Origin of the sequence: Phaeovulum sp. W22_SRMD_FR3 (genome assembly GCF_052113705.1) — a bacterium.
Lineage (GTDB): Bacteria > Pseudomonadota > Alphaproteobacteria > Rhodobacterales > Rhodobacteraceae > JBGQOG01.
This window is the reverse complement of sequence record NZ_JBGQOG010000016.1, coordinates 1-114717: the sequence shown is the minus strand read 5'-3', so window position 1 is coordinate 114717 and position 114717 is coordinate 1. Positions and strand designations below refer to the sequence as shown.

General features: G+C 64.9%; 96 protein-coding genes, 3 tRNA genes, 1 other RNA gene, 2 pseudogenes and 1 riboswitch (1 of these 103 only partly in view). Of the genes and pseudogenes, 42 read left to right on the top strand and 60 right to left on the bottom strand.

Going from position 1 to position 114717, the window contains the following annotated elements; translation table 11 throughout:
- The 3 genes from ACEN2S_RS17675 to ACEN2S_RS17665 all read left to right on the top strand — a co-directional run.
- Positions 1 to 433, top strand: the 3' portion of a protein-coding gene (locus ACEN2S_RS17675) for a DUF4394 domain-containing protein (RefSeq protein ID WP_441868392.1). Its footprint begins 371 nt before the window's first position; the window shows 433 of its 804 coding nt (coding positions 372-804); its start codon lies off the left edge, out of view; the stop codon is at positions 431 to 433.
- A gap of 275 nt (positions 434 to 708) precedes the next feature.
- A complete protein-coding gene (locus ACEN2S_RS17670; RefSeq protein ID WP_441868389.1) occupies positions 709 to 1251 on the top strand; it encodes a sigma-70 family RNA polymerase sigma factor in 543 nt (180 codons plus the stop codon).
- Positions 1248 to 2003, top strand: coding sequence for an anti-sigma factor (locus tag ACEN2S_RS17665; RefSeq protein WP_441868386.1), 756 nt, complete (start codon positions 1248 to 1250; stop codon positions 2001 to 2003). Before ACEN2S_RS17670 ends, ACEN2S_RS17665 begins: the two co-directional genes overlap by 4 nt.
- 182 nt (positions 2004 to 2185) lie before the next feature.
- On the opposite strand, the gene ACEN2S_RS17660 is transcribed toward ACEN2S_RS17665, so the two are convergent.
- Positions 2186 to 2824, bottom strand: a complete 639-nt coding sequence (locus tag ACEN2S_RS17660) for a histidine phosphotransferase family protein (protein WP_441868383.1) — start codon at positions 2822 to 2824, stop codon at positions 2186 to 2188.
- 32 nt (positions 2825 to 2856) lie between these two features.
- Here ACEN2S_RS17660 and ACEN2S_RS17655 point away from each other — a divergent pair, with 32 nt between their 5' ends.
- From ACEN2S_RS17655 to ACEN2S_RS17645, 3 genes are all read left to right on the top strand, one after another.
- On the top strand, positions 2857 to 3030 hold the full coding sequence (locus tag ACEN2S_RS17655; RefSeq protein ID WP_441868380.1) for a DUF3553 domain-containing protein: 174 nt from the start codon (positions 2857 to 2859) through the stop codon (positions 3028 to 3030).
- A 227-nt stretch (positions 3031 to 3257) separates the two neighbouring features.
- Positions 3258 to 4043 (top strand): GNAT family N-acetyltransferase, encoded by a 786-nt coding sequence (locus ACEN2S_RS17650; RefSeq protein WP_441868377.1) that lies wholly within the window; start codon positions 3258 to 3260, stop codon positions 4041 to 4043.
- Entirely contained in the window at positions 4040 to 4870 is an 831-nt protein-coding gene (locus tag ACEN2S_RS17645; protein WP_441868375.1) for a lysophospholipid acyltransferase family protein, read from the top strand. The genes ACEN2S_RS17650 and ACEN2S_RS17645 overlap by 4 nt, the downstream gene beginning before the upstream one ends.
- Positions 4871 to 4880: 10 nt before the next feature.
- Here the strand turns inward: ACEN2S_RS17645 and ACEN2S_RS17640 are convergent, their stop codons facing one another.
- From ACEN2S_RS17640 to ACEN2S_RS17600, 9 genes are all read right to left on the bottom strand, one after another.
- Entirely contained in the window at positions 4881 to 5096 is a 216-nt protein-coding gene (locus ACEN2S_RS17640; protein ID WP_441868372.1) for a ribbon-helix-helix domain-containing protein, read from the bottom strand.
- Positions 5093 to 5296, bottom strand: a complete 204-nt coding sequence (locus ACEN2S_RS17635) for a DUF4169 family protein (RefSeq protein WP_441868369.1) — start codon at positions 5294 to 5296, stop codon at positions 5093 to 5095. The genes ACEN2S_RS17640 and ACEN2S_RS17635 overlap by 4 nt, the downstream gene beginning before the upstream one ends.
- 6 nt (positions 5297 to 5302) lie before the next feature.
- A complete protein-coding gene (fumC, locus tag ACEN2S_RS17630) occupies positions 5303 to 6697 on the bottom strand; it encodes a class II fumarate hydratase (protein WP_441868366.1) in 1395 nt (464 codons plus the stop codon).
- Positions 6698 to 6794: 97 nt separating this feature from the next.
- Entirely contained in the window at positions 6795 to 7346 is a 552-nt protein-coding gene (locus tag ACEN2S_RS17625) for a class I SAM-dependent methyltransferase (RefSeq protein ID WP_441868363.1), read from the bottom strand.
- Positions 7347 to 7479: 133 nt separating this feature from the next.
- Positions 7480 to 7938 carry an SspB family protein gene (locus tag ACEN2S_RS17620; RefSeq protein ID WP_441868360.1) on the bottom strand — a complete coding sequence of 153 codons (459 nt, stop codon included), beginning with the start codon at positions 7936 to 7938 and terminating at the stop codon, positions 7480 to 7482.
- Positions 7939 to 8082: 144 nt separating this feature from the next.
- On the bottom strand, positions 8083 to 8511 hold the full coding sequence (locus ACEN2S_RS17615) for an ester cyclase (protein ID WP_441868357.1): 429 nt from the start codon (positions 8509 to 8511) through the stop codon (positions 8083 to 8085).
- Between the two features lie 159 nt (positions 8512 to 8670).
- Positions 8671 to 9029: a transfer-messenger RNA gene (gene ssrA, locus ACEN2S_RS17610) on the bottom strand.
- A 134-nt stretch (positions 9030 to 9163) separates the two neighbouring features.
- On the bottom strand, positions 9164 to 10381 hold the full coding sequence (locus tag ACEN2S_RS17605; protein WP_441868354.1) for a hypothetical protein: 1218 nt from the start codon (positions 10379 to 10381) through the stop codon (positions 9164 to 9166).
- A gap of 76 nt (positions 10382 to 10457) precedes the next feature.
- The gene (locus tag ACEN2S_RS17600; RefSeq protein ID WP_441868413.1) at positions 10458 to 11519 is read right to left on the bottom strand and encodes an ABC transporter substrate-binding protein; all 1062 of its coding nucleotides are present in this window, start codon (positions 11517 to 11519) and stop codon (positions 10458 to 10460) included.
- A 197-nt stretch (positions 11520 to 11716) separates the two neighbouring features.
- On the opposite strand from ACEN2S_RS17600, the gene ACEN2S_RS17595 reads away from it, so the two are divergent.
- The 7 genes from ACEN2S_RS17595 (at position 11717) to ACEN2S_RS17565 (ending at position 20715) form a co-directional block, all read left to right on the top strand.
- Entirely contained in the window at positions 11717 to 13147 is a 1431-nt protein-coding gene (locus ACEN2S_RS17595) for a cryptochrome/photolyase family protein (RefSeq protein ID WP_441868351.1), read from the top strand.
- A gap of 46 nt (positions 13148 to 13193) precedes the next feature.
- Positions 13194 to 14456 (top strand): class I SAM-dependent methyltransferase, encoded by a 1263-nt coding sequence (locus tag ACEN2S_RS17590; RefSeq protein ID WP_441868348.1) that lies wholly within the window; start codon positions 13194 to 13196, stop codon positions 14454 to 14456.
- A gap of 4 nt (positions 14457 to 14460) precedes the next feature.
- Entirely contained in the window at positions 14461 to 14901 is a 441-nt protein-coding gene (locus ACEN2S_RS17585) for a TrgA family protein (protein ID WP_441868345.1), read from the top strand.
- Positions 14901 to 16142: an NUDIX domain-containing protein gene (locus ACEN2S_RS17580; protein WP_441868342.1), complete on the top strand. Its 1242-nt coding sequence runs from the start codon at positions 14901 to 14903 to the stop codon at positions 16140 to 16142. The genes ACEN2S_RS17585 and ACEN2S_RS17580 overlap by 1 nt, the downstream gene beginning before the upstream one ends.
- A 201-nt stretch (positions 16143 to 16343) precedes the next feature.
- Positions 16344 to 17375 carry a cysteine synthase A gene (locus tag ACEN2S_RS17575; protein WP_441868340.1) on the top strand — a complete coding sequence of 344 codons (1032 nt, stop codon included), beginning with the start codon at positions 16344 to 16346 and terminating at the stop codon, positions 17373 to 17375.
- Between the two features lie 2 nt (positions 17376 to 17377).
- Positions 17378 to 19996, top strand: a complete 2619-nt coding sequence (locus tag ACEN2S_RS17570; protein ID WP_441868338.1) for a DUF3772 domain-containing protein — start codon at positions 17378 to 17380, stop codon at positions 19994 to 19996.
- A 2-nt stretch (positions 19997 to 19998) separates the two neighbouring features.
- Positions 19999 to 20715, top strand: coding sequence for an alanyl-tRNA editing protein (locus tag ACEN2S_RS17565; RefSeq protein ID WP_441868410.1), 717 nt, complete (start codon positions 19999 to 20001; stop codon positions 20713 to 20715).
- Between the two features lie 121 nt (positions 20716 to 20836).
- Here the strand turns inward: ACEN2S_RS17565 and ACEN2S_RS17560 are convergent, their stop codons facing one another.
- On the bottom strand, positions 20837 to 21967 hold the full coding sequence (locus ACEN2S_RS17560) for an AI-2E family transporter (protein WP_441868335.1): 1131 nt from the start codon (positions 21965 to 21967) through the stop codon (positions 20837 to 20839).
- 189 nt (positions 21968 to 22156) lie between these two features.
- Between ACEN2S_RS17560 and ACEN2S_RS17555 the strand changes: the two genes are divergently transcribed.
- Positions 22157 to 22246: transfer RNA gene (locus ACEN2S_RS17555), tRNA-Ser, on the top strand.
- A 472-nt stretch (positions 22247 to 22718) separates the two neighbouring features.
- On the opposite strand, the gene dapA is transcribed toward ACEN2S_RS17555, so the two are convergent.
- Genes dapA through ACEN2S_RS17525 form a run of 6 tightly spaced genes read right to left on the bottom strand, consistent with a single transcriptional unit; the run spans position 22719 to position 28397 of the window.
- On the bottom strand, positions 22719 to 23618 hold the full coding sequence (gene dapA / locus ACEN2S_RS17550) for a 4-hydroxy-tetrahydrodipicolinate synthase (protein ID WP_441868332.1): 900 nt from the start codon (positions 23616 to 23618) through the stop codon (positions 22719 to 22721).
- Entirely contained in the window at positions 23615 to 24283 is a 669-nt protein-coding gene (locus ACEN2S_RS17545) for a dihydrodipicolinate reductase C-terminal domain-containing protein (RefSeq protein ID WP_441868329.1), read from the bottom strand. Before ACEN2S_RS17545 ends, dapA begins: the two co-directional genes overlap by 4 nt.
- Positions 24283 to 25677: an aldehyde dehydrogenase family protein gene (locus ACEN2S_RS17540; protein WP_441868326.1), complete on the bottom strand. Its 1395-nt coding sequence runs from the start codon at positions 25675 to 25677 to the stop codon at positions 24283 to 24285. Before ACEN2S_RS17540 ends, ACEN2S_RS17545 begins: the two co-directional genes overlap by 1 nt.
- Complete coding sequence (locus ACEN2S_RS17535; RefSeq protein ID WP_441868323.1) at positions 25674 to 26978, bottom strand: FAD-dependent oxidoreductase; 1305 nt, start codon at positions 26976 to 26978, stop codon at positions 25674 to 25676. The genes ACEN2S_RS17540 and ACEN2S_RS17535 overlap by 4 nt, the downstream gene beginning before the upstream one ends.
- Positions 26971 to 27243 carry a 2Fe-2S iron-sulfur cluster-binding protein gene (locus ACEN2S_RS17530; protein ID WP_441868320.1) on the bottom strand — a complete coding sequence of 91 codons (273 nt, stop codon included), beginning with the start codon at positions 27241 to 27243 and terminating at the stop codon, positions 26971 to 26973. Before ACEN2S_RS17530 ends, ACEN2S_RS17535 begins: the two co-directional genes overlap by 8 nt.
- On the bottom strand, positions 27240 to 28397 hold the full coding sequence (locus ACEN2S_RS17525) for an NAD(P)/FAD-dependent oxidoreductase (protein ID WP_441868317.1): 1158 nt from the start codon (positions 28395 to 28397) through the stop codon (positions 27240 to 27242). Before ACEN2S_RS17525 ends, ACEN2S_RS17530 begins: the two co-directional genes overlap by 4 nt.
- Positions 28398 to 28701: 304 nt before the next feature.
- Here ACEN2S_RS17525 and ACEN2S_RS17520 point away from each other — a divergent pair, with 304 nt between their 5' ends.
- The 5 genes from ACEN2S_RS17520 (at position 28702) to ACEN2S_RS17500 (ending at position 33277) form a co-directional block, all read left to right on the top strand.
- The gene (locus tag ACEN2S_RS17520; RefSeq protein ID WP_441868314.1) at positions 28702 to 29544 is read left to right on the top strand and encodes a transporter substrate-binding domain-containing protein; all 843 of its coding nucleotides are present in this window, start codon (positions 28702 to 28704) and stop codon (positions 29542 to 29544) included.
- A gap of 133 nt (positions 29545 to 29677) precedes the next feature.
- On the top strand, positions 29678 to 30340 hold the full coding sequence (locus ACEN2S_RS17515; protein WP_441868312.1) for an amino acid ABC transporter permease: 663 nt from the start codon (positions 29678 to 29680) through the stop codon (positions 30338 to 30340).
- Positions 30341 to 30350: 10 nt separating this feature from the next.
- On the top strand, positions 30351 to 31115 hold the full coding sequence (locus ACEN2S_RS17510; RefSeq protein WP_441868309.1) for an amino acid ABC transporter ATP-binding protein: 765 nt from the start codon (positions 30351 to 30353) through the stop codon (positions 31113 to 31115).
- Positions 31112 to 32335: a saccharopine dehydrogenase C-terminal domain-containing protein gene (locus tag ACEN2S_RS17505; protein ID WP_441868306.1), complete on the top strand. Its 1224-nt coding sequence runs from the start codon at positions 31112 to 31114 to the stop codon at positions 32333 to 32335. Before ACEN2S_RS17510 ends, ACEN2S_RS17505 begins: the two co-directional genes overlap by 4 nt.
- A 9-nt stretch (positions 32336 to 32344) precedes the next feature.
- Entirely contained in the window at positions 32345 to 33277 is a 933-nt protein-coding gene (locus tag ACEN2S_RS17500; protein WP_441868303.1) for a LysR family transcriptional regulator, read from the top strand.
- A 316-nt stretch (positions 33278 to 33593) separates the two neighbouring features.
- Here the strand turns inward: ACEN2S_RS17500 and ACEN2S_RS17495 are convergent, their stop codons facing one another.
- The 17 genes from ACEN2S_RS17495 to ACEN2S_RS17415 all read right to left on the bottom strand — a co-directional run bounded on the left by ACEN2S_RS17495 (position 33594) and on the right by ACEN2S_RS17415 (position 54242).
- Positions 33594 to 35363 (bottom strand): IlvD/Edd family dehydratase, encoded by a 1770-nt coding sequence (locus ACEN2S_RS17495; RefSeq protein WP_441868300.1) that lies wholly within the window; start codon positions 35361 to 35363, stop codon positions 33594 to 33596.
- Entirely contained in the window at positions 35360 to 36517 is a 1158-nt protein-coding gene (locus tag ACEN2S_RS17490; protein ID WP_441868297.1) for a fumarylacetoacetate hydrolase family protein, read from the bottom strand. Before ACEN2S_RS17490 ends, ACEN2S_RS17495 begins: the two co-directional genes overlap by 4 nt.
- Before the next feature lie 45 nt (positions 36518 to 36562).
- Positions 36563 to 37309, bottom strand: a complete 747-nt coding sequence (locus tag ACEN2S_RS17485; RefSeq protein WP_441868295.1) for a FadR/GntR family transcriptional regulator — start codon at positions 37307 to 37309, stop codon at positions 36563 to 36565.
- A gap of 71 nt (positions 37310 to 37380) precedes the next feature.
- Complete coding sequence (locus ACEN2S_RS17480; protein ID WP_441868292.1) at positions 37381 to 38691, bottom strand: TRAP transporter large permease; 1311 nt, start codon at positions 38689 to 38691, stop codon at positions 37381 to 37383.
- A 2-nt stretch (positions 38692 to 38693) separates the two neighbouring features.
- A complete protein-coding gene (locus ACEN2S_RS17475; RefSeq protein WP_441868289.1) occupies positions 38694 to 39272 on the bottom strand; it encodes a TRAP transporter small permease subunit in 579 nt (192 codons plus the stop codon).
- Positions 39273 to 39369: 97 nt separating this feature from the next.
- Entirely contained in the window at positions 39370 to 40395 is a 1026-nt protein-coding gene (locus tag ACEN2S_RS17470; RefSeq protein WP_441868286.1) for a TRAP transporter substrate-binding protein, read from the bottom strand.
- Between the two features lie 588 nt (positions 40396 to 40983).
- Positions 40984 to 42345: an aspartate aminotransferase family protein gene (locus ACEN2S_RS17465; protein WP_441868283.1), complete on the bottom strand. Its 1362-nt coding sequence runs from the start codon at positions 42343 to 42345 to the stop codon at positions 40984 to 40986.
- The gene (locus tag ACEN2S_RS17460) at positions 42342 to 43421 is read right to left on the bottom strand and encodes a phosphotransferase (protein WP_441868280.1); all 1080 of its coding nucleotides are present in this window, start codon (positions 43419 to 43421) and stop codon (positions 42342 to 42344) included. Before ACEN2S_RS17460 ends, ACEN2S_RS17465 begins: the two co-directional genes overlap by 4 nt.
- Positions 43422 to 43485: 64 nt before the next feature.
- Positions 43486 to 44907, bottom strand: coding sequence for an amidase (locus ACEN2S_RS17455; protein WP_441868277.1), 1422 nt, complete (start codon positions 44905 to 44907; stop codon positions 43486 to 43488).
- A gap of 14 nt (positions 44908 to 44921) precedes the next feature.
- Positions 44922 to 46289, bottom strand: coding sequence for an aspartate aminotransferase family protein (locus ACEN2S_RS17450; RefSeq protein WP_441868274.1), 1368 nt, complete (start codon positions 46287 to 46289; stop codon positions 44922 to 44924).
- A gap of 59 nt (positions 46290 to 46348) precedes the next feature.
- Positions 46349 to 48082: an ABC transporter ATP-binding protein gene (locus ACEN2S_RS17445; protein ID WP_441868271.1), complete on the bottom strand. Its 1734-nt coding sequence runs from the start codon at positions 48080 to 48082 to the stop codon at positions 46349 to 46351.
- Between the two features lies 1 nt (position 48083).
- On the bottom strand, positions 48084 to 48923 hold the full coding sequence (locus ACEN2S_RS17440) for an ABC transporter permease (protein WP_441868268.1): 840 nt from the start codon (positions 48921 to 48923) through the stop codon (positions 48084 to 48086).
- Positions 48920 to 49888, bottom strand: coding sequence for an ABC transporter permease (locus tag ACEN2S_RS17435; protein ID WP_441868265.1), 969 nt, complete (start codon positions 49886 to 49888; stop codon positions 48920 to 48922). Before ACEN2S_RS17435 ends, ACEN2S_RS17440 begins: the two co-directional genes overlap by 4 nt.
- A 109-nt stretch (positions 49889 to 49997) precedes the next feature.
- A complete protein-coding gene (locus ACEN2S_RS17430; protein ID WP_441868262.1) occupies positions 49998 to 51575 on the bottom strand; it encodes an ABC transporter substrate-binding protein in 1578 nt (525 codons plus the stop codon).
- Between the two features lie 186 nt (positions 51576 to 51761).
- On the bottom strand, positions 51762 to 52754 hold the full coding sequence (locus ACEN2S_RS17425) for a LysR family transcriptional regulator (protein ID WP_441868259.1): 993 nt from the start codon (positions 52752 to 52754) through the stop codon (positions 51762 to 51764).
- A gap of 444 nt (positions 52755 to 53198) precedes the next feature.
- Positions 53199 to 53273 (bottom strand) — tRNA-Asn (locus tag ACEN2S_RS17420).
- 69 nt (positions 53274 to 53342) lie between these two features.
- Complete coding sequence (locus ACEN2S_RS17415) at positions 53343 to 54242, bottom strand: MBL fold metallo-hydrolase (protein WP_441868256.1); 900 nt, start codon at positions 54240 to 54242, stop codon at positions 53343 to 53345.
- A 234-nt stretch (positions 54243 to 54476) separates the two neighbouring features.
- Here ACEN2S_RS17415 and ACEN2S_RS17410 point away from each other — a divergent pair, with 234 nt between their 5' ends.
- Together ACEN2S_RS17410 and lon are read left to right on the top strand one after the other, a co-directional pair.
- Positions 54477 to 55796: an ATP-binding protein gene (locus ACEN2S_RS17410; protein ID WP_441868253.1), complete on the top strand. Its 1320-nt coding sequence runs from the start codon at positions 54477 to 54479 to the stop codon at positions 55794 to 55796.
- A 914-nt stretch (positions 55797 to 56710) separates the two neighbouring features.
- Positions 56711 to 59119 carry an endopeptidase La gene (lon, locus tag ACEN2S_RS17405; RefSeq protein ID WP_441868250.1) on the top strand — a complete coding sequence of 803 codons (2409 nt, stop codon included), beginning with the start codon at positions 56711 to 56713 and terminating at the stop codon, positions 59117 to 59119.
- Between the two features lie 109 nt (positions 59120 to 59228).
- Here the strand turns inward: lon and ACEN2S_RS17400 are convergent, their stop codons facing one another.
- Positions 59229 to 60152: a hypothetical protein gene (locus ACEN2S_RS17400; RefSeq protein ID WP_441868248.1), complete on the bottom strand. Its 924-nt coding sequence runs from the start codon at positions 60150 to 60152 to the stop codon at positions 59229 to 59231.
- A gap of 169 nt (positions 60153 to 60321) precedes the next feature.
- Here ACEN2S_RS17400 and ACEN2S_RS17395 point away from each other — a divergent pair, with 169 nt between their 5' ends.
- From ACEN2S_RS17395 to ACEN2S_RS17385, 3 genes are all read left to right on the top strand, one after another.
- Positions 60322 to 60678: an HU family DNA-binding protein gene (locus ACEN2S_RS17395; RefSeq protein WP_441868245.1), complete on the top strand. Its 357-nt coding sequence runs from the start codon at positions 60322 to 60324 to the stop codon at positions 60676 to 60678.
- A gap of 19 nt (positions 60679 to 60697) precedes the next feature.
- Positions 60698 to 60772 (top strand) — tRNA-Val (locus ACEN2S_RS17390).
- Positions 60773 to 61127: 355 nt separating this feature from the next.
- Positions 61128 to 62762, top strand: coding sequence for an AMP-binding protein (locus tag ACEN2S_RS17385; protein ID WP_441868242.1), 1635 nt, complete (start codon positions 61128 to 61130; stop codon positions 62760 to 62762).
- A 202-nt stretch (positions 62763 to 62964) separates the two neighbouring features.
- On the opposite strand, the gene ACEN2S_RS17380 is transcribed toward ACEN2S_RS17385, so the two are convergent.
- The 15 genes from ACEN2S_RS17380 to ACEN2S_RS17310 all read right to left on the bottom strand — a co-directional run bounded on the left by ACEN2S_RS17380 (position 62965) and on the right by ACEN2S_RS17310 (position 84408).
- The gene (locus tag ACEN2S_RS17380; RefSeq protein WP_441868239.1) at positions 62965 to 63672 is read right to left on the bottom strand and encodes an SDR family NAD(P)-dependent oxidoreductase; all 708 of its coding nucleotides are present in this window, start codon (positions 63670 to 63672) and stop codon (positions 62965 to 62967) included.
- 18 nt (positions 63673 to 63690) lie between these two features.
- The gene (locus tag ACEN2S_RS17375; RefSeq protein WP_441868236.1) at positions 63691 to 64998 is read right to left on the bottom strand and encodes a TRAP transporter large permease; all 1308 of its coding nucleotides are present in this window, start codon (positions 64996 to 64998) and stop codon (positions 63691 to 63693) included.
- Positions 64999 to 65022: 24 nt separating this feature from the next.
- Positions 65023 to 65508, bottom strand: a complete 486-nt coding sequence (locus ACEN2S_RS17370) for a TRAP transporter small permease subunit (RefSeq protein ID WP_441868233.1) — start codon at positions 65506 to 65508, stop codon at positions 65023 to 65025.
- 71 nt (positions 65509 to 65579) lie between these two features.
- Positions 65580 to 66701 (bottom strand): C4-dicarboxylate TRAP transporter substrate-binding protein, encoded by a 1122-nt coding sequence (locus ACEN2S_RS17365; protein ID WP_441868230.1) that lies wholly within the window; start codon positions 66699 to 66701, stop codon positions 65580 to 65582.
- Positions 66702 to 66782: 81 nt separating this feature from the next.
- Complete coding sequence (locus ACEN2S_RS17360; protein WP_441868227.1) at positions 66783 to 68018, bottom strand: amidohydrolase family protein; 1236 nt, start codon at positions 68016 to 68018, stop codon at positions 66783 to 66785.
- Between the two features lie 22 nt (positions 68019 to 68040).
- Entirely contained in the window at positions 68041 to 68514 is a 474-nt protein-coding gene (locus tag ACEN2S_RS17355; RefSeq protein ID WP_441868224.1) for a GAF domain-containing protein, read from the bottom strand.
- Between the two features lie 4 nt (positions 68515 to 68518).
- A complete protein-coding gene (locus ACEN2S_RS17350; protein WP_441868221.1) occupies positions 68519 to 69829 on the bottom strand; it encodes a TRAP transporter large permease in 1311 nt (436 codons plus the stop codon).
- Between the two features lie 57 nt (positions 69830 to 69886).
- Positions 69887 to 70411, bottom strand: a complete 525-nt coding sequence (locus tag ACEN2S_RS17345) for a TRAP transporter small permease subunit (protein ID WP_441868218.1) — start codon at positions 70409 to 70411, stop codon at positions 69887 to 69889.
- Positions 70412 to 70470: 59 nt separating this feature from the next.
- Complete coding sequence (locus ACEN2S_RS17340; protein ID WP_441868215.1) at positions 70471 to 71448, bottom strand: TRAP transporter substrate-binding protein; 978 nt, start codon at positions 71446 to 71448, stop codon at positions 70471 to 70473.
- 277 nt (positions 71449 to 71725) lie between these two features.
- The gene (locus ACEN2S_RS17335) at positions 71726 to 72343 is read right to left on the bottom strand and encodes a TetR/AcrR family transcriptional regulator (RefSeq protein WP_441868212.1); all 618 of its coding nucleotides are present in this window, start codon (positions 72341 to 72343) and stop codon (positions 71726 to 71728) included.
- A gap of 210 nt (positions 72344 to 72553) precedes the next feature.
- Entirely contained in the window at positions 72554 to 72805 is a 252-nt protein-coding gene (locus tag ACEN2S_RS17330; protein ID WP_441868209.1) for a hypothetical protein, read from the bottom strand.
- A 238-nt stretch (positions 72806 to 73043) separates the two neighbouring features.
- A complete protein-coding gene (locus tag ACEN2S_RS17325; RefSeq protein ID WP_441868206.1) occupies positions 73044 to 76727 on the bottom strand; it encodes a vitamin B12-dependent ribonucleotide reductase in 3684 nt (1227 codons plus the stop codon).
- A gap of 707 nt (positions 76728 to 77434) precedes the next feature.
- Entirely contained in the window at positions 77435 to 78319 is an 885-nt protein-coding gene (locus ACEN2S_RS17320) for a transglutaminase family protein (RefSeq protein ID WP_441868203.1), read from the bottom strand.
- Positions 78319 to 80724, bottom strand: coding sequence for a circularly permuted type 2 ATP-grasp protein (locus tag ACEN2S_RS17315; RefSeq protein ID WP_441868407.1), 2406 nt, complete (start codon positions 80722 to 80724; stop codon positions 78319 to 78321). Before ACEN2S_RS17315 ends, ACEN2S_RS17320 begins: the two co-directional genes overlap by 1 nt.
- A 321-nt stretch (positions 80725 to 81045) precedes the next feature.
- On the bottom strand, positions 81046 to 84408 hold the full coding sequence (locus tag ACEN2S_RS17310; protein WP_441868200.1) for a transglutaminase family protein: 3363 nt from the start codon (positions 84406 to 84408) through the stop codon (positions 81046 to 81048).
- A 258-nt stretch (positions 84409 to 84666) separates the two neighbouring features.
- Positions 84667 to 84808: riboswitch (FMN riboswitch) on the top strand.
- A 70-nt stretch (positions 84809 to 84878) separates the two neighbouring features.
- On the opposite strand from ACEN2S_RS17310, the gene ACEN2S_RS17305 reads away from it, so the two are divergent.
- Positions 84879 to 85349, top strand: a complete 471-nt coding sequence (locus tag ACEN2S_RS17305) for a 6,7-dimethyl-8-ribityllumazine synthase (RefSeq protein WP_441868197.1) — start codon at positions 84879 to 84881, stop codon at positions 85347 to 85349.
- A gap of 35 nt (positions 85350 to 85384) precedes the next feature.
- Here the strand turns inward: ACEN2S_RS17305 and ACEN2S_RS17300 are convergent, their stop codons facing one another.
- The gene (locus ACEN2S_RS17300) at positions 85385 to 86221 is read right to left on the bottom strand and encodes a helix-turn-helix domain-containing protein (RefSeq protein WP_441868194.1); all 837 of its coding nucleotides are present in this window, start codon (positions 86219 to 86221) and stop codon (positions 85385 to 85387) included.
- Positions 86222 to 86440: 219 nt separating this feature from the next.
- Here ACEN2S_RS17300 and ACEN2S_RS17295 point away from each other — a divergent pair, with 219 nt between their 5' ends.
- Positions 86441 to 86758 (top strand): hypothetical protein, encoded by a 318-nt coding sequence (locus ACEN2S_RS17295; RefSeq protein ID WP_441868191.1) that lies wholly within the window; start codon positions 86441 to 86443, stop codon positions 86756 to 86758.
- Positions 86759 to 86835: 77 nt separating this feature from the next.
- On the opposite strand, the gene ilvN is transcribed toward ACEN2S_RS17295, so the two are convergent.
- Both ilvN and ACEN2S_RS17285 read right to left on the bottom strand, forming a co-directional pair.
- Complete coding sequence (gene ilvN, locus ACEN2S_RS17290; RefSeq protein ID WP_441868189.1) at positions 86836 to 87396, bottom strand: acetolactate synthase small subunit; 561 nt, start codon at positions 87394 to 87396, stop codon at positions 86836 to 86838.
- Positions 87397 to 87480: 84 nt separating this feature from the next.
- The gene (locus tag ACEN2S_RS17285) at positions 87481 to 89235 is read right to left on the bottom strand and encodes an acetolactate synthase 3 large subunit (RefSeq protein ID WP_441868186.1); all 1755 of its coding nucleotides are present in this window, start codon (positions 89233 to 89235) and stop codon (positions 87481 to 87483) included.
- A gap of 643 nt (positions 89236 to 89878) precedes the next feature.
- On the opposite strand from ACEN2S_RS17285, the gene ACEN2S_RS17280 reads away from it, so the two are divergent.
- Together ACEN2S_RS17280 and ACEN2S_RS17275 are read left to right on the top strand one after the other, a co-directional pair.
- Positions 89879 to 90451, top strand: a complete 573-nt coding sequence (locus ACEN2S_RS17280) for a TRAP transporter small permease subunit (RefSeq protein WP_441868184.1) — start codon at positions 89879 to 89881, stop codon at positions 90449 to 90451.
- On the top strand, positions 90451 to 92223 hold the full coding sequence (locus ACEN2S_RS17275) for a TRAP transporter large permease (protein ID WP_441868404.1): 1773 nt from the start codon (positions 90451 to 90453) through the stop codon (positions 92221 to 92223). The genes ACEN2S_RS17280 and ACEN2S_RS17275 overlap by 1 nt, the downstream gene beginning before the upstream one ends.
- A 379-nt stretch (positions 92224 to 92602) precedes the next feature.
- On the opposite strand, the gene ACEN2S_RS17270 is transcribed toward ACEN2S_RS17275, so the two are convergent.
- The 4 genes from ACEN2S_RS17270 to ACEN2S_RS17255 form a co-directional block, all read right to left on the bottom strand.
- Positions 92603 to 93709, bottom strand: coding sequence for a TRAP transporter substrate-binding protein (locus ACEN2S_RS17270; protein ID WP_441868182.1), 1107 nt, complete (start codon positions 93707 to 93709; stop codon positions 92603 to 92605).
- Positions 93710 to 94086: 377 nt separating this feature from the next.
- Entirely contained in the window at positions 94087 to 94926 is an 840-nt protein-coding gene (locus ACEN2S_RS17265) for an arginyltransferase (RefSeq protein WP_441868180.1), read from the bottom strand.
- A 211-nt stretch (positions 94927 to 95137) separates the two neighbouring features.
- Positions 95138 to 95605: a DUF2852 domain-containing protein gene (locus ACEN2S_RS17260; protein ID WP_441868178.1), complete on the bottom strand. Its 468-nt coding sequence runs from the start codon at positions 95603 to 95605 to the stop codon at positions 95138 to 95140.
- A gap of 169 nt (positions 95606 to 95774) precedes the next feature.
- Complete coding sequence (locus tag ACEN2S_RS17255; RefSeq protein ID WP_441868176.1) at positions 95775 to 96245, bottom strand: YbaK/EbsC family protein; 471 nt, start codon at positions 96243 to 96245, stop codon at positions 95775 to 95777.
- 177 nt (positions 96246 to 96422) lie between these two features.
- Between ACEN2S_RS17255 and ACEN2S_RS17250 the strand changes: the two genes are divergently transcribed.
- On the top strand, positions 96423 to 99227 hold the full coding sequence (locus tag ACEN2S_RS17250) for a glutamine-synthetase adenylyltransferase (RefSeq protein ID WP_441868174.1): 2805 nt from the start codon (positions 96423 to 96425) through the stop codon (positions 99225 to 99227).
- Positions 99228 to 99241: 14 nt separating this feature from the next.
- Positions 99242 to 99517: a hypothetical protein gene (locus ACEN2S_RS17245; protein ID WP_441868401.1), complete on the top strand. Its 276-nt coding sequence runs from the start codon at positions 99242 to 99244 to the stop codon at positions 99515 to 99517.
- A gap of 99 nt (positions 99518 to 99616) precedes the next feature.
- Here ACEN2S_RS17245 and edd read toward each other — a convergent pair whose 3' ends face one another.
- Complete coding sequence (edd, locus tag ACEN2S_RS17240) at positions 99617 to 101422, bottom strand: phosphogluconate dehydratase (RefSeq protein ID WP_441868172.1); 1806 nt, start codon at positions 101420 to 101422, stop codon at positions 99617 to 99619.
- A gap of 237 nt (positions 101423 to 101659) precedes the next feature.
- Between edd and ACEN2S_RS17235 the strand changes: the two genes are divergently transcribed.
- From ACEN2S_RS17235 to pgi, 7 genes are all read left to right on the top strand, one after another.
- A complete protein-coding gene (locus tag ACEN2S_RS17235) occupies positions 101660 to 102355 on the top strand; it encodes a DUF6778 family protein (RefSeq protein WP_441868170.1) in 696 nt (231 codons plus the stop codon).
- Positions 102356 to 102536: 181 nt separating this feature from the next.
- A complete protein-coding gene (locus ACEN2S_RS17230) occupies positions 102537 to 103754 on the top strand; it encodes an RSP_2647 family RNA methyltransferase (RefSeq protein WP_441868168.1) in 1218 nt (405 codons plus the stop codon).
- A 3-nt stretch (positions 103755 to 103757) separates the two neighbouring features.
- Positions 103758 to 104312 (top strand): RSP_2648 family PIN domain-containing protein, encoded by a 555-nt coding sequence (locus ACEN2S_RS17225; protein ID WP_441868166.1) that lies wholly within the window; start codon positions 103758 to 103760, stop codon positions 104310 to 104312.
- Positions 104312 to 104860, top strand: coding sequence for a DUF2478 domain-containing protein (locus ACEN2S_RS17220; RefSeq protein ID WP_441868164.1), 549 nt, complete (start codon positions 104312 to 104314; stop codon positions 104858 to 104860). The genes ACEN2S_RS17225 and ACEN2S_RS17220 overlap by 1 nt, the downstream gene beginning before the upstream one ends.
- 144 nt (positions 104861 to 105004) lie before the next feature.
- Complete coding sequence (gene zwf / locus ACEN2S_RS17215; protein WP_441868162.1) at positions 105005 to 106453, top strand: glucose-6-phosphate dehydrogenase; 1449 nt, start codon at positions 105005 to 105007, stop codon at positions 106451 to 106453.
- Positions 106453 to 107124 carry a 6-phosphogluconolactonase gene (gene pgl / locus ACEN2S_RS17210; protein ID WP_441868160.1) on the top strand — a complete coding sequence of 224 codons (672 nt, stop codon included), beginning with the start codon at positions 106453 to 106455 and terminating at the stop codon, positions 107122 to 107124. Before zwf ends, pgl begins: the two co-directional genes overlap by 1 nt.
- Before the next feature lies 1 nt (position 107125).
- Positions 107126 to 108733: a glucose-6-phosphate isomerase gene (gene pgi, locus ACEN2S_RS17205; protein WP_441868158.1), complete on the top strand. Its 1608-nt coding sequence runs from the start codon at positions 107126 to 107128 to the stop codon at positions 108731 to 108733.
- A gap of 140 nt (positions 108734 to 108873) precedes the next feature.
- Here pgi and ACEN2S_RS17200 read toward each other — a convergent pair whose 3' ends face one another.
- A complete protein-coding gene (locus ACEN2S_RS17200) occupies positions 108874 to 110127 on the bottom strand; it encodes an MFS transporter (protein WP_441868156.1) in 1254 nt (417 codons plus the stop codon).
- Positions 110128 to 110347: 220 nt separating this feature from the next.
- Between ACEN2S_RS17200 and ACEN2S_RS17195 the strand changes: the two genes are divergently transcribed.
- The 5 genes and pseudogenes from ACEN2S_RS17195 to ACEN2S_RS17175 form a co-directional block, all read left to right on the top strand.
- Positions 110348 to 110977 (top strand): DNA-3-methyladenine glycosylase family protein, encoded by a 630-nt coding sequence (locus ACEN2S_RS17195; RefSeq protein WP_441868154.1) that lies wholly within the window; start codon positions 110348 to 110350, stop codon positions 110975 to 110977.
- Complete coding sequence (locus ACEN2S_RS17190) at positions 110974 to 111633, top strand: alpha/beta hydrolase (protein WP_441868152.1); 660 nt, start codon at positions 110974 to 110976, stop codon at positions 111631 to 111633. The genes ACEN2S_RS17195 and ACEN2S_RS17190 overlap by 4 nt, the downstream gene beginning before the upstream one ends.
- A gap of 572 nt (positions 111634 to 112205) precedes the next feature.
- The gene (locus ACEN2S_RS17185; protein ID WP_441868150.1) at positions 112206 to 112772 is read left to right on the top strand and encodes an HNH endonuclease; all 567 of its coding nucleotides are present in this window, start codon (positions 112206 to 112208) and stop codon (positions 112770 to 112772) included.
- A 771-nt stretch (positions 112773 to 113543) separates the two neighbouring features.
- Positions 113544 to 113747, top strand: a pseudogene (locus tag ACEN2S_RS17180) (transposase); the annotation flags it as partial.
- Positions 113744 to 114465: pseudogene (locus ACEN2S_RS17175) on the top strand (IS3 family transposase); the annotation flags it as partial. The pseudogenes ACEN2S_RS17180 and ACEN2S_RS17175, both read left to right, overlap by 4 nt.
- A 161-nt stretch (positions 114466 to 114626) precedes the next feature.
- Here the strand turns inward: ACEN2S_RS17175 and ACEN2S_RS17170 are convergent.
- On the bottom strand, positions 114627 to 114717 hold a 91-nt coding region (locus tag ACEN2S_RS17170), incomplete at its 5' end, for an IS3 family transposase (RefSeq protein ID WP_441868398.1).

Sequence of the window (114717 nt, the reverse complement as noted above, 5' to 3'; positions counted from 1 at the left end):
GTCCGGCACCACCAACCACCGCGTCGACATCGAGACCGGTGCCGTGACCGTGGATGGCAGCCTCGCCTATGAAAGCGCGGATATGCATGCCGGTGAAGCGCCCGCCATTGCCGCCGCCGCCTATACCAACTCTTATGGCAAGCCCGAAGCCACGGCGATGTATGACATCGACAGCACCATCGTGGCGCTGATCCGTCAGACCTCGCCCAATGACGGCACGCTGGCCGCGATCGGTAAATTGGGGATTGAGGGCACCGACAGCTATGCCTTTGACATCGCGACCGATGCGGACGGGGTGAACACCGCCTGGCTGGTGGCCGGCCCGACGCTCTACACCCTGTCGCTTGAGAGCGGCGCCGTGGACAAGAACTGGGCTCTCACCGGCGCCGAGGGTGTGATGGTGCGCGACATCACCTTCATGACCGCGAAGTAATCGCCTGAACCGGGGGCCGGTGCGACCTGTGGCACCGGCCCTGCCTTTGCCGCGCAGTCATCCTGCGGTGGTTGCGCTCTGGTCTGGCTGTGGCTCAACTCTGGCCCGAAACTGGCCCGGCTCTCGCCCGATCCGCGTGTGAAAGGCAGCTGCCGATGGGAATGACGCTATTTGACCCGGCCGCCCGCACAGAAAATGCCAATCGCGGTTTGACGGCGCGCGCTTTGCCCCCTACCTCTGTTTCAACCTCAACGGCCCTGTGCCGCGAAACGGAAATGAGCCTCACCGTGACCGACCTTGCCGCTTTGATCCAGGCCTGCGCTGCCGGGGACCGCTCTGCGCTGAAGGCGATCATGACGCAGGAGGGCGGCCGCATGCTGGGCGTCGCGCGGCGGATGTTGCGGCGGCTGGATCTGGCTGAGGATGCGGTGCAGGAAACGCTGGTGCTGGTCTGGCGCAAGGCCGATCAGTTCGATGCCGGGCGCGGGCAAGCCAAGGCCTGGCTCTACACGATTTTGCGCAACCGCTGCCTCACGCAGCTGCGCGGCGGCGACCGAGAGATCTTGCTGGAACCGGGTGATGCCGAAACCGCACCGGACGGCGCGGTGCTGGAAATGGCCTATAACCGTCTGGAGCGCACGCATGATCTGCGGATCTGCCTCGAGACATTGGAGCCGAGCAAACGCATGGCGATCCTGTCGTCTTATATTCTGGGCTACAGCCACGGCGAAATCGCCGGGCGGATGAACGCGCCGCTGGGCTCGGTCAAGGCCTGGGTGCGCCGGGGCCTGCTGACGCTGCGGGAGTGTCTGTCATGAGCGATCGTCCTTTGATGGAGCGGATCGACGAGGTCGTCCTTGGCCTTGCCAGTGACGCGGAGCAGGCCGAGATTGCGGCGCTGTGCGCGGCCGATGCCGATCTGGCGGCGGCGCTGGAGCGGGCGCGGCAGCGTTTTGGCGCGCTGGATGATACGGCGGATGTGCTGCCGCTGCCCGAGGGGTTGTGGGGGCGGGTGGAACAGGCGCTGGAGGTCAGCGCGGCTGAGACGGTGACCCCTGATGCTCTGGCGTCCGACACGGTGCCTGCCGCGCGGATCCTTCCCTTTGCCGCGCGGCCCACATCCTCAGCAACCGGCCCGCGCGACGGCTGGCGGCTGGCGGCGCTCGGCGGGATGGCGGCCTCTCTGCTGCTGGCGGTGTCGCTCGGCTGGAGCCTGATGTCCGGCACCCGGCCGACGGTGGTGGCGGTGCTTCTGGACGATCAGGGGCAGCCTTTCGCGCTGGTCGAGGGGGCGGCAGACAATACGACGCTGGTCACCTTGCTGGAGCAAGCCCGGGTGCCCGAAAATCAGGTGATGCAGGTCTGGACCAAGCCGGATGCGGCGGGCAAGCCGGTCTCGCTCGGGCTGTTGGCCACGGCACGCTCGCGCGCGCTTTCGGTCGAAGGGTTGCCGCCGCCGCATGCCGATCAGCTCTATGAGATCACCTTTGAGCCTGCGGGCGGCTCGCCGACGCAATTGCCGACCGGGCCAATTCTGGGCAAGGGCTTTGCCAAAACCCCGATCTATTGATCCCGGGGCCGGGGTACATGCGGCCCCGGACATCGTGGCATAAGCCGGGAAAGTCAGGTCTGCTGCCTTCCCTCTGACCCCCGATGCCCGATGATCGGGCGGACGGCGGGGGCGCGTGCAGCCTTTTCGGCGCTGCCGCTTGGCCCGTTCTGGGGTCCGCGGGGCGGTGCCCGTCGATCAGGTCAAAAGCGGATAAAGGCGCCGGTCTCGTCGATCGACCAGCGGATCTGGCGCGCCTGCCGCAGGGCTTCGCGCGGCAAAAGCCGGAACTGCACCTGCGCCGGGCTGACCGCGCCGGGCTCTCCGGTCAGCATAGCCCAAAGGGCGGGGTCGGGTTTGGTCCGCCGCGCCTCGGCCACCAGCGAATAAACCTCCCCCTCGCGGGTGATCCGCACCACGCCGCCCCAAGGCAGGGCATTCTCAAGGCAAAGCACCGCCAGAAAAGCCATTTTCACCAGCCGCCGGGGCTGATCACCCTCAACCTGCCAGTCAAATTGCAGCCGCCCCCCCTGCGCCAGATCGGCCAGAAGGTTGATGGTTTCCGAGCGCCCGACCTGCTGATCCACGCTGGATTGCCCAAATGCCACGCGAAAAAACTTCAGCCGCGCGCTGGCATTGCCGACGCTTTCGGCGATCAGCTGCATCTCGGGGCTCATGCCGGTGCCCGACATCGCGAGGAGTTCAACACCATTGCCGATCGCGCCCAAAGGGCTGATAAGGTCATGGCACAGACGCGATCCGACCAATGCGGTCAGGTCGGGCTCGTCCAGATCGGCGCCAAAGGCTTCGGCGGCGGTCTGATGGGAAAATGCGTCGGTCATGGATCTCTCGGTCGGCTGGGAAGGATAAGACGATGAATTTTATGCTGGAGCCCGGCATGCTGGTCCGCCATCCACATGCGCCCGAATGGGGGCTGGGGCAAGTTCAGTCACGGATCGGTGACAAGATCACGGTGAATTTTGAACATACCGGCAAGCAGGTGATCGATGGGCGCAACATAGAACTCCAACTCGTCATCGCAAATTAAGCTTAAGAAACCATTTATTTCCGCGCCACGCAATTGCGGTGCCGCGCGGACAGGGGCCGATGCGCGGGGTTCCGCGCGGGGGTTCTGGGCGGGGTTTCGGGCGGCCGGGGTGCCGGAGGTCGGGCGGGGTCTGCCGCTGGCGCTTATGGTTGCCAAACCGGCCGCAACTGCCTAAAACCGCGGCACCGGAGCAAGGGCCCCGGATGCGGCCCCGAAAGCGCAGGCACATGACCCTCGATACCGCCCATCTCGAAATCCGCATTGCCTCTGACCCCCGCGATCTGCGGGCAGCGCAACGGCTGCGCTATGCTGTTTTCATCGAAGAACTGGGCGGCAACGGCGATCTGGTCGATCACAAGAACCGGCTGGAATGCGATGAATTTGATGACTTTTATGATCATCTTCTCCTGATCGACACCTCGCGCGATGCCGATGCGCTTGAGCATGTGGTGGGGGTCTACCGCCTGCTCACCGGCACCCGCGCGGCCGAGATCGGGCGGTTTTACTGTGATGCGGAATATGACCTCAGCGCGCTGCGCGCCTCGGGGCGTGAGTTGCTGGAGCTGGGCCGTTCCTGCGTGCATCCCGACTATCGCGGCGGCGTGGCCATGTATCTGCTCTGGAACGCGCTGGCGGAATATGTGCTGGAAAAGGGCGTGGAGGTGCTGTTCGGCGTCGCCAGTTTCCACGGCACCGATCCGGAGGCGCTGAAGCTGCCGCTCTCCTGGCTGCACCACCACCATCTGGCCCCCGAAGCGCTGCGGGTGCGGGCGCAAGCGGCGCATTTCCAGCGGATGGATCTGGTGCCCGCCGATCAGATCGACCGCCGTCAGGCCATGCTCGAGATGCCCGCGCTGATCAAAGCCTATTTGCGGCTGGGCGGTTTCGTCGGCGAGGGTGCCTTTATCGACCGGCCCTTCAACACCACCGATGTCTGCCTGCTGATGGACACCGCCGCGATGAGCGCCAAGCATCACCAGTTCTACACCCGCAAACATGAGGCGAAGCCGTGACACTGGCGCCGCAGACCTGGCGCGAGTCAGAGCCGCCAGTCTTGCCGCCGTTGGGCCTTGGCGATTGGCTGCGGGTGCTCTGGCGCGGCGCGGTCTTTGGCTTTGTCACTTATGGCGGGTTGCTGCTGCTCCTGCTCCTGCGGCTGATCGAATGGCCGCTGCACGGGCGCAACCGGCCCTGGACGCCCTGGGTCACCCGCGCCGTCTGCATCGCCAGTTTTCACATCCTGGGCATGCGGCGGCGGGTGCAGGGCGCGCCGATGCGGCAGGTGGGGGCGGTGGTCGCCAACCATGCCTCCTGGCTGGATATTTTCGCGCTGAACGCCTGCCAGAACGTCTATTTCGTCGCCAAATCCGAAGTGGCGGGCTGGGCGGGCATCGGCTGGCTGGCGCGCGCCACCGGCACTTTGTTCATCCGCCGCGATCCGAAACAGGCCAAGGCGCAAAAGCAGCTCTTTGAAGAGCGGATCCGTGCGGGGCATCACCTTCTCTTTTTCCCCGAGGGAACCTCGACCGATGGATTGCGGGTTTTGCCCTTTAAATCAACGCTTTTCGGTGCGTTCTTCAGCGAGGGGCTGGAGCGGGTGATGCAGATCCAGCCGGTCAGCGTGGTCTATACCGCGCCGCCGGGGGCGGATGCGCGCTTTTACGGCTGGTGGGCCGAGATGGATTTCGGCAGCCATTTGCTGCGCGTGCTCGCGGCGCGCAAACAAGGCGCGGTGGAGGTGCATTTCCATGCGCCGGTCAATGTGCGCGACTTTGCCGACCGCAAGGCGCTTGCCCAGCATTGCGAACGGGCGGTGCGCTCGGCGCTGCCGGGGCTGTGATCACAGGCACTCAGCGTGTACGGTAATGCCGCAAGACAAACAGGCGGATCGCGGTGGCAAGCCCGGTGTCCGTGCCCCGCGCCGCATCAATTTCCGCCGCCAATTCGTTGATTCCCTTGTCAGATTGCGCCGCAATCTCGCGGAAGGCCACCCAGAATTCCGCCTCAAGCGAGACGGAGGTGCGGTGACGGCCCAGCGTCAGCGAGTGCTTTTCCGGGCGGCTCATGCCGGGGGCTCATCGGAGTCAGTCTCAGGCGCGCGGCGGTGGCCCTCAAGGGCGGTCCGTGCCTTCTCGGCCTCAGCGGCTTCCCGCGATTTTTGCGCCTTGGTGCGGGCGAATTTTGCGGCATTTTCATCGCCTTGCGCGCGCTTTTTCACGCGCGCAAGGGTTTTCTTGGCTGACCGGAGATTGATGATCTCGGCCATATCCGATCAATCCTCGGGGCCGACCATCAGCTCCGGGCGGACGATGCGGTCAAAGGTCTCGCCATCGACAAAACCAAGCGCAATCGCCTCATCGCGCAGGTTGGTGCCGTTTTTATGCGCGGTTTTCGCGACCTTAGTAGCATTGTCATAGCCGATGGTGGGCGCCAGCGCCGTCACCAGCATCAGGCTTTCCTTCATCAGCTTGTCGATCCGGGCCACATTGGCCTGGGTGCCGACGACCATGTTGTCGGTGAAGCTCGAGGCCGCATCGCCCAAAAGCTGCATCGATTGCAGCACGTTATAGGACATCATCGGGTTGTAGACGTTCAGCTCGAAATGGCCCTGCGACCCGGCAAAGCCCACCGCCGCGTCATTGCCCATCACATGGGCGCAGACCATGGTCAGTGCTTCGGCCTGGGTCGGGTTCACCTTGCCCGGCATGATCGAGGAGCCCGGCTCGTTCTCCGGCAGGATCAGCTCGCCCAGGCCTGAGCGCGGGCCGGAGCCCAAAAGCCGCATGTCATTGGCGATCTTGAACAAAGACCCGGCCACGGTTTTCAGCGCGCCCGAGAACATCACCATCGCATCATGCGCGGCCAGCGCCTCGAATTTGTTCGGCGCGGTGACGAAGGGCAGGTTGGTGATCTCGGCGATCTTCGCCGCAATCGCGGTGTCCCAGCCCTTTTTGGTGTTCAGCCCGGTGCCGACGGCGGTGCCGCCCTGCGCCAGCTCATAGATATCGCCGAGGCAGGCCTCGACGCGGGCGATGCCTTTGCGGACCTGATGCGCATAGCCCGAAAATTCCTGGCCCAGCGTCAGCGGCGTCGCATCCTGCGTGTGGGTGCGGCCGATCTTGATGATATCCTTGAACTCTTCCTGCTTGGCTTCCAGCGCCTTCAGGAGTTTGGTCAGCCCCGGGATCAGCACGTCGCGCGCGAGCATGGCAATCGCCACATGCATCGCGGTCGGGAAGGTGTCGTTCGACGACTGGCCCATGTTGCAGTGATCGTTCGGGTGCACCGGCTTTTTCGAGCCCATGACGCCGCCCAGGATCTCGATCGCGCGGTTCGAGACCACTTCGTTCGCGTTCATGTTCGACTGCGTGCCCGAGCCGGTCTGCCAGACGACGAGCGGGAAGTTGTCGTCAAACTTGCCCTCGATCACTTCGCTGGCGGCTTGCACCATGGCAGCCCCCAGTTCCGGCGCGATCAGGCCCGAGGCCATGTTCACCTCTGCCGCGGCGCGCTTGATCACGCCGAGCGCGCGGATGATCGGCACCGGCTGCTTTTCCCAACCGATGGGGAAGTTGATGATCGACCGCTGGGTCTGCGCGCCCCAGTATTTGTCGGCGGGAACTTCCAGCGGGCCAAAGCTGTCGGTTTCGGTACGGGTTGCAGTCATCGGGCAAGCCTCCTGAGAATGTCAGGGGTTTCTTAGGGGCAGGGGATGGATTTTGCAATCAGTATACGAAGGTATACCGCTAACATTGCCGGGAAATTCAGTGTTGGCGGTAGGTGTGCACGGTGGCGGGCGGCAGGTTGAAGAACACCCGGTGGCCACGGGTGACCTGCAGGCCCAGCTCCTGGCGCACGCGCTCCAGCATTGGCGGGCGCGGCCCATAGGTGAATTGCACAAAAATCCCGCCCGGGCGCAAAGCCTTGATCGCGGCACCGACAATGGCGCGCTGGGTGGCCTCGGACATCGACAGAAGCGGCAGGCCCGAGATCACGGCGCCCAGCGGCGGCAGACCGGCCAAAGGCAGATCCTGCGCCGGCAGATTCTCCACCCGCAAATCGGGATACTCGCGCTTGAGCCGGGCGCAGAAGGTGGGGTTCATCTCGAACAGCGTCAAGTTTTCCGGCGCCACGCCCTGATCCAGAATGGCCTTGGTGATCTTGCCGGTGCCGGGGCCAAACTCGGCAACGGGGCCGGTGTCGGGGCCCACGCCCTTGGCCATCTCGCGCGCCAGCACGCTGGAGGAGGGGGCCACCGCCGACACCTGCAAAGGCTTGCGGATCATCTGGCCCAGAAACAGTGACAGGTCGCTCATGTTTTCTCCCCCGGTCAGCGCTTCGCGGCGCTTGTTGAGCCGACTATGGCAGTGTTCTTGCCGCAGGGGAATGACAAAGGCGTGACGCAAAAGGCCCCCGAAACCGGGGGCCGTTCACTATGCTGTGCGCTGCCTATTTGCGCCATTTGTCGAGGCTGACCACTTCAGCCTCGGGGCGCGGGCCGTCGGGGCCGTCATCGTCATCGTCGTCTTCATCCTCGTCATCCTCATCGTCGAATTCCTGCGATTCAAAGCGCAGGCCGAATTCGACCGAGGGATCGACAAAGGTGCGCACGGCGTCAAAGGGCACGTGCAGCGGCTCGGGGTTGTCGCCGAAATTCAGGGTGATGTCGAAGCCTTCATCGGTGACCACGAGGTTGTCAAACCAGTGCTGCACAACGATGGTCATCTCTTCGGGATAGCGGGCGCGCAGCCAGTCGGCCAGCGCGGCATCGGGGTGGCGCGTGTCGAAGGTGATGAAGAAGTGGTGATCCCCCGGCAGGCCTTCATCTGCCACGGTTTCAAGCACTTGCTGGATCAGCCCGCGCATCGCGCGGTGCATCAGCTGGCCATATTCAATGCTTCGCGTCATCGCAGTTCCTTTGTCCGGCCCGAGTGTCACAATCGGTGCCTCATGCGGACAGCATAGGGGATTCGCGGATGAAGGAAAGGGGGGCGACGCGGCTTTGCGGGGGGCGGCATGCCGTCCCCGCACAGGCTCTATGCCATGTGTCTGTCAGGACAATTGTTCGCCCGAGAAACACAGCGCCATCGAGTATTCCGGCAGCGCGCCGATCTGCTCGAAAAAGCTGATCAGGTCAAAATGATTGAAGGCTTCGGCGATCTTGCCCTCGCTGAAACGCATCGCCACCTGGCCCGAAAACGCCAGCGGCTTCAGCGATTGCCGCGAGACGCCGCTGACCGAAATCAGCGCCCAGAGCCAGTCCTCGGTCTCGAAATGCCGTTCAATCCTGACCGCAGGGTCGGCCACCAGATGCAGCATCGCCGGGATCAGCTCGCGAAACTCTTGCGGCGACACCTCCAGCCCCGTCATCAGCCCCTCCACATGCGAGGCGGGCGCGAAGAACTGATCAATCGCGTCCAGATTGCCGCCAAACCAGACGGTCTCGTACCATTCCTGCAAAAACTGAAGCTTCTGTGACATCTGCGGCTTCCTTGTGTGCGCGGTCCTGGGGCAGTGTTGCAACCAAGGGATGCGCAATCGTTAACAAGGCGGCAAAAACAGTCAAAATGATCGGGGATATCCGCGCAATTGAACATATTTCCGTGCGGGAAAGCGGTCAGTTTGCAGCTTTGGGGGGTAGGTGCAGGTTTCTGTTGCCAGGTACCTGCGAACCCCGCCTTAAGCGGCTAAGCCTAAGGACTTAGTTTCGGCGACCCGAACTGCTTACGCAGCCAGAGCCATTGCCGGAGCACGGTTGTCATTGGCAACTGTACATTTTGCACCGATAACGGTGGTGGCTCACCGAGACAAAGCTAACATCTTTGGACGTTCGTCGATCCTATTTCGACCCCCTCCGCCCCCAATGAGGGAGTATTGGTGGAGTCGCCGGGTACCGCCCCCGGGTCCGATCCGTTTATTACATGCGCGTTTATGTCCATAGCCCGGAGCAAGCCCCGAACAGGTCCTATATAGGGGGCAGGTCGCGGGCCGACAAGGGGGGATTGGTCCTGCCGGGGCCAGCCGCGCCGTTGCGCCGCTGGCGGGAGCCGCCGGGCGCAGGGGCTGCGGTGCCCCCGTATGGGCGGCTGCGCGTCGCGGGGTTTTGCGGTTCCGATCACCCGAACTTTGGCCTCTAACCCTCGAGAGAGCGCCCAAAAATCACAATCGCGACGCCGAGGGCCGCGAGGGCAGCAAAGCTCAGCGGCCGCCAGTGCCCCTGCCACGGGCTGTCGGCACGGCCGAGATGGCGCCAGGCCCAGCGGCAGGCGATCGCCGCCTGCAAGGCGTAGTAAAGCGCGAAGGCGCGGCTGGCATAGCTGATGATCTGATAGATGTCGGCGACCCAGGTCAGCGCGAGGCCCGCCAGCACCAGGACCAGATAGGCGCGGCGTGGCGAGAGTTTGCCGCGCGTCACCTCGGACATCAGCCCGCCCGCGCCGCTGGTGTCGGCGACGGCGGCGCTGAATTGCGCGGCCAGTGCGGCGGCGACCAGCAGGAAGGGCAGCACCGGCGCCACCTGACGCATCATGCCGATGATCGCCGTTTCGTCAGTTTCCACCGCCGCCGGCGCGAAAGCATAGGCGATCAGCGCGATATAGGCGAGGTAGATCACGCTGGAGAGGATCTGTGCCCAGCGCATTGCCCGCTCGCGCGTCGGGCGGTCATATTCTTCGCCAAGATAGCGGGCGGTTTCAAAGCCTTGCACGGTGACAATCAGGCCAAAGGCCAAGGTCACCGCGGGCCAACCCGTCATTTGCGGCGGCGACAGCAGGAGGCTGCCGCGCTGCACATGGTCGCCGAAGAACACCGCCAGCCCGAGGAGCAGCCCGGCAATGATCGCCAGTTTCAACCCGACCGAGACATATTCCATCCGCTCCAGCGCCGAAAATCCCTTGGTCCAGCCGGTGATCAGGATCACGGCAAAGACGGCGCTGGTCACGCCGCGCGCCGCGATCTCGGAATCCCATGCTGTAAGAGAGACGCTGAAGGCCCCGAAAAGATTGAGATAATAGGCAACCGAGATGATGTAGGCAAAGCCGAGCGCCCAGGAGGAGAGATTCTCAAGCGCGGTGATCTCCGGCCCCGGCGCGTCGCTCTCGCTGGCGTGCATCGAAAACCTTATCGCCGCGCCAAAGCCCCAGGCCATGGCGCACAGCAGCGCCATCGCCAGCGGTGCCCAGGCGCCATAGGCGCTGTTCAGGATCGGCCCCAGCACCAGAAACCCCGACCCGATGATCGAGGCGAGCGGCGTCGTCATCGCCCGCCAGCTGCGGTTGGCGCGCAGCCCTGGCAGGAAAACCACCACGGCGGTCAGGATGACGGCAACAGAAATGGCTATGTTCAAAAGCATCTGCGGTTCATTCCCAAGCCATTTCATGAAAAAAGCGCCGGGGGGACCCGGCGCCTCTCTCTAGACTGATTGCGGATCAGAAGCCCGCTTTGATTTTCTCGAACTCTTCTTGCTGCCGCTCGCGCTGCTTGGGGTCGTTCGGGGTCTGCGCCAGCACCGGCGCATTCACCGGGTTCAGACCGGCGCCCACCAGCTCTTCCGCCGAGATCGTCTCCATCCCCTTCAGGTTCGAATGGCCATAGCCGATCTCATCCAGCAAGAACTTGGCCGATTCCGGGCGCAGCCAGGAGTTGATGAAATCATAGGCTTTGTCTTCGCTGCCGGGGCCGTTCTTCAGATTGACGAACCCGCAGAACCAGCTCGACGAGCCTTCCTTGGCTTCGCGCTGAAAGCCCACCGGATAGTTGTCGGCCTTGAGATAGGTGACACCGTCATTCCACGACCAGGCCACCTGCACCGCGCCCGAGGCCATCAGCTGGCTCATTTCGGCCGGGTCCGCCCAATAGGCCGAGACATTCTGATGCGCCTCGCGCAGCCAGGCGGCTGCGGCGTTGAACTGATCGTCGGTGATGTTGGTCCAGTCGGTCACGCCGGTGGCGAGATAGGCCAGCGCCCAGACATCGTCCGAGCTGTCGGGCAGCGAGGTGCGCCCCTGATATTTCGGGTTCACAAAGACCTGCAGCGAGGCGACATCCTCGGCGGGCACTTCCTCGGTGTTATAGGCGATGGCGGTGGCGCCCCAATCGGTCGGAATGTACCACACACCGCCGTCATCCTTGAAGATCTTGGAATCAAGCAGTTTTGGGTCGAGATCGGCAAAGGCCGGGATCTTTGAGACATCCCAGGGCTCGATCAGCCCGGCGTCGCGGTATTTCGAGACCATCTGCGAGCAGGGATGCGCCACATCGGCCTTGAAGCCCGAGGCGATTTTCTGGAAGGCCTCGTCGTCATCGCCGTAGAAGGTGTAGCTCGGGCCATCGCCGTATTTCTTGGTGTATTCCTCAAACAGGCCCGGCACTTCGAATCCGGCCCAGTCGAACACCAAGAGTTCGGGGTCGGCGGCGCGGACGGGGCTCGACAGGGGCAAGGAGATCGCCGCGGCGGCTGCCGTGGCCAGAAGCATCGAGGACAGTTTCATGGTCATCCTTTCGGGGTGGAAGCTGTGGCTGCACAAACGCTAGTGGCGGGTTTTTCGCGCTGCAAGTCTGAATTGGCACCCGGTTGGCCGCGGCGGGCCGGGATTGAGCATGTGCCTGTATTTTGGGCAGATGAAAATGCCCAGCAGAATGATTGATCCGGGCGGGGCGGGCTGCGTAGAAGGAGTAAGAGGGAAAAATGCAGCAAAAACCGATTATTCTATGGCTCCGCCGTGATTTGCGGCTCAGCGATCACCCGGCACTGACCGCGGCCTCTTCTTTGGGCCGCCCGGTGATTCCTGTCTTTATCGACGATCCCGAGACGCAATCTCTGGGGGCGGCACCGCGCTGGCGGCTGGGGCTTTCCGTCGCGTCACTTGCGCAGGGTCTGGCCGCGTGCGGCAGCCGCCTGATCCTGCGGCAGGGGCCTGCGCTGGCGGTGCTGCGGGCGCTGATCGCCGAAACCGGGGCGGATATGCTGCATTGGTCGCGGCTCTATGATCCGCAGAGCATCGCCCGTGATACCGAGGTCAAGGCGGTGCTGAAGGCCGAAGGGATCGCGGTGAAAAGCCATTCCGGGCATCTTTTGTTTGAGCCCTGGACGGTCGAGACGGGGCAGGGCGGCCCCTACCGCGTCTATACCCCCTATTGGCGCGCGGTGCGTGACCGGCCGGTGGCCCCGGCGCTGCCCGCGCCCGCGCAGATCCCGGCGCCCGAGGTCTGGCCCGCCACGGACAATCTGGACGATTGGCAGATGGGGGCCGCGATGCGGCGCGGTGCGGCGGTGGTGGAGCGGCATGCGGGCGTGGGCGAGGCGGTGGCGCAAAGGCGGCTGGCCGATTTCCTCGACGGACCGGTACTTAGCTACAAGGAGGATCGCGATCACCCCGATCTGCCCGCCACCTCGCGCCTGTCGGAAAATCTGACCTATGGCGAGATCAGCCCCCGGCAGATCTGGCACGCGGGCTGGCGGGTGCTGCATGACACCAGCAGTGCCAGCGCCGAGCATTTCCTCAAGGAGTTGGTCTGGCGCGAGTTTTCCTGGCATCTCTTGCACCATTTCCCGCAATTGCCGCAGGAAAACTGGCGCGCGGAATGGGAAGCTTTTCCCTGGCGCGGCGCGAGCGCAGATCTGACGGCCTGGCAGCGCGGCATGACCGGAGAGCCCTTTGTCGATGCCGCGATGCGCGAGATGTATGTGACGGGCACCATGCACAACCGGGCGCGGATGATCGCGGCCAGCTATCTGACCAAGCATCTGCTGACCGATTGGCGGCTGGGCCTCGCCTGGTTCGAGGATTGCCTGATCGACTGGGATCCGGCGGCGAATGCGATGGGCTGGCAATGGGTGGCGGGGTCGGGCCCCGATGCGGCGCCCTATTTCCGCGTGTTCAACCCGGCGGGGCAGGCCGAGAAATTTGACCGCGCCGGACATTACCGCCGCTGCTTTATCGCCGAAGGCCAGCGGCAGCCGCCGCAAACGGCACTGGATTTCTTTGCCGCTTGCCCGAAAAGCTGGGGCCTGGCGCCGGATCAGCCCTATCCCCGGCCGCGCATTGACCTGGCCGAGGGGCGCGCGCGGGCGCTAGAGGCCTATCAACGCGGCAAAAAATCGCCCGAGATCAAGTGAACCAAACGCCCAGGCGCGGCGTAGACTTGTAAACAAGGGGGTAAGGATGTTTGATTTCTCCACCATGAGCACCGAGATTCTGACCGATACCCGCGGGCAGAAAAATCTGCCGCGCTATTTCGGCGCCGTTTTTGCGGTGCTGGGAAAGATGCGCTCCGGGCGCCTGGATTTCGTGCTGCCGGACGGGCGGCTGTTTCGCGCCGAAGGGCCGCAGCCGGGGCCGCATGCCTGTGTGCAGGTGCATGACACCGATGTCTTTGCCCGGCTGATCCGCGACGGCGATCTGGGCTTTTGCGAAGCCTATCTCGACGAGGGCTGGACCACGCCCGATCTGATGGCCTTCATGGATCTGATGCAATCGGGCAATGATGAGGTCTATGACGGCTTTCCGGGCGGGTCGCTGGTGCGCGCCTTTGAGAATTTCCGCCATTGGCTGCGCGGCAATTCCAAGAAACAGGCGCGGCGCAACATCGCGCATCATTATGATCTGGGGAATGATTTCTACAGCCTCTGGCTGGACCCGACGATGACCTATTCCTCGGCGCTCTTTGCCGATCCCGATGCCGTCCCCGCCGAGGGGACCGCCGCCGTCGCCGCCCTCGCCGAGGCGCAGCGGGCGAAATATGCCGCACTCTGCGATGCGTTGGACGTGAAACCCGGCGATCATGTGCTTGAGATCGGCTGCGGCTGGGGTGGCTTTGCCGAATATGCGGCGGGCGAGCGCGGGCTGAAGGTGACCGGCCTGACCATTTCGGCCGAGCAACTGGCCTATGCCGAGGCGCGGATCCGGGCCAAGGGCCTGCAGGACCGGGTGACGCTGAAGCTGCAGGATTACCGCGATGAGCGGGGGCAATATGACGCTGTGGCCTCGATCGAGATGTTCGAGGCGGTGGGCGAGAAATACTGGCCCGTCTATTTCAATCAGCTCCGGTCCTGTCTGAAACCGGGTGGCAAAGCCTGTCTGCAGGTGATCACCGTACAGGACAAACGCTATGAGGTTTACCGCAAAACCCCTGATTTCATTCAGAAATACATCTTCCCGGGCGGCATGTTGCCCTCGCCCACCGTGCTGCGGGCGCAGGGGCAGGCGCAGGGGTTGGTGACGCTGGGTTCGCGCGAATTCGGGCGTTCCTATTCCCGCACCCTGCGGATCTGGGAAGAGCGCTTCAACGCCCGCTGGCCCGAGATTGCGGCGATGGGCTTTGATGATCGCTTCCGGCGGATGTGGAATTTCTATCTGGCCTCTTGCGCAGGCTCGTTTGAGGGCGGAAACTGCGATGTGACGCAGATCACTTACCAAAGGCCCTGACCCTATGCCCACCGCCGCCAAACTCTTCGCCACCATCGTTCTGGGTGGCGCGGCATTTTTGGCGGGGTGGCTCTTGTTGCAGGAAATGCCGGGCGCGGCCAAGATCGACTATCTGCCTTTGTTTGCCGTGGGCTACGGGGTTTTGTTCGGCTGGTTCATGGTCGGCAGTCAGGCCCGGCGCGGCAAAATCGCCATGCTGCAGATCGGGCTGACGGCGATGGCCTATGTGACCGTGCTCGTGCTTTTGAGCACGGCCTTCGTGCTGATGATCCGCCAGTCGCTGAACATGCATTACGCGGGCCTGTCGGATGCGCTGATCGACACCATCCAAAAGGCGCTGGATCTGGGGCAGAAGGGCCTGTTCCCGGATATTGTCATCGTGCTCATCCTCGGCGGGGCGTTCGGCGGGCTGATCGCTCATTGGGCCGGACGGCGGTGGCCCTGATGGATAATGTGTTTCTCACTGGCGCTTTGGCGCATCGGCCGCTGCTGTCGGTCGTGCTGGGCGAGACGCCCGATCTGATCCCGGCGGTCCTGCCGGGGCATGATCTGCGCCACAGCGCCAGCGGGCCCGCGCCGGCCGCCGTGCCGGTGATCTCGCCGGGGGCCGCGGCGGCGGTGGCGGGGTTCTTGCTGACCGCGCCGGGGCAGGAGGCAATGGCGCGGCTGTCGTTCTTTGCCGCCGCCATGGGCTATGGCGAGACGCACCGGCTGGTCGCGGCCGAAGGGGGCGCGCTTGATCCGGCGGCGATGGGGGCGGGGCTGAACGCGGGGCTGACCCCGGCGGTCAGCTTTGAGCCGACGCCCGCGCAGAAGGGGGCCGCGCCCTGGCAGCAAGAGGTTTGGGCCGCGCGCTGGGGGGCGATTGCCACCGAAACCGCCGCCGATGTGATGGCCGCGCAGGGTGCGCTGAGCGCCGAGGCTTTGGCGGCGCGGCGCGGTTCGCTCCTCGTGCGGGCGGCCTCGCGGCTGCGCGCGCAGGAGGACAAGCCCGCCACGCTGCGCCATGACGCCCAGCCCGGGGATGTCGCCAGCCTGCAACGCCGCATTCCCTATGCACATTTCTTTGCGGTCGAGGATCATCTGCTGCGCCACCGGCGGTTTGACGGCACCGAGTCCGAACCGATGGAGCGGGCGGTGTTCGTGTCCTGTGATGCGGTGGTGCTGTTGCCCTATGACCCGATGCGCGACCGCGTGCTGGTGATCGAGCAGTTCCGCCCCGGCCCCTGGCTGCGCGGCGACCGCAATCCCTGGCTTCTGGAGGCGGTTGCGGGCCGGATCGACGCGGGCGAAACGCCGGAAATGGCCGCGCGCCGCGAGGCGGCGGAAGAGGCGGGCCTGACGCTGGGCCGTCTGATCCCGGGGCCGAGTTACTATCCGTCGCCCGGGGCGAAAACAGAATATATCTATTCTTATCTTGCACTTGCAGACCTTCCTGACGGGGTGGCGCAGCCCGGGGGGCTGGAGGCCGAGGGCGAGGATATCCGTGCGCATCTGGTGGGGTTCGATCAGCTGATGGAGCTGGCGCAATCGGGCGAGATCGACAATGCGCCGCTGTTGGTGCTGGTGCAGTTTCTGGCCCGCGCGCGGGCACAACTGCGCGCCGCGGCCCTCGTGCAGCAGGCCGAGGCCGGACCGGCGCAGGCCGCAGCGGGCGGCAGCCCCGCCCCCGCGCGCCGGGGCTGAGGGCCGTCCCCCGCCGCATCCGGCGCCGCATCACGCCGCCGCATGGCGCCACCGGATCACGCCACCAGATCATGCGGCTTCGCCGCGATGTCGCCGCCTTCGGGGCTTGAGGCCGCGCCGCTCTCAGCATAAGTCTGGATCAACCATGATGCCGCGGGGCCGGACCGGGGGGAACCCCGCTGCCCGCAGGAGGAGAGTGACATGCGCATTTGCAACGATCTGGCCCAATCCATCGGCAACACGCCGTTGATCCGGCTCAAGAAAGCCTCGGAGGCCACGGGCTGCGAGATTCTGGGCAAGGCCGAATTCATGAACCCCGGCCAGTCGGTCAAGGACCGCGCGGCGCTCTACATCATCAAGGATGCGGTGGCCAAGGGGCTGTTGAAACCCGGCGGCACCATTGTTGAGGGCACGGCGGGCAATACCGGCATCGGTCTGGCCCTCGTTGGTGCCTCGATGGGGTTCAAAACCGTGATCGTCATCCCCGAGACCCAGTCTCAGGAAAAGAAAGACATGTTGCGGCTGGCGGGGGCAGAGCTGGTGCAGGTGCCGGCGGCGCCCTATTCCAACCCCAACAACTACGTGCATTACTCGGGCCGTCTGGCCGAGGCCCTGGCCAAGACCGAGCCGAATGGCGCCATCTGGGCCAATCAGTTCGACAATGTCGCCAACCGTCAGGCGCATGTGGAAACCACCGGTCCCGAGATCTGGGACCAGACCGGCGGCAAGGTCGATGGTTTCATCTGTGCGGTGGGCTCGGGCGGCACGCTGGCGGGCTGCGCGATGGCGTTGCAGCCCAAGGGCGTCAAGATCGGCCTCGCCGATCCCGAGGGCGCGGCGCTGCATTCCTTCTACACCGAGGGCGAGCTGAAATCCGAAGGTTCCTCGATCACCGAGGGGATCGGGCAGGGCCGGATCACCGCCAATCTCGAAGGGCTGACCCCGGATTTCAGCTACCGCATCCCCGATGCCGAGGCGCTGCCGGTGGTGTTTGACCTGTTGACCGATGAGGGGCTTTGCCTTGGCGGTTCGTCTGGCATCAACGTCGCCGGTGCGATCCGCATGGCGCAGGAAATGGGGCCGGGCCACACCATCGTGACCATCCTGTGCGATTACGGCACCCGCTATCAGACCAAGCTTTTCAACCCCGAGTTCCTGCGCCCGCGCGGGCTGCCGGTGCCGGAATGGCTGGACACGGCGGGCCGCGTGCTGCCGGAAGTGTACCGGGGATGATCTTGCGGTTCTGGCGAGGGTTCCTCGCGCTGGTTGTCGTGCTGGCTTTGCTGCCTGCGATGCTCTGGGCGCAGGATGCAGCCGCGCCGGACTACAAGGCCTGGGACAAACTGGCCACCAGCGCCGAGGCGACGGTGGCCAAAGGGGCGGCCACTGATGCCGATCTGACGGCGCTGCGTGACACGGTGGTGACCTGGCGCAGCCAGTTCACCGAGGCGCAAAACGCCAATCAGACGCGGATCGAGACGCTGCGCGGCCAGATCAACGCTTTGGGGCCGGTTCCGGCCGAAGGCGAACCGGCAGAGGACAAGGCCATTGCCGACCGCCGCGCCGAGTTGAATGCCCAGCTGGCCACGCTGCAAGCCCCCGGCATCACAGCGGTGGAGGCGTTTTCGCGCGCCGACGGTATCGTGCGCGAGATCGACCGGGTGATCCGCGACCGGCAGGCCGATGCGCTGCTGCAGGTCTGGCCCTGGCCGATCAACCCGGCGAATTGGCCCGCGGGATTTACCGCGATCACCCGTGGCGTCAGCGGTCTTGTCAACGAGACCCTGACCCGGATCGAGCAGCCCGGCGTGATCGCCGAGGCCAAAAGCAAGGCGCCGATCAGCCTCGTTTCGCTTGTGCTTGCGGTGCTGATCCTCTGGCTGGGGCGGCGGGTGCTCGACTGGCTGCTGGGGTGGCTGCTCACGCGCCTGCCCAAACGCTCGGAGGGGGCGCTGCGGTTTTTCCTGACCTTTGCGCAGGTCATGCTGCTCAACCTCGGGCTGGCGCTTTTGGTGGCGGCGCTGCTGGTCACCGGCCTTTTTGGCGAAAGGGTGACGGCGGTTCTGGCGCTGATTCCGCCCGCCGGGTTCAAGGTGCTGGTGGGGATCTGGCTGGCGGGGCAATTTTTCCCGCGCGACCCCAAGGTCGAGCCGGTCTTGCAACTGATGGCCGACCGCAAGTTCGAGGGGCGTTTTTACGTCGCGATGCTGGCGCTCCTGCTCGCGTTGCGCACGCTGGTGGATCAGCTCTTCGTGCCCTCCAGCGGCTCGGCGCTGGCACTGGATCTGGCTTCGGGCACCGCGGCGGCGGATGCGACCACCTATGCCGATGCGGCAAGCGGGGTGGTGCAGCTGCCGATGATCCTCTTGACGGCGCTGTTGCTGTCGCGGGTGGGGCAGCTCCTGCGCCGCCATGTCGCCAATGAACGTGTCGAAGGCGTGGAGCCGGTGCTGCGGGACCGGGTGATCGGGATGCTCGGCTATGCCGCGCTGGCGATTTCCCTGGTGGCGCCGCTGGCGGCGGCGGTGGGCTATGTGAATGCCGCCAATGCGCTGATCTGGCCTGCGGTGCTGACCCTGGGCCTTCTGGGCCTGCTGGTGGTGGTGCAGCGGCTTTTCGCGGACATCTATGTCATCGTGATGCGCGCCGGTGTTGAGGCGCGCGATTCACTGGTGCCGGTGCTGATCGGCTTTGCACTGACCCTCGGGGCCCTGCCGATCCTGGCGCTGATCTGGGGCGCGCGGGTCGCGGATCTGACCGAGATCTGGACCTCATTCCGCAACGGGATCAGCATTGGCGGCGCGCGGCTCTCGCCCACGGTTTTCCTGACGCTGATGGTGGTCTTTGGCCTCGGCTATACGGTGACGCGCTTTGTGCAGAGCGCGCTGAAATCCACCGTGCTGCCCAAGACCCAGATCGACAAGGGCGGCCAGAATGCCATCATCTCGGGCATCGGCTATGTCGGGATCATCCTCGCCGGGCTTTTCGCCATCACCGCGGCGGGGATCGACATGTCCTCGCTGGCGTTGATCGCGGGGGGGCTGTCGCTCGGCGTGGGTTTTGGCATGCAGAACATCGTGCAGAACTTCGTTTCGGGCATCATCCTGTTGATCGAACGGCCCATTTCCGAGGGCGACTGGATCGAGGTCGGCGGTCAGCAGGGGATCGTGAAATCCATCTCGGTCCGCTCGACCCGGATCGAGACCTTTGACCGCACCGATGTCATCGTGCCGAATGCCGATTTCGTCTCGGGGCAGGTGACCAACTGGACGCGCGGCAATCTGATCGGCCGGGTCATCGTCCCGGTGGGGGTTGCCTATGGCACCGACACCCGCAAGGTCGAGAAGATCCTGCATGAGATTGCCGAAAACCATCCGATGGTCGCCATCGCGCCCGAACCGCGGGTGTTCTTCATCGGCTTTGGGGCGGACAGTCTGAATTTTGAAATCCGCGCGATGCTGTCGGATGTGAATTTCCGCATGGTGGCGCTGTCGGACATGAACCATGAAATCGCGGCACGTTTTGCGGCCGAAGGGATCGAGATCCCCTTCGCGCAGCGCGACCTCTGGATCCGCAATCCCGAGACATTGCAGCCGCGGCGACCGGGCAATGCAGCGGCGCGCCCCGCGGCAGACGCCGAAACCGGCGACGAAACCGAAACCGAAGCCGGGGCCGAAACCCGCGCCAAAGCCCCGCCGTCAGGCGCCGCGCCGGATGCTGCGGGCACTGCCGGGGCGGCGGGACGCCGCAACCCGCTCGATCAGCCGGGCAATATTGACAATGATGGCCGGGATGATGACGGCGATGATGCCGGGGACGGGGGCAGCAGCGACGGATACGGAGACAGCCGATGATCCTGACCGAGGCGCTGTACCAAAGCGCGCCCTATCAGCGGGAGGCAGGCAGCCGCGTGCTGGCCCATACGCCCGAGGGCGGGATCCTCTGCGCCGCCTCCGTCTTTTACCCGCAGGGCGGCGGGCAACCGGGCGACAGCGGGCAGCTGAGCTGGCTGGGCGGTCAGATCGAGATTGCCACCGCGATCAAGGGGATGGACGGCGGGGTGATCCTCGTCCCGGCCGAGCCGCTGCCACTGCCGCCGGTCGGTCTGCCGGTCCGTCAAAGCCTCGATTGGGAGCGGCGGCACCGGCATATGCGGGTGCATACCGCGCTGCATCTGTTGTCAGTGCTGGTGCCGCTGCCGGTCACCGGCGGCCAGATTGCCGCCGACAAGGGCCGCCTGGATTTCGACATGCCGGAACCGCCCGCCGATCTGGCGGCGCTGGAGGCCGCGCTGAACGCGCTGGCCGCGCGCGATCTGCCGGTCACCGAGACCTGGATCACCGAGGCAGAGCTTGACGCCAATCCCGGCCTCGTCAAGACGCTCTCGGTCAAGCCGCCACGGGGGCAGGGCCGGGTTCGCCTCGTGCGGATCGGCAGCGGGGCAGATCAGATCGACCTGCAGCCCTGCGGCGGCACCCATGTCGCGCGGACCGGGGAAATCGGCAGATTGCGCCTTGGCAAAATCGAGAAAAAAGGCAAACAGAACCGCCGCCTGACAATCCATCTCGCCTGAGCCAGCCCCCACCGCGCCCGCCCTTTGCCTGATCTGAAATATCCCGGGGGAAGCCTTTGGCCGCCCCATCGACGGGCGGTCACAGGCTGGGGGCAGAGCCCCCGGGCGCCCGCCCCGAAGCTCAGCGCCGGTTGAGGGCCGCGACCGTCTGCGCTTCGGTTTCCGGCAGCCCTTCGCGCGACAGGAGCACGGCCAAGGGCCGCAGCCCCGGAATATGCGAGCACACGATCATCACCGCCACCATGATCGGCACCGCCAGAAACATCCCCGGCAGGCCCCAGACCGCCCCCCAGAACGCCAGCGAGATGATGATGCCAAAGGAGGACAGCCGCAGCGCCCGCCCCATCAGCATCGGGTCAATGATATTGCCGATGATGAACTGCACCACGCCCACCCCCGCCAGCACCGCCAGCATCGAGCGGGCATCGCCGGTCTGCACATAGACGACCAGCGCCGCAAGACAGGTGGCCACGATCGACCCCAGCGAGGGGATAAAATTCAGCACGAAGGTCAGGATCGCCACCGGCAGCGCCAGATCAAAGCCCGCCACCGTGAAGATGGCATAGACGGCCACCCCGGTGGTGGCACTCACCCCGGTTTTCACCAGCAAATAGTGGTTCACCCGGCGCATGATGGATTCGATGATCGTCCCCGTCCGCTCCGCGCGCTCCGCATCCCCCAGAAGGTTCACCAGTTTGGTGAAGAACCACACCCGCTCGGCAAAGAGAAAACCAACGAACAGGATCACCAGAATCGTTCCCGACAGCAGGCTGCCTGCCTGACCGGCAACGGCGCGCAGATAGCCCGGCAATTCGGTCGAGCGCAGGCTGGAGAGCACCGCATTCTCGATATCCGGCCCCATCCAGCGGAAGAGTTCGGCAATCGCCCGGCTGGCCGGCTCGGTATAGGTCAGCGCCATGGTGACGACTTCATTGGCCTGGCTGAGCAGCAGCGCCGAGAGGGTGAAGAGACCCGCCGCGATCAGGAGCAGTGCCACCAGCGAGGCCAGCCGCATCGGGATATGTGCAGGCCCGATCCGCAACCGCGCGATGGCATTGATCGCCTCGGAGGTCAGCGAAAACACGATGATGGCGGTGGTCAGCGAGATCAGGATGAACTTGGCCGCAACCAGCAGAAACAGGGTCAGCGCAAAGGCGATCAAGCCCAGAAACAGTGCGGGCAGGCGGGGCGTGGCATCGCGGCGATCCGTCGTCTCGGGGGGAGTCCCATTGGGGGGGAGGGGACGGATCATCAGGGCGGGCTCCGGGATCAGGACGGGATTTCACGGAAGGGTAAGGGAGCGGCAGGGCGGATACAAGGCGCGGCTCCCGGCTTTCCCCGCAAGCCTCTGATTTGGCGGAGGCTGCCCAAACATAAGGCACGAAATCCCTGTCAAATCCCCTTGCAAGCCCCGGTGGTTTGCGGTTACACACCGCGCCACGGACAGGTGGCCGAGTGGTCGAAGGCGCACGCCTGGAAAGTGTGTAGGCGGGGAACCGTCTCGAGGGTTCGAATCCCTCTCTGTCCGCCATTTCTCCACATTGTGAGTTTCGTTCAATCCACTGAGAGCCACGATAGGGTTCTTTCGGGAACCACCAAATTCGCCACGTCGTCCGATTATGCGACACGTTTTGCCTTTCACCGCGCCTTGGGCGGCAGGCGGACTCTGAGGTCAGACCGGAGCGGTGCTCAGATATTCGGGGGCATGGATGTGCGGTCTTTGGCCGCGCGGACTTGTGTCGGCGGCGCGATCCTGGCGCTCAGGGGTGGCGCTCAAAACCTCCCGCTTTTGGGCGGTCTCGCCCGCGCGGAACCGAGCGGAACCGGGCGGGCGATTGGCAGGCTGCACCGGTGCTGTGGTCCGGCCCCTGCAAGGGCCGAAACACAGTGGTCGTCCCAAGGCCGATCGCCGGGAGCATCGCTATATTGATCGCCGGGACCATCGCCGGTAGCAGCATCAGTCCCGTCGCCGGAACCAACACCGCGGCCTGAGTAGCGGAGTGTCAGCTGGCCAGCGCCATCGCCGGGGCGATCAGCTGGTCCAGCGCCGCCCGCCCCGAGAGCGAGAGCGGCATCAGCGGCATCCGCAGATGCTCCGAAATCAGCCCCTCGCGGGCCAGCATGTGTTTCAGCGGCGCCGGGCTGGATTCCACAAACATCGCCTCCGCCAGCGGCACGATCGCCTCATGCAGCTCCAGCGCCCGGGACGCATCGCCCCGCGCCCAGGCCTGCCAGAGCGCCATGCACAGATCCGGGCGCCAGTTCGACAGCACCGAGGTCAGCCCCCGCGCCCCCAGCGCATAGAAGGGCAGCGCCAGACCGTCATCGCCGCAATGCACGACAAATTCCGGGCCCGCCAGCGCGCGCAGCGCCGTGACGCGGGCAGGGTCGCCCCCGGCCTCCTTGATCGCCACGATATTCGCATGGCGGTCCGACAGGGTGGCGGCGGTGGCGGGGGCAATCGCCACCCCGGTGCGGCCCGGCACCGAATAGAGCATGATGTCGCAGGACACCGCTTCGGCCACCGCGCCAAAATGCGCGACCAGCCCGTCCTGCGAGGGTTTGTTGTAATAGGGCGTGATGAGAAGCACGCCATCGGCCCCGGCATCGGCGGCGCGCTGGCTGGCGGCGATGCTGGTCTGCGTCACATTGCAGCCGGTGCCCGCCAGCACATAGGCCTGACCCTCCGCGCGTTTCACCGTGCGCGCGATCACTGCCAGCGCCTCGGCTTCGGTCAGCGTTGCCGCCTCGCCGGTGGTGCCCACGGGCACGAGGCCGGTGATCCCCGCCTCCAGCTGACGGTCCAGAAGGCGGTCAAACGCGGCCCAGTCGATGCTGAGATCGGCGTTGAACGGGGTGACGAGGGCGGTGAAGACACCGTCAAAAGGGGTGGTGCGTGTCATGGGTTTTCCCTGAACATATCGTTTGCGGAATAAAGACCTGGCGGTTGGCCGATCAGCCAGCGCGCGGCCGAGAGCGCGCCCGCCGCATAGGCGGCACGCGAGCGGACAGTCATGGTGAGGGTGATCTGGCTGACGCCAAGATCGAGGGTGATGCTGTTGACGCCCGGCGTGTCGCCGACGCGGCCGATGTCGGTTTCGGGGCGGCGCGTCGGCGTGGTCAGCGCGGCCACCAATTGCTGGGTGGTGCCGGAGGCGGCGGGTTTCTTGGCGATGCTGTAGATTTCGCCCACGATCAGCCGGGCCTCGGGCAGTGCGGCCGCCAGCGCCGCGCCCGCCATCCGGAACGGCTCAAACCCCAGGGTGAAATTCGCGGCCATCAGAATCGGGCGCTCTGCCGCCGCAGCGGTGATCCGCGCCAGATGGTCGGGGCCAAGGCCGGTGGTCCCGATCACCAGCGGCAGGTCGCTGCCCGCCAGACGGTCCAGAAGCGCCAGGCTGCCCTCGGGGGCCGAGAAATCAACCACCACATCGCCGCTGAGCCGGGCGGCGGGCAGCTCGGCGCGGCCGCGGATCGCCGCGCCCAGCGTCAGATCCGGGGCTTCCGCGATCTGGGCCAGAAGCGCCGCGCCCACCTTGCCGCCCGCGCCATGCACGATCACCCGCATCAGTCGATCACCACGCGGGTTTCCGACATTTCGCGCAGCGCGATCCGCACCCCCTCGCGCCCCAGACCCGAGCGTTTGATGCCGCCGAAGGGCACATGTTCGGCGCGGAAATCCGGCCCCTCATTGACCATCACGCCGCCCACCTGCAGCCCGCGCGACAGTTTGCGGATCGCGGCATGGTCATTGCTGAAAATCCCCGCCTGCAGCCCGAAATCCGAGCTGTTGACCTCGGCCATCGCCGCATCGAGGCTGCGGAAGGGACGGATGGCCAGAACCGGACCAAAGGTCTCCTCGGCGATCAGCCTGGCATCGAGCGGGACATTGTCGATCACCGTCGGCGCGATCAGCGCGCCCTCGCGCGTGCCGCCGGTCAGCAGGCGCGCGCCCAATGTTTGCGCCTCGGCCAGCCGGTCCATGATCTCCTGCGCGGCGGCCGTGTCGATCACCGGGCCCATCTGCGTCGCCGCAGCCGCCGGATCGCCATAGCGGTGCGCGGCCACCTTGCTCAGCAAAATCTCGGTAAAGGCGTCGCGGATGTCCTCGTGCACATAGAGTTTTTTCACCGCCGCGCAGCTTTGACCCGCGATTTCATAGCGGTGGCCGATGGCGGTGGCGGCGGCAGCCTCAAGATCCGCATCCGCGAGCACGAAGAGCGGGTCATTGCCGCCCAGTTCCATCAGGCAGCGCACAAGGCCCGAGGCGCGTTTCAGCGCCAGCCCCGCCACCGGCCCGCCGGTGAAGGACAAGAGGTCAATCGGCGCGCAGGCCAGCGCGGTGGCCGCCGCCGCCCCGCCATGCACGATCTGCACCAGATCGCGCGGGAAACCGGCCTCTTCGGTCAGCCGCACCAGATGCTCGGCGGCAAAAGGCGCCTTGGGCGAGGGTTTCACCACCACCGCATTCCCCGCCGCGATCGCGGGCCCCAGCTTGTGGCAGAGCAGGTTCAGCGGGTAGTTGAAGGGGGTGATCGCCGCAACGGTGCCGGTCGGCATATAGGTGATCGAGGCGTGGCGGTTCGCACCGCCCTCAATCACCGCGCAATTCAGCACTTCGCCGTCCAGAAAGGCCACGGCCTCGCCCGAGAGGCGCAGGGTGTTGACGGCGCGGCGGGATTCGTTGCGCGCCTCGGTGATGGTTTTGCCCATCTCGGCGCAGATCAACTGCGCCAGCTTTTCGCCGTCGCGCAGCACCAGTGCCGCCAGCCGATCCAGCAGCGCCCGGCGTTCATAGGGCTGAGAGGCGCGGAAGGCCGCCGCCGCCTGACGGGCGCGCAGCACCGTTGCCACGATCTCGGGCCCCGGGGTTTCGGGCAGCCGCCCGATCAGGGCGCCGGAGAAGGGATTGCGGATGTCGAATGTGGTCGCCGTGGCGATTTTCGGGGAAGCGAGGGTCATGCGGGGGTTCCTTTGGCAGTGAGGGGGGCGGCGTCCGGATCGGGCGTGGCCGCGATCAGATCCGCAATGGCGAGAGGGGCGAGGGGCCAGCGGGGCTGGCCGAGGGGGCTGTCCGGCGGCGGCGGATTGGGGTCGGCGGCGGTGATCCGGGCGACCCATTCGCCGCAAAAGCGGCCCTGACAGGCGCCCATGCCAAACCGCCCCATCAGCCGCAATTCCCGCACGCGGGGGGCGGTGCCCAAGGCGCGCAGATCGTCGAGCGTGCGGCCTTCACAGCGGCACAGGACGGTGTCGCCCGGCAGATCATGCAGGCGGATCATGCCGTCATGGGCATAGATCCGCGCCAGCCGCTGTTGCGCGGCGCGTTCGCGGGCCAGTGCGGGGGCGGTGACCGGGCCGCAGGCGGTTCCCCCGGCCAGCACACGGGCCAAAGCCTTCCCGCCCGCCCGGCCTGCGGCAAGGGCGGCGCGCGCGCCCAGAACCTCGGCACAATCGCCGAGCGGCAGGACCGGGATATTTCTGTTTGCGGTGACGCCCGCGTCGTTCTTGCGGATGCCGTCATGCAGGCCCACCCGGTCGACGGTGAAGCGGCGAGGGCCATTCGGCGTCGCCACCTCGACGCTGAGGGCGGCGCCCTCGGGGCGGATTGCCAGAACCTCGGCCCGGGTCAGGATCGGCACGCGGGCGCGCAGCAGGGTGGTCAGATAGCCCGCCGCCTCGCGCAGATAGCCGAGCGGCAGGCCAAGGCTGAGCCACGGATGCGCGAAGGGCGCGCCGCTTTCGATCACCGCCACCGGCGGGTTGCCAAGCCGCGTCATCTGCGCCGCCACCGCGAGCAGCAGCGGCCCGCTGCCCGCCAGCACAAGCCGGCCTTGCGGCGCGACACCCAATGTTTTCAGCTCGATCTGTACCGCGCCCGCCGTGGTCACCCCCGGCAAGGTCCAGCCGGTGCGGGGCCGCACGGCTTCGCGCGCGCCGAGCGCCAGCACAAGCGCCGCGGGGCGTAAAAGCTGGTTTCTGGCGCCGGTGAGGAGCGCGGTGTCGTTGTGATCAAGCCCCGAAAATCTGGTCTCAAACGCCCAGGCGATCGGCAGGGCCTGCGCCTCGGCCATCAGCCCATCCCAGCGCGCGGCGTCAGAGGAAATGGCGGCGCGGCCGGGCAGGGGCTGGCGGTGGATGGCGCCACCGGCGCGGGGGGCGCGGTCGACGACCAGCACCTTTTGCCCGGCGCGGGCCAGTTCAACCGCCGCGCCAACCCCCGCAAGGCCCGCGCCCACCACCAGGATCGCTCCCTCAGTCATGGCGGATCTCCGTTTCGGCAAGGGTGTTCTCAGCGGTCACCTGCATGCCGGCCGCGCAGAGCGTCAGGCAGGCCTCTGCCGTGCGCCCGTTGATCTGCACGAGGCACATCTGGCACTGGCCGATCCCGCAAAACACCGCGCGGGCGACGCCGACAGGCCCGGGGCCAAAATGGCGGATGCCCGCGCGGGTCAGCGCATGGGCGACGCTTTCGCCCGGCGCGAAGGCCAGCGGCTGGCCGTTCCAGTGGATCACGGGACCGCTCATGCGACGCTCTCCTGCAAGGATGGGAAACGGGCGGGCGAGAGGGTGGCGAGATCGGCCAGCAGATCGGCCGCCGGGGCCATCCCCGTCGCCATCCGCGCCACCTCGCGCCCGATCACCGCGGAGAGGCAGATGCCGTCGCCCTCAAATCCGGTGGCAAGCGTGATGCGGGCCGATCCGGGGGCGAGGCCGACAATCGGCAGGCTGTCAGACACGGCGGCGCGCACCCCGGCAAAGGCGCGGATCACCCGGCGGGCGCGCAGGGCGGGCCAGGTCTCGGCGGCGCGGATCATCAGCTGTTGCAGCGTCGCGAAATCAACGCGGGTCGGGTCGGCATGGTCTTCGCGGGTCGAGCCCACCAGATATTGCCCGGTGGTCAGCGGGTCGATCACCACCGGCGGGCGCGGCAGGACCGCGGGATTGGTGGTCTTGGCCAGCAGATAGGCGGCCGAGGTCAGCGCGCCGGGCAATGCCCCGGGCTGGCCGCGGTCGGTCACAAAGAGCTGTCCCGCGCGGGGCAGCACCGGCAGGCCGGGGAAAAGCACGGGCGTTGCGGTGCCCAGCGCGGCAATCACCCGCGGCGCCGAAAGACGCTGATGGCCGAGGTTCACCGTGACGCTGCCGTCGGTTTCATCGAGGCCAAGCACCCGCGCGGGCCAGATCCGGGCGATGCGCGGATCGCTGAGATAGCCCGCGACCGCCGCATAGCCGGGCATATGGCCCTCGCCGGTCAGCTCCAGCAGCCGCTCGACGCCGGGGCCGGTGCCGGGCAAGACCCCGGCGCCGCCATCGCGCCGCAGGCGGACGGCATCGCCCAAAGCGTCCAGCTTGGCGATCAGCGCGTCCATCGCGGCGGTCTCATCCGGGCCCGTGCCAAAGATATAGCTGGGGCGCGGGTGATAGGCCTGCGCCAGCGGCCCGGTCTCGGCCAATGCGCGGGTATAGACGAGCGATGCCGTCGCCAGCCGCGCCAGCGGCCCCGGCTTTTTCGAGGCGACCGAGACCGCCCCATCCGAGGCGCCCGATGCCGCCGCCGCCGGTCCCTCGGCATCGACCAGCGCCACCGAGAGGCCCGCCTGTGCCAGATGCCAGGCGGTGGAGGCGCCGACAACGCCGGCGCCCAGCACAATGGCATCATATCGGCCCAAATTGTCCAAGCGCGCCTCCTGACTGTGGTCTTGTCCCGTCAGGCTAGGAGAGGTTTGTTCCGGCAGCGATATAAAGAAGCGCCGAAAACATACAAAACTTCTTATAGATACGCGGCAATAACTCCGGTCTGCGGCCCGGAGATTGCAAGGTGCGGCGTCTGACATATAGATTTTTTTGTAACTCCCCCATCTGTTCTTGTATTGAACGGGGGGCGGAAACGGGCTGAGCTTGCGGGGCCATCCCGCAGATGCCGAGGTGCTATCCGGCGGGGTCCAGACAGAACCAGAAAAAACTTTCAACACGGAGCGTGACATGAGCTTTTTGAAAACCCTTGCCGGTGGTGTGCTGGCGGCGGCGCTGTCGTTCAGCGCCAGTCTTGGTGCCGCACAGGCGCAGGACAAATCCGTTGTCGATGAGATCCGCGAACGCGGCACGCTGCGGATTGCGGGCATTCTGAACGAAGACCCCTATTTCTCGAAAGATCCCCGCAGCGGCGAATGGCGCGGCTTTGTGGTCGAGATGGGCAAGGACATGGCCGCGACGCTCGGGGTGGAGCTGGAAGTGGTCGAGTCGAGCTGGGCCAATTCGATCCTCGATGTGCAATCGGGCAAGGTCGATCTGGCCTTCGCGCTGACCGCTTTGCCGACGCGGGCGCTCTCGGTCAGTTTCTCCAGCCCGACCTATTACAATTCCTTCGTGATGATTTCCCCCAAGGAAGAGCTGAAGGGCAAGTCCTGGGCCGAGCTGAACGATCCGAAATACACGGTCGCCGTCGATCTCGGCTCGTCGCAGGATCTGATCACCCAGCAATATCTGCCCAAAGCCAATGTGCTGCGTTTCAAGACCCGCGATGAGGCGATCCTCGCGCTGACCACCGGCAAGGCCGATGCGGTGATCAACACGGTGCTGAACGGCATGGTGATGACCAAGAAAAACCCGGCGCTCGGCAAGGTCTATATCCCGGGCCCGGTGCTCTCCTCGCCCTCGGTGATCGGGATGAAACTGGATGCGGATCCGACCTGGAAGGGCTTTGTTTCGGCCTGGGCCGATTACAACCGCCGCGTCGGCACCAACCAGACCTGGATCCTGAAAGGCCTCGATCCGTTCGGCATCACCCTCGACGATCTGCCCGAAGGCTTTGACGTCAACGGCTGACCCCAGCGGCTGATCCCGCAACGCGATCCCCGGCCCGCGCCATGGGCCACGCACAGGGCCGCCCCTCTGTGGCCCTGTGCCCCTTCCAACCCGCAGGTCAGGCGACCTGAACCTGAGGCAGGAGACTAACCTTATGTATCATTGGGACTTCTACACGGTCCTGCAGTCGTTTGATCTGTTCCTGATGGGGATCTGGACGACCTTTCTCTACACGCTCGGCTCGATCTCGATCGGGGTGGTCGTTGGCCTTGCCGCCTGTTTCGCGCGGCTGTCCCCCCGGATGCCGGTGCGGCTTCTGGCGCGCTCCTATCAAGAGCTGTTCCGCTGCACGCCGCTTCTGGTGCAGATCCTCTGGGCCTATTACGCGCTGCCGATGATCCTGGGCGTGTCGATCTCGAACACCGTCGCCGGGGTGCTGATGCTCTCGCTTTATGTCGGCTCGTTCTACGCCGAGATTTTCCGCGGCGGGATTCTGGCCATCGACAAGGGCCAGCGCGAGGCGGCAGAGGCGGTCGGCATGTCGGGGGTGCAGGCGATGCGCCACATCATCTTGCCGCAGGCGATCAAGAAGATGCTGCCCGCCTTCATCAACCAATCGGTGGTGCAGGTGAAGAACACCTCGCTGCTCTATGCGATCTCGATTGCCGAGCTGACCTATATGACCTCGGTGGTGAACTCGGAAACCTACCGCCCGCTTGAGGCCTATTCGATGGCCGCCGTCCTCTATTTCGTGATGCTCTTCCCGCTCACGCAGGTAGCCGACCATTTCGAGCGCCGCATGCGCCGCAGCGATTGAGGAGCCCATGATGACCCAGTCCCAAGACCCCGTTATCCGCCTGCGCGGCCTGCGCAAAAACTTCGGCACGTTTGAGGCGCTGAAAGGCATCGACCTTGATCTGCACACCGGCGAGGTGCTGAGCGTCATCGGGCCGTCCGGCTCGGGCAAATCGACGCTGATCCGCTGTCTGAACCAGATGGAAGAGCCGTCGGGGGGGGAATTCAGCTTTCAGGGCCGCGTGGTCTCGCCGAAATTCCGGGCGAAAGCGCCGATGATCGGGGCGGGGGAATTGCGCCGCCGTGTCGGGATGGTCTTCCAGCATTTCAACCTTTTCCCGCATCTGAGCGTGATCGACAACATCACCAAAGGCCCGCGCACCGTGCTGGGCGAAGAACGTGGTGCCGCCGAGGCACATGCGATGGAGCTGCTGGAAGAGGTCGGTCTGGCCGACAAGGCGCGGGCCTATCCCGCGCATCTTTCGGGCGGGCAAAAGCAGCGTGTGGCGATTGCCCGCGCGCTGGCCCTGCGCCCGGAGGTGATGCTGTTCGACGAGCCGACCTCGGCGCTGGACCCCGAGCTGGTGGGCGAGGTGCTGGCGGTGGTGCGGCGTCTGGCCGAGGGGGGCATGACGATGGTGCTCGTCACCCATGAAATGGGTTTTGCCGCCGATGTGGCCAGCCGGGTGCTTTTCATGGAAAGCGGCCTGATCGCGGATGAGGGCACCGCACATGAGATCCTGCGCGCGCCGCGCTCTGAGCGGCTGCAGGGCTTTTTGGCGCGGTTTCACGCATGAAACCGCAGGGAGGCCGGGTGGTCATTCTTGGCGCGGGCCGGATCGCGCTGCGCATCGCCGAATTGCTGCACCCGCGCGCCGATGTGGTTGTGGTGGACCACGACAGCGCCAAGCTGGATCAGGCGCAGGCGGCCGGTCTGCCCTATGTCGAGCTGCCGCACGGTGGCACGCGGGAATTCCTGCGGCAGGTGCTTGCAGGCGCCGCGACCGGGGCAGGGGCGGGACACCCCTCGGCGGAAGGGACGGGACGCCCGTCGGGACCGCAGGCACGGTCACAGACCCAGACACAGACCCGGCCACAGACGCGGCCGCAGACCGGGGCGCTGATCGTGGTCGATGCCTTTCTGCCCGCGCCCGACCTTGTGGCGCTTTGTGCCGAGGCGGGCTGCCATTATCTCGATCTGCTGGAAAGTGATGACAGCGCGCGCGCGGTGGCCAGTGCCGCCATCGGCGCGCCGGCTGATCTGCGTTTCGCGCCGGGCTGCGGGCTGGCACCGGGCTTTGTTACCGCGCTTTTGGCCGGGGAAATCGCCCAAAGCCCGGCCAGTGCCGAGATCACCGCCTATGTCGGCGTGCTGCCGCTGCATCCCGCGAACCGTTTGGGCTATGCCAATATCTGGGGTGTCAAAGGCCTGTTGCACGAATACACCCGCCCGGTTCTGGGCCTGCGCGACGGTGCTTTGTGCCAGGATGCGCCGCTGACCGGGCTGGAAACCCTGCGTCTGGGCGGCATTGAACTGGAGGCTTTTGCGACTGCGGGCAGCATTGATGCGCTGGCGCGGCGGCATCAGGGCACGCTGCAAGGGCTGGGGTTCAAGACGCTCCGCTATCCGGGGCACCTCGATTACATGTTGTTTTTGCTTGATGATCTGGGGTTGCGCCAGCAACTTTACCGGCTCTCCAGCCTGCTGATGACCGCATTGCCGACCACCGAGGCCGACCGGGTGGTGATTGCCCTGCGCACCATCCCCACCCCCGGCGCGGCGGCGCAGTGGCAGACATGGCACCACCGGGCCGCCCCCGGGCCGGACGGCACCCTGCGCTCGGCAATGGCGACCTTGGCGGCGGCGCATACGGTCGCCATGTGGGACCATTTGTGCCGCCTGCCCGAGGGGCCGCCGGTGCTGATGGCGGGCGATGTGCCGCTTGCGCGCTTGCGCCCCAGCCCCGCCTTTGCTTTTCTGGCGCCCGAGCCGTCTGCATTCAGCGCTTCGGCCTGAGGGGACAACATGGCCGAACGCGAATTTACCGATGGCCCCGTGGGCTCAACCCGGCGCCAGCCCAAGGTCGATATTGCGCTGTTGCAAACCTTTCACCTCGTCGCGCGCACGGGCTCTTTCTCGGCCGCCGCGCGCGAGCTGAACCTGTCGTATCAATCTGCCGCCAACCATGTGCGCAGGCTGGAGCAGATGTATGGCGCGCGGCTTCTGGAGACCGAGCAGGGCTCGCGCAAGGTCACGCTGACCGCGCAGGGCAAGGCGCTGCACGCCTCGCTGGGGGATGAGCTGGAAACCATCCTGTCGCGGATTTCGGTGCTGTTGCACGATGTGCGTTCGGTGCTGCGGGTGGGGGTGCCCCAGGCGCTGTTCCATCATTTCTTTCCGGCGATCCTGCGGGATTTCCGCGCCGAAGCGCAGGACATTGATCTGGCGTTTTTTGAGCGCGACACTTTGCTGGAATCGATGATGCTCGAAGGCGCGCTGGATGCGGCGGTGAGCGAGCGCAGTTTCAACCAGCCCGCCATCGCCCAGCATGAACTCGGCAGCTACCGGCTGGTGCTGGTCTGGCCGCGCGCCTGGGGCATTGATATCGTCACCGACGGATTTGATGCGGTGATCGACCGGCCCTTCATCAGCTACGAATCCGGGCAGGCGCTGCGCACGCGCTCGGTCGAATATCTCACCCGTCGCACCGGACGGGCGCCGCGCATCGCGACCTCGGCCTCGGGCAGCACCGCGGTAACCCAGCTGATCCGCGCGGGTCTGGGTTTCGGGGTGACGCCCGACTGGGCGGTGCCCGATGAGGATCCGCAGCTCGACAAGATCGTGCTGCATGAAATCGAGCCGGTGAAGATTTGGTTTTCGCATACCGCCTTTCTGGGCAGCAACCGCTATGTGCTGTTGCTGCGGCAGGTGTGCGAAGCACATCTGAGCCGGACCTGAGCCTGCCCGCCGATGCTGCCCAAAGCACCGCCGGATGTGGCGCGGTGCTTTGCCGGTCATGCGGGCCGCCAGAGGGTGTCTAGCGCGCAAGGTCGTGGTCGCGGGCTTTTCAGAGCGACCCTTTGACACCGGATACGCCCGGCCTGATCACATGCGGCCCTTGGCCGCCGCCGCGCTGGTCCGCCAGATGAATTTGGGTGCGGCGCGGGCATCCTGTCGGAGGGGGGGACCCGCGGCGCAGCACTTGCCGCGGGCCACCGGACTGCGGCAGGTCCTGCGCGCCGCTATGGGGCGCAGGCCACCGCCGCAGCTTGGGTCAGTGGTTGTGGCGTGGCAGGGTCTGGCCGATGCGGTGAAACCCCTCGGCCGATTTCAGCACTGCCCCATCGCTGAGCTGGTTTGCCTCCTGACGGTAGATCTTTTGCCAGGGGGTCTGCGCCTCCGGCACAGGCGGCAGGCCCTTTTGCCGCCGCTGTTCGATTTCCGCCTCTGAGACCAGCATATCACAGCGCCCCGTGGTCAGGTCGATGCGGATCACATCGCCGCTCTGCAGCCAGGCCAGCCCGCCGCCCGCCGCACTTTCGGGCGAGGCATGCACGATCGAGGGGCTGTCGGCGGTGCCCGATTGCCGCCCGTCGCCGATGGTGGGCAGGCTGGTGATGCCTGCGCGGATCAGCCGGTCAGGCGGCTGCATATTCACCACTTCGGCCGCCCCCGGCCATCCCAGCGGGCCAGAGCCACGGATCACCAGGATCGAGCGTTCATCGACCTCAAGATCGGGGTCGTTGATGCGGGCGTGGTAGTCTTCCGAGCCGTCAAAGACCACGGCGCGGCCCTCAAAACAGTTTTCCTGCCCCGGCTCTGACAGGAACCGGCGGCGGAACTCCTCTGAAATCACGCAGGTTTTCATGATGGCGAAATCGAAAAGATTGCCCTTGAGCACGCGAAAGCCCGCGCGCTCCATCAGCGGCTTGGCATAGGGGCGGATCACCTCGCGGTCCTTGGCTTCGCGGCCTTGCAGCGCCTCGCCGAGTGTCTGGCCGCTGACGGTCAGACAGCTGGTGTCAAGGACGCCCGCCTCTGATAACTCCCACATGATCGCGGGCACGCCACCGGCGCGGTGAAAGCGTTCGGACAAAAAGCGCCCTGCCGGCTGCACATCGGCCAAAAGCGGGATGTCATAGCCGTGCAGCTGCCAGTCGTCTTTGCCAAGCTCAATGCCTGCGGTTTCCGCAATCGCCGTCAGATGCGGCTGGGCATTGGTCGAGCCGCCAATCGCCGCGTTGACGCGGATCGCGTTCAGCATCGCGGCACGGGTCAGGATCTGCGAGGGGCGCAGGTCTTCGTGCACCATATCGACCACGCGTTTGCCGGTGCGGTACGCCATCTGCCCCCGCTCGCGGTAGGCGGCGGGAATCGCGGCGCAGCCGGTCAGCGACAGGCCCATCGCCTCGGCCAAGGCGTTCATCGTCGAGGCGGTGCCCATCGTGTTGCAATGGCCGATGGAGGGGGCCGAATTCAGCGCGGCCTCCAGAAATTCGGCGCGGTCGATCTCGCCCGCGGCATAGCGGCGGCGCGATTGCCAGATCACGGTTCCAGAGCCCGCCAAACGTCCCTCATGCACGGAATCGAGCATCGCCCCGCCCGAGAGCACAATCGCCGGAATATCGACCGTCGCCGCCGCCATGATCGCGGCCGGGGTGGTCTTGTCGCAGCCGGTGGTCAGCACGACCCCGTCGATGGGATAGCCGTGCAGCAATTCGACCAGCCCCAGATAGGCAAGGTTGCGGTCCAGCGCCGCCGTCGGGCGGCGGCAGTTCTCGAATATCGGATGGGTGGGGAATTCAATCGGAATGCCGCCTGCATCGCGGATGCCGTCGCGCACCCGTTTGGCCAGATCGAGGTGATGGCGGTTGCAGGGCGAGAGGTCGCTGCCCGATTGCGCGATGCCGATGATCGGGCGGCCCTCGGTCAGCTCTTCGGGGGTGATGCCGTAATTCATGAAGCGCTCAAGATAGAGCGCGGTCATATCGGCATGATCGGGATTGTCGAACCAGTCCTGGCTGCGCAAACGGCGTTTTGTCATGCCAATGCCCCCCGTGCGGTAAGGTTTTCCATCAGCGCGCGGGTGCCGAAGGTCCAGGGCGCAACCGCGTGGCAGGGCTGCACCTCATTGACCAACCGGCCAAGCTGCGGCGACGACACCGCCACCACATCGCCCGACTTATGGGTAAAGCCGAGGCCCTTGCCGTCCCGGTCTTTGGTGGGGGCAAACATGGTGCCAAGATAGAGCATCGCCCCATCGGGATATTGGTGGTTCGGGTTGAGCAGTTGCGCGGCAAGGTCGGCCGGCTGGCGCGAGATCTGCGCCATGTCGGAATGATCCGCCAAGGCAAAGCCGTCTTGTCCGGTGATCTCCAGCCCGACGCGCAGGGTGCTGACATCCTCCAGCGTGAAATCCGCGTCAAACAGGCGGATGAAGGGGCCGAGGGCGGCGGCGGCATTGTTGTCCTTGGCCTTGCCCAGCAGGAGCGCCGAGCGGCCCTCGAAATCGCGCAGGTTCACGTCATTGCCGAGGGTGGCGCCGCAAATGCTGCCGCGCGCATTGATCGCCAGCACCACCTCGGGTTCCGGGTTGTTCCAATGCGAGCCGCTGTGTACCCCGATCTGCGCGCCGCAGCCCACCGCCGACATCGGCTGCGCCTTGGTGAAAATCTCGGCATCCGGCCCGATGCCCACTTCCAGATATTGCGACCAGAGCCCCGCCTTTTGCAGATGCGCCTTCACCGCCGCCGCCTTTTCCGAGCCCGGCACCAGCCCGCGCAGATTGCCGCCCAACAGCTCGGCCAGCTCAGCCCGGATCGCCTCGGCCAGCGCCGGATCGCCCTTGGCGCGCTCTTCGATCACCCGCTCGATCATCGAGCCTGCAAAGGTCACCCCCGCCGCCTTGACCGCCTGCAAATCGCAGGGTGCCAGCAGACGCCCCAGCCTGCCGGTGCCCTGCCCAAGATCAAGGAACCCGTCCAGCGGCCCCAACGCAGGCCAGCCCGCGCGCACCACGGCCAAGAGATCATCGCGGTCCAAGAGGCCCGACATGGTCGCACTGGCGCGGCTGAGATCCAGAACCTCGCCGTCTCGCAGCACCACCGGGCAGGGGCCGCCTTGCGCCTCAGACCATACCCGCCCCACCAGGAGGCCGCCTTGCGCGTCGGGCAGAATATCTTTTGCAGTCAGTTTCACGGGGAAGGATCCTTTGTTCTTTCGTCGCGGAAGCGGTCGGTTTTTCTAATCTTGGCCGTGGGGCACGGCTTGGTCGTTCGCTGCATCCGGCCCGGCTCCGGGGGGGGCAAAATTGGCAAGACCCGCGCGCAGATGGCTGCGCATCAGATATTGATAGCCAAGGCTGTCAGAGGCCTCGATCGCGCGCAAAATCGCCTCATGCTCGCCATAGGTCTCACCCTCGATGATGCGGCGCGTCTTGCCGCGCTGCATGATCCGAAGGATGACCGGCTTCATGATCCCGTAGATGTCGAGGATGGATTTGTTGCCCGTCAGCGCGATCAGGCCGGTGTGAAATTGCAGATCGAATTCAGACGCCTCGACGACGCTGCGCGCCTGCACCATCTGCTGATTGATCGCGCGCAGATTGGCGATCACCGCAGGGGTGGCACGGGCAAAGATATGCAGCGCCGTGCCGGTTTCGATCAGTTCGCGAAAGCCCTGAATGTCGTCAAAAGTCTGGCGCGAGACCTCGGCCACGTTGAAGGAAAACAGATCAAAGGCGCGGTTCATGCGGTGGTCCACAATCGTCGCGCCCACCTTGGGGCGCACGTCAACGATGCCGTAGGCCTTGAGCATCCGCATCGCCTCGCGCACCGTGTTGCGGCTGATGGCAAAGCGCTCGCAAAGCTCGCGCTCGGTCGGCAGCTTGTCACCAACGCCCAGCCCGTCCGTGTCAATCAGCGCGCGGATCTGCGCCACGACCTGATCGACCGCAGAACCGCCCGCCGCTTCACTGTGCAGATCATCCACCCCAAACTCTCCTTTGTTCAATCGCCGGGCACGTCGGTTGCCGTCCCCGCCATCCCCTACACCGCCATCCCCTACACCGCCCATGTGGCAATGGCAGGGAAGAAAAGGATGATTGCGAGCACGAGCAGTTGCAGCGCAATGAACGGCAGCAGCGAGGTGTAGATGTGTTTGAGCGTGATCTCCTTCGGGGCGACGCTTTTCAGATAGAAGGCCGCGGGCCCGAAAGGCGGGGTGAGATAGGAGACCTGCATGTTGACGGCGAAAAGGATGCCGAACCAGATCGGATCATAGCCCAGCTGCACCACAATCGGCACGAAGATCGGCAGCGTCAGCAGCGCGATCCCGATCCAGTCCAGAAACATCCCCAAGAGCAGCAGGATCAGCATCATCACCATGATGATCACAACCGGCGGGGCGTCGATGGCCAGAATGGATTGCGACACAAAGCGGTTGCCGCCCATCAGGTTGTAAACCCCCACCAGCACCGCCGCCGCAATGCCGATCCAGATGATCATGCCGCAGGTTTCCAGCGTATGCACAAGGCTGTCCTGCAGCATCTTGACGGTCATCTCACGCCGCACAATCGAGATGATCAGCACCGCCGAGACGCCCATTGCCGCCGCTTCGGTGATCGAGGCGATGCCGCCATAGATCGAGCCCAGCACCACCAGCACGATGAACATCGGCGCGGCCATCGAGCGCAAAGCGCTGAAAACCGATTCCTGCGCCATCTCCTCTTTCGACATCGGCGGCCCCAGCCTGGGGTTGCGCCAGCACAAAAACAGCACATAGGCGATATAGCAGCCCAACAGGAGCAGCGCAGGTGTGATGGCCGCCACGAACAGATCGGCAATCGAGACGTTGGCCACCAGTCCGTAGATGATCAGCACAATCGACGGCGGCATCATGGTGCCGAGCGATCCGCCCGCACAAACCACCCCGATCGACAGGTTGCGGTCATAGCCGAGCCGCAGCATCTGCGGCAGCGCCAGAATGCCGAGCAGGACGATCTCGCCGCCGATCACCCCTGACATTGCCGCCATCAGGATCGCCACGATCAGGGTCTGCACCGCAACCCCGCCCGGCAGGCGGCCCGCCAAAATCCGCATCCCGTTGAACAGCGATTTGGCGATGCCGGAGCGGTCCAGTAGCGCCGCCATCAGGATGAACATCGGAATCGCCACCAGCGAATATTCGGTGATAAAGCCAAAGATCCGCGCGGTGACCAGCGGCAGCGCCATGCCGCCGAACCAGCCATAGGTGAAAATCAGCGCCACGAGTCCGGTGACCCAGGCGAGCGGCTGCCCGGTCAGCAGCAGCAGGAAAATCGCGGCAACAAGAAGATAAGATCCGTATTCAATGCCAATTGCGCTCAGGCCCATGATTAGTGCTCCTCGGCAGCGGTGGGGGCTGCAGAGACATCGCGGCGGATCGCGGCGACCAGATGCAACAGGGTTTGGACAAACATCGTGACGACGCAGATCAGCACCAGCATCTTCAGGAGGGCGGGCGTCGGCGGGTTCCAGGAGGTGCCGGTGCCCTCCAGATGCAGCGCGCCGGACGGGTTGAACCAGGATTTGCTCACCATCGTCCAGCTGGCCACGGAGAGGCCGGCAAAAAACACCAGACCAATCACCGAATTGAGGATGTCGAGATGGCGTTTGCGCGCCGGGCTGACCGCGTCATAGATCATCCGCACGCGAATATGCTTGTCACGTGCGAGCGCGATGGGGCCGCCGATCAGGAAGATGGCCGCAATCAGAAAGGTCGTGCTCTCATGCGCCCAGAAGGTGGGGCTGTCAAAAACATAGCGCGCCACAACCTCGAGCACGGTGATGGCAAAGGCGACGAAAATCGCCCAAGCGAAAAATTTGGTCGATCCGGCAATCGCGCGGTCCAGCCCGCTGCGAATTTCGGTATCGCTGTCATCAACTTCCGCGATGATCTCGGCTATTTTGGTCATGTCTCGTCTTCCCCCGCCCGTGTCTGCACTGTCGCAGCCCACGCTCCCTGCGCGCCCGACCTGTCCGGCCGGGCGCATTCGTTGATTTGGCTCGAAATCAGAGCAGGTTGCGGCCCTTGAGATAGCCCGTCACCGCATCATAATAGCGCTGGGTCATCTCGGATTTGGGCGCCCAGATCTGCCATTCCTGCTGCGCGATGCGGCGGAACTTGGCACGCTCATCGCCCGACCAGTTGATGATCTCGATCTCGGGGTTGGCCTTGGCCTGCTCCACCGCGGCGGCGTCGAGTTTGCGCACCGAATAGATGTGGTTGAAGGCGAATTGCTCGACCGAGACTGTCAGGATCTCTTGCAGATCTTGCGGCAGACCGTCCCAGATTTCCTTGTTCATCGAAATGTCGATCATCGGCAGCGAGTGGAAGCCGGGATAGAGCGGGTAATGCGCAATATCGTTCATGCCCAAGGATTGGTTGGTGGCAAAGACCGTGTTGTCCGCCGCATCCACCACGCCCTTGTCGAGGGCCGAGAAGATCTCGGAGCCGGGCAGCGAAACCGGTGCCGCGCCCGCTTTGGCAAAGATCTCAAACACCATGCCTTCGGGGGCGCGCAGTTTGACGCCCTTCAGGTCTTCCACCGTGCGGATCGGCACGCGCGAGACGAAAGCCTCTGGCTCGGTGGCCGCCGCGCCGATGAAATGGACGCCGTAGGGCTCGACCAGTTCGGAGTAAAGCTCATTGCCGCCGCCGCTTTGCATGAAGCCCAAAAGCTCAAACGGGTCGCTCCAGGCGCCGACGAGGTTGCCCATCATCGCAAAAGCCGGGTCTTTGCCCGAAAAATAGCTCGGGTCCGTCAGGTGGCCCTGCAAAATGCCCGCGCCCACCGCGTCAAGCGTATCGGTATGCGGCACGACAGAGCCGATGGGCAGGATCTCGATGGCAATCCGGCCCCCCGACAGCGTGCCAACATCCGCCGCCCATTTCTGTTTGTTCACAAAACCCGGCTCGCCCGCGGTTTCCGACGTCTGAAACGTCCAGTTGTAGTCTGCGGCCAGTGCAGCCCCGGTGAATCCCAGAACCGACGCCGCGACGGCGGCCAGTCCGGTAAGCTTTCTCGTGAAGCTCATGTCTCTCTCCCTTTGGTCGATGCTCGAAACGCAGTGTGGCGTGGAACCGGGAAGGGCATCGTCCGACCCGGTGGTTGGACAAATTACGCATGGCTCTCCACGCAGATCAACAATGACGTGCGATTCCCGTCCGAATTTCTGGCTATTTGTTCTGCCAGATGGTGGCGAATGCGGGGAAATGACGCGGGATTTGATCTGTCAAGCGGAGTCACTCGTGCTGCGCTTCGGTTTTGCCCTACAAATAACCATCCGGGCGCGCCGGGCGTGAGGCCCGAAAGGAATCGCAATTGTCACCCAGATTGGCCGGGCATCTGATTGCACCGGCCCTCCCGGGCGGCAGGGGCCGGTCCGTCAAAGACATGGCGAACAAGATATTGTTTTTGCGACTTTTTGCATCTGAGGGAGAGATGCCCGTATAGGCCTCCGGGCGAAACCAGTCGCAAGAGGCCGTGTCAGGCGTCAGAAAAGCCAAAGGGCCGCCGCGCCGATCCCATGTCGGGCGCGCCGCAGCTCCGATCCCGCTTCGTGAATTCAGACAGCGGCGCTAACCCGTCCGCGTGGCTTGCGCGGCAGGATCATCCGGTCACCTCAGATCTCAGCCAGAACCCGTTCGAGCGTGCTCAGCAGGCGGTCAACATGGGCGGGGGTGAAGATCAGCGGCGGCCGGATCTTGAGGATATTCGCGCCGGGCCCGGTGGCCGAGATCAGCACGCGCGCCTCGCGCAGCCGGTTCACGCAGGCGTTGGCCGTGGCCGCGTCGGGGGTCTTGCGCTCAGGGTCCGACACGAATTCAAGCGCCGCATAAAGGCCCGCTCCCCGGATGTCGCCGATCCGGCTGTCTTTGGCGGCACACTGCCTGAGGCCGCTGCGGATCGCCTCGCCCATCTTCAGCGCATTCGCCTGCAGCCCTTCGTCGCGGATCGTGTCGAACACCGCCTGTGCCGCCGCCACGGCAACGGTATTGCCGCCGAAGGTGTTGAAATACCGGGTCTTCGCGCCGAAATCGGCAATGACATCCTGCCGGATCGCCAGCGCCGCAACCGGAAAGCCATTGCCCATCGGCTTGCCCATGGTGACGATATCGGGGTCAAGCCCGTGCCGCTGATAGCCCCAAAGGGCCTCGCCCGAGCGCGCAAAGCCCGATTGCACCTCATCGGCGATCATCACCCCGCCATGCGCGCGCACCACCTCGGCCACCGGCCCCAGAAGATCGGTCGGATGCGCATAGATCCCGTCCGAGGAAAACAGGCTGTCGGCGATGAAACAGGCGATGCCATCGCCGTGGCGCTCCAGATCCCCGATCTGTGCCTGCACCTCGGCGGCCATCTGCGCGCCGAGTGTGGCCGGATCGCGGCGGTAGCTGTCGGGGGCCGCCACCCGCCGCACAAAGGGCCCGAGCGGCGATTGTGTCCCCAGCGAGGGCGAATAGCCTGCGGTCAGAAAGGAATTCCCGTGATAGGCCTCGGCGGTCACGATCACCCCGCGTTTGCCGGTTTTCTGCATCGCGATGCGGGTGGCCAGATCATTGGCCTCCGAGCCGGTGCAGGTGAACATCATGTGGCCGCTTTCAGCGATGCTGCCGCCAAAACTCGGCAGCATCGTTTCGGCCAGTTGCAGGATTTCCTCCTGCACATAGCGGGTGTGGGTGCACAGGATGGACATCTGCCGCGCCACCGCCTCGACAACGCGGGGATGCCCATGCCCGAGCGAGGCCACATTGTTATAAGCATCGAGATAATCGTTGCCGTCGGGATCAAACAGCAATGCCCCTTCGCCCCGCGCGACCGTCAGCGGCTCGCGGTAAAAAAGCCGGTAGGCGGGGCCGAGCAGCCGTGCCCGCCGCGCGATCCGCCCCGCCAGCACCGGGTCGAGCGGTGCCGCGGCTGTCGGGTCAAAACTGTTGACCATGGTTCCGGTGCCGGGTGTCGGCTGGCTGTCGTGCAGGGTCATGCGGGGCTCCGTGACAAGGTTTCGGGACCGAGGAGATGCTCGATCTCCCGCGGGTCGCGCGCGAGGAACCAGTCGAGCTGTGCCCAGCTCGGTCCGGCATTGCGCAGGATATAGGGTGCATTCGCGGGCATCAGCGCGGCGCGCCATTGGGTCATCACCGCCCGCACGAGAACGCGGGCCATCACCAGATGCGGCACCATCGCCAGCTCCTCGGCGCTGAGGGGGGCATGGTCGGCGTAGCCGGTCACAACCGGCCGGGCCGGGGCGAAGATATCCGCGCCGGGGCCGAAATCGCGCGCAATCTGGCCGGTGACCGCGGTTGAAAGGTCGATCGCCACCGCAGTTTCCACGATATCGCCGAAATCGATCACGCCGGTGACGAACCCGGGCGCGCTCGGATCGCCCACGATGTTGGAGGCGTAGAAATCATTGTGCAGCACCTGTCGGGGCAGGGCGGGAATGCGCGGCGCGATGGTGGCAAGCCGGTCGAAACTGCGCTCGGCCAGGGCGATCTCTCCGGGGGTCAGCGCGATCTGCGTCAGCAAGGGGCGCAGCGTCATCACATGCTGCACATCCCAGACAAGTTGGCGCCCCTGCGCGGGATGGGTGAAATCCGCAAAAGCCAGCCGCAATTGCGCGAGGGCCCGCCCGATCTGATAGCGCTCGCCATCGCCATAGCGCAGATGATCAAGCGGCCTGCCCTCGACAAAGCTGAGCAGGCGCACCATCCGGCCGCTGCCCGGCTGAGGCGCGATCATCGCGCCCGTGCGGGTCGGTATGACGCGGGGGGCGGGCAGGGAAAACCCCTTGCGCTCAAGGTGGCGCAGCGCCGCGAGTTGCAGATCAAGCTCGGCCCCGGTCTCGTCGGGGTTGGCGATCTTGAGGATGAACCGCCCGGAACCGGTGGTGATCAGATAGGTGTCGTCCTTCTCGGTTTCGAGGCGTTTGAAAACGCCCTCGATCCCGTAGAGCGCGGCACAAAGCGCCGCGGCCTCCGGGGCCGCGATGGGGGTGAAATCCGTGGCCAGCCCGCCCTGACCGGCCAGGGCCAGCGCTCGTTTCAGATCATCTGTCATGCGTCGCTCGCTGCGTTGCGGGTCGGCCGCGGCGCAGCGCCGCCGACCCCGATGTGTTTTGTGCTCAGCCCCGGGGGGCCGCGGGAACCGGCTCTGCGTAAGCTGCCTGATAGGCCGCCGCCAAAGCCAGAACCGTCTCATCCTCGAACCAGCGGCCGACGAATTGCAGCCCAATCGGCAGGCCCTGCGGATCAAAGCCGCAATTGACCGAGACCGCCGGTTGCTCGGTCATGTTGAACGGATAGGTGAAGGGCGACCAATCGGTCCATTCCGTCATGCCGGACCCCGGGGGCACATCGACGCCCGCCTCAAAGGCGGTCAGCGGCATCGTCGGCAGCATCAGCGCATCATAGCGCGCGTGGAATTTCGCCATTGTCACCTTCAGTGCCGCCCGCGTCTGGTCGGCGGCGATGTAGTCGCGTGCGCTCAGCAGGCGGCCCTGTTCGGTGATCGACAGGAACCCCGGGTCGAGCGCGGCCAGCTGCGCCGGGGTGGGGTCGACCTGTTCAATCGCCCAGGCCTGCGCGGCATACCACAGATCGAGCAGCGCTTTTTGCGGCGAGGCAAAGCCGGGATCGGCCTCTTCGACGATGGCGCCCAGATCGGCCATGCGCGCGGCTGCCCGATCAATCGCAGCCGCCACGGCCGGGGCGACGGGCGCGCCGTGCAGCGTGCGCGCAAAGCCGATGCGCAGCCCGCGCACCCCTTCGGGGCCTCTGCGGCAGGCCGCCGCGAAATCGGGCACCTGCGCGGGAGAGCGGCCATAGAGCGCGTTGGGGGAGGGACCCGCAACCGCATTCAGAAACAGCCCGCTGTCTTCGACATTGCGGGTCAGCGGCCCCCGGTGGGCCAGCTCGAAAAGGCCGGTGGGGGCGGTCGAGGGCACCCATCCAAAGGTCGGTTTGATCCCGAACACCCCGCAGAAGGCGGCCGGGATGCGGATCGAGCCCGCCCCGTCCGAACCTTCGTGCAGCACACCCATGTTGAGCGCCGCCGCCACCGCCGCCCCCCCCGACGAGCCGCCGGAGGCGCGCGAGACATCCCAAGGGTTCAGCGTATTGCCGCCAATCGGGCTGTCGGTGAGGCCCTTCCAGCCGAATTCCGGCGAGGTGGTCGTGCCCAGAATGGGGGTGCCCGCCGCGCGCAGCTTGGTCACGATCTCCAGATCGGTGGGCGAGGGGTCGGTTTCACCCAGAACGGACCCTTTGCGACAGGGGATGCCTTTGACGCGGGTCAGCTCCTTGATCGTGGCGGGCACGCCGTCGATGGGCGAGAGGGGCGTTCCCGCCTTCCAGCGCGCCTCGGAGGCGCGCGCCTCGGCCAGCGCCGCCTCCTCGACGACATAGACAAAGGCATTCACCGCGCCGTCAAACCGCGCGATCCGCTCCAGTGCCGCCTGCACCGCCTCGACCGGAGAGGCCGCGCCGCGCGCATAGGCGGCGCCAAGCTCGGTCGCACTCATTTCACCCAGATCGGTTTTTGTCATGACATTCATTCTTCTCAGGCCTCGGCAAGGAGCGATACGGCCAGCGTGTCGAGCGCGCGCCGGGTGGCGGCGAACATCTCGGTCAGCTGGGCCTCGGTGATGATCAGCGGCGGGCAGAAACAGATCGCATCGCCGATGGCGCGGATGATGACGCCCTGATCCAGAAGCGCCGCCTGCGCCGCCTGTCCGGCCTGACCGGGCTTGGCGCCGGGTTTCAGCTCAAGCGCGCCGATCAGCCCGACGCCCCGCGACCAGAGCGCCAGCTCGTGGCTTTCCAGCGCCTTCAGCCCGGCGAGAAAGCTGGCCTCAAGGCGCGCCGCATTGCCCACCAGATCGCGTTCCTCGATGATCTTCACATTCTCCAGCCCGACCGCGGTGGCGACGGGATGCCCGGAGGCAGTGTAGCCATGCCCGAAGACGCCAAGGCGGTGGCTCTCATCCGCGATGGGATTGTAGAAGCCATCGCTCATCAGGATCGCCGAGAGCGGCATGTAGCTGGACGAGATCTGTTTCGAGACCACCATGACATCGGGCACGATCCCGTAGGTCTCGCAGGCGAACATCTTGCCGGTGCGGCCAAAGCCACAGATGACCTCATCCGCGACCAGCAGGATGTCATATTTCTTCAGTACCGCCTGAATGGCAGCCCAATAGCCTTTGGGCGGCACGATGACACCGCCCGCGCCCATCACCGGCTCGCCGAACATCGCGGCGATGGTCTCGGGTCCCTCGGCGAGGATCAGACCCTCAAGCGCCTCTGCCATGCGGGCGGAGAACTGCTCCTCGCCCTCGCCCGGCAGGTGGTCGCGCGGATAATCCGGCGTCAGTGTGTGGATCATACGGTCGAGCGGCAGATCGAAGCTGCCGTGGTTGGCGGGAATGCCGGTGACCGAGCCCGCCGCGATGGTGACCCCGTGATAGCCCTTGATCCGGCCGATGATCTTTTTCCGCGCGGGCTGCCCCAGCGCGTTGGAGCGGTACCAGATCATCTTGATCACCAGATCATTCGCCTCTGAACCCGATGAGGTGAAATGCACCTTGGTCAGATGCGCGGGCGAGATCTGCACCAGCTTTTCGGCCAGATCAACCGAGGGACCATGCGCCTTGTAGTTGAAGCTGTGGTAATAGGGCAGCTTGCGCATCTGGGCATAGGCAACATCTGCGAGGCGCTTTTCGTCAAAGCCGACCGCAACCGACCAGAGCCCGGCGAGGCCCTCGATGTAGCGCTTGCCCGTCTGATCGAAGACATAGATACCCTCGCCACGGTCGATGATCAGCCCGCCTTCGGCCTCATAGCGGCGCATGTCGACCACCGGATGGACCTGATAGGCGATGTCGCGGGCTTCGATGGAATTGGGCGCGGGGGAGGTGGTCTGGCGCATTCTGGTTGGTCCTTGCTGGATGAAAGGGGCGCGCGGGGCGCGGCCGTCGTGTCGCGGTGTCAGCCCGCCTGTTGATCCCATTCCTTGCCCGGAATGGCCGCGATCAGAGAGCGGGTATAGGGGTGTTGCGGCGCGTCGAAGATCTGGCTTCCGGGGCCGGTTTCGACGCAAACGCCCTTTTGCATGACCATGACGCGGTCGCAGATCTGGGCGGCCACCCGCAGGTCATGGGTGATGAAGACGAGGCTGAGCCCCAGCTCGCGCTTGAGATCGTCGAGCAGGGCCAGCACCTGCGCCTGGATCGAGACGTCGAGGGCGGATACTGCTTCATCCGCCACGATCAGCTCGGGCCTGAGGGCGAGCGCGCGGGCGATGCCGATCCGCTGGCGCTGCCCGCCCGAGAATTCATGCGGGAAACGCCGTGCCGTGCCCGGCAGGCCCACCCGCGCCAGCAGCGCCTCGGCCTCGGCCATCGCCTGAGCGACGGGGGTGCCATAGGCGATGGGCCCGTCGGCAATGGCGCGGCCCACACGGATGCGCGGATTGAGCGAGGCAAAGGGGTCCTGAAAGATCATCTGCACCCGTCGGCGCATTTCGCGCAGGCCGGTGCCGGTCGTGTGGGTCACGTCCTGCCCGTCGAGCAGAATGCGCCCCTGATCCAGATCCTGCAGCCGCACCAGACAGCGCCCGAAGGAGGATTTCCCCGATCCGCTCTCGCCCACGATGCCCAGCGTCTCGCCGCGCCCGATGGTCACCGAGACATCCTTGACCGCCTCGATCAGGCGGGGGGGACGAAAGAGGCCCAGCCCCATGCGGTAGGTCTTGCAGGCGCCCTCGATCTGCATCAGAGGCGCGCGCCCGGGGGCCATATCGGGGGTGGTATCGGTGGCCGCGTTTGGGGTCGTGCCTTGGGCCATATCGGGGGTCGTTTCGGGGGCCATATCGGGGGCAGCTGAGGCGGCAGGCGTCTGGGCAGGGGCGCGGCCGCCGCGCAGCTTCGGGATCGCCTTGATGAGGCCAATCGTATAGGGATGCCGGGGCGCGCGCAGCACCTGCGCGGCCGGGCCCTCCTCAACGACATGGCCAAGCTGCATCACCGCGACATGATCGGCGATCTCGGCCACGACGCCGAAATCATGGGTGATGAACATCACCGCCATCTTGTGGCTGATCTGCAATTTGCGGATCAGCTCCAGGATCTGCGCCTGCGTCGTCACATCCAGCGCGGTGGTGGGCTCGTCCGCCACCAGCACCTCGGGTTCGAGCGCGAGCGCCATCGCGATCACCACCCGCTGACGCTGCCCGCCCGAGAGCTGATGCGGATAGCTGCGCGCGGCGCGCTTGGGATCGGGCAGGCCGACCTCTTCCAGAAGGGCCAGCGCCCGCGCCTTGCGCTCGGCCGGACGCAGGAGGCCATGCGCCTCGAACACCTCGGCGATCTGATCCTCGATGCGCATCAAGGGGTTGAGCGCGGACATCGGTTCCTGAAAGATCATCGCGACGCGGCGCCCGCGCAGGGCGCGCATCCCGGCCTCGTCCAGCGCCAGAAGATCCTCGGCCCCCAGCCGGATCGCGCCCTCATTGACCCGCACCCCCTCGGGCAGCAGCCCCATCAGCGCATTGGCCGACATCGACTTGCCCGAACCGGATTCGCCCACCACGCAGAGGATCTTGCCCGGGTAGAGGTCAAAGCTGACCTTGTCGACGGCATAGGGCCGGTCGGCCCCCTCGGGCAGCGCGATTTTGAGATTTTCGATGCGCACCAGCGGCGTTGCGGTCGTCATGTCCAGCATCTCATTGCCTCCGCTTGTTCAGGCGCGGGTTCAGGGCATCATTGAGCCCTTCGCCGATCAGGTTGAAGGCCAGCACCGTCAGCAGGATCGCGAGACCGGGGAAGAAGCTGATCCACCAGGCCTGCTGCAGCACCGTGCGCCCGGCGCCGATGATATAGCCCCAGCTCATCACGTTCGGATCGCCCAGCCCCATGAAGTCCAGCGCGCTCTCGGTCAGGATCGCGGTCGCCACCATCATCGAGGCCAGCACGATCACCGGCGAGATGGTGTTGGGCAGGATCTGGCGCCAGATGATGGTGAAGCCGGATTGTCCCGAAAGCTGCGCCGCCTCGATGAATTCGCGCCGCTTCAGCGCCATCACCTCGCCCCGCAAGAGCCGCGCCACCGGTGGCCAGCTCACCAGCGCGATGGCCACGATGATCGAAGTGATCGAGGGCTGAAAGATCGCCACCAGCACGATGGCAAAGGCGAAACTGGGGATGACCTGAAAGAATTCGGTGATCCGCGAGAGGATATCATCGACCCAGCCGCCGAAATACCCGGCCGCGGCGCCGATCGGGATGCCGATCGCGAGGCTGACGATGGTCGAGACGAACCCCACCAGCAGCGACACATAGGCGCCATGGGCCAGCCCCGCGGCAATGTCGCGGCCAAGGGTATCGGTGCCCAGCAGGACGCTCTGGTCCTGAAAGGGGGGCATGAAGGGCATGTTGACCATGTCCCAGGGCGAGGCCGGGAACAGGAAGGGCGCGACGACCGAGAGGATCAGCACGAGGCCCAGCACCCAAAGGCCGACCACAGCGCCGCGGTTCTGTTTGAAGGCTTTCCAGAAATCGCTCATGAAATGCGGATCCTCGGGTCGACCACGCGATAGAGGATATCGGTGATCAGGTTGAACATCAGGACGAGCCCGGCCGAGACGGTGAACACCCCGAGCAACAGGTTGTAATCGCGGCTTTGCAGCGCCTCGTACATGAGCCGCCCGATCCCGGGCCAGGCAAAGACCGTTTCGATCAGCACCGCGCCCCCGACCAGCTGCCCGGCATGCAGACCCGCCAGCGTCACCACCGGCAGGATCGCATTGCGCAGCACGTGGCGGCGCTGGATCACCGAATTCCGCAATCCCTTGGCCCGCGCCGTCTTGACGAAATCGAGCCGGTTGACCTCCAGCATCGAGGCGCGGGTGATGCGCACATAGGTGGCCATGAAGAACAGCCCCAGCGTCGTCGCGGGCAGGATGAGATGCCGGAGGATGTCGACGGCGCGCGCGATCCCGGTCAGATCCGAGGCCGCCTTTTCATAGCCGAAGGCCGGCAGCCAGCCGAGGGTGACCGAGAACAGCAAGACCGCCATCAGCGCCATCCAGAAGAGCGGTGTGGCATAGAAGAGAAGCGCCACCGTCGAGATCACGCTGTCCGACCAGCTGCCCTGCCGCGCCGCCGCGATGACACCGGCGAGCACGCCAAGACCCAGCGAAATCGCGAAAGCGGTGAGCGAGAGGATCAGCGTTGCGGGCAGACGGTCGAGGATGAGTGCGCCGACACTGGCCTGCTGACGATAGGAATAGCCCAGATCCAGCTGCGCCATATGCGACAGATAGGTCCAGAGCTGAATGTGGATCGGCTGATCGAGGCCGAACTGGCTGCGCAATTCCGCAAGGAACTTCGGGTCGGCATCGCCCGCCTCACCCGCCATGACCAGCGCCGGATCGCCCGGCGCCATGTGGATAAGGCAGAAATTCAGGACGGCGATGGCGAAGAGGATGATCACGATCTTCACCAGCCGCCCGATCAGAAATCGCAGCATGGATGCGGGCCCATCTTACTTGGAGTGGCGGGTCCGGCTGCGCGGCATCTGCGCGCGCAGCCGGGTCGGTGTCGGGGCCCCGTTGCGGGACGGGGCGACCGGGGGGTGCCTATTGGGCGATCCAGGTATCGCCGAGCGAGCTGCCGATGCCGTTGGCGGTCTTGACCAGATCCTGCACCTTGCAGTCATAGAGCGTCGGGAAGCTCAGCTCCTGCAGCCAGGCCACGGGCACATCGGTCTGCAGGATCTTCTGGACCTCGGTGTAAAGCTCCTGACGTTTCGCGTCGGTGGTGGCGACGGCGGCATCGTCAAAGAGCTTGTCCACCACGGGGTTCGAATAGCCTTCGACATTGGCGAAAGGGTTGCCCTTGGTGATCTGGCTGGTGATGTAGTTCCGCGACACGCCCAGCGCCGGATCGCCGTTCTCATAGAGATAGGTGAAGGCGATGTCGTAATCCCATTGCGAGGTCTTCTGGTTCCAGCCCGCAACATCGGTGGATTCGATCTCGATCGGGATGCCGACGGCAGAGAGGTTCTGCTTCACCACCTCGGCCCAGCGCTGCCAGGTCTCGCCATAGGGAAGGGGCAGCAGACGCAGCGGCGTGTCGCCTGTGTAGCCGATCTCCTCCAGCAGCGCCTTGGCCTTCTCGGGGTCGTAGTCATATTGCGGTTCGACCTTGTCGTAGAACGGGATCGTCGAGGTGATCGGACCGGTGGCGACCTTGCCATAGCCGCCCCAGAGCACCTGAAGCATCATCGGGCGGTTGAGCGCATACATCACCGCCTGACGGAACTTGACATTGTCCATCGGTGCCGTGCGGTTGTTCAGCCAGAGGAAGGACATCGGGCCGTTGTATTCCCAGCCCTTTTCGGTGACGCAGACGCCGTCTTCCTTGGCAAGGCGCGCAATGTCGAAGTTCTCGACCGAGCCGCCGGGCAGAACCGAGACGGTGCGGGTCTCAAAGGCCGTGGCGCGCGAGGCGGCGTCGGGGACGACGTGATAGACGACCTGGTCCAGATAGGGGTGGCCCGGGTTCCAGTACTCGGGGTTCTTCTCGAGGTCGATGAAAGACCCTTTTTTCCATTCCTTCAGAACGAAGGGGCCGGTGCCGACGGGTTTGTCGTTGTTCGGGTTCTTGGTGAAATCGGTGCCCTGATAGAGATGCGCGGGGATGATCGGCGCGACCGTATAGCTGAACGAGCGGATGAACGGGCCGTAACCTTCCTTCAGTTTGAAAACCACGGTGTGCTCATCGGGGGCGGTGATCGCCTCGACATGGCGCATGACCTCGCGCCACTTCGGATTGGTCTCGGTCAGGAATTCGGTGAAGGTGAACAGCACATCCTTGGCCGAGAAGGGTTCCCCATCCGAGAACTTCACACCCTGACGCAGGTGAAAGGTGAAGGTCAGCCCGTCCTCCGAGCTTTCCCAGCTTTCGGCCAGCGCGGGATAGGGCTTCAGATCGCTGTCATAGCGCAGCAGGCCTTCGTAGATCGACCCGGCCACCAGCAGGCTGGGCCCGTTGGTGGTGATGCCGATCATCAGGCTGGGCGGTTCGGGCTGGACCACAAGGTCAAGCCGGCCCCCCGCGACGGGCGTGTCTTGGGCAAGGGCCGCATTGGACAGAGCCGTGAGGCAAAGCGAGAGCGTGAGCGCTCCTCGGCGGAGCGCTTTCGGTGAAAGCATCTTATGGACCTTCCTGTTGGATCGGTCGTGAGAATCGACCTGTTTTTTTGGATAAATCCCTGTTCCCGGGAAAGGGAACATCGGGGTCCGACAGTTTTTTGGGGACGCTGGCGTCCTGCATCCCAGACTGCGGCGCTATGGTCTCCATGTCGAATAATTTTGAACGATCCGGCCCATCAGGCCAATCTATGCGGTGTCATCCGATCCGCGCGCCGCGCGCGCCGCAGCCCCCTCATGGGAAGCCTCACCATAGATCCGCGCTTCGGGCGGGCTCAGCGCGACCTGTTCGGCAAAGGCGCGGTGCAGCTCGTCCTCGATGCGGCTGCGCAGGGCGGCGGGCAGGGTCACGAAATAGACCCCGGCCTGCGGCGTTCCCTCATAGGGCGGCAGGCGCCAGAGTCGACCTGCCGCGCAATCGCGCTCGGCCACATGGATCGGGAGCGGGCCGATCCCGAAGCCCGCAATCACCATGCGGCGCACTTCCTCAAGGTTATGCGACTGCCCCACCAGTTCGGTTTGCATGCCGCAGCGCAGGCGCAACGCGCTCAGCTCGTGCAGGGCCCGGTTGCTGCGCTCGGCCAGATAGCCGATCGATTCGTGCCCGGCCAGATCGGCAATCGACAATCCCTCGATGCCGAAGAGCGGGTGGGAGGGGCCGCAATAGAGGCCGAAATGCTCCTGAAACAACAGGGTGTATTCCAGCTGCAGATTGCATTCGCCCACCACGCAGACCGCCATATTGGCCCGCCGTGCCGCGACCATCGCCAAGGCCTCGCGCGAGGCCTCGACCTGCAAGGTCAGGCGCACCTGCGGGTGGCGGCGGTGAAACAGCGCGAGGGCTGCATCGAATTCGGGGCTTTCCACATGCGAGGCGAGAACGATTGTCGCGGCGCCGGTCAGCACCTTCTCGGCTTCCTCAAGCGAGGCGGGCAGGCGCGAGACCGCGGCGGTGATGTCGATGGCCTCGGCCAGCAGCGTGCGGCCCGCATCGGTCAGTTCGAACATGGTCGAACTGCGCTCAATCAGCCGGTATCCGACCTGTTCCTCCAGCCGCTTCAGACTGCCGGAAACCGCGGGCTGGGTCAGGCACAGGCGCTGGGCCGCATCGGTGATCGACTGCGATTGCGCGATCGTCACGAAGCTGCGCAACAGGTTCCAGTCGAGATGAGAAAACCCCATATCCTTGATGTCGCTTACCTTGTGGCCGGATCCTGTCACTGTTCAGGGTCGGACGTCCTGTTTCCAGTGCCAAGGACGCAGTGCAATGGCAGGCGCGTCAAGCCGATATTCGGCCAAATCGGCATTGCAACGCGATATGGCGCAAGATCGGGCAATCATCGGGGCCTTTGCGCGCAAGCGCTCCATCCGAAGCCGCCTGCCATCGTCCAACCGGCGCGCGTCGGCCCTGCCGTGGGCAAAGATCAGGTTGCGGATGCGCGCGATTGCCTCGGCGCCACTGAAAGGTGCTGCCGCGTTGGACATGATGAAAAGTGGGGGGCATTGCGGGGCGCGCGCGGTTGAGCGGGTCGCCCTCTGACCCGGGTTGAAAGTGTGACACCTGAGTGTGACACATTGAACCTAAATCAGGGAAATCGTAGCAACTTCAGCAACTTGCGGAAGTTTTGGCTCCGGCGGTAGGGATCGAACCTACGACCAATTGATTAACAGTCAACTGCTCTACCGCTGAGCTACGCCGGAACACGAGGGGGTGTATAGCGGCGGCTTTTGGGGGCTGCAAGTGGGTTCTGACAGATTTTTTCAGAAAAATTACACCGGCGCGAAAATCGTCAACGGATGCAGGGGTTTTTCAGCGCGAGCCGCGTTTTCCTGAACCAGTTCAATCAGATGCGCAAAGACATTTCGGGCGGCCGCGCCCAGCAGAGCGGGGGGAATCTCCTGATAAAGCGCGGCGGCAAGCGCAGGGGCCGTGGTCGGGCCCTGTGCCAGAGCGGCGCGGATTTGCGCGTGGCGGTCGGCGCGATGGGCGGCCAGTTCGGCGATCCTGTGCGCCGGATCCGTGATCGGTGCGCCATGGCCCGGATAGAGAATGTCCGGCCGTCGCGCGGCGAGCCGGTCCAGGCTGCGCAGGTAATCCCCCAGATCCCCATCCGGCGGCGAGATCAGCGTCGAGGACCAGCCCATCACATGATCGCCGCTGAAGCCGTAATCCGCGCCCATGAAACACAGGTGATTGCAGAAATGGCCGGGGCTGTGCAGCGCCTGCAGCCGCCATTCCGCGGTTTCGACCACCGCGCCATCGGCCAGGGTGACATCGGGGGTGAAATCCGCATCAACGCCTTCGCCGCCGCCCTGCATGCCATCCGTGGCCAGCCGCTGCATCATCGGCGAGCGGCCCGCCTGCGCATCGCCAAAGGCCAGCACCGGCGCGCCTGAAAGCTGTGACAGTTCGCGCGCGAGGGGCGAATGGTCCAGATGCGCATGGGTCACCAGAATATGGCTGATTCTGGCGCCTGCCGGAACCGCGGCCAGAATCGCCGCCAGATGCTGCGGATCGGCGGGGCCGGGGTCGATCACCGCCAGCGTCTTTTCGCCCAACAGATAGGTGTTGGTGCCCCAATAGGTCATCGGCGAAGGATTCGGGGCGATCAGCCGGCGCAGGCCGGGGGCGAGGGGCTCGGGCATGCCGGTTTGGGGGGGAAGGGTCATCGGGCAGTCCTTGGGCGGGGCAGGGTGGCAGCGTTTGGGGTAGCAGTGTTTGGGGTAGCAGCTTTTGGCGGGCGGCGTTGGGGCATCGGGATCATGGCATCGGTCGGCGGTAACCGGCCCCGGCGGGGGCCGGGGACGCTTGTGGCTTTTCTCTCGCGGTGCCGCGGCCTAGGGTCGGGCGGGGCGGGGCGGCACCGGTGGCGGGCGCTGCGGGCGCGATAGCGGAGTTGTGGCATGGATTTTCTCTGGCTGAAACGGATGATGCCGCGCGGGCTCTATGGGCGGGCGGCGGCGATTCTGATTTTGCCGGTGATCACCATCCAGCTGGTGGTGTCGGTGGTGTTCTTGCAGCGCCACTTTGAAGGGGTGACCCGGCAGATGACGGATGCGCTGCTGACCGAGCTGATCGCGGTGGAATCTCTGGCCGACCAGGCGCCGGACGCGGCAACGGCGGCGGCACGGGCGGGGGCGCTGGGGGCGACGCTGAACCTCGTGGTGGTGCTGCCGGTGGCGGCCGAGACCGGCGATCAGCGGGCGTTTTACGATTTCTCCGGCCGGGTGGTGATTGATACGCTGCGCCGGGGGCTGGGGCAGGTGACGGCGGTGGATCTGTCGAACTCGCGCGTGGTCCGGGTCGTGCTGACCACCCGGCAGGGGCCGATGCAGATCTCGCTCGACCGCCGCCGGGTTTCGGCCTCCAACCCGCATCAGCTGATCGTGCTGATGCTGGCCACCTCGCTGGTGATGACGCTGGTGGCGTTCTTGTTCCTGCGCAATCAGTTGCGGCCGATCCGGCGGATGGCCGATGCGGCGGAAGCCTTTGGCAAGGGCCGGGTGGTGCGCTACCGCCCCTCGGGCGCGATCGAGGTGCGGGCGGCAGGGGCGGCCTTTCTGGACATGCGGGCGCGGATCGAGCGGCAGATCGAGCAGCGCACGCTGATGCTCTCGGGGATCAGCCATGATCTGCGCACGCCGCTGACCCGGCTGCGGCTGGGCCTGTCGATGCTGCCCGAGGATGAGGATGTGGCGGCGCTGGAGCGCGATGTGGAGGAAATGGCGCGGCTGGTCGATGCCTTCCTCGCCTTTGCCCGCGATGATGCCGCCGATACCGATCCCGAGGTGCTGGACCCTGCGGCATTCGTGCGCGGCGTGGTGGAGGATGCGCAGCGGGCCGGGCGTCCGGTGACGCTCCATGAGGTGTTGGGCGAGGGCACCGCGACATTCCGCCCCGACAGCCTGCGCCGGGCGCTGGACAATCTGATCGGCAATGCGGTGCGCTACGGCGCGCGGGCCGAGGTCTCGGTGTTTCTGGGGCCACGGGCGTTGCGCATCGTGGTGGAGGATGACGGGCCGGGGATTCCCGCCGAGCGGCGCGAAGAGGCGATGCGCCCCTTCACGCGGCTGGACCCCGCGCGCAACCAGAACAAGGGGCAGGGCGTGGGGCTGGGCCTGTCCATCGCCGCCGATATTGCCCGCAGCCATGGCGGCGCGATCCGGCTGGGCGAGAGCGAACGGCTGGGGGGGCTGCAGGTCGAGGTGGTTCTCGCACGCTGACCGCCTGATCTGTTGGCGGCCCGGTCTGTTGAGCGCCCGATTGGCTGACCGCCCGTGTTGCCGACCGCCGGTGTTGCTGCCCCTGATCGGCTGACAGCAGGGTTTCCCGGCAACGGGATGCCCCAACAAAGCACCGGTCAAGCTTTGCACTGGCCAGAGCAGGGGCGGGCCGACGAACGCGCACCGCTTCACTGCGAGGTGATGATCCTGTGCAAGAGGACAGACCAGACGATGGCGCCAATTGCTGCGGCGGGGAGGATCCACCATCCTGCAACCGCGCGCCCGGGCGCGCCGTCAGGACCGGGCGGCCGGGGCGGGCCGTAGACCTCTGCCGTGTCGGGACCGCGCGCAGACCTATCCGGGCCGCGTGCGGAATCCGCGGGGGCGCGGGGAGGCGAGGCCCCGACCCCGACCCCGACGCCGGGCCCGGCACCGTTCCGGGGGAACGTGCCACCTGCACCGTCGGGCTGGCCCGCTGCCGTCCGGGCCTTACCGGTCCTCGCCCCGGCGGAGAGCCCGCGCAGCGCCAGGCGGAAACGGGTTCTGGCGGGCGGATTGGGGGCGCGAACAAACGGCATGATCCTGACGGCCTCTCTGATCTCCTGCATCGGGGGGATGCCACTTTGTAATATCGCTCCCCTCTGTTTGTTGAGATGGACCGGAGCGGTGTGGTTTCAACCGCGCGGCCCGGGACTGCCCGGTAAAGTGGCGGTGATCTGCCGCCCGGCACGACTCGCGGGCCTTTGATGCATTCCGCCTGCGGCGCACTCTTGCCCCCGTCGGGCAGGCGGCGCATTCTGGGCGCATCGGACAGAGGTTGAACCCCCGCAGGTCACGCCCTAGATATGGGATCTGAAACGGGGAAGGCCGCGCTGCCGCATCGGGGCCGTCCTTCCTGCCAGAGAGGAAAACGCATGAACCAGACTCTTGCATCGAGCTTTCCCGTCCTGCCGCTGCGCGACATTGTCGTGTTTCCGCATATGATCGTGCCGCTCTTCGTGGGGCGCGAGAAATCGGTCCGCGCGCTGGAAGAGGTGATGGCCGATGACCGGCAGATCCTGCTGGCCAGCCAGATCGACCCGGGCGTGGATGAACCCACGACCGAGGGGATCTATCGCACGGGCGTGCTCGCCAATGTGCTGCAGCTGCTGAAACTGCCCGATGGCACCGTCAAGGTGCTGGTCGAGGGCAAATCGCGGGTGCGGATCACCGAATTCGTTGAAAATGAACAGTTCTTTGAGGCGCATGCCGAAACCCTGACCGAAACGCCGGGGGATGCCGACACCGTCAAGGCCCTCTTGCGCACGGTCGGCGATGAGTTTGAGCGCTACGCCAAGATCAAGAAAAACACCCCCGAGGAGGCGCTGGCCGCCATTGCGGAAAGCCGCGATGCCGACAAGCTGGCCGATCTCGTCTCGGGGCATCTCGGCATCGAAGTGGCCGAGAAACAGGCGCTGTTGGAGACGCTGAACGTCGCCGAGCGTCTGGAGAAGGTCTTTGGCCTGATGCAGGGCGAAATGTCGGTGCTGCAGGTCGAGAAAAAGATCAAATCCCGCGTCAAGAACCAGATGGAGCGCACCCAGCGCGAGTATTATCTGAATGAGCAGATGAAGGCCATTCAGAAGGAACTCGGCGATGGCGAGGATGGCCAGAATGAAGTGGCCGAGCTGGAGGCGAAGATCGCCGCCACCAAATTCTCGAAAGAGGCGCGCGACAAGGCCGAGGGCGAGCTGAAAAAGCTCAAATCCATGTCGCCGATGTCGGCCGAGGCGACGGTGGTGCGCAACTATCTCGATTGGCTGCTGGCGCTGCCCTGGGGCGTGAAATCCCGGGTGAAAAAGGATCTGAACGCGGCCGAGGCCGTGCTCGATGCCGATCACTACGGGCTGGAAAAGGTCAAGGAACGCATCGTCGAATATCTGGCGGTGCAGGCGCGCGCGACCAAGATGAAGGGGCCGATCCTCTGCCTCGTCGGACCTCCGGGCGTGGGCAAAACCTCGCTGGGCCGTTCTGTGGCGAAGGCCACGGGGCGCGAGTTCATCCGCATCTCGCTCGGCGGGGTCCGGGACGAGTCGGAAATTCGCGGCCACCGCCGGACCTATATCGGCTCGATGCCGGGCAAGATCATCCAGGCGCTGAAAAAGGCCAAAACCACCAACCCGCTGATCTTGCTCGATGAAATCGACAAGATGGGGCAGGATTTCCGCGGCGATCCCGCCTCGGCGATGCTGGAGGTTCTGGACCCGGAGCAAAACGCGACCTTTGCCGATCACTATCTTGAGGTGGAATATGACCTCTCGAACGTGATGTTCCTGACCACGGCCAACAGCTACAACATGCCGGGGCCGCTTCTGGACCGGATGGAGATCATCCCGCTCTCGGGCTATACCGAGGATGAAAAGCGCGAGATTGCCATCCAGCATCTGGTGCCGAAGCAGATCAAGAATCACGGGCTGAAAAAGGCCGAATTCTCGATCAGCGACGCCGCGCTGACCCATGTGATCCGCTATTACACCCGCGAAGCCGGGGTGCGGAATCTGGAGCGGGAACTGGCGAAAATCGCCCGCAAGGCGGTGACCGAGATCCTGAAGGGCAAGGTCAAGTCGGTGGCGGTGGATGAAGCCAAGGTCGAGGAATATCTCGGCGTGCAGCGGCATCGCCATGGTCTGGCCGAGCTGGAGGATCAGGTCGGCGTGGTGACCGGGCTGGCTTGGACCTCTGTCGGCGGCGATCTTCTGCAGATCGAGGCGCTGAAACTGCCGGGCAAGGGCCGGATGAAGACCACGGGGAAACTCGGCGATGTGATGAAGGAATCCATCGAGGCGGCTTCCTCCTATGTCCGCTCGATCAGCCCGGAAATCGGGGTGAAACCGCCGAAGTTCGAGGCGGTGGACATCCACGTGCACGTGCCGGAAGGGGCGACCCCGAAGGACGGGCCGAGCGCCGGGATCGCCATGGTCACTTCGATTGTCTCGGTGCTGACCGGGATTGCGGTGAAACGCGATGTGGCGATGACGGGTGAGGTGACCTTGCGCGGCAATGTGCTGCCGATCGGCGGGCTGAAGGAAAAACTGCTCGCGGCGCTGCGGGGCGGCATCAAGACGGTGATGATCCCGCAGGAAAACGCCAAGGATCTGCAGGACATTCCGGACAATGTGAAAGAGGGCCTCGAGATCATTCCGGTCAGCCATGTGCGCGAGGTTCTGGCCCGCGCGCTGGTGCGCGCGCCCGAGCCGGTGGAATGGGACGAGGCCGCCGAAGAGGCGGCCGCGCTGGCCGCCAAACTGGCGGGCACCGCGGCTCCTGCGGCCACGGCACATTAAGATAGGCCTCTATCCTATTGAAAAGGCCCCCGTGAAAGCGGGGGCCCTTTTTTGTCTGTCCAATCTCGTCCCGCGCCATGCTCTGGGCGCCTTCCGGTGGTGACGCGCCTTACGGGGTGTCGGCCGCGATGGTCTCAACCTTGCCGTCGTAGAACTGCACCTCAAAACTTGCCGGGGTCTGGGCCGGGATATCCAGCTCAAAATCATTGCCGGGATGGCTGAGATAGATGTCGGTTGCCGTCACCCGCAGGCGCCACTCGCCGAATTTCGTCAGGCCCACCGGCTCCTCATCCGTGGGCGCGATCACCTCGGTCAGCTCTGACGTATCGGTCTCTTTCGAGCTGCTGGAATAATAGGTCCATTGCCCCATCTGATTGCGAAAATCGAACCAGCCATTGGATTGGCTCCAGAATTCGATCTGCATCCCGCCGTCCTCGGCGACAAAAGACAATTGCTCGCCCTGACGCAGCACCGTCCAGCTGCCAAAGCGGCTGGCGCGCAGGTCATCGTCCACCACCGCCCCGGCCATTTGCGAGGCATGCATCCCCAGATCAACCGCCCGCAGGTCGTAGAGCCCGCCCTGATCCCAGCGGTAATCATTGGTGGTGCCGTTGGGCCAGGTGACCTCCACCCAGCCATTGTCCTTGAGCGCCGTCACATTGCCCTGCCGCCCGGCGCCCCCATCCTGATCCTGCCATTTCCAGTCGGGACCGCGTTCGACCAGCATGCCCTCGCCAATCACCGGCTGCATCTCATCCACCGGCGAGGCCCAGCCAGAGACGTCCTTGCCCGGGAAATCGACCACCAGGTCGCCGTCATTGTCGAGGCGGCGCACCTGACCGATGTCACCGGGCTCCACATCGCCCCAACCATAGGTCGGCTCGATCCCGTCGCGCAGGGTGACCAGCGTGTCGGGCATCTTCACCATCGCGGTTTCCGATGCCGATTGCGCCGCCAGCGGCAGCGGTGCCAGGGCGAGGGGGGACAGCACCACAAAGGAGAACACCAGAGACAGGCGGGTGGGCAACAGCATTTCTCTCTCCAAATACATAAATCTGCGCTAAATTTAACCGCTTGCCCAAGCTGCGACAAGCAAGTCGCATTTGGGCAGTAAAATAGGGGCCGTTTCGGGTTCCCTGTAGCGGATATCCCGATTCCCGCCTATCGTTCAAAGAGTTCCGCCATTTTATATGAGGCATGTGATGGCCAGTTCCACAACGGATTCTCCCCAAGACGATCAAGTGATTGACGGCGGTGTCGCGGCCGAAGGGCCGGAGGGCACGCTGATGCTGAAGAAAAAGGATTTTGTTGATCGCGTGGTGAAGGCTTCCGGGGCCAAGCGCGGCGAGGCGAAAGGCGTGATCGAGGCCACGCTGCAAATGCTGGGCGATGCCTTGGCGTCCGGTGAATCGCTGGTGCTGCCGCCGCTGGGCCGGCTGAAAGTCAGCCGTCAGATCGACAAGGCCGGGGGCGAGATCATGGTGATCAAGCTGAAACGCGGTGGCGAAGGCGGCGGGAAAAAAACTGAAGAATTGGGTCTTGCAGAGCCCGCAGAGTGACGCTAAACACCGCGTCACCGGGTGATTAGCTCAGTGGTAGAGCGCTTCGTTCACATCGAAGATGTCAGGGGTTCAAATCCCTTATCACCCACCATCATTCTGTTGAGAAGCCGTAGCTTAGCGCTGCGGCTTCTTGCATTTGTGACGGCGCGCAGGTTCGTGAACCCATAGGGCGCCGGGGCCACCTGCTGCGGCACTGGCCCCGCATGAACCCCGCGCCCCGAATGACCCCTGTGCCCCCCGTGACCCCCGTGACCCTTGCGCCACCCGTGGCGGCTGCCGGTGTGTTGCGCCGCCCGGTGCCGCGCGCAAAGGGCCGCCCGGAGCGGCGATGACGCGGGCTGTGATCGGGGGGCAGGGTTTGCCTTTCTTTCCTGATGCACGGGATTTTTCCGTCGCCAAGCAGCCTCCGCCTGCTAGTGTTTGCGGAAAGGACTTTGGGGGGCAGGATGGGCTGGCTGGCGGATGAAAGCGGGTTGGACAAGACCCCGGCGAATTACGTGCCCCTGACGCCGCTGTCGCATCTGCGCCGCGCCGCCGAGGTCTTTGCCACGCGCGAGGCGCTGGTTTATCACAACCACCGTCTGACCTATGCAGAGTACCACGCGCGCGTCACCCGGCTGGCCAGCGCGCTGGTGGCAATGGGCGTGCGGCCCGGCGACGTGGTGGCCACGCTCTTGCCCAACGTGCCCGCCCATGCCGAGGCGCATTTCGCCGTGCCCGCCACGGGGGCGATTCTCAACGCGATCAACATCCGCCTCGATGCGGACACGGTCGCCTATATCTTCGGGCATGGAGAGGCGAGGGTGCTGCTCTGCGACACGCAGTTCCTGCCGCTGGCCGAGGCGGCGGTGGCGCGCATGGAGGGGGCGGGGCCGAAGATCATCGAAGTGCCCGATCATGGCGCAGGCTTTCCCACCACGGGCCGCTATCCGGACTATGAGGCGCTGCTGGACGCGGGCGATCCGGACTTTGACTGGATCATGCCGCAGGATGAATGGGAAAGCCTCGCGCTCAATTACACGTCGGGCACGACGGGGCGGCCGAAGGGCGTGGTCTATCACCACCGGGGCGCCTATCTGAACACGCTGGGCCAGCCGATCAGCTGGCGGATGGTGCTCTATCCGCGCTATCTGACCATTGTGCCGATGTTTCACTGCAATGGCTGGTGCCACGTCTGGATGCTGCCCGCGCTGGGGGGCACGGTCGTGTGCTGCCGCGATGTGACCGCCGGGGCAATCTACAATGCGGTCGCCTATGAGGGGGTGACGCATTTCGGCGGCGCGCCCATCGTGCTGAACATGATCGTCAATGCCGATGAGGCGATACGCCGCCCCTTTGCGCATACCGTCGAGGTGTTCACCGCCGGGGCGCCGCCCGCCGCCGCCACCCTGGCCGCCATAGAGCGGCTGGGGTTCCGGGTGACGCAGGTCTATGGCCTGACCGAAGTCTATGGCCCTGCGGTCGAAAGCACCTGGGACGCCGCCTGGGACGCGCTGCCCGAGGCGGCGCGCGCGCAGAAAAAGGCCCGGCAGGGCGTGGTGATGCCGATGATGGCCGGGCAATATGTGGCGGACCCCGAGACGATGCAGCCGGTGCCGCGCGATGGCGTGGCGCAGGGCGAGATCCTGATGCGCGGCAATGCCACGATGAAGGGGTATTTCAAGGATCCCGCCGCCACGGCCGAGGCTTTTCGCGGCGGCTGGTTCCATTCCGGTGACATCGCGCTGCACCACCCCGACGCCCATGTGCAGATCGCGGACCGCGCCAAGGACATCATCATTTCGGGGGGCGAAAACGTCTCCTCGGTCGAGGTGGAGGGGGCCTTGATGCACCATCCGGCGGTGTCGCTCTGTGCGGTGGTGGCGAGGCCTGACCTGACATGGGGCGAAGTGCCCTGCGCCTTTGTCGAGCTGAAAGCCGGGCAGGAGGCGAGCGAGGCCGAGCTGATCGCCTTTTGCAGGGCACGGCTGGCGGGGTTCAAGACGCCAAAATCAGTGATTTTTCAGGAGCTTCCGAAGACATCCACCGGCAAGATCCAGAAATTTGAACTGCGAAAGCTGCTGAAGGATGGGGCGGGCTGACGCCTTGGGACGCGGTGACGCAAGTCCGCAAAACGGGCGGCAACTCAAGGGTCTGCTGCGGCGTGGCCGCGGCGTTCATGGGGCGTATCGGAAAATTCTGAAGTATCGGCAGTTTTGAAAATCCAAAGGGCCGCACGGGCGGATTGCGATGCGGCCCTTTGGGGATCTGGACGGGCAGCGGGCCGGTCCGGGGGCCGTCAGTTCAGAAAATACCATCCGTGCGGCAGTTGATGTGCAGCTCGGCCACCGAGGCGGTGTTGGACAGGCCAATCGCCTCCAGCGTCAGATGGGCGATCTCGGCGGGCTGGGTCATCTCTTCGGCAGCGCGCGTGCCCCGGCTGGCGGTTTCCCCCATTTCGGTGGCGACAAGCCCGGGGCAGATGGCGGTGGCACGGATGCCATGCTCCCATCCCTCATGCCGCAGCGCATGCGCCAGCCCCACCGCCGCGAATTTGCTGACCGAATAGAGCGCCGAGCCGGGTGAGGCCACGCGCTTGCCCGAGAGCGATCCCAGAATGATCACCCGGCCGCGCCCGCTGGCCTTCAGCGCGGGCCAGGCCGCCATCGCCAGCCGCCGGGGCGCGCGGAGGTTGATCTCGAGGAGCGCATCCACCTCTGCCTCGGATGCCTCCACCACCGGCGTCGCGGTGAAGATCCCGGCATTGGCGACGATCGCGTCGATCCGTCCGTGCCGCGCCATCACCGCCTCGGCCCAGCGGGCCTCTGCCGTCCGGTCGGTGGCGTCATAGGCGAAGGCATCGGCCCGCGCGGGGTCGATGCCCTCCGGCAGCTGACCCGCGTCGCGCAGCCCGAGGCTGACGTGCCAGCCCCGCGCCTGTGCGGCCTTGGCGATGGCAAGGCCGATGCCCCGGCTGCCGCCGGTGAGCATCATCAGGGGGGGCGTGGTCATCGTCGGGATCCTCCGGGGTCAATAGGCGAGCGAGGGCAGCCAGAGCGTCAGCGCGGGGAACAGGATCAGGATCAGCAGGGTCAGCAGATCCATCACCAGAAACCAGCCGATGCCGCGGAAAATCTCGGGCAGGGTGACTTCGTTGTTCAGCGCACTGTTGATCATATAGACGTTCAGGCCAATCGGCGGGGTGATCAGGCCAATCTCCAGCAGTTTCACCACGATAATCCCGAACCAGATCGCGTCAATCCCGGTGGATTGCACCAGCGGCACCAGGATCGGCAGCGTCAGGAGCAGGAGGCCGATGGAATCGATCAGCATCCCCAGCACCAGATAGATCACCGCCACCGCGAAGAGGATCCACCACTGATCGCTGCTGACCGAGAGGATGGCGTTGGAAAAGGCGGTGGGCAGGCCCGACAGCGCCAGAAACCGGGTGAAGAACAGCGAACCGATCAGGATGATGAAGATCGAGGCGGTGGCGGAAACCGCCTGCGTCACCGCCTCAACCACGGCTGCGCGGGTCAGCTTGCCGCGTGCGGCGCCGATGAGGGCGGCGAAAAACGCCCCCAGCGCCCCGGCTTCGGTGGGCGAGAAAGCCCCCGAGAAAATGCCGCCCAGCACCAGAATGATCAGCGTCGGCAGCGGCCAGACATCGCGCAGCGCCTCGCGGCGCTCGGCCTCGGTCGGCGGGGCGGGCGTGGCACCGGCGAGCGCGGGGTTCAGCTTCACGCGGATGACGATCATCGCCATATAGATCAGCGCCGAGAGGACGCCGGGAATGAACCCCGCCATGAACAATTGCCCGACCGAGACCTGCGCATAGACGCCGTAAAGGATCAGGAGCACCGAGGGCGGGATGAGCGAGCCCAAGGTGCCCGAAGCGGCGATGGTGCCGGTGGCCAGACCGCGGTCATAGCCCTGTTTCAGCATCTCGGGCACCGCCAGCCGCGACATGGCCGAGGCGGTGGCCACCGAAGAGCCGGAGGCGGCGGCGAAGAAGGCGCAGGCCCCGACCGAGGTGATCGCCAGCCCGCCTGGCAGCCGCGCAAGATAGAGCCGGAGCGAGAGAAACAGCCCGCGTGTCATGTCGGTGGCCGAGCAGATGAACCCCATCAGAAGGAACATCGGCGCCGCCGACAGCTCCCATTGCCCGACATAATCGAAGGGGGTGGCGGAAATCATGCCCCAGGCGACGTTGAGGTTGAACATCGCGGCGATACCGGCGATGGACACCAGCCCCAAGGTCAGGCCGATGGGCACGCGCAGCGCGATCAGCGCAAGCGCCACCACCGTTCCGATAATGCCGATGTCGAGATTGCTCATGGTCTTGGTCCTTTTCGGGCCGGGTTACAGCGCGCGGCGCGTGGACAGGGATTTCATCAGATTGGTCAGGATCGCCAGCCAGATGCCGGCAAAGCCGATGGGCAGCGCCCAGCGGGCGGGCCAGATGTAAAAGGTGAAATTGCTCATCGCCTCTTCGGCGCGGCTGGTGGCGCTCAGCGCATCGTGCAGCGACTGCCAGCCGAGCATGCCAAAGAAGATCATCCCCAGCCCGCAGGCCAGAATATACAGGCCAAGCTGCATCACCGGCGGCATCATCTGTGCGAACAGATCCACGCGGATATGCTCATTGCGCAGCTCGACAAAGCCCAGCGACAGGAACACCAGCGCGACCATATAATAATAGGACACGATCTCGAGCGTGCCGATGATGCGCCCGTGAAAGAAGAAACGCACGATCACGTCGGTGGTGATATGCGCCATCATCAGCAGCATAAACAGCGAGGCCAGCGCCATCGTGGCGCGGTTCAACCAGCGGGTCAGGGCTTGCATGGGACATCCTCAGGGCAAGGCAGGTGAGGCGGGGCGCTGAGGCCCCGCCACGGGATGGTTTCGGCCTCAGATCACTTCACGCCGTAGCTGGCGGGATCGATGTCCGCATAGATCTGCTGCATCGCAAGGGCGGTCAACGCGTCCTCATCCTTGGTGTCGACGCCTGCCAGAAGCTCCTGCCATTTGCTCATCTTGGCGCGGAAGTCATCGATGGTGCCCTGCGCGTCATTCAGCCCATAAGTGGTTGCGGCGGTGTCATAAATCCCTTCCAGCGTCTTTTCGCGGAAAGCATCCACCGAGGCCTGCAGATCGGCTTCCGGCTCATAGACATTGCCGCCCTTCTCCTGCGCCACTTTCAGCGCGCTTTCGGCCTGCGCGGTGTAGTTGATGATCAGCCGGGCCATCGAGCGGGCCGAGGCCTCCATCAGCACCTTGCGCTGATCGGCGCTGAGTCCGGACCAGAAATCCGGGTTGTAACCCCAGTTCGGGCCAGACCAATACATGCCGGTGGGCAGCAGCGTGGTATGCTCGGCCACCTCATAAAGCGAGCGGTCCACCAGATCATTCGCGGCATTGGTCGCGCAGTCGAGGGTGCCGCGCTCGAGCCCGGTGTACATCTCGGAGGAGGGGACGTTGACCGGCACGCCACCGGCTTCCTCCACCCAGGCCGAAACCGCCGAGCCTGCGGTGCGGATGCGTTTGCCCTTCAGTTCTTCCAGATTGCGCACCGGCTTGGCGCACATCAGGATATAGGCCGGGGTGGCATAGGCACCGAGATAGACGACGCCCTGATCCTGCCATTCCTGCAGCTGCGCCGGGTTGTGCATCGAGAAATCGGCCACGGCGAAGATCGCGGCAACCGGATCGGAATAGACAAAGCCGAGTTCCTGCACCGCATTGGCGACGGGCAGATCCGAGGGGGTGTAGATTGCTGCATGATGCGCCACCTGCACAACATTGTCGCGAATGCCTTGCAGCGAGGCGCGCGGCGCCAGCAGCACGGTGCCGGTATAGACCTGCGGGTTGAGATCGCCGCCCGAGAGATCCTTCACGATCTCGGCCCATTCGGTATAGCCGAACTTCGCCAAAGGATGCGCGGCATCATAGAAGGTGTTGGCGATAAAGGTGGTCTCGGCGGCCAGCGGCTGCGCCAGAAACGCGCCGAGCAGGGTCGTGGTCAAAAGCTTTTTCATGTCTGTCTCCGTGTTGGGAAAGCGGGCGGTTTGTCTCCGTGTTGGGAAAGCGGGCGGTTCAGGCCGCCCGCATTGGAAGTTTCAGAGGGTGGTGGCGTTTTTCACCGCGCGGCCGCCTTGCAGGATCAGCGGGATATGTGCGCCCTGATCCGTCAGAAGGTTCAGGTCTTTCAACGGGTTGCCGTTGACGGCGATGATGTCGGCATATGCGCCCGGCGTGATGGCACCGATCTGGCCCTCCATCCGCAGCACTTTTGCCGCGTCGACCGTGGCCGAGCGGATGACGGCATCGGCGGGGATATAGCGCCCGCGCAGCGGGAACTCGCCCGACTGCTCGGTCTGCATGCCGCCCAAAAGGTCAGAGCCATAGCCCATGGTGACCCCGGCCGCGTGCATCTTGGTCAGACGCTCCAGCCCCGCCTCGCGCACATCCGCCACTTTCGCCACGGATTCCGGCGGCAGGCCGAACTCGGCGCCTTTGCGGGCCAGAAGGTCATAGGTGATGTTCGTCGGCACGACAAAGGCGCCTTCACGCGCGACCCGGGTGATGGTGGCGTCCGAGATCAGGTTGCCATGCTCGATGCAGGTGATCCCGCAGTCGAGCGCCCGCGTGATGGCGGTGTCATCGTAAAGATGCGCCGAGACATAGGTGCCAAAACCCCGGGCAATCTCGACCAAAGCGGTGAGTTCCTCGACCGAGAACACCAGATAGCCGATCGGATCGGAGGGCGAAGAGACGCCGCCATCGGCCATGACCTTGAGGAATTGCGCGCCGTTTTTCAGCTCTTCGCGGGCGGCGCGCATCAGCTCGGGTTTGCCGTCGCAGATGCGGCCGAGGGTGCCCAGTTGATTGACGTACCAGCTGACATCGCGGTTGTCATAGGGGCCGCGGTAATCGGTGTGACCGCCGGTCTGGCTCAGCGCCTTGCCGCAGATCACCAGACGCGGCCCCGCGAAATAGCCCTGTTCCACCGCCTGTTGCAGGCCCCGGTCGGCACCGCCCAGATCGCGCACGGTGGTAAAGCCGCGCATCAGCATGTCGCGCATCAGATGCGAGGCTTTCGCGGCCACCAGCGAGGAGGGCAGCGCGGCATTGGCGCCAAGGTTCGCGGTGGTGGCGATGGTGTGCACATGGCAGTCGATCAGCCCCGGCATCACCGTCAGCCCGGCCAGATCCAGCTCTTCATCGGCGGTGAATGTCACCGTGGGGGCCACTTCGGCGATGCGGCCGTTTTCGATGGCGATCTGCATCGGCGCGGTCGGTTCGGTCTGGGTGCCATCGACGATGCAGGCGTTCTTGATCAGCAAGGTGGTCATCGGGAAAATCCTTTGGGGTCAGTCAGATCAGCGCGGGCGCGAGCGCCTGGGCAATCAGGGTCATCTCGGTCAGATCATCAGCGGTATAGGCATCGCGGGCGGCGTTCAGCGAGAGCACGCCGACACAGCGTCCCGCCCAGATGACCGGCGCGCAGGCGCAGGCTTCGCAGCCCTTGGACAGGATCAGCTCGGCATCCGGAAAGGCCCAGAGCACATCCTCGCGCGAATTGCCGAGCCAGGCTTCGCCGCGCTCGAGCAGCACGGTGCCCCAAGGCGTCAGGCCCATCGGTTTCAGCGCGCCCACCGGGTAATCGCCGGTGGTCGAGCTGTGCATCCGCATGACATTGCCGGTGCCGGGCAGGTTTTTCAGGATGGTGAGAAAGCGAAAGCCAAAGCGGGCCTCGCAGATCTCTTGCACCGTCTGAAACAGCACCTGCGGTTGCTGGGGAGCACGTTGCGCCTGCAACAGCCGCGCGAAATCGGAAGAGGAGGTCATCGGATCATCCATAGAAGTAATTCGGAAGCCAGAGGGCGATGCCCGGGAAGACGGCCAAAAGCGCCACCCCCAGCAGCATCAGGAGAAAAAACGGCAAAGCCGCGCGGGCGACATAGCCGATGGAGCGGCCGGAAATGCCCTGCAAGACGAAGAGGTTGAAGCCGACGGGCGGGGTGACCTGCGCCATTTCCACCATCAGCACGAGGTAGATGCCGAACCAGATCGGGTCGAACCCGGCCTGCAGGGCCAAGGGCAGCGAGATCGGCAGGCTCATCACCACGATGGAATTGCCGTCGAGGAAAAAGCCGAGGCCCAGATAAAACAGCGACAGCACGACCAGAAGGCCCCAGGGCGGCAGATGCAGCGACGCGATGCCTTCGGCGACGTCGGCGGGAATGTGCAGATAGCCGATGGCGGTGGACATGAAGGCGGCGGTGATCAGGATCGAACAGACCATGGTCGAGGTGCGCAGCGCCCCCATCAGCGTGTCACGCAACAGGCGCAGCGAGAACTGCCGCAGAACGGCGGTGATGGCGATGGCGGCGATGACGCCGACGGCGGCGGCTTCGGAGGGGGTGGCGATGCCGGAATAGATCGAGCCGAGCACCACGGTCATCAGCCCGACCAGCGGCGCCAGATCGCGCAGCGCGATGAGGAAATCCACCGCCCGGCGTTTGGGCCGCTCCACCGGCACGATCGCGGGGTTCAGCTTCGCGCAGATCATGATGTAGCCAGAATAAAGCGCCGCGATCATCAGACCCGGCAGCACGCCTGCCGCGAAGAGGCGGCTGATCGATTGCTCGGCCAGAATGCCGTAGACGATCATCACGATTGACGGCGGGATCAGCAGCCCCAGACTGCCCGCCCCGGCGAGCGAGCCGAGCGACAGCCGTTCATCATAACCACGGTCGCTGAGCTCACGGATGGTGATCCGCCCCACCGTGGCGGTGGTGGCGGGAGAGGAGCCGGAAACAGCGGCAAAGAGCGTGCAGCCCAGCACATTGGTGTGCAACAGCCGCCCCGGGATATAATCCACAAACGGCGACAGGCCGCGAAACAGACGCGCCGAAATATCGGTGCGAAAGATGATCTCGCCCATCCAGATGAACATGGGGATCGCCGAGAGCTCCCAGCTGGAGGCATAGCGGTAGATGATGTTCGCCGCGATGGAACCAATGCGCGAGAGGTCCATTCCGTGCAGGAAGAACAGCGTGGCGGTGGCGACAAGCGCAAGGCTGACAAAGACCCAGACGCCCAAGCCGAGAAACAACAAAAGGAAGGCCAGTGTGGCACCGGCGGTCAGAAGCGTGTCCAATTCGGTCTCCAGGGGGTTATTCGACGCGGATCATCCGACGCGGATCATTCGCGGGGGTCATTCTACGGGGGTCGCCAGCGGCACTTGCGGCGCCGGGGACGGATGGCGGGTGATGTGGCGCAGCCCATAGGCCAGCGCCTGTAGGGCAAAGAAGCACAGCCCCAGCATCATCGCGCCTTCGGGGATCCAGGTCGGCACCGCCGCCACCGAGGATGAGACCGTGCCCCGCTGATAAGCCCGTGCGACGCGGATCCAGAACATCCAGGCCAGCCCCAGACTGCCCGCAGAAGCCAGGAATGCGGCGGCGGCGGTCAGCAATTCCTGCGCGCGCTGCGACAGACGGTCGAGGACCAGCCCCACCCGGATCAGATCGCTGTTTTCCAGCACATAGCCCAGCGACCAGATCACGCAGACCGAGACCGCATAGCCCACGAATTCATCCAGCACGAACGTCGAGGTCGAGAAGAGGCTGCGCAGGATGATCTCCAGCGCGATATGGCCCACCATATAGACAAGGGCACAGGCCGCGATCAGCGCGGCACCGCGCGAGAGGGTGTAGATGGCGGCGTAGAATTGCGGCATCGGGGGCTCCGGTATGAGGAGGCGGGCGGCAGGGGGCCGCCGCCCGCGGGACGGCACGCTCAGCGCGCGGCGTAGGCATCCATGATGGTTTGCGCGCGCGGGCCGGTGGTTTTGACCCATTCGGTGATGAAGGGCTGCGCCGCGGCGGTCAGATCGGCGGCAAAGGCGGGGGTGATTTCCTCGGCCACGGTCATCCCATGCGTGCGCATCGTCTCAAAATCCGTGCGGGTGGCATCCGCCAGCAGATCCCAGCCAAAGGTCTCGGCCTCTGCCGCAGCCTCGGTCACCGCCGCGCGCTCTTCCTCGGACAGGTCTTCCCAGGCGTCACGGTTCACATGGATCCCCTGCAAAGAGGAGGCATAGTTGACGTTGGTGAAATGCGACTGCTGCTCCCACATCTGCACGCCGACGCCGCCGTTGGGCGAGGTCAGCACCGCGTCAATCGCATTGGTCGACAGCTGTGCCGGCACATCCGCCCAGGAGATCTGGATCGGGAAGGCCCCGGCGTTCTTCATCGTCTCGGTCGAGGCGACGTCATAGGTGCGCACCTTCACCCCCGCGAGATCGGCGGTGCTTTCAAAGGCCTTGTTGCCCCAGAGGCCCGAGGACGGCCAGGGCGTGGCCAGCAGCAGGATTTGGTTGTTCGCCTCCAGCACCGCCGCATAGTCCGGGCGGGCGAGGTCATAGAGCTTGTGCACATCGGCGCCGGTCGGCGCGAGGAAGGGCAGCGAGGAGAGCTGGAAGATCGGGTCAATGCCGGTCCAGAACACGAAAGCCGAAGAGGCCGCCTGCAGCGCGCCATCGCCCACCGCGTCAAAGTGATCGACGCTCTTGTAGCCCAGGGCCGCGCCGTGATGCACGGTGATCTCGACCGCGCCCTTGGTTTTCTCGGCAACCGCCTTGGCAAAGAAATCGGCGGTCTGGCCCTGCAGCGAGCCTGCCGGATATTCGCTCGACAGATCCCAGGTCGCGGCCAGCGCCGGCAAGGTCATGAGGCTAAGTCCGGCGACGCTGCCAAGAAGAAGTCGAATGGTCATCACGATGTCCCTGTTTTGTGCCATCTGCTGGCATGTCTGAAAGGGTGTTCGGGGCGGGCAATCCAAACTTCCGAACAGCTCTGACTGCATCATGCAATCAGCGCTGTTCGTAAATCAAGTGTCAGCGCACAAATCCGTTACAATGGCCGTCCCTCAGGGGCCCTTCGGCAGCGCAAATCTTCAATTAATATATTGATATAAAATGATTAAATCAAAACGCACAAAATTTGTGCAGCGCCGCGCGCGCCTTGGTTTCCCGCCAGAGATCCCCTGGCTTTCAGCCGTTTCGGGCCATGCGTTTCCACAATGTAAGCAGCTTTTGCGCCGTTTGCGGGTCCGAGTCGAAGCTTTGGTGCATGGCGATTCCCCGCAGAACCGAGAGATGCAGCTGCACTTTCAGCTCGGCCTCGTCATTGTCGACATCGCCGCCGACCAGCCGCACGGTGATCTTGTCGCGCGCCTTTATCCAGGTGACGAGGATGTCGCGGAGCGCATGGCCCAGCTCATTGTCCTGCCGGGCGGCCAACATCAGCTCCATCGCGGCGATGTAGCGCTGGGTGGAAAAGATGTTTTCCCACATCGCGTCGATCAGCTGATCCACCGTCAATTGCTCGCGGTCGGGGTCAGAGCCAAAGGGATAACCATCGCGCCATTCGCCCACCAGATGCTGAAAGGCCGCGACCAGCATGTCATTGCGCATCGGAAACTGATGCGTCAGCGCCCCGCGCGAAATCTGCGCCTTCTCGGCGATCAATGTGGTCGAGATCTGGTCATAGCCCACCTCGACCAGCGCCTGCAGCGTCGCCTCGCAGACCTTCAGCCGGGTCTCATGCGAGCGCTCGGCCTGCGTCCGGCGCGGGCGGGGCGTGGCTGTGGCGGGGTTCGGATCGGGCATTGGGCAACCTTGGCGCTATTTACGAACAGTCCTACCCGTTATTTGCCGCAAAGCAAAGCGGCCTGCAACCGGGCCGGGGGACGGTCGGCGGAAATGTCGCGCAAAGGACTGGCTGTGCTGCTGCTGCGGGGGCTGCCCGCATCGCGCCGACCCTCGCCGCGACGGCCCGTGGCGCGCCAGCCCTTGCCGCTCCAGAGCCGGTGGCGCGGCTCACATCAGGGTTTTGGCGGGCCCTGCGCAAAGCAGCGTGACGGTGGTATCCGCACCTTTCATTTCGATCGAGGTCACTTCCATCGGGCGGCGGTCCAGATCACCGCCCAGCATCTCGATCGAGCCTGTGCCGTGAAAGCTGGCGTTCAGGAGTGACATCAGCGCCTCGCCGCGCAGGGTCGCGGTGACGCCGCCTTTGATGCGGTGGATGGCCGAGGGGGTGATGCGCCGGGCGCCGATGATCAGTTCCATGATGTTCCTAAGATCCGTCACCATCTCGCGGCAGCTGCCGGGGGCGCGGGGGGTATTGGGGGTGGAAAAGCCCCGGATGCCGGGGCGTTTCACATAGGGTGGCGGGACCCGCTGTCCCGAGGCCTCCGCGGCCGGGAGCGCCGCGCCCGATGCCGCGCCCTGTCGGACGCAGCCCCTCAGGCGCGGTCGTTCGGGTGCGGTCTCTCAGGCGCGGTCTCTTGGGCGCGGCTTGGCCGGATCAGCTGCAGCCCGAGGTGCCGCCGCAGGTGTTGCACTTCATGCAGGTGCCGTTGCGCACCAGCGTGTAGTTGCCGCATTCGCCGCAGGCCTCACCCTCATAGCCCTGCATCTTGGCCTTGGTCCGCGCGTCCATGCCGACCACACCCGAGCTGATCGCCGTGGCACTGGCCGAAGCCATCTGCACTTCCGGCACCAAGGTGCTCAGCGCCGAGACGGCATCGCCCGCAAAGCCCATCGCCCCGGCGCCGCCCTGCAGCACCACCAGTTCCTGCGGCAGCCGCTTGCGCAGATAGCCGGAGGACGAGATCTGCCGCAGCACTTCCAGCGATTTCGAGGCCGCCGATTCCGAGGGCTGCGCGAGGTTGCTCTCGCGTTTGCCTTCACCCTCGCCACCGCCCAGATCGTCAAAGCTGGTGCCCTTGGGCTTGATATGCGCGAGATCGGTGCGGTCGAGATAGCTGACCGCCAGTTCGCGGAACACATAATCCAGGATCGAGGTGGCGTTCTTGATGCTGTCATTGCCCTGCACCATGCCCGCCGGCTCAAACTTGGTGAAGGTGAAGGCGTCGACAAACTCTTCCAGCGGCACGCCGTATTGCAGACCGACCGAGACCGCGATGGCAAAGTTGTTCATCATGGCGCGGAAGCCCGCACCCTCTTTGTGCATGTCGATAAAGATCTCGCCGAGCTGGCCGTCTTTATACTCGCCGGTGCGCAGATAGACCTTGTGGCCGCCGACCACGGCCTTTTGGGTATAGCCCTTGCGCCGCTCGGGCAGTTTTTCGCGGTGCGAGCGGACGATTTCCTTGACCACGATCTTCTCGATGATCTTTTCGGCCAGAACCACGGCCTTTTCCTGCTGGCTGCCGTTCAGCAGGATCTCTTCCGCCTCATCATCATCCTCGACCAGCGCCGATGCCAGCGGCTGGCTGAGTTTTGAGCCATCGCGGTAGAGCGCATTGGCCTTGATCCCCAGCGACCAGCTGAGTTCATAGGCGGCCAGCGTCTCGGCAATGCCTGCGGTGTTCGGCATGTTGATGGTTTTCGAGATCGCGCCCGAGATGAAGGACTGCGCGGCTGCCATCATGTGGATATGGCTCTCAACGCTCAGATAACGCTTGCCTTTTTTACCGCAGGCATTGGCGCAGTCAAAGACCGAGTAATGCGCGGGCTTGAGGAAGGGCGCACCCTCCAGCGTCATCGTGCCACAAACATGGTCATTGGCGGCCTCGACCTGCGCTTTGGTAAAGCCGAGGTGGCGCAGCAGGTCAAACGACGGATCGTTCAGCTTTTCGGCCGGAATGCCCAGCGTCTTGGTGCAGAATTCCTCGCCGAGCGTCCATTGGTTGAACACGAAGCGGATGTCGAAAGCCGAGGGCAGGGCGGCCTCAACCTTGGCGATCTCGGCCGGGCCAAAGCCGTGACCGATCAGCGAGGTGTGGTTGATGCCGGGGCAATTGCCCATGCTGCCGTGACCCACCGCATAGGCGATGATTTCCTCGATCTGCGCCGAGCCATAGCCGAGTTTGGCCAAAGCGGCGGGCACCGAGCGGTTGATGATCTTGAAGTAACCGCCACCCGCGAGTTTCTTGAATTTCACCAGCGCGAAATCCGGCTCGATCCCGGTGGTGTCACAATCCATCACCAGACCGATGGTGCCGGTGGGGGCAATCACGGTCGCCTGCGCATTGCGGAAACCATGCGCTTCGCCGAGTTCCAGCGCCTGATCCCAGACATTGCGGGCGATGAACAAAAGCGCCTTGTCCGGGCAATTGGCATGATCGAGGGCGACCGGGTTGACGTTCACCGCCTCATAGCCCGAGGTTTCGCCCTGCGCGGCCAGACGGTGGTTGCGGATGACGCGCAGCATATGCTCGCGGTTCTTCGCATAGCCCGGGAAGGCGCCCAGTTCCGCTGCCATCTCGGCCGAGGTGGCATAGGAAACACCGGTCATCACCGCGGTCAGCGCGCCACAGAGTGCGCGGCCTTCAACCGAGTCGTAGCCGAGGCCCATGTTCATCAAAAGGCCGCCGATGTTGGCATAGCCGAGACCGAGGGTGCGGAAATCATAGGACCGCTGGGCAATCTCCGGGCTCGGGAATTGCGCCATGGTCACCGAGATCTCCAGCGTCACCGTCCAGAGGCGGCTGGCATGGACATAGGCGTCACTGTCGAACTGACCATCCTTGTAGAAGGTCAGCAGGTTCATCGAGGCGAGGTTGCAGGCGGTGTCATCGAGGAACATATATTCCGAACAGGGGTTTGAGCCCCGGATCGCGCCATCTTCCGGGCAGGTGTGCCAGGCATTGACGGTGTCGTGGAACTGGATGCCGGGATCGGCGCAGGCCCAGGCGGCATGGCCGACCTGATCCCACAGCTCGCGCGCGCTGACCACTTTCGACACCTTGCCATCGGTGCGGCGGATCAGCTCCCAGGGGGCATCCTCTTTGACGGCTTTCAGGAAAGCATCCGTCACCCGGACCGAGTTGTTCGAATTCTGGCCGGAAACCGAGATATAGGCCTCAGAATCCCAATCGGTGTCATAGGTCGGGAATTCGATGCTGGTGTAGCCCTGGCGGGCATATTGCAGCACGCGGTTGATATAGGTCTCGGGGATCATGACCTTTTTGGCCGATTTGATCGCCGCTTTCAGTGCGTCATTCTTGGCCGGATCGGTGGCATCGGTGACCAGCCCGTCCCAGCCCGCGATGGCGATGAAAATCTCATTGAGCTTTTGCTCATGCATCTTCGAGCCGGCCACGAGGCTGGCCACTTTCTGCTCTTCGATGACCTTCCAGTTGATGAAGGCCTCGACATCCGGGTGATCCATGTCGCAGATCACCATCTTGGCGGCGCGGCGCGTGGTGCCGCCCGATTTGATGGCGCCCGCCGCGCGGTCGCCGATCTTCAGAAAGCCCATCAGCCCCGAGGATTTGCCGCCGCCCGACAGCTTCTCGCCCTCGCCGCGCAGCGACGAGAAGTTGGTGCCGGTGCCGGAACCGTATTTGAACAGCCGCGCTTCGCGGACCCAGAGGTCCATGATGCCGCCATCGCCCACCAGATCATCCTTCACCGATTGGATGAAACAGGCATGCGGCTGGGGATGCTCATAGGCGCTGGCGGATTTGGTCAGCTTGCCGGTCTGGAAATCGACGTAATAGTGGCCTTGGCTCGGGCCATCGATGCCATAGGCCCAATGCAGGCCGGTGTTGAACCATTGCGGCGAGTTCGGCGCGGCCATCTGATTGGCCAGCATGAAGCGCATCTCGTCATAATAGCTCTGCGCATCGGCCTCGCTGGTGAAATAGCCACCCTTCCAGCCCCAATAGGTCCAGGCGCCTGCGAGACGGTCGAACACCTGCCGGGCCGAGCTCTCGCCGGTGAAACGCTCAGCCTCGGGCAGGGCGGCCAGAGCTTCGGTGTCGGGGACCGAGCGCCAGAGGAACTCCGGCACGCCCTTTTCCTTCACCTTCTTGGACAGGACGGGCACACCGGCTTTGCGGAAGTATTTCTGGGCGAGCACGTCAGAGGCGACCTGGCTCCAGCCCGCGGGCACTTCGATATTCTCGTTGCGGAACACAACCGTACCATCCGGATTGCGGATCTCGGACGTGGTCGTGTTGAAAGACATCTCGCCATAGGCACCGGTGTCGGCCTTGGTGAACTTGCGCTCGATCTTCATGCTTTCGTCCCCTGTATACCCGTTCGTGCCGCCCGCCTGCGCGATGCCTGACCCCGGGCGCGGCAAAAGCCCGCCCCGGCCGCGCAAAGCTGCGCGGCGGAACCCGGTCACATCCCCGGTCATTCTGGTCAAATCAACCCGCTTCCCGTGCCCCCTGATGATCCGCCCTGTTGTGCCGGGCATACTACATCTGGTGGTCTTGTCGTTCAGCTGCCACAAACTCGCGTATTTTCCCGGTCAGGGTCAACGGTGTTTTTTAACTTCCTGCACACCATTTTGGGTTGACCGGCGGGTGGGCGCGCTTCGCTCCGAGTCGGGCACATTCATCCACATCGGCCCCCTGATTTTTCCCACCGGGACCGCCGAACAGAAAGTGTTTAGGAACAATGGTTTTCACGGATCGGCCCGCAGCTGTTGGCGGGTTCATCCACAGAGGGCAGTAAATTGGGGATAAGATCGGTGGATATCTCACCGGGTGCCGCTTCTGTGGCGCGAAAGTAACAGCGATATCGCGGTGCCTAAAACGCAGGCAGGGCATCCCCATACGAAAGACGGGGGCGTTTTACCCAAGGAATATGGTGTCATGGCGTCGGGGCGGGGTTCGGGCACGAAGGGCGGGGCGCAGCTGCCGCAGCGGCATCCGCCGCCATCGCAGATCTGGGCAAAACCCCGGGGGTGATTCTCTTGGCAGACTAGATATAGGGGGTTCAGACGGCATCCAGCGGGATGACATCCACAAGATGATGACTGGTCTGCTGACCCGCCGTGCGCAGGATCCCGCGGATCGGCGCCACATCCGCATAGTCGCGCCCATAGCCCACCACGACGTGATCCGAGGCGACCAGCTGGTCATTGGTCGGGTCAAACTCGACCCAGCCCATCGCCACCCCGCACCAGACCCGCACCCAGGCATGCATCGCATCCGCCCCTTCAAGGCGCGGCTGTCCCTCGGGCGGGATGGTGCGCAAAAAGCCCGAGACATAGCCCGCAGGCACCCCGATGCCGCGCAGACAGGCGATCATCACATGGCTGAAGTCCTGACAGACGCCGTGCCGGTTGGCAAAGGCGACCTCGGGCGGCGTGTTCACATCGGTCACCCCCGCCTCAAAGCGCATCTCTTCATAGAGCGCGCGGCCAAGGGCGATGGTCAGCTCCAGCACGCTCATCCCCGGGGTGATGATATCACGGGCAAAGGCGGTCATCTCCGGCGTCGGATGCACGCGGGGCGAGGCAATGCGGAAATGATGCGGCGAATTGCCATCGAGCCGGTTGCAGGCGGCCAGATCGGTCACCAGCCCCGCCAGCGTCGGCGACAGATCTTCGCCCGGCAGATCGGCGGTGCGGTCCACGCGGGCGCGCAGATTGACCGACATGTGATGCAGCAGCCCGTGATAGGCGATCTCGGTCACCGCATTGCCAAAGAAATCCACCCGGTCCTCGCGCCAGTCGGGGCGGGGGGTGACCTCGACCTTGCCCGAGATCAGCTGTTGATGGCCGGGCAGGTTCAGCGGCAGGATGCGCACCAGATTGCGCGCACCATCGGTGCTCGCCCCATAGCGGCTCTCGATGGTCAGGTTGATGTCATAGCGCATCAATGCAGGTAATCCTGCGCGAGGGTCATGTAAAAATCGCCCAAGGCGCGGCGCAGCCGCTGCAGCTGTTTGGCGCTGACCTCATCGGGTTTGGCCAATGTCACCTCGCTCGACAGCCGCAGGATCTGCCGCTCCAGCTCGGTCAGGCGGGTGCCATGCGTGCCGCGCGGCAATTCGGCGATCAGCTCGCGGATCAGCTCCAGCTGGAACAGGATGGCGCGCGGGTTGCGCCGGTCCAGCGCCAGAAGGTCGATCACGCTCGTGCGGCTGGCGGGGCCGTGATAGCGCCGCCGGTGGGTCATCACGCTGTCGCCCAGCTCGATCGCAATGTCGAGGCTGCCCTCGGGGGCGGCCGGATCGGCAAAGGCCAGGAGGATCGAGGTGAGGAAATCCGCCCGCTCCATCGCGCGGCCAATCTCGAGGAACCGCCAGCCGATAAAGCGGTACATGTTCTCATTCACCAGCCCCGAGAAACCGGCGATCTTGCGCAAGAGCACGCTCATCGCGCGCGCGGCATCATCGCCCGCCTCGACCGAGGTGGACATCTTGCGCAGGGTCTTCGCCATGTCCTGCAGCGCGGCCCAGCCATCGACCGAGAAACGGTCGCGCACCTTGCCCGCGCAGGCATTCGCCTGCCCGAGGAGTTGCGGCAAGGCTTGGGGCAGTTCCTCGCTCACATCGACGCCGCGCAGCTTGAGGTCGGCGGCCAGCGCCAGCACGCGGCTGTCTTGCGGATCGCCGCTTTCGGCCAGCCGCAAATGATAGGCGCGCAGCATCCGCACGATGCTTTCCGTGCGCTCCACATAGCGGCCAAGCCAGAAGAGGTTGTCGGCGGCCCGCGCGGGCAGGGCGCCCACATCGGTGCGCCCCAGACTGCCGTCTTCGCGCGTCAGCGTGTCATTCGCCACCGGCTTTTTCGACGAGATCCACACATCCGCGACCGAACCGCCGCGCTGCATCGCCAGCGCCGAGGCATCGCCCGAGCGGCCGATCCGCGCATAGCCGCCCGGCATCACCGCCCAGCCCTTGGGCGTGCGGGCGGCAAAGACCCGCACCGTCATTGGGCGCGGCACCAGACGGCCCTCTTCAAAACTCGGCGTCGTCGAGAGCGAGACCGCCTCCTGCCCGACAAGCGCCCCGGCTTCGGTCTCGATCCAGTCGTCGATCGAGGCGCGGGCGCGGTCGCGAAAGCCGCCGCCAAAGGCGGTGGTGGTGTTGACGTCAAAGGGCAGCTGGCACGAGAGCGCCTGCCCGATCATCATCCGGTCCTTGTGGGTTTTCACATAGGCCCGCTCGCGCGCATGGCCGCACCACCAGGTGGCGATATTGGGCAGCGCCAGTTTGCGCCCCAGCCAGATCTGCGCGATGCGCGGCACAAAGGCCATCATCGCCCGCGTCTCCAGCACACCCGATCCCAGCGCATTCAGCATGGTCACGCTGCCATTGCGCAGCGCGCTGACCAGCCCCGGCGTGCCGATATGCGAGGTTTCATCCAGCTCCAGCGGGTCGGCAAAGGCCGCGTCCATCCGCCGCCACAGGACCGAGATCGGCATCGGCCCGGCGACGGTGCGCACCATCACCTTGCCGTCAACCACCGTCAGATCCTCGCCCTCCAGCAGCATCAGGCCAAGGTAGCGGGCGATATAGACATGTTCGAAATAGGTGTCGGTGTTCGGCCCCGGCGTCAGGATCGCGGGACGGCCGCCCAATGCCCCCTCCAGATTGTCGCGCATCCCGTCCAGCGCATTGCGGAACTGGCGAAAGAAGCCGGCCAGACGGTGGACATTGGATTTGGCGTAGAAATCCGAAAACACCCGGCTGGTCGCCATGCGGTTTTCCAGCGCGAACCCGGCCCCCGAGGGGGCCTGCGTGCGGTCGCCCAGCACGAACCAGCTGCCATCCGGGTTGCGCCCGATCTCAAAGGCCAGAAAATGCAGGTAATGGCCGCCGCGCGGGGTGACGCCCATCATCGGGCGCAGCCATTCGGGGTTGAGCGCCAGCAGTTCGGCGGGCAGATGTCCCTGTTTCACCAGCTCTTGCGGGCCGTAAATATCGGCGACGATGCGTTCGAGAAGGTCGGCCCGTTCGGTCAGACCGGCGGCGATGGTGGCCCATTCGCTCTCGTCCAGAATGACCGGAATATGGCTGAGCGGCCAATCGCGTTCGGTCGGTTGCGGCAGGACGTAGTGGCGGAAATACACGCCCGCATCGCGCAGATACTGATCGCCGCGCGCGAACCGGCGGGCAATCTCTTCCGGCGTCATCTCGGCCAGGCGCGCCAGCAGCGGATGCCAGACCGGCCGCACCACGCCGGGCGCCGACATCAGCTCATCGGCGACGCCTTTGGGCACTTTGTAATCGGCCAGCAGGGGGCTGGCGGCGGCGCGGCGTGCGGCCTCGGCCAGCGGGCCGGGTGCCGCCGGTTTCGGCGCGTCGGTCACCGGTGCCTTGGGCGCTGCGCTGGTGCCTTCAGCGCCGTCGCTCTTTTCCTCGCCTGAATCCGTATCTTCGCCGGGGCTCAGCCCCTCCGGATGCTCTGGGTCAGCATCATCATGTGCCTCGGTCTCTGATGTTGAGGTCTCCGGCCCGGATGTCTCCGGCCCGGATGTTTCCGCGGTGACGCCGATGGGCGCCAGCCAGGCCGCAGCCGTCGTCGCCCCTTGCGGGGCGACGTCCGGTTTCAGCGGCCGGGCCTCTGGCGGCATCGCGTCATTCTCGGTCATCGGTCAGCCAAGCCCGACCGGGCGCCGCAGATCGAGCGTTGTCGGGAACTCGGGATGCGGCGTTTCCTCGGGCGCGGTATAGGGCCAGGGCGTGTGGCCATAGGCCTGGAACCGCGCCAGACGCCGGGCCTCGGCCTCGTTGCCGTTGACCGGGAACGTGTCGTAGTTGCGCCCGCCCGGATGCGCCACGTGATAGACGCAGCCGCCGACCGCGCGCCCGGTCCAGGTGTCATAGATGTCGAAGTTCAGCGGCGCATTCACCGGCAGCACCGGATGCAGCGCGAGCGCCGGTTGCCAAGCCTTGAACCGCACCCCGCCGACGCGCGTGCCGGGGTTGCCGGTGGCCGCCATCGGCACCGGGCGCTGATTGCACATGATCTTGTAGCGATCGGGATGCGCGGTTGTCATCTTTACCTGCAGGCGTTCGACGGAACTGTCGGTGTAGCGGACCGTGCCGCCAATGGCGCCGGTTTCGCCCATCACATGCCACGGTTCAAGGGCCTGACGCAATTCCAGACGCACGCCCTCGACCTCGATCTCGCCGCAGAAGGGGAAGCGGAACTCGCTTTGTGCCTGGTACCATTCGGGTTCCAGCGCGAAACCGTGCTGATTGAGATCACCCAGCACATCCATGAAATCCTGCCAGACAAATTCCGGCAGCATGTAACGGTCATGCAGCACGGTGCCAAAGCGCACGGGTTTGCCCTTGATCGGGTTTTGCCACATGCGGGCGATGATCGCGCGGATCAGTAGCTGCTGTGCAAGGTTCATCCGCGGATCGGGCGGCATCTCGAAGCCGCGGAACTCGACCAGACCCAGACGGCCGGTGGGGCCATCGGGGGAATAGAGCTTGTCGATGCAGATCTCGGCGCGGTGGGTGTTGCCGGTCACGTCGATCATCATGTTGCGCAGGAGACGGTCCACCAGCCAGGGCTGCGGCGCATGGCCTTCGCCCGGATTGGGGATCTGGCTCAGCGCGATCTCCAGCTCATAGAGCGTGTCATGCCGCGCCTCATCGATGCGGGGGGCCTGTGAGGTGGGCCCGATGAAGAGGCCGGAGAAGAGATAGGAGAGCGACGGGTGCCGCTGCCAATAGAGGATCAGCGAGCGGAGCACATCGGGGCGGCGCAGGAAGGGGCTGTCGAGCGTGGTCGCCCCCCCCACCACCACATGGTTGCCGCCGCCGGTGCCGGTGTGGCGGCCGTCGATCATGAATTTATCGGCGCCAAGACGGCAGAGCCGCGCCTCGGCATAGACCGCCTCGGTGGTGGCGACGCATTCCTCCCAAGAGGCGGCGGGGTGGATGTTCACCTCGATCACGCCCGGATCGGGGGCGACGCGGATCACGTTCATCCGCGGATCATGCGGCGGCGCATAGCCTTCGATATGCACCGGCATCTTCATTTCGGCGGCGGAAGCCTCGGCGGCGGCCACCAGCTCAAGATAATCCTCGATGGTTTCCACCGGCGGCATGAAAACGCAAAGCCGCCCGTCGCGCGGCTCGACCGAGATCGCGGTGCGCACGGCGCCGCCCACCTCGGTCATCTGCTGCATCACCCGGTCCTGTTGCCCCGGCGCATCCGGGGTAAAGGCCCCGGGCTGGCGGTGCGTGCGGTCCACTTCCGGCGACTGCGGACCCGTGCCCCGTTGCGCGAAAATCTCGGCGTAATCGGGCAGGGGGCCGCGCTCGATGGTCGGGTCCTGCGGATACATGAAGGGATATTGCGCGGCGGGCACATAGCTCAGCGTGTTCAAGGGCAGCCGGTAGCCGACCGGGCTGTCACCCGGCACGAGGAAGAGGTGACCGCGCCGCAAAGTCCATTGCTCGGTCCGCCAGCCGCGCCCATAGGCGAGCGTGTTCCAGCGCTGCACCGGCAGCACATAGCCCGACGGCTCTGTCAGGCCCCGGTCAAAGACACGGGCGATGCGGTGGCGTTCCTCCGGGTCTTTCAATTTGGAATTTGCGGGGGTGACATTGTCGGGCAGGTTCGCCTCTTTCACCAGCCATTCAGCGGGGTCCTCATAGGCGGGCACCACGAATTCACCGGGCAGTTCAAGACGTTCCGCGATCCCGGCCAAAAGTTGTTCGGCCTCTTTCGGCCCGGCACCGGTGTCCTGATTTTCCTCGGCCACCAGCTTTTCATCCTGCCAGATCGGCTTGCCGTCGCCGCGCCAGTAGAGCGAGAAGGTCCAGCGCGGCAGCGTCTCGCCGGGGTACCATTTGCCTTGACCGTAATGCAGGAAACCGCCCGGCGCGAAACGCTCGCGCAATTTGCGGATCAGCATATCGGCGCGCATGCGTTTGGTGGGACCCACGGCGGCGGTGTTCCACTCGGCGCTCTCGAAATCGTCGATCGAGACAAAGGTCGGCTCGCCACCCATGGTCAGGCGCACATCGCCTGCCGTCAGCGCCTCATCCACCTTTTTGCCAAGCGTGTTCAGCCGCACCCAGGCCGCATCCGAGAAGGGCTTGGTGATGCGCGGATGTTCGGCGGTGCGGGTCACCGTCATGTCAAAGTCAAACTCGACCTCCGCCGCCGTCGCCATGCCCGAAATCGGCGCGGCGTTGCGGTAATGCGGGGTGGCGGCCAGCGGGATATGGCTCTCGCCCGCCAAGAGCCCCGAGGTCGGGTCAAAGCCCACCCAGCCCGCGCCGGGCAGGAAGACCTCGACCCAGGCATGCAGATCGGTGAAGTCGACCTCGGTGCCCGAAGGGCCGTCCAGTGCTTTCAGATCGGGTTTCAGCTGAATGAGATAGCCCGAGACAAAGCGGGCAGCAAAGCCCAGCCGCCGCAGAAGATTTATCAACAGCCAGCTGGAATCGCGGCACGAGCCCGAGCCTTTGACCAGCGTTTCCTCGGGCGTCTGCACGCCGGGCTCCATCCGGATCACATAGGAAATATCGCGGGCGATTTTCGCGTTCAGCGCCACCAGATAATCGACCATCCGCGTCTTGTCGCGCGGGATGGCGGCCAGATAGGCCTCAAAGGCCGCGCCCGCCGGTTCCGCCTTTTGGTAGATGCTCAGGTCATTGGCCAGATCTTCGGGATAGGCAAAGGGGTAATGCTCGGCGCTTTCCTCGATGAAAAAGTCGAACGGATTATAGACCGACATATCGGCCACCAGATCGACCTCGATTTTGAACTCGCGCACCGGCTCGGGAAAAACAAAGCGGGCCAGCCAGTTACCATAGGGATCTTGCTGGTGGTTGACGAAATGGCCCCCGGGGCTGACGCGCAGGGAATGCGAGATGACGCGCGTGCGGCTGTGCGGCGCGGGCCGCAGGCGGATGATCTGCGGGCCGAGCGTGACCGGGCGGTCGTAGCGGTAATGGGTCAGGTGGGATAGGCTTGCAATAATCGCCATGGGGCCCTCTTCGCGCGGAATTTCAGCTTTGATAAAGGCGCATGTGCGGGGGAATGGCTATGACCGATTGCGGATTTCTGCCGCTTTTCGGGATATTTGCCTAAATATGTGGCATCGGGGGCGGGCGTCCCGTCCTGAGCTGCCCGCGATCGATCCGCGCCGGGGGCCTTCCTGGGGGCCGCCACAGGGCGCTGTCGCAAACCGTGTCAGATGTGCCGGAACGGGTGTTGACAAGGCGGGGACGGGAGGGTCATTTGGCCCTATTCTCAGGGCGGGGTGCAATTCCCCACCGGCGGTAAGGGGGCAACCCCAAGCCCGCGAGCGGCCCGATCCGTCGGGTGTCAGCAGATCCGGTGTGATTCCGGGGCCGACGGTATAGTCCGGATGAAAGAGAACGCAGTCCGGTCTTTCCCTGTCGGGAGGGCGGGAAGGCGTGTGCCCTGCAAATGTGAAACGCAGAGGACACGAGAATGACGAAAATGACCCAAAATCAAGACCTTCCCCGCGTGGCCGTGGTGCGCGCCCGCTGGCATGGCGATATTGTTGACCAGGCCGTCGGGAGCTTTGGCCAGAAGATGGCCGAGCTGTCGCCGGGGGCGCAGGTCGAAGTGCATGATGTGCCCGGCGCGCTGGAAATTCCGCTGCACGCCCAGGCATTGATCGCCACCGGGCGGTTTGACGCCGTGGTCGGCGTGGCGCTGGTGGTGGATGGCGGCATCTACCGGCACGATTTTGTCAGCCAGGCGGTGCTCGATGGCATCATGCGGGTGGGCCTTGATACCGGCGTGCCGGTGTTCTCGGTCGTGCTGACGCCGCATCATTTCCACGGCGAAGAGCATCACCGCTTTTTCCACGCGCATTTCGTGCAAAAGGGGCAGGAGGCGGCACAGGCCGTCGATCAGACCCTGCGCGCCCGGGCCGCGCTGAAGCAACCGGCCTGAGCCGCCGACAGATCGCAACCGGCCCGATCCGGTCCTCAGACCGGGTTGGGCGACAGGATGAAATCGCGAAACAGCGCGGGCAGATTGTCCGCCTCGCGAAAACCCGTGGCGCGGGCAAGCGTGCGCAGCGGCGGACCTTTGACATCGAGATGCTCAAGGATGGTGCCCGAGCTGCGCACCATGCCCGGCGTGGTGTCGCGGGTCAGCACCGAGAACCCGGCGTAGATTGAACCAAAGCCTGCAAACCCTTGCCGGAAATGCGAAATTCGGAACAGGCGTGAGGGGCGGATGCTGACCATGGCGGTGATGCCATCTTCGCCGCGAAACAGGATGCCGCGCAGCATCTGCATTTTGGGGCGCTGCTGAACGCTGGCATCGGTGGGCGGCGCATAGGCGGGTTCATAGGTTTTCAGCCGCGTCACCGGCCCGTCCCGCCAGACCCGCACCATCCCCACCACCGCCCGTGACGGATCGGTGAAGGAACGCCGCCAGATCCGGTAATAGCCGCTGGGCATCAGGGCTTCGTCCAGCGCATAGAGATTGTCGGCCCGCCCCTCGCGCGACATGATCTGTGCGATCTGCCCGTAAAAGGCCGGGGCCTGCTGGCTGCTGAGCGGCTCAAGCAGGATGCGGGCGTCGACCTTGAAATGCTGGCAAATGCGGTAGAGCACATCCGGCCGCGGAAAGGCCGAGCCGTTCAGATAGCGGTTGAACTGCGTGCGGTTGATCCCCAGCGCGCGGCAGGTCTCGCTGATATTGGCCGCGCCCTTGCACAGAATCCGCAGGTTGCTGCCAAAGGTTTCCCGCAGCACATGCGGCGATGGCTCAGAGCGCACCGGCTGAGGTTGTGACGTGTTGAGAGTGGTGACCATCCGCGCCTCCCTGTGCCGCGTTGCACCGAATGGTGTTCATCCTGCCACGGGCGGCACGATTCTGTCACGGATTTTCCAAAACTGGTTCAACTTGACGCTAAACAGCATCAGCCTGCTTGTGATCTGATCCAAAATAATCAAAATGAGACACATCAGACCCGCTATGATGACCGGATGATCCGGACTATCCCACCGTCTTTAGATATGTGAGCGAGCAGTATGCGCGGTGTTATCGTCTGGAGTGACGCGGAAAAAGCGTCGGCAGTCATCTGGTGTGAAGATCAGGGCCAGCTGGCCTATGCGCGCGGGCGCGACAACCTGATGGGCGGCGAGATCTGGCCTTCGCTTGGGGATCTGGTCGAATTTACCGTGGGGGCGATCCGGGGCATTCGCCGGGCACGCGAGATGCGCGTCATTGCCGAAGAATGGCACCCGTCGCTCGCGATTGAGCTGCATGCCGCCGCGCGGGGCCTGACCCCGCTGGATGAGGCCACCGCCGTTTATCCGATGAAACGCAACGCCGCCGTCTGGCGCTGAGCCGGGCACCCAACGCAGGGCGCCTGACGCGGACTACCCATCGCAGGGCGGCCATCACAGGGCACAGGTCGCGGGGATCAGATCCCGCGCGACAGGGCCGCGACCCCGGTCCGGGCCACATCGACCAGACCCAGCGGCCGCATCAGCTCGGCAAAGGCGTCGATCTTTTCCGGGGTGCCGGTGATCTCGAACACAAAGCTTTCCAGCGTGCTGTCCACCGCATTGGCGCGGAAAATATCGGCCAGACGCAGGGCTTCCACCCGCTTTTCCCCGGTGCCCGCCACTTTGAACAGCGCCAGCTCGCGCTCGACCGCCGGGCCCTCGACCGTCAGGTCATGCACTTCATGCACCGGCACGATGCGGCCCAGCTGCGCGCGGATCTGTTCGATCACCGAGGGCGTGCCGCGGGTGACGATGGTGATGCGGCTCAGGTGGCCCTTATGGTCCACCTCCGCCACGGTCAGACTGTCGATGTTATAGCCGCGACCGGAAAAAAGCCCGATGACGCGGGCTAGAACCCCTGCTTCGTTGTCGACAATGACGGCCAAAGTGTGGCTGCTGACGACCTGACTGCTGTGGTCACGCAATTCATAGGCGGAATGGCTCGACGAGCCTTTTTTGATGTTCAACGCGGCCATGATGTTTCCAATACGTCTAATTTGCCTGGGCAGTTTGCCTGAGGGGGCAGGGGCCGTTTCCGGCCCCCGCCACGCAGCACATGCTTATACCAGCGCGCCGCCGGCGCCCTTGAACGCCTCTTCTGCAGCGGCATCGTTCAGGATCATCTCGTTATGCGGCTTGCCGCTCGGGATCATCGGCAGACAATTCTCGTGTTTTTCCACGAGGCAGTCGAAGATCACCGGGCCGTCATAATCCAGCATCTCCATGATCGCATCGTCGAGCAGCGCCGGATCCGAGCAACGGATGCCCTTGCAGCCAAAGGCCTCGGCCAGTTTCACGAAATCGGGCAGGCTTTCCGACCAGCTCTGGCTGTAGCGCTCGCCATGCAGCAGTTGCTGCCACTGGCGGACCATGCCCAGACGCTCGTTGTTCAGGATGAACTGCTTGACCGGGGCGCGGAACTGCATCGCCGTGCCCATTTCCTGCATGTTCATCAGCCAGCTGGCCTCGCCCGCGACGTTGATCACCAGCGCGTCGGGATGCGCCACCTGCACGCCGATCGAGGCGGGCAGGCCATAGCCCATGGTCCCGAGACCGCCCGAGGTCATCCAGCGGTTCGGCGCCTCAAAGCCGAGGAATTGCGCCGCCCACATCTGGTGCTGGCCGACTTCGGTGGTGATGTAGCGATCCCGCCCCTTGGTCAGTGCCTCCAGCCGTTCCAGCGCGTATTGCGGTTTGATCACGGTTTTCGAGTTGCGGTAGGTCAGGCATTTCTTCGCCTGCCAAACCTCAATCTGTTTCCACCATTTCGCCACGCCCTCAGAATTCACCTTGCGGCCGCGGGCTTTCCAGACCTTCAGCAGGTCCTCCAGCACATGGCCGATATCGCCGAGGATCGGCAGGTCGACATGCACCACCTTGTTGATCGAGGAGGCGTCGATATCCACATGCACCTTGGTCGATTTCGGGCTGAAATCGGCCAGACGGCCGGTGATCCGGTCATCGAAACGCGCGCCGAGGTTGATCATCAGATCGCAGCCATGCATCGCCAGATTGGCCTCATAAAGACCATGCATCCCCAGCATCCCCAGCCAATGTTTGCCCGAGGCGGGATAAGCGCCCAGACCCATCAGGGTGGAGGTTATCGGAAAGCCGGTGGCCTCGACCAGTTCACGCAGCAATTGGCTGGCGGCAGGGCCCGAGTTGATGACGCCGCCGCCGGTGTAGAACACCGGGCGCTCGGCCTTTTCCATCAGCTCGACCAGCTTGGTGATCGCCTCGATATCGCCCTTCAGTTTGGGCTGGTAATGGCCGGTGCGCGCCTGTTTCGGCCCGGTATAGGTGCCGGTGGCAAATTGCACATCTTTCGGAATGTCGATCAGCACCGGACCCGGACGGCCCGAGGTGGCGACGTGAAACGCCTCATGGATGGTGCCCGCGAGCTTGTCCGTCTCTTTCACCAGCCAGTTGTGCTTGGTGCAGGGGCGGGTGATGCCGACGGTGTCAGCCTCCTGGAAACCATCGGTGCCGATCAGGAAGGTCGGCACCTGACCCGACAGAACCACCAGCGGGATGCTGTCCAGAAGCGCATCGGTCAGACCGGTCACCGCATTGGTGGCGCCGGGACCCGAGGTCACCAGCACAACGCCGGGCTTGCCGGTCGAGCGGGCATAGCCTTCGGCCATATGCACCGCGCCCTGTTCATGACGGACCAGAATATGGCGGATGCCATTTTGCTGAAAAATCTCGTCATAGATCGGTAGCACCGCGCCGCCGGGATAGCCGAAGACGACTTCGACGCCCTGATCCATCAGCGCCTGAACCACCATTTTCGCACCGGTCATCTGCCGTGACATTCCAAACTCCATCCACCTTGATCGCAACAAAAAGCCCCCGTTTTGGCGGGGGCGCATGGGAACCTCTATGGTCTTACCGTTACCGGCCCATGCACCCTAACCCTACAAGTACGAGAATCGAGGCCATGGCCTTACCCTTTCATTGCTTGGCCGGGACACTAAAAGCGGCGTCCGGCAGCGTCAATGGGAAAAGCGCATCTTTTCTGTCGCTGGGGTAAGAATTTTTTTGCGAAAGTTGCGCGGGGCGGGATTTTGGCGAAAGAACTGAAAATGCGGTCCGGGGGCAGCGGGGGCGCTGCGGCAAGCTGCGCAAATTTGCGGCGATTTGCCGCAGCGGACGGCGCGGCGGCGCCCGAAAACCGGCCTGTGATCGCCGTTTGGGCTTTGATAAAATTCTTGTCTCCGCTGACCCTATGGAAATTCTTTCATTCTTGCCAAGGCGATGTAACATGAGCGCAGCTTTGCCCGCGTATTTATACAGGGTGAGGCGCAGGGGAGGAGACGATCAGGCAGAAAACGGCAGCAAGTCGGAAACTGGTCAGTTTTTTATACCAATATGCCTTCTATATTGACGGAAGCCCGCGCTTTCGCCATAGAAAACCAAATGCCGCTGAACGGCAGTAAGACTTAGGGGAGGATCAAGATGGGCGGATTGCTGGCCCTGTCGCGCGCCATTGACCGGATCACAGAGATCATCGGGAAAGCGGTATCGTGGCTCATTCTGGTTGCGATTTTGGTCTCGGCGACCAACGCGATCATCCGTAAAGCATTCAACGTCTCGTCCAACTCCTGGCTGGAGTTGCAGTGGTATCTGTTCGGGGCGGCATTCCTGCTGGCCGCGGCCTATACGCTGAAGCAAAACGAGCATATCCGGATCGACATTCTCTATGGCGCGGTCTCGCGGCGGCGTCAGCATTGGATCGACCTTCTGGGGCATCTGTTGTTCCTGATGCCCTTCGTCATCCTGATGCTGTGGCAACTGACGCCCTATGTGCTGAAGTCCTACCACAATGGTGAGGTCTCGACCAATTCCGGCGGTCTGATCATCTGGCCGGCGAAGTCGTTGTTGCTGATCGGTTTTGTGTTGCTCTTCGCGCAGGGGATTTCCGAGATCATCAAGAAGATCGCCATCATGCGCGGCGTCATCGACGATCCCACACCCTATGTGGCAAGCCATGCGCCCCTCGATGACGTGATGGAGGAAAATCACAAATGATCCTCGAACTTATCGCGCAGAACATGGCGCCGATCATGTTCCTGTCGCTGATCGCGTTTTTGCTGTTCGGCTATCCGGTCGCCTTTGCGCTGGCCGCCAACGGCCTGCTCTTCTTCTTCATCGGGGTTGAGCTGGCGCCGCTGTCGGGCGGCTCGATCAACCTCTCCTGGCCCTTGCTGAACGCGATGCCGGAACGGTTCTGGGGGGTGCTCTCAAACGAGACATTACTTGCCATCCCCTTCTTTACCTTCATGGGGATTGTGCTCGAACGCTCGGGCATGGCCGAGGACCTTCTCGACACCATCGGTCAGCTCTTTGGCCCGGTGCGCGGCGGTCTGGCCTATGCGGTGATCATCGTGGGCGCGCTCTTGGCGGCCACCACCGGCGTTGTGGCGGCCAGTGTGATCGCCATGGGGCTGATCTCGCTGCCGATCATGCTGCGCTATGGCTATGACCGGCGGATTGCGAGCGGGGTCATCGCGGCCTCGGGCACTTTGGCGCAGATCATCCCGCCCAGCCTCGTGCTGATCGTGCTGGCCGACCAGCTCGGCCGCTCGGTGGGCGATATGTACAAAGGCGCGCTGATCCCCGGCATGATCCTGACCGGGATCTATCTCGGCTATATTCTGGTGATGTCGATCCTGCGGCCGAATTCGATGCCCGCACTGCCGAAAGAGGCGCGCACCCTCGGTTCGGGCGTGACCTCGCTTCTGGTGATGCTGTTGCTGGCGGTGGGGATTTTCTATGCCGCCGAAAACTGGGTGCTGCACGATCATGGCAGCAATGCCGGGATCCTGGCGGCGGCCATGTCGGTGATTGCCGTCTATCTGCTGGCGGTGCTCGACAAGGGGCTCAAGATCAACCTGACCTCGCGTCTGGCGCAGCAGGTGGTGATCGTGCTGATCCCGCCGCTGGCGCTGATCTTCCTCGTGCTCGGCACCATCTTCCTGGGGGTGGCCACCCCGACCGAAGGCGGCGCGATGGGGGCCGTGGGCGCGATCATCCTGGCGGCGGCAAAGGGGCGGCTGAACTTTGAGGTGATGAAATCGGCACTGGCCTCGACCACGCGGCTGTCGTCCTTTGTCATGTTCATCCTCCTCGGCGCGCGGGTTTTCTCGCTGACCTTCTACGGGGTGAACGGCCATCTCTGGGTCGAGCATCTGCTGACCTCGCTGCCGGGCGGCGAGCTGGGCTTCCTGATCTCGGTCTCGTTCCTGGTGTTTTTCCTGGCCTTCTTCCTCGATTTCTTCGAGTTGGCCTTCATCATCGTCCCGCTTCTGGCCCCCGCGGCCGAGCGGCTGGGCATTGACCTGATCTGGTTCGGGGTGATCCTGGGCGTGAACATGCAGACCTCGTTCATGCACCCGCCCTTTGGCTTTGCGCTGTTCTATCTGCGCTCGGTCGCGCCAAAGGTGCCGTTCGTCGACAAGCTGACCGGCAAGCTGACCGATCCGGTGAAAACCAGCCAGATCTATTGGGGCGCGGTGCCGTTCGTGTGCATTCAGATCGTGATGATTGGGATCGTGATCGCCTTCCCGGGGCTGGTCATGCACTACAAAGGCCCGCCGATTGACCCGTCGAAGGTGCAGATGACCCTGCCCGATATGCCCGGACTGGGCGGCATGGGTGGTTTGGGCGGTGGACTTGGCGGCATGGCCCCGCTGGGCGCGCCGGGGGCCGCACCCGGCACCGCACCGGCGCCCGGTTTGGGTGGCGGATTGGGCGGCGGATTGGGCGGCGCGCTCGATGGGCCGCCAAAGATCGGCAACTGAGAAAACGACACGAAAACCGGCAGTGGCAACACTGCCGGTTTTTTCATGCGCGCCGCTGTCCCGCCCGCTCTCGCGGCTCGTGTCCCCGCATTGACCTGGCACGGTAACTGGTTACGGTTGCACGATATTGCGGGACGGGGTTGGTGATATCTGTGCAGAAAATCTTCGTGCGGCCCGCCGTTTCAATCGCCGCCGCATGGTGACCGCGACGCCGCAGATGGATCTGGTCCTGCACATCCCGCGCAACGGCAACCCGACCTGTCGCGAGATGATTGTCTAAATGGAGCAGGCAGGGCATCGGCCGCCACCTTTCAGCGCCTGGCCCAAAATGCAAAAAGGCCCCGGAATGCCGGGGCCTTTCGCGATGTTGGGGCTGAGATCAGAGCTGGCCGTTGCGCTGCTGGATCATCATGAAGGTGTCGTAGTTATACTCGGCCACCTGCGTCCAGAGATAGTTTTCCGAACGGAAGGCCTTGATCGACTGCCAGAGTTTGGCGAACTCTTCATTGGTGGCTTCCATCTCGGCATAGACCTCATTCGCCGCGTTGAAGCAGGCGGTGAGGATTTCCGGGCTGAAGGGACGCAGTTGCGCGCCATTGGCCACCAGCGTTTTCAGCGCGGCCGGGTTCTTGTAGTCGTATTTCTGCAGCATGTCGGCATCGGCGGCCTGAGCGGCGGTGCGCAGCAGGGCGGCATAGGCCGGGGGCAGCGATTCATACTGCGCCTTGTTGAAGAAGAAGTGGACCGTCGGGCCACCTTCCCACCAACCCGGGTAGTAATAGTACGGCGCGACTTTGTAGAAGCCGAGCTTTTCATCATCATAGGGGCCGACCCATTCGGCCGCGTCGATCGTGCCTTTTTCCAGCGACGGGTAGATGTCGCCGCCCGCGATCTGCTGCGGGATCAGGCCGAGTTTCTCCATGACCTTGCCGGCAAAGCCGCCAACCCGCATTTTCAGACCCTTCAGGTCTTCCACGGTGTTGATTTCCTTGCGGAACCAGCCGCCCATCTGCACGCCGGTGTTGCCGCCCGGCAGACCGAAGAGACCCTGTTTCGCCAGGAATTCATTGTACAGATCAATGCCGCCGCCGTGGTAGTGCCAGGCGTTGATGCCGCGTGCCGAGAGCGAGAACGGCACCGCTGCCGCAACCGCCCAGGCCGGATCCTTGCCCCAGTAGTAATAGCCCACCGTGTGGCAGGCCTCAACCGTGCCATCGGCCGCCGCATCCGCAGCCTGCAGGCCCGGCACCAGCTCGCCCGCGGCGAAAACCTGGATCTGGAAATTGCCATCGGTGGCTTCCGACACCATCTTCGACAGCACTTCCGCGCCGCCATAGATCGTGTCGAGCGATTTCGGGAAAGACGAGGTCAGGCGCCACGTCACTTTCGGCATGGATTGGGCAAGCGCGGGGGCTGCAAGCGTGCTGGCTGCGGCCGCGCCGACACCCCCCACGGTTGCTTTGGTCAGAAATGAACGACGATCCATTGGGTCTCCTCCCTAGAAATACCACGGGTCCGGATACAGCATTGATTGCCAGAATTCCGGTCGCGAAATGATCTTACACGGCAGGGAACCTCTGTCCAGATAAACGCGTAAGGCTGTGCAAAAAAAGACTTAATTGTAAAAAGGCGGATCTGGCATCCCGCTTTGGACGGCCTGAAAAACAGGCAAGTGCAAGCGGGTTTGGCACTGCGGACGCGCTGACGTAGGGGCAGCTTTTGCGGCCGGATCGTCCTCCTGCGCGCAAGCGGCAACGGGACGGTTCGGGCGACGGCAAGCCCGGCCGCGACCGGCCTGTTGGTGGCCCTTATCGGCACATTTGGCGGCCCGGATCGACGGAGGGTCCAGCACCCGCCCCGGGGTCAGGCGCGGGTCGGGGCGTCGGGCAGATGGATCCGCGCCACCTGTTCCGCAATCGGATCCACCGAGAGCGGGTGCATGGCGTTCTCATGACTTTGCGGGTCGCCCAGAGGCTGCCAGGCGCCGCCCTTGAAGATTTCCAAGGCGGAGAAGTTCGCCTTATAGCCCATTTTGCGGCTGCCGGGCACCCAATAGCCCAGATAGACATAGGGCAATTTGGCCCGCCGGGCGATGTCGACATGGTCGAGGATCAGATAGGTGCCCAGAGAATCTTCAATCCGGTCAGGCTCATAGAAGCTGTAGACCATCGACACACCGTCATCGAGCACATCGGTCAGGCAGACGGCCGCCAGCGGACGCGGCTGGCCGGGCGCGGTTTCGGCGCTCTGGCTGCGGTACTCAACGACGCGGCTTTTCACCGGCGTCTCTTCGATCATCGCGGCGAATTCGAAAATATCCATGTCGGACATGCCGCCATCGGCGTGGCGGCTGTCGAGATAGCGGCGGAACAGCTGGAACTGCTCTTCCGTGGCCCAGGGGCTGGTGGCGGTGCGTTTGAGATCGGCATTGCGCTTGAGCGTGCGGCGCTGGCTGCGCGAGGGGACGAAATCTGCCACCCGGATCCGCGCCGACATACAGGCCGCGCAATCGGCGCAAGAGGGGCGATAGAGCACGTTTTGCGACCGGCGAAACCCTTGACGCGACAGGGTATTGTTCAGCTTGTCCGCACCTTCGCCCTGCAATGCGGTGAACAGCTTACGCTCTGCCCGCCCATCGAGATAGGGGCAGGGCTGGGGAGCCGTCACATAAAACTGCGGGGCAAGCGGAAGGGAATGGCGCATCATCGCTGTGGGGCTGGGAATGTCGTGACAGGCTAGCAACTTCACGCCCTGCCGCCAAGTCCTTTACGGGGGGAAGTGTCACAGGGTTGAGAAGAAAACCCCGCCCCGGGGAGGCGGGGCGGGGCTGCGCCCTTGCGGGCGGATCAGACGGGCGGGGCCCGGGGGGAGGCGCCCCGCACCATCTGTGCGGCCTCGGCGCGGTGCCGGGTCCTCAGTACTGCGCACCACGCTCCGTCGGGGCGGGCGGCACATCGGGGGTGTCCGAGGCGGCAGCATGGGCGCGCTCGTCCAGATACTGGTCGAATTCGGCCTTGTCGCGGCTTTCGCGCAGGCGGGCGAGGAAGGCTTCGAATTCGCCCTGTTCCCGCTCAAGCCGCGCGAGGGTGTCGGCTTTATAGGCGTCGAAAGCGGCATTGCCGGTGCTGCTGCTGCGCATGCCACAGCCGCGGAAAGCCGGGTGATCATAGCGGTGGGCGCGGTGAGATTTCGAGAACATGCGTTTACTCCAGATCATATAGGCCAGAAGGGCGAGGCCGAGGGGCCAGACAAAGATGAAACCCAGTACCATCAGGGCGATCCAGGCACCGCGGCCGCGGGCGTCAAGCCAGCTTTCGGTTTTCGAGAACCAGCCGCGCGGACCCGATCCGGCGGTAGCATGGGGGATGTAGGTATCGGACATGGGCGAACTCCGTTGGTCGCGTTGCAGGGATCGTCAGGCGTGGCGGCGAATGTAAATGCCTTTCACATGAACCAAGATCGGCATCGCGGGCCTTCAGGTCAAGGGGCATGTGAATGTTTTTTACATTGACCGGCGGTTCCACGCCCGCCTTGGCACGAATGGTGCAGAATTATTCCGTGAAATCAGCCAGTTCGGCGCCGGTGATGCGGTGAAGATCGGCGGGGGCAATGGCGAAAATATGCTGCGGCGTACCCGCGGCGGCCCAGATTTGCGTGAAATCCATCAGGCGCGGATCCAGATAACTGCGGACAGGTGTGAGATGGCCAAGGGGCGCAACGCCGCCGATGGCAAAGCCGGTGACGGCGCGGATCAGCGCGGCATCCGCCTTGCCCAGCGCCTCGCCCGCCACCGCGCTGGCCTTGTCGGCCGAGACCCGGTTGCCGCCTGCGGTGACGAAAAGCACCACCTCGCCGCTGGTCTCGCCGCGAAAGATGATGGATTTCGCGATCTGGTCGACAGTACAGCCCGCGGCTTCGGCGGCCTGTTCGGCTGTGCGGGTTTGCGCACCGGTGGTGATGATCTCGACCTCTATCCCGCTGGTTTTCAGAGCGGTTTCAACGCGTTTCAGGCTCTTGCTCATGTGAAGTCTCTCGCGGTTTCTGTCGGATCTGGCGATTGTGGCGGCGGCGGATGCCTCCGGCGGGGATATTTGCTACGAAGCAATTGGCGAAGGCAAGCGCAAGCTGGGGTCGGTCGGGGGACTGTGGGGCTGTGGGCGGCCGATTGACCTTGGCTTTGGGCGCTGTAGGCTGGCGGCATGAATTTTGCATCCCGCCTGACCCGCCAGCCGATTGCCGTTGACCTGCCGCGCGCCGAAGAGGTGGCGGCGGCCTGGGCCGATCTGCCCCCCGAAACCCGCGGGCTGTTGGCGGGCACTGCCGGCTGCAGCCCCTATCTGGCGGGGCTGATCGCGCGCGAGGCGGATTGGCTGCGCCCGGTGCTGAGTGGCGCGCCCGAGGATGCGTTGCCGCAGATCTGGGCCGCGATGGAGGCTTTGCCGCTGGACCAGCTGTCGACCGGGCTGCGGCAGGCGAAACGGCGGGTGGCCCTCTTGGCGGCGCTGGCCGATCTCGGCGGCGTCTGGCCGCTGGAGGCGGTGACGGGCGCGTTGACAGAGCTGGCGGACCGCGCCGTGCACCTGTCGATGGTGCGGCTGGTGGCCGATGAGATCCGCCGCGGCAAATTGCCGGGGGCCGGGCCCGAGGATGCGGCGGTGGCGGGCGGGATGGTGTCGCTTGCCATGGGCAAGATGGGCGCGGGAGAGCTGAACTATTCCTCGGACATCGACCTCATCTGTCTTTTTGACGAGACGCGCTATGCGCCCGATGAACAGATGGAGGCGCGGGCGGTCTTCATCCGGGTCGCGCGCAAGATGACGGCGCTGCTCTCGGACATGACCGCCGAGGGCTATGTGTTTCGCAGCGATCTGCGGTTGCGGCCGGATGCGGGGTCAACGCCGGTCTGCCTCTCGATGGCGGCGGCCGAGGCCTATTATGAGGCCGAGGGCCGCACCTGGGAGCGGGCGGCCTATATCAAGGCGCGGCCCTGCGGCGGCGATCTGGATGCCGGGGCGCGGTTTTTGCAGGGGCTGACGCCCTTTGTCTGGCGCAAGCATCTGGACTTCGCCGCCATTCAGGATGCGCATGACATGCGGCTGCGCATCCGCGACCACAAGGGGCTGAACGGGCCGCTGCGGCTGCCGGGGCATAACATGAAGCTGGGTCAGGGTGGCATCCGTGAGATTGAGTTCTTCACCCAGACCCGGCAGCTGATCGCCGGGGGGCGCGACCCCGATCTGCGCGACCGCACCACCTGTGGCGGTCTGGCGGTGCTGGCGGAAAAGGGCTGGGTGCCGCCGGAGGTTGCCACGGAACTGACCGATCATTACCGCGCGCACCGCGAGGTGGAGCACCGGATCCAGATGGTCAACGACCAGCAGACGCATCTTTTGCCGCAAAGCGAGGAGGGGATCGACCGCATCGCCCGGATGATGGGGGCGGGCGATACCGCTGAATGGCGGCGCGATCTTCTGGCGCGGCTGGAGGCGGTGGAGGCGCTGACCGGCGGCTTCTTCGCGCCCGGTGAGGCGGCGGCACGGCCCGAGATTTCCGCCACCGCGCGCAAGCTGGTCGATGGCTGGCGCGGCTATCCGGCATTGCGCTCGAACCGCGCGGCGCAGATCTTCAAACGGGTCGAGCCGGAGTTCCTCCGCCGCATGTCCCGCGCCGCCAACCCGGAGGAGGCCCTGCGGCAGTTCGATGGATTCCTGTCGCGTCTGCCCGCCGGGGTGCAGCTCTTCTCGCTCTTTGAGGCGCATCCGCCGCTGATCGATCTGATCGTCGATATCTGCGGCACGGCGCCGGGGCTGGCCGCCTATCTTGCGCGCAATGCCAGCGTGCTCGATGCGGTGCTGGGCGGGAGTTTCTTTGCGCCCTGGCCGGGGGAAGTGGCGCTGACGGCGACATTGGCGGCGGCGCTGGAGGCTGAGCCCGACTATGAAAAGCGGCTGGACACCGCGCGGCGCTGGTCGAAGGAATGGCATTTCCGCATCGGGGTGCATCACCTGAGGGGCATCGCGGATGCCGCTGAAATCGCGAAACAATATTCGGATCTGGCCTCGGCGGCGGTGGCGGCGCTCTGGCCGGTGGTGCGGGCGGAATTCGCGCGCAAACATGGGGATTGCCCGGGGCGTGGCGCGGTGGTCGTGGGCATGGGCAGCCTGGGGGCCGGGCGGCTGAACGCGGCCTCTGACCTCGATCTGATCGTGATCTATGACCCCGATGGGGTGGACATGTCAGAGGGGCCGCGCCCGCTGGCCGCGCGCGCCTATTATGCGCGGCTGACACAGGCTCTGGTCACCGCGGTGTCGGCGCCGATGGCCGAGGGGCGGCTTTATGAGGTGGATATGCGGCTGCGGCCCTCGGGGCGGCAGGGGCCAGTGGCGACCTCGATCGAATCCTTCCGCAGCTATCAGATGGAAGAGGCCTGGACCTGGGAGCATCTGGCGCTGACCCGGGCGCGGGTAGTGGCGGGGCCTGCCGATCTGGCCGAGGAGGTCGAGGCGGCGCGGCTGGCCGTGCTCGCGGCCAAGGGCGGTGGCGCGCGTGTGATGGCGGATCTGGCCGAGATGCGGGCGCGGATATTTGCCGCGAAAGCGCCGGACGGGGCCTGGGAGGCGAAGATCGGGCCGGGGCGGTTGCAGGACATCGAACTCCTCGCGCAGAGCTTCGCGCTGCGTGCAGCCGCGCCCGCGCGGCGGGTTGAGGCGCAGCTGCGTCTGGGCGCGCGGCATGGCTTTGTCACGCGCGAGGAGGAGGCGGCGCTGACCTCGGCCTATCGGTTCCTCTGGCGCCTGCAGGCGGGCGGGCGGCTCTTGACCGACAAGCCGCTGGACATGCAGCAGATCGGCGAGGGCGCGCGGGCGTTCCTGCTGCGCGAGGCGGATGCGCCGGATCTGGCGGCGTTAGAGTCGCGTTTGACGCAGACGACGCAGACGGTGGCCGCCATCGTGGAGGTTGCGCTTGCAGCAGCAGGCCCGGGGGAAGAGGCGGCGTCGATATGAGTCTGGACGGGGCGATGGATCTGGCGGCGGCGGACCCGAAGGGGCTGATCCGCGAAAGCTACCGGATTGAGGGGATCACGGCAGAGGAATGCCGCTCGATCTTTCTGGATTGGGCTTTGTCGCTGGCGGCGGGGATTGTGCCCGCCGAGGCGAGCGCGCGGCTGATCACCGCCTATGCCACGGGACAGGAGGCGCATCCGATGACGGCGGTCCTGCGCGCGGGCCTTACTGCGCCGGGGCGTGGGCAACGGCGCGGCGGACGCGCTGCGCGGGTGCCGCAGGAGGGATAATTTCCCCATCGTTCTCGGGCGCTACGCGCTGTACTTCATCTGACAAAAAAAGGGCGGCCAGAGCCGCCCTTTTGGTATTTCCGGTAAGGGTCCAGCGCGTCAGACCACCACCGCCGCCCCCATCGTCGAGGGGCCGACATGGGCGCGGAAGGCGGCAAAGAGGTCGCGGCCAATGCCGGTCTGATGCGCCGAAAGATCGGCCACCACGGCGGGGCGGGCCTCAAAGCCCGGCGTCAGGCAGCTCAGCTCGCCGGAGACCGCATCGAGCCGCAGAATGTCGCCATCCTGAATCTTCGCCAGCGGTCCGCCATCGGCGGCCTCCGGGCTGACATGGATCGCGGCGGGGACCTTGCCGCTCGCGCCCGACATCCGGCCATCGGTGACCAGCGCCACCCGCAGCCCGCGCTCTTGCAGCACGCTGAGCGTCGGCGTCAGCGAATGCAACTCGGGCATGCCGCAGGCGCGGGGGCCCTGGAAGCGCACAACGACAATGGTGTCGCTGGTGAATTCACCGCGTTTGAAGGCGGCGCGCACATCGTTCTGGTCGTGGAAGACCCGGGCCGGGGCCTCGATCACATGCCGCTCGGGGGCGACTGCGGAGATCTTGATGACCCCGCGCCCGAGATTGCCGGTCAGCTGCTTCAGCCCGCCATTGGCGGAGAAACCGGCGCTGGCGGGGCGCAGGATCTTGTCGTTCAGCGATTCCGTCGCGCCCTCGGTCCAGACCAGCTCGCCGTCGATCAGCTTCGGCTCGCGGGTGTAATGCTCCATCCCGTCGCCGGCGATGGTGCGGGCATCCTCGTGCAACAGCCCCGCGCGCAGCAGCTGGCCGATCATATAGCCAAGCCCGCCCGCCGCGTGGAAATGGTTCACATCGGCCAGACCGTTCGGATAGACCTTGGCCATCAAGGGCACCACATCCGAGATCGTGTCGAAATCCTCGAGGTCGAGGATGATCCCGGCGGCGCGCGCCATCGCGGGGAGGTGCAGCACGAGGTTGGTCGAGCCGCCGGTGGCCATCAGCCCGACGATGCCGTTGACGAACGCTCGCTCATCCAGGATCTCGCCCGCCGGACGGTAATCATTGCCGAGCGCGGTGATCTCGGCCGCACGCCGCGTGCCCGCTACGGTAAGAGCGTCGCGCAAGGGTGTGTTCGGATTGACAAAACTCGATCCCGGCAGATGCAGGCCCATGAATTCCATCAGCATCTGATTGGTGTTGGCGGTGCCGTAGAAGGTGCAGGTGCCCGGCCCGTGATAGGCGGCCATCTCGGCGGCCATCAGCGCCTCGCGACCGACTTCGCCGGTGGCAAACTTTTGCCGTACCTTGCCCTTTTCGTCATTGGCCAGACCCGAGGTCATTGGCCCCGCGGGCAGAAAGACCGCCGGGATATGGCCGAAACTCGCCGCCGCCATCACCAGCCCCGGCACGATCTTGTCGCAGACGCCGAGGTAGATCGAGCTGTCAAAGGTGTTGTGGCTCATCGCGACGCCCGCCGCGAGGGCGATCACATCGCGCGAGAAAAGGCTGAGCTCCATCCCGGCCTGACCTTGGGTCACGCCATCGCACATCGCGGGCACGCCGCCCGCCACCTGCGCGGTGGCGCCGGACTCGCGGGCAATGCGGCGGATCAGTTCGGGATAGTGTTCATAGGGCTGATGCGCCGAGAGCATATCGTTATAGGCGGTGACAATGCCGATATTGGGAACGCGCCCGGCGGCCAGCGCCTCTTTGTCGACGCCCATCGCCGCATAGGCATGGGCCTGATTGCCGCAGGCGAGGTGGCCGCGCGCGGGCCCCGCGTCGCCCGCCGCGCGGATCCGGTCGAGATAGGCACCGCGAACCTCTTGCGAGCGGGCACGGATCCGGTCGGTGACGCGGGCAAGGGTGGGATGAAGGGCCATGATATCCTCAGAGATTGGGAAGCTTTGTCGCTGCATCAGCTGTGATGGGGAGACTATACTCCGTTAGCGCTAACAATGCAAGGACGCGGCCGATAAAACTGTGCCTTTCGCGCGCTGCGGGCAACAATTGGGCCGGTTACCGCGCAATTGATCTTAATTTTCCCTTAATTTGCCACAGTTGGCCGCGAAACCACGGGGCAACGCGGCCAGAAGGCCCGCCCTGTAGGAGAGACTGTCATGAACACATCGCTTCAGAAGACCGGCCGGAGTGTTGCGGGCCTGATCCTGGCCCTGCTGGTGGCGGGTTGTGCCGCGAATGAGACCACCTCGCGCGCCATCGGCACGCCGTTTGACGATCTGTCGGCACCGCGCGTTGCCAGCTCGGGTCTGGCGAATGGCACGGTGGCGCAGCCGTCCTATGCCGTGCAAAAGGTGGTGGTGACGGTGCCCGAGACGCTGAAAGTGTCCGAGGCCAATCTCTATCTGCCCATCGCCGACATCGTCTGGCGCGGTGATCCGCGTGGCGATCGCTATCAGCAGGTGCACAAGATCGTCGAGGACGCGGCCCTTGATGCCACCCGCGGCATGAACAAGGGCCCGGCAGCGATTGTGGAAATTCAGCTGACGCGCTTTCATGCGCTGACGGAAAAGGCGCGCTTCACCATCGGCGGCACCCATGCGGTGCATTTCAACCTGACCGTCCGCGATGCCAAAACCGGCGCCATTCTGGAGGGGCCGCGCAAGGTGCGCGCAGACATCCACGCCGCGGGCGGGGCGCGGGCGCTGGAGGAAGAGGCACAGGGGCTGACGCAAAAGGTGGTGATTTCCCGGCATCTGACCGATGTGATCCGTGCCGAGTTGTCGCATCGGGTGCAGATGGCGCCCGACGCCCTGAGCGCGCTGACGCTGCCTGCCAGCAGCGCCGCGCTCTGACCCGCTGGTTTTCCGCCACACCCGTTGCTCCGGGGCCCGCGGCGGAAAACCGGTGACGGTATGCCGACTGTGCGGGTGGGGCGGCGGAAAACCGGTGCCACCACGCCGTGCTTTCAAATCCGGGCAAGAGCGGGTAGAGGGGGCGAAAGCCCTTTTGCCGTTTGAAAGTCCAGGTCCGAACATGTCCGACACACAGATCCCCGCCGACAAGCCGATGGCCACCGTCCGTCTGCGTCCCTCTGCCGAGGCGCGCGCCATTCGCCACGGTTTTCCCTGGATCTATGCCGATGAGCTGGTCGTCGACCGGCGCACGCAAGCGCTCGCCCCCGGCACCATCGCGCGGCTGGAGGACAGCGAGCGGCGCTTCATGGGCACGGTGACCGTCAATCCGAAATCCAAGATCATTTGCCGGATGCTGGACCGCGCCGAGGGCGCGGTGATCAATCAGGACTGGATCGCGGGCCGTATCGCCCGGGCGCAGGACATGCGGGCGCGTCTGTTTGAGGCGCCCTATTACCGCCTCGTCCATGCCGAATCCGACGGGCTGCCCGGGGTGATCATTGACCGTTTCGGCGATCTCGCGGTGATCCAGCCGAACGCCGCCTGGGCCGAGGACCATCTGGAGATGCTGGCCGCCGCCCTGGTGCAGGTGACCGGCGTCACCACCATCGTGAAAAACGGCTCTGGCCGGGCGCGGGGGCTTGAGGGGCTGGTGGAAGAGACCATCGTCCTGCAGGGCGCGGTGAACGGTCCGGTGCCGGTGCCGATGAACGGCGCCACCTATATGGCCGATGTGCTCGGCGGGCAGAAAACCGGGATCTTCTTTGATCAGCGCCCGAACCACGCCTTTGCCGCCCGTCTGGCCAAGGGCGCGCGGGTGCTCGATGTCTTCTCGCATGTCGGCGGCTTTGGTCTCGCCGCCTTGGCGGGCGGGGCGGAAAGCACGCTTTGCGTTGACGGCTCGGCTCCGGCGCTGGCGCTGGCCACCGAAGGCGCGGCGGCCATGGGCATGTCGGAGAAATTCGCCACCCGTCAGGGCGATGCTTTCGCGGTGATGGAGGCTTTGGCCGCCGAGGGCGCGCAATTTGACGTCATCGTCTGCGATCCGCCGGCCTTTGCGCCCTCGAAACAGGCGCTGGTCGCGGGTCTGCGCGCCTATGAACGGGTGGCGCGTCTGGCGGCGCCGCTGGTGGCACCGGGCGGTTATCTCGGCCTCTGCTCCTGCTCGCATGCTGCCGATCTGACGCAGTTCCGCAACTCTTCCGCGCGCGGCATTGGCCGTGGCGGCCGTCGCTCGCAGCTGATCCACACCGGGCAGGCGGGCCCCGATCACCCGATGCTGCCGCAGCTGGCCGAGAGCGGCTATCTCAAGGCGCTGTTCTTCCGGCTGGATGGCTGATCCATGCGGGCGCTGCTCGATGCCTGCGTCCTCTATCCCACCGTGCTGCGCGAGATATTGATCGGCGCGGCGCGGGCGGGGCTCTATGAGCCGCTCTGGTCCGAGCGGATTCTGGAGGAATGGGCGCGGGCAGCGGCGCGGCACGGCGCGGGCGATGAGGTGATCGCGCGCGGGCAGGTGGCGCTTTTGAAGGCGTATTTCCCGAAAGCCAGCGTGCCACCGCGCGCGGGGCTAGAGGCGCGGCTGCATTTGCCCGATGAGAATGACATCCATGTGCTGGCGGCGGCGATCGCGGGCAGCGCCGACCAGCTCATCACGCAAAATGCGCAGGATTTTCCGCGCCATACGCTGCTCAGCGAAGGCATCATCCGCGCCGATGCCGATGGGTTCTTGTGGGAGCTGTGGTCTGGTGCCCCCGACACAATGGCCGCGGTGGTGGAGGCGGTGCGCGCCGAGGCCGAGCGGCTCTCGGGCCAGCCGCAACCGCTTCGGGCATTTCTGAAACGCACGAAATTGCCGCGTCTGGCCAAGGCGCTGGCCCCCGCGGGCACCGCCTGATGCTGGGGTTTTTCACCGCCGCCGAGGCCGAAGGCGATGCGCTTTTGCGCGATCTGGCGGCGGTATTGCAGGCCGCCGGCACCCCGGTGCTCGGCATGGTGCAATATTCAGAAGATCCCGAAGCCACCGGCTGCGATCCCTGCACCATGGGGCTGCGGTTTTTGCCCGAAGGCGATGAAATGCTGATCTCGCAGCCCTTGGGGCCGCTCGCCACCGGCTGCCGCCTTGATGCGGGGGCGCTGGAAATGGCCGTGGCACGTGTCACCGCGGCCTTTGAGGCCGCCGAGGCCGCGCCGGGCGGCTTTCAGGGCGTGCTCCTCCTCAATAAATTCGGACGGCAAGAGGCGCTGGGGCGGGGATGTCGCGCGCTTCTGGCGCGCGCGTCCCTGTCGGGGGCGCGGGTGGTGATTTCCGTCCCGGCCGCGCAACGGGCGGCTTTTGACGCCTTTGCCGAAGATCTGGCCGTGGAATGGCCCGCCGATCTGACGGCGCTCTCGCGCATTCTGCACGCGGCGGCGGGGCCCTGCGCGATGGATGCCGAAACTTAGGGCATTCGCTGCGCCGCAGCGGCTTTCTTGCCCGCGCTGCTGGCCCCCGTCCGATTGCGGTGCTAGACTTTGGCGGAGCATGCGGTTAGAACGGTGTCGTTAGCGCTAACAAGCCGCATCTGACATCTGTTAACGGAGCACCTCATGGTATCGCGCGTCATTCCGGTCGAGCCTTTTGATCTGGTGATTTTTGGGGCGACCGGCGATCTCGCCCGCCGCAAGATCCTTCCCGGTCTTTATCGGCGCCATCTGGCCGGGCAATTGCCCGATAATGCCCGCATCATCGGCGCGGCGCGTTCGGAGATGGATGACGCCGGTTTCCGCGACCTCGCGCTCAAGGCGCTTGAGGAATTCGTGGCGAAAAACAAGCGCGTACAATCCGACATTGATGCATTTCTTGCCCGTCTGGCCTATGTGGCGATTGACGCGACGGGCGAGGGCGGCTGGGCCACGCTGAAGGAACGGATGCAGCCCGATGTGATCCGCGCCTTTTATTTCTCGGTCGCGCCCTCGCTCTTTGGCGATATCGCGGAACGGCTTTGCCTGCATGGTATCGCGGGCCCCGACAGCCGCATCGTGGTGGAGAAACCCTTTGGCCGCGATCTGGCCACCGCCAAGGCGCTGAACAAGATCCTCGCGACGCATTTCGCCGAAAGCCAGATCTACCGCATCGACCATTACCTCGGCAAAGAGACGGTGCAGAACCTGATGGCGGTGCGTTTCGCCAATATCCTGTTCGAGCCTTTGTGGAACGCGCAATACATCGACCATGTGCAGATCACTGTGGCCGAGACGGTGGGCGTTGAAGGGCGCGGCAGCTATTACGACAAATCCGGCGCCATCCGCGATATGGTGCAGAACCATATGATGCAGCTGCTCTGTCTGATCGCGATGGAGCCGCCCTATCACTTTGACCCCGACGCGGTGCGCGACGAAAAGCTGAAGGTGATCCGTGCGCTTCTGCCGGTGGGGCCGGAAGATATCGTGCGCGGCCAATATGCGGGCCGCAAGGGCGAGGGCTATCTCAAGGATTCCGAAAACCCCGCCAGCCGCACCGAAAGCTATGTGGCGCTCAAGGTGCAGGTGGCCAACTGGCGCTGGCAGGGCACGCCCTTCTATCTGCGCACCGGCAAAAAGCTGCGCGGCCGTGCCAGCGAAATCGCCATTACCTTCAAAGAGCCGCCGCATTCGATCTTTGACGATGCCGAGGGCTGGCGCGAAAACCAGCTGGTGATCCGGTTGCAACCCGATGAGGGGATGAACCTCAAGGTGATGATCAAGGAACCGGGGCCGGGCGGCATGCGCCTGACGCAGGTGCCGCTGGACATGTCCTTCGCCGAGGCTTTGGGCGATGAGGGCACCGATATGCCCGACGCTTATGAGCGGCTGATCATGGATGTGATCCGTGGCAATCAAACGCTCTTCATGCGCGGCGATGAGGTCGAGGCGGCCTGGGCCTGGACCGATCCGATCATCAACGCCTGGGAGGCGCGGACCGAGCGGCCGCAGGCCTATGACGAAGGCTCCTCCGGGCCGGAAGACGCGCTGATGCTGATGCACCGCGACGGGCGCCGCTGGCGGGAGATCCGCTGATGGAATTCATCGCCTATCCCGACCGCGAGGCGCTGATGATGGGCCTGGCCCACCGGATCGGTGCCGAACTTGGCGAGGTTCTGCGCGCCACCGGCCGCGCCGCGCTCTCGGTGCCCGGGGGCACCACGCCGGGGCCGGTGTTTGACATGCTCTCGGCCGCCCCGATTGACTGGGCGAATGTCGCGGTCTTTCTGAACGATGAACGCTGGGTGCCCGAAAGCTCGCCGCGCTCGAACACCGCGCTTTTGCGGGCGCGGCTGTTGCAGGACAAGGCCGCCGCCGCCACGCTGATCCCGATGGTTTCTGAGGCGGAGGCCCCCGAGGGCGCGCTGGAGGCTTTGGCGGATGGCATTGCGCCGCATCTGCCGATCTCGGTCCTCCTGCTGGGCATGGGCGCCGATATGCACACCGCCAGCCTGTTTCCCGGCGCTGATCGTCTGGCCGAGGGGTTGGCCCCGGACGCGCCGCTCCTCCTGCCGATGCGCGCCGAAGCCGCTGGCGAGCCGCGCATCACCCTGACCGCGCCCGCGCTGACCTCGGCGCTGCACATCCATATCCTGATCACCGGCCCCGAAAAGCGCGCGGCGCTGGAGCGGGCGGTGAAGCTCTCCCCGAGTGAGGCGCCGGTGGCCCTCGTTCTTCCCCACGCCACGATTCATTGGGCAGAATAACATGACCATCTGGAACGAATTGACCGCTTTGCAGGCCGCCTCGGCGGATCGCCCGATCCTGGATCTTTTTGCCGATCCGGCCCGTGCGGCAGATTTCACGGCCACCGCCTGCGGGCTGGTTCTGGATTACTCCAAAACCAATATCGACGCCGCGACGCGCGCCGCGCTGATCGCGCTCGCCACCGAAAAAGGCGTGGCGGAAAAACGCGAGGCGATGTTCACCGGCGCCAAGATCAACGAAACCGAAGACCGCGCCGTGCTGCACACCGCGCTGCGCAATCTGGCGGGCAGCGTTGTGGTCGACGGGCAGGATGTGATGCCCGAGGTGCGCGCGACCCATGCGCGGATGGCGGCCTTTTGCGCCGATGTGCGCGCCGGGCGCTACACGGGGCAGGGCGGCAAGATCACCGATGTGGTGAACATCGGCATCGGCGGTTCCGACCTCGGTCCGGCCATGGCCTGCCTCGCGCTGGCACCCTATCACGACGGGCCGCGCTGCCATTTCGTCTCCAACGTCGATGGCGCGCATGTGCATGACGTGCTGGCGGTGCTGAACCCGGAAACCACGCTGGTGATCATCGCCTCCAAAACCTTCACCACGATCGAGACGATGACCAATGCCGAAACGGCGCGGCGCTGGATGGCCTCCAAGGTCGCGAATCCGGGCGCGCAATTCGCCGCCGTCTCCACCTCGGCCGAGCGCACCGCCGCCTTCGGCATCGCGCCCGAGCGGGTCTTTGGCTTTGAGGATTGGGTGGGCGGCCGCTATTCGATGTGGGGGCCGATCGGCCTGTCGCTGATGCTGGCCATTGGCGATGCGGCGTTCGAGGAATTCCTCGGCGGCGCGCTGGCGATGGACAATCATTTCCGCACCGCCCCGTTCGAGCAGAACCTGCCGGTGCTGCTGGCGCTGGTGGGGCTGTGGAACAACCAGTTCTGCGGCTATGCCACCCGCGCGGTTTTGCCCTATGACCAGCGCCTCTCGCGGCTGCCCGCCTATCTCCAGCAACTGGAAATGGAGAGCAACGGTAAACGCGTCAGCATGGATGGCGCCGATTTGCCCCATAATTCGGGACCGGTGGTCTGGGGCGAGCCCGGCACCAATGGCCAGCACGCCTTCTATCAGCTGATCCATCAGGGCACGCGGGTCATTCCGTGCGAGTTCTTGCTGGCCGCAGAAGGGCATGAGCCGGATCTGGGACATCAGCACCTTCTCCTCGCCGCCAATTGCCTCGCGCAGTCCGAGGCGCTGCTGCGCGGCCGTTCGCTCGCGGAAGCCACGGAGATCATGACGAAAAAAGGTCTGACCGGCGCAGATCTCGACCGGCAAGCGCGCCACCGCGTCTTCCCGGGGAACCGGCCCTCGACCACGTTGCTCTATCCGAAACTCACCCCGGCCAGCTTTGGCGCGATCATCGCGCTCTATGAACAACGGGTGTTTGTGGAGGGGGTTATTCTCGGGATCAACAGCTTTGACCAATGGGGTGTTGAGCTGGGCAAGGAGCTGGCGCTGGCGCTGGCACCCGTCCTTGAAGGGAAATCCGAAGGGCTGGGCAAAGATGCCTCCACCTTGTCCCTCGCCGCCAAAATCCGCACATTGCGCGGCTGAGAGGGCGGAAGCCTCCGGCGGGGATATTTGTAACGAAGCAATCGGCTGGTTTGGGTCAAAAAACCTTCAGCTTGCTTCGTGGAAAATATCCCGGGGGGTGCTTCGCAGAAGCAGGGGGGCAGCGCCCCCCTTTTTCGTCTTCACACCGCGCTGTCCGTCCGGGGCCGCATCACCAGCCAGATCAGCGCGCCGCCCGCCAGCACAAGGAAGGGCAGCATCGCCATATTGACGGCGGCCCAGCCCGCCTGCGGGGTGCCCCCCGAGCAGTTCATCAGCCCGCCCGACGAGAGCGAGGCCAGAAAGACGCCGCCGAAGACCACGAAATCATTCAGGCCCTGCATGCGGCCGCGTTCGGCGGGGCTGTGCGCACGGGCCAGCATCGCGGTCGCACCGATAAAGCCAAAGTTCCAGCCAATGCCCAAAAGTACCAGCGTCAGATAGAAATGCATGAGATCGACACCGCTCAGCGCCACCGCGCCCGCGGCCGCGAGAATCGCGAGGCCGATCCCCACGATCTTCTCGGTGCCAAAGCGCGCGATCAGATGGCCGGTGAAGAAGCTGGGGATGTACATTGCGAGCACGTGCGAGGACACCACATGCGTCGCGTCTGCCAGCTGAAAGCCGCAGCCCACCACCGCCAGCGGCGTTGAGGTCATCACCAGATTCATCAGCGCATAGGAGACCATGCCGCAGATCATCGCCACCACGATGCGCGGATCGCGCAGAAGCGCGCGGCGGCTGCGGCCTTCCATCGCAGCGCCTTTGACCCGCTGCACCGGGCGCGGAATGTCGAGGAAAGCAAACAGGATCGGGCCCAGCGCATTCAGGGCGATGATCGCCAGATAGGCACCCAGAAACGGCACCACCAAGGCGGTTGCGGTCAGCGTGACCAGCTGCGGTCCGATCAGCGCCGAGACGAGGCCCCCGGCCATGACCATCGAGATGGCTTTGGGCTGAAAGGCGGGGCTGGCGGTATCGGCGGCGGCAAAGCGGTAAAAACCCTGTGCCGACATATAGATGCCCGTGAAGAACGAGCCAAAGAGGAAGAGCGGAAACGAGCCGAGATAGAGCGCGCGCGCCGCAATGGCCGCGCCAAGGGCCCCCGCCGCCACCGCCAGCAAAAAGCCTGCCCGCCGGCCGTAGCGCTGCATCAGCGCCGACATCGGCTGTGCCGCGAGGACCGAGCCGAGGATGATCATCGAGATCGGCAGCGTCGCAAAACAGGGGTTGGAGGCAAGGCTTTGTCCGGCCAGGGCCCCGATGGTGAAGATCATCGGCATCTGCGCGCCGAGCACCGCCTGAGCGATCGCCAGCACCACAACATTGCGGCGGGCACGGGCATCGCTTTGCGGCGCGGGCACAGAATCGTCGGGGGTCTGGTGTGTATCGCTCATGCGGTAAGCCGTAGCCTGCGCCGCCGCAGCTGGGAAGAGGCCTCCTGCGCGGCGTTTTGGCGCCAAAGCGGTTTTTCCGGGCCGGTGGCGGCTGATGCGCGCGGGCGGGACGGGTGCGGGGCGGGTGCGGGGCGAGTTCGGGCCGGGGGGCGGCATGACGCCGGGGCGGGGCGCTCCGAGGGGGCTGGCGGGCCGCGCGGGGATGCGGCAGACTGCGCGGATGATCGGGAAAATATTGACCACAACGGATGATCTGGAGGCGGGGGCGGCGGCGCTGGCCGCGCTGGAGCCGCGTTTCGGGCTGGCCCGCGCGGCTGCGGGCCCTTTGCCGTTGCGCCGGCGCCCGGATGGCTTTGCCGCGCTGCGCGATGCGATCATCGGCCAGCAGGTCTCGGTCGCCTCGGCGCGCGCGATCCGGGGGCGGCTGGAGGAGGCGGGCTTTGTCTGTTGCGACAGCGTGGCGGCTGCGGGGGACGAGGCTCTGCGCGCCTGCGGCCTCTCGCGGCAAAAGATCCGTTATGTCACCGCCCTTGCGCAGGCGGGGATTGATTTCGATGCCCTGCGCGAGCTGCCGAATGAGGCGGTGATCGCGACGCTGATCCCCTTGCCGGGGATCGGGCGCTGGACCTGCGAGATGTATCTGATGTTTGCGCTGGGGCGGGCGGATGTGTTCGCCCCTGACGATCTGGCACTGGCCGAATCCGCGCGGGTGTTGTTTGACCTGCCCGACCGGCCGCGCCCCAAGGCCTTTGCCGCCATGGCCGAGGCCTGGTCGCCCTGGCGCTCGGTCGCCGCCCAGATCCTCTGGGCCTATTATCATGTCGCCAAAGGACGCGAAGGAACCCTATGACCCGCACGCTGAACACCGCCCGCAAAGAACCGCTTTCGGGCAAGACCCGCTCGGCGGTGGTTTTCCTGCATGGCTATGGTGCCGATGGCGCCGATCTGCTGGGGCTGGCCGATCCGCTTGGCGGGCATCTTAAAGACACGCTGTTTCTGGCCCCCGATGCGCCCGAGCGGTGCCAAGGCAATCCCTTCGGGCGGCAGTGGTTCCCGATCCCCTGGCTTGATGGCTCCTCCGAGGCGCAGGCGGCCGAGGGGCTGGCACGGGCGGCGGCGGATCTGAACGCCTTCTTGGATGCGCTGATGGTCGAAACCGGGCTGAGCGCCGACCGCATCGCGATCATCGGCTTTTCGCAGGGCACGATGATGGCGTTGGAGGTGGCCCCGCGCCGGGCCGCAGCTTTGGCGGGGGTCGTGGCCTTCTCGGGCCGTCTTTTACGCCCCGAGGCGCTTGGCGAGGTGAAAAGCAAACCGCCGGTCCTGCTGATCCATGGCGATGCCGATCCGGTGGTGCCGTTCGAGGATATGGGCAAGGCCGGTGATGCGCTGGTGACCGCCGGATTTGAGGTGTATGGCCATGTGATGAAGGGCACCGGACATGGGATCGCGCCCGATGGCCTCACCGTCGCGCTCACTTTCCTGCGCGAACGGCTCTACGGCTGAAGCGGCGCGGGCCCGCCGCGCGTCGGGCGACGCGGTCCCGCGCGCGGGGGGGCGCAGAAGCGGCGCGGGATAGGCCGGATGCTGCCAGAACAGGCGGCGCGCGCCATCGTCACCCGTTTGTCATCGCCCTGCGCTAAACACAGGGCAGCATCGCAGATTGCGGGGCTTGTCAGAGACGATCCGCCATATATAGTTAAGGGAAGCTGGGGCGGGATCCCCGCTCTGCGCGACCCTTGCACAGGCGGGGTGAAGACGGAGTGACCCATGCCGAATGACCGATACCCAATGCAGCGCGACCGGACCGCCGAACAGGCGGCGCCGAGGGCGTTTGCGGGCCGACAGAGGCCGCAGACCGGGCAGAGCTGGCGCCGCCAGCCCGCGCCCAATGACCATGCGAGCAGTCCTCGCATGAGGCGGCCGCAGGCCCGCAGTCCGCAGATCCTTGCGCTTCTGCCGAGCCTGGGGACCCGCCTGCCGATCCTGTCTGACCTGTCTTGTCCGCGCGTGTGCTTCACGCGCTTTTTTTATGCCCGGCGTCCCGCCTCCGCGGCGCGCCGGATCGGGGGTGCCGCATGACGATGAATGTGGGCAACCTGCGCACCCTGGTGTTGAATGCCGATATGCAGCCGCTCAGCTGGGCGCCGCTCTCGGTCTGGAACTGGAAAGATGCCTTTGTCGCCGTGCATCAGGACCGGGTGCTGCAGATCAAGACCTATGAGGATATCCTCGTTCATTCGGTGAATGAGACTTATGAGGTGCCCTCGGTCGTGGCGCTGAAACGCTACCGCAAGCGTAAAAGGGTGGCCTTCACCCGCTACAACCTTTTCGTGCGCGATCAGTTCACCTGCCAGTATTGCGGCGAGCGGTTCTGTTCCAAGGATCTCACCTTTGATCATGTCATTCCGCGCTCGCGCGGGGGGACCGCGAGCTGGACGAACATTGTGGCCAGTTGCCAGTATGACAATCTGCGCAAGGCCAACCACACGCCGCGCGAGGCGGGGATGAAGCTGATCCGGCCGCCGTTTGAACCCTCCCCCTATGAGCTGGACGGGCTGGCCCGCAGCCTCGCCCGGGCCGAGGACCAGCTGCACCAGACCTGGATGGATTACCTCTACTGGGGCAGCGAACTCGAAAGCTGAGCCCTTTGCGGAGGGTGGATTGTAAAGGGAAGCATAGTTTTCACCACAGAGGGCGTTCTGCTTCAATGGTGGAAGCATCGGTTTCACCAGCGGGCGGGTTTGTTGGTTATGCGCGCGGGCAACCTGGGCTAATGGGATGAACTGCCGGCTGACCAAACCGCTGCTGTTGTGGCGGATATCGGTGGAGTGTGGGGCGGGGCACCGTTGCTGCCGACTGGGGCAGAGGTCTTCCCGTTCAGGGCAAAGGTTTTGCAAGCCGTTGATTTGATGAGGCCGCCTTCGGGCAGTATTTGCTTTTGACGGAGCCCTGCAGTTTCAGCGCACCACCGGCATCAATTACTCTAGCGCGGAGACAGTAGACTCCAGCCTGAAGGGACTGCGCGTCTATAGGGCCGAGGCGGGCGGCCCTACGGTGAAGGTTGCGCCGCCGCCAGGTCCGAAACGCTACTGGACGCGGCGCGGGCTGGCGGACTGGCTGATCGCCCGGATGGCCGAGCCGGTCCCGACCATCGCGGGGACCGACCATACCTTCTCAATCCCGGAAGCCTCTTTCAACCGCCAGCTTCTGCCGCATGACTGCGACAGCGTCCTTGATGATCTCCATGCTCATTGGCCGATGGGTTGGAAGAGCCTCTGTGTCGCCTTGTCCGGACGGGGCGACGGACCTTGCCTCACGCCGAGGAGGCGAGACGCGCTGGCGCCGTCGGGGGCTCTGTTGCACCAAGCCTGTGAGGAGTTTATCTCGTGAATCCAGCGTGATAGCTGAGATGCATGAGCAGACACATATCCCCGACTTACAAGACCAGGAACTGGCCAGCATACAAAGAAGCGCTCAAGCGCCGGGGCTCGCTGACGATCTGGTTCGATCCCGAGATGAGCTGGGAGGCCGCGCCGACCGGCAAACGTGGTCGGCAGCAGACCTACAGCGATACCGCCATCCAAACATGCCTGACGATGAAGGTTCTGTTCGGCATGCGTTCCCAGGCGAAGGTCAGCTGAAACCAGATGACGAAGAGCTTCGCAGCCTAAGACGTGAGGTTGCAAAGCTGAAAGCGGAGCGCGACATACTAAAAAGAGCCGCAGCCTGCTTCGCCAGGGAACATCTGTGATGTTTGGGTTTGTCGCGAAGCACCGAGGGGTTTGGCCGGTCAGCTGGATGTGTGACGCGCTCGGTGTGTCACGAAGCGGGTTCCATGCGTGGCTGACACGACCACGCAGCGCCCGTTCGACTCGGGACGAACTGCTCGGTGCCGCTGTCAGGGCGAGCTTTGCACGAGCTGATCGGACCTATGGCGCGCGCCGCGTTTGGCATGACGTCCTTGCTGAGGGCTTTGAATGTGGTCTGCACGGCATTGAACGGTTGATGCAAATGAATGCTCTCAGAGCGCGCCCGCGCCGCCGTCAGCTCCCAAAAGATAGGGGCGAGCGATCTGTTATTGCGCCAAGTGTGCTTGAGCGTGAATTTGAAGCTGACGGCCCAAACCAAAAATGGGTTGCTGACTTCACTTACATCTGGACTGCGGAAGGTTGGCTTTATGTGGCTGTGGTCATTGATTTGTTCTCACGGCGTGTCGTTGGTTGGTCGATGAAAGATGCCATGACGGCTCAGATGGTGACTGACGCTCTCATGATGGCCGTCTGGCGCAGAGGGCGACCCAAAGAACTGCTGCATCATTCGGATCAGGGCAGCCAAGGCGGATTCAACCGGTCGTCGCAACACCCTGATCTCGGAGGTGTTGATGATGACGGGAAGAAGGAAGTCGGAGCGCTCGACAAGGCGTAAATTGTGCTCGCCAGGCCGACCGCCAGTCTGGCAGCGTGAGCTGAGCTGCTGCCGGTTTCGTGGACAGCAGGTTAAGCTAGCATATCGCGGGCCTCGAACTCCATCGGGCTGAGGTAGCCCAGTTTTGAATGCCTGCGCCGAGGGTTGTAGAAGCGCTCGATG

Excerpts from the sequence above, each read along its gene's own strand:
- ACEN2S_RS17670 (WP_441868389.1), top strand. The coding sequence starts at position 709 with ATGAGCCTCACCGTGACCGACCTTGCCGCTTTGATCCAGGCCTGCGCT.
- ACEN2S_RS17665 (WP_441868386.1), top strand. The coding sequence starts at position 1,248 with ATGAGCGATCGTCCTTTGATGGAGCGGATCGACGAGGTCGTCCTTGGC.
- ACEN2S_RS17660 (WP_441868383.1), bottom strand. The coding sequence starts at position 2,824 with ATGACCGACGCATTTTCCCATCAGACCGCCGCCGAAGCCTTTGGCGCC.
- ACEN2S_RS17655 (WP_441868380.1), top strand. The coding sequence starts at position 2,857 with ATGAATTTTATGCTGGAGCCCGGCATGCTGGTCCGCCATCCACATGCG.
- ACEN2S_RS17650 (WP_441868377.1), top strand. The coding sequence starts at position 3,258 with ATGACCCTCGATACCGCCCATCTCGAAATCCGCATTGCCTCTGACCCC.
- ACEN2S_RS17640 (WP_441868372.1), bottom strand. The coding sequence starts at position 5,096 with ATGAGCCGCCCGGAAAAGCACTCGCTGACGCTGGGCCGTCACCGCACC.
- ACEN2S_RS17635 (WP_441868369.1), bottom strand. The coding sequence starts at position 5,296 with ATGGCCGAGATCATCAATCTCCGGTCAGCCAAGAAAACCCTTGCGCGC.
- fumC (WP_441868366.1), bottom strand. The coding sequence starts at position 6,697 with ATGACTGCAACCCGTACCGAAACCGACAGCTTTGGCCCGCTGGAAGTT.
- ACEN2S_RS17625 (WP_441868363.1), bottom strand. The coding sequence starts at position 7,346 with ATGAGCGACCTGTCACTGTTTCTGGGCCAGATGATCCGCAAGCCTTTG.
- ACEN2S_RS17620 (WP_441868360.1), bottom strand. The coding sequence starts at position 7,938 with ATGACGCGAAGCATTGAATATGGCCAGCTGATGCACCGCGCGATGCGC.
- ACEN2S_RS17615 (WP_441868357.1), bottom strand. The coding sequence starts at position 8,511 with ATGTCACAGAAGCTTCAGTTTTTGCAGGAATGGTACGAGACCGTCTGG.
- ACEN2S_RS17605 (WP_441868354.1), bottom strand. The coding sequence starts at position 10,381 with ATGCTTTTGAACATAGCCATTTCTGTTGCCGTCATCCTGACCGCCGTG.
- ACEN2S_RS17600 (WP_441868413.1), bottom strand. The coding sequence starts at position 11,519 with ATGAAACTGTCCTCGATGCTTCTGGCCACGGCAGCCGCCGCGGCGATC.
- ACEN2S_RS17595 (WP_441868351.1), top strand. The coding sequence starts at position 11,717 with ATGCAGCAAAAACCGATTATTCTATGGCTCCGCCGTGATTTGCGGCTC.
- ACEN2S_RS17590 (WP_441868348.1), top strand. The coding sequence starts at position 13,194 with ATGTTTGATTTCTCCACCATGAGCACCGAGATTCTGACCGATACCCGC.
- ACEN2S_RS17585 (WP_441868345.1), top strand. The coding sequence starts at position 14,461 with ATGCCCACCGCCGCCAAACTCTTCGCCACCATCGTTCTGGGTGGCGCG.
- ACEN2S_RS17580 (WP_441868342.1), top strand. The coding sequence starts at position 14,901 with ATGGATAATGTGTTTCTCACTGGCGCTTTGGCGCATCGGCCGCTGCTG.
- ACEN2S_RS17575 (WP_441868340.1), top strand. The coding sequence starts at position 16,344 with ATGCGCATTTGCAACGATCTGGCCCAATCCATCGGCAACACGCCGTTG.
- ACEN2S_RS17560 (WP_441868335.1), bottom strand. The coding sequence starts at position 21,967 with ATGATCCGTCCCCTCCCCCCCAATGGGACTCCCCCCGAGACGACGGAT.
- dapA (WP_441868332.1), bottom strand. The coding sequence starts at position 23,618 with ATGACACGCACCACCCCTTTTGACGGTGTCTTCACCGCCCTCGTCACC.
- ACEN2S_RS17545 (WP_441868329.1), bottom strand. The coding sequence starts at position 24,283 with ATGCGGGTGATCGTGCATGGCGCGGGCGGCAAGGTGGGCGCGGCGCTT.
- ACEN2S_RS17540 (WP_441868326.1), bottom strand. The coding sequence starts at position 25,677 with ATGACCCTCGCTTCCCCGAAAATCGCCACGGCGACCACATTCGACATC.
- ACEN2S_RS17535 (WP_441868323.1), bottom strand. The coding sequence starts at position 26,978 with ATGACTGAGGGAGCGATCCTGGTGGTGGGCGCGGGCCTTGCGGGGGTT.
- ACEN2S_RS17530 (WP_441868320.1), bottom strand. The coding sequence starts at position 27,243 with ATGAGCGGTCCCGTGATCCACTGGAACGGCCAGCCGCTGGCCTTCGCG.
- ACEN2S_RS17520 (WP_441868314.1), top strand. The coding sequence starts at position 28,702 with ATGAGCTTTTTGAAAACCCTTGCCGGTGGTGTGCTGGCGGCGGCGCTG.
- ACEN2S_RS17515 (WP_441868312.1), top strand. The coding sequence starts at position 29,678 with ATGTATCATTGGGACTTCTACACGGTCCTGCAGTCGTTTGATCTGTTC.
- ACEN2S_RS17510 (WP_441868309.1), top strand. The coding sequence starts at position 30,351 with ATGACCCAGTCCCAAGACCCCGTTATCCGCCTGCGCGGCCTGCGCAAA.
- ACEN2S_RS17505 (WP_441868306.1), top strand. The coding sequence starts at position 31,112 with ATGAAACCGCAGGGAGGCCGGGTGGTCATTCTTGGCGCGGGCCGGATC.
- ACEN2S_RS17500 (WP_441868303.1), top strand. The coding sequence starts at position 32,345 with ATGGCCGAACGCGAATTTACCGATGGCCCCGTGGGCTCAACCCGGCGC.
- ACEN2S_RS17495 (WP_441868300.1), bottom strand. The coding sequence starts at position 35,363 with ATGACAAAACGCCGTTTGCGCAGCCAGGACTGGTTCGACAATCCCGAT.
- ACEN2S_RS17480 (WP_441868292.1), bottom strand. The coding sequence starts at position 38,691 with ATGGGCCTGAGCGCAATTGGCATTGAATACGGATCTTATCTTCTTGTT.
- ACEN2S_RS17475 (WP_441868289.1), bottom strand. The coding sequence starts at position 39,272 with ATGACCAAAATAGCCGAGATCATCGCGGAAGTTGATGACAGCGATACC.
- ACEN2S_RS17470 (WP_441868286.1), bottom strand. The coding sequence starts at position 40,395 with ATGAGCTTCACGAGAAAGCTTACCGGACTGGCCGCCGTCGCGGCGTCG.
- ACEN2S_RS17465 (WP_441868283.1), bottom strand. The coding sequence starts at position 42,345 with ATGACCCTGCACGACAGCCAGCCGACACCCGGCACCGGAACCATGGTC.
- ACEN2S_RS17460 (WP_441868280.1), bottom strand. The coding sequence starts at position 43,421 with ATGACAGATGATCTGAAACGAGCGCTGGCCCTGGCCGGTCAGGGCGGG.
- ACEN2S_RS17455 (WP_441868277.1), bottom strand. The coding sequence starts at position 44,907 with ATGACAAAAACCGATCTGGGTGAAATGAGTGCGACCGAGCTTGGCGCC.
- ACEN2S_RS17450 (WP_441868274.1), bottom strand. The coding sequence starts at position 46,289 with ATGCGCCAGACCACCTCCCCCGCGCCCAATTCCATCGAAGCCCGCGAC.
- ACEN2S_RS17445 (WP_441868271.1), bottom strand. The coding sequence starts at position 48,082 with ATGCTGGACATGACGACCGCAACGCCGCTGGTGCGCATCGAAAATCTC.
- ACEN2S_RS17440 (WP_441868268.1), bottom strand. The coding sequence starts at position 48,923 with ATGAGCGATTTCTGGAAAGCCTTCAAACAGAACCGCGGCGCTGTGGTC.
- ACEN2S_RS17435 (WP_441868265.1), bottom strand. The coding sequence starts at position 49,888 with ATGCTGCGATTTCTGATCGGGCGGCTGGTGAAGATCGTGATCATCCTC.
- ACEN2S_RS17430 (WP_441868262.1), bottom strand. The coding sequence starts at position 51,575 with ATGCTTTCACCGAAAGCGCTCCGCCGAGGAGCGCTCACGCTCTCGCTT.
- ACEN2S_RS17425 (WP_441868259.1), bottom strand. The coding sequence starts at position 52,754 with ATGGGGTTTTCTCATCTCGACTGGAACCTGTTGCGCAGCTTCGTGACG.
- ACEN2S_RS17415 (WP_441868256.1), bottom strand. The coding sequence starts at position 54,242 with ATGACCCTTCCCCCCCAAACCGGCATGCCCGAGCCCCTCGCCCCCGGC.
- ACEN2S_RS17410 (WP_441868253.1), top strand. The coding sequence starts at position 54,477 with ATGGATTTTCTCTGGCTGAAACGGATGATGCCGCGCGGGCTCTATGGG.
- lon (WP_441868250.1), top strand. The coding sequence starts at position 56,711 with ATGAACCAGACTCTTGCATCGAGCTTTCCCGTCCTGCCGCTGCGCGAC.
- ACEN2S_RS17400 (WP_441868248.1), bottom strand. The coding sequence starts at position 60,152 with ATGCTGTTGCCCACCCGCCTGTCTCTGGTGTTCTCCTTTGTGGTGCTG.
- ACEN2S_RS17395 (WP_441868245.1), top strand. The coding sequence starts at position 60,322 with ATGGCCAGTTCCACAACGGATTCTCCCCAAGACGATCAAGTGATTGAC.
- ACEN2S_RS17385 (WP_441868242.1), top strand. The coding sequence starts at position 61,128 with ATGGGCTGGCTGGCGGATGAAAGCGGGTTGGACAAGACCCCGGCGAAT.
- ACEN2S_RS17380 (WP_441868239.1), bottom strand. The coding sequence starts at position 63,672 with ATGACCACGCCCCCCCTGATGATGCTCACCGGCGGCAGCCGGGGCATC.
- ACEN2S_RS17375 (WP_441868236.1), bottom strand. The coding sequence starts at position 64,998 with ATGAGCAATCTCGACATCGGCATTATCGGAACGGTGGTGGCGCTTGCG.
- ACEN2S_RS17370 (WP_441868233.1), bottom strand. The coding sequence starts at position 65,508 with ATGCAAGCCCTGACCCGCTGGTTGAACCGCGCCACGATGGCGCTGGCC.
- ACEN2S_RS17365 (WP_441868230.1), bottom strand. The coding sequence starts at position 66,701 with ATGAAAAAGCTTTTGACCACGACCCTGCTCGGCGCGTTTCTGGCGCAG.
- ACEN2S_RS17360 (WP_441868227.1), bottom strand. The coding sequence starts at position 68,018 with ATGACCACCTTGCTGATCAAGAACGCCTGCATCGTCGATGGCACCCAG.
- ACEN2S_RS17355 (WP_441868224.1), bottom strand. The coding sequence starts at position 68,514 with ATGACCTCCTCTTCCGATTTCGCGCGGCTGTTGCAGGCGCAACGTGCT.
- ACEN2S_RS17345 (WP_441868218.1), bottom strand. The coding sequence starts at position 70,411 with ATGCCGCAATTCTACGCCGCCATCTACACCCTCTCGCGCGGTGCCGCG.
- ACEN2S_RS17340 (WP_441868215.1), bottom strand. The coding sequence starts at position 71,448 with ATGACCATTCGACTTCTTCTTGGCAGCGTCGCCGGACTTAGCCTCATG.
- ACEN2S_RS17335 (WP_441868212.1), bottom strand. The coding sequence starts at position 72,343 with ATGCCCGATCCGAACCCCGCCACAGCCACGCCCCGCCCGCGCCGGACG.
- ACEN2S_RS17330 (WP_441868209.1), bottom strand. The coding sequence starts at position 72,805 with ATGGAACTGATCATCGGCGCCCGGCGCATCACCCCCTCGGCCATCCAC.
- ACEN2S_RS17325 (WP_441868206.1), bottom strand. The coding sequence starts at position 76,727 with ATGAAGATCGAGCGCAAGTTCACCAAGGCCGACACCGGTGCCTATGGC.
- ACEN2S_RS17320 (WP_441868203.1), bottom strand. The coding sequence starts at position 78,319 with ATGCGCTATGACATCAACCTGACCATCGAGAGCCGCTATGGGGCGAGC.
- ACEN2S_RS17310 (WP_441868200.1), bottom strand. The coding sequence starts at position 84,408 with ATGGCGATTATTGCAAGCCTATCCCACCTGACCCATTACCGCTACGAC.
- ACEN2S_RS17305 (WP_441868197.1), top strand. The coding sequence starts at position 84,879 with ATGACGAAAATGACCCAAAATCAAGACCTTCCCCGCGTGGCCGTGGTG.
- ACEN2S_RS17300 (WP_441868194.1), bottom strand. The coding sequence starts at position 86,221 with ATGGTCACCACTCTCAACACGTCACAACCTCAGCCGGTGCGCTCTGAG.
- ACEN2S_RS17295 (WP_441868191.1), top strand. The coding sequence starts at position 86,441 with ATGCGCGGTGTTATCGTCTGGAGTGACGCGGAAAAAGCGTCGGCAGTC.
- ilvN (WP_441868189.1), bottom strand. The coding sequence starts at position 87,396 with ATGGCCGCGTTGAACATCAAAAAAGGCTCGTCGAGCCATTCCGCCTAT.
- ACEN2S_RS17285 (WP_441868186.1), bottom strand. The coding sequence starts at position 89,235 with ATGTCACGGCAGATGACCGGTGCGAAAATGGTGGTTCAGGCGCTGATG.
- ACEN2S_RS17280 (WP_441868184.1), top strand. The coding sequence starts at position 89,879 with ATGGGCGGATTGCTGGCCCTGTCGCGCGCCATTGACCGGATCACAGAG.
- ACEN2S_RS17270 (WP_441868182.1), bottom strand. The coding sequence starts at position 93,709 with ATGGATCGTCGTTCATTTCTGACCAAAGCAACCGTGGGGGGTGTCGGC.
- ACEN2S_RS17265 (WP_441868180.1), bottom strand. The coding sequence starts at position 94,926 with ATGCGCCATTCCCTTCCGCTTGCCCCGCAGTTTTATGTGACGGCTCCC.
- ACEN2S_RS17260 (WP_441868178.1), bottom strand. The coding sequence starts at position 95,605 with ATGTCCGATACCTACATCCCCCATGCTACCGCCGGATCGGGTCCGCGC.
- ACEN2S_RS17255 (WP_441868176.1), bottom strand. The coding sequence starts at position 96,245 with ATGAGCAAGAGCCTGAAACGCGTTGAAACCGCTCTGAAAACCAGCGGG.
- ACEN2S_RS17250 (WP_441868174.1), top strand. The coding sequence starts at position 96,423 with ATGAATTTTGCATCCCGCCTGACCCGCCAGCCGATTGCCGTTGACCTG.
- ACEN2S_RS17245 (WP_441868401.1), top strand. The coding sequence starts at position 99,242 with ATGGATCTGGCGGCGGCGGACCCGAAGGGGCTGATCCGCGAAAGCTAC.
- edd (WP_441868172.1), bottom strand. The coding sequence starts at position 101,422 with ATGGCCCTTCATCCCACCCTTGCCCGCGTCACCGACCGGATCCGTGCC.
- ACEN2S_RS17235 (WP_441868170.1), top strand. The coding sequence starts at position 101,660 with ATGAACACATCGCTTCAGAAGACCGGCCGGAGTGTTGCGGGCCTGATC.
- ACEN2S_RS17230 (WP_441868168.1), top strand. The coding sequence starts at position 102,537 with ATGTCCGACACACAGATCCCCGCCGACAAGCCGATGGCCACCGTCCGT.
- ACEN2S_RS17225 (WP_441868166.1), top strand. The coding sequence starts at position 103,758 with ATGCGGGCGCTGCTCGATGCCTGCGTCCTCTATCCCACCGTGCTGCGC.
- ACEN2S_RS17220 (WP_441868164.1), top strand. The coding sequence starts at position 104,312 with ATGCTGGGGTTTTTCACCGCCGCCGAGGCCGAAGGCGATGCGCTTTTG.
- zwf (WP_441868162.1), top strand. The coding sequence starts at position 105,005 with ATGGTATCGCGCGTCATTCCGGTCGAGCCTTTTGATCTGGTGATTTTT.
- pgl (WP_441868160.1), top strand. The coding sequence starts at position 106,453 with ATGGAATTCATCGCCTATCCCGACCGCGAGGCGCTGATGATGGGCCTG.
- pgi (WP_441868158.1), top strand. The coding sequence starts at position 107,126 with ATGACCATCTGGAACGAATTGACCGCTTTGCAGGCCGCCTCGGCGGAT.
- ACEN2S_RS17200 (WP_441868156.1), bottom strand. The coding sequence starts at position 110,127 with ATGAGCGATACACACCAGACCCCCGACGATTCTGTGCCCGCGCCGCAA.
- ACEN2S_RS17195 (WP_441868154.1), top strand. The coding sequence starts at position 110,348 with ATGATCGGGAAAATATTGACCACAACGGATGATCTGGAGGCGGGGGCG.
- ACEN2S_RS17190 (WP_441868152.1), top strand. The coding sequence starts at position 110,974 with ATGACCCGCACGCTGAACACCGCCCGCAAAGAACCGCTTTCGGGCAAG.
- ACEN2S_RS17185 (WP_441868150.1), top strand. The coding sequence starts at position 112,206 with ATGACGATGAATGTGGGCAACCTGCGCACCCTGGTGTTGAATGCCGAT.